At 45.1% G+C, this 81852-nt stretch carries 76 protein-coding genes and 3 tRNA genes (1 of these 79 cut by a window edge); 53 read left to right on the forward strand and 26 right to left on the reverse strand.

Annotation, left to right across the window (positions count from 1 at the left end):
- Window positions 1–619 carry the 3' portion of a hydroxymethylbilane synthase gene (gene hemC, locus Q0171_RS02945; protein WP_299326634.1) on the forward strand. It extends 431 nt beyond the left edge of the window, so only the last 619 of its 1050 coding nucleotides appear in the window; its start codon lies off the left edge, out of view; its stop codon occupies window positions 617–619.
- On the opposite strand, the gene Q0171_RS02950 is transcribed toward hemC, so the two are convergent.
- From Q0171_RS02950 to Q0171_RS02985, 8 genes are all read right to left on the reverse strand, one after another.
- Window positions 616–1260, reverse strand: a complete 645-nt coding sequence (locus Q0171_RS02950) for a hypothetical protein (RefSeq protein ID WP_299326636.1) — start codon at window positions 1258–1260, stop codon at window positions 616–618. The genes hemC and Q0171_RS02950 overlap by 4 nt on opposite strands.
- On the reverse strand, window positions 1257–2684 hold the full coding sequence (locus Q0171_RS02955) for a sialidase family protein (RefSeq protein WP_299326638.1): 1428 nt from the start codon (window positions 2682–2684) through the stop codon (window positions 1257–1259). Before Q0171_RS02955 ends, Q0171_RS02950 begins: the two co-directional genes overlap by 4 nt.
- On the reverse strand, window positions 2674–3903 hold the full coding sequence (locus tag Q0171_RS02960; RefSeq protein WP_299326640.1) for a sulfate adenylyltransferase: 1230 nt from the start codon (window positions 3901–3903) through the stop codon (window positions 2674–2676). Before Q0171_RS02960 ends, Q0171_RS02955 begins: the two co-directional genes overlap by 11 nt.
- Before the next feature lie 29 nt (window positions 3904–3932).
- Window positions 3933–4841 carry a response regulator gene (locus Q0171_RS02965; RefSeq protein WP_299326642.1) on the reverse strand — a complete coding sequence of 303 codons (909 nt, stop codon included), beginning with the start codon at window positions 4839–4841 and terminating at the stop codon, window positions 3933–3935.
- Window positions 4838–6163 (reverse strand): bifunctional 2-C-methyl-D-erythritol 4-phosphate cytidylyltransferase/2-C-methyl-D-erythritol 2,4-cyclodiphosphate synthase, encoded by a 1326-nt coding sequence (locus Q0171_RS02970; protein ID WP_299326644.1) that lies wholly within the window; start codon window positions 6161–6163, stop codon window positions 4838–4840. The genes Q0171_RS02965 and Q0171_RS02970 overlap by 4 nt, the downstream gene beginning before the upstream one ends.
- 245 nt (window positions 6164–6408) lie before the next feature.
- Window positions 6409–7380, reverse strand: coding sequence for an FkbM family methyltransferase (locus Q0171_RS02975; protein ID WP_299326646.1), 972 nt, complete (start codon window positions 7378–7380; stop codon window positions 6409–6411).
- A gap of 270 nt (window positions 7381–7650) precedes the next feature.
- Window positions 7651–9669, reverse strand: a complete 2019-nt coding sequence (locus tag Q0171_RS02980; protein ID WP_299326648.1) for a methyl-accepting chemotaxis protein — start codon at window positions 9667–9669, stop codon at window positions 7651–7653.
- A 229-nt stretch (window positions 9670–9898) separates the two neighbouring features.
- The gene (locus Q0171_RS02985; RefSeq protein WP_299326650.1) at window positions 9899–11362 is read right to left on the reverse strand and encodes a hypothetical protein; all 1464 of its coding nucleotides are present in this window, start codon (window positions 11360–11362) and stop codon (window positions 9899–9901) included.
- A 43-nt stretch (window positions 11363–11405) separates the two neighbouring features.
- Here Q0171_RS02985 and Q0171_RS02990 point away from each other — a divergent pair, with 43 nt between their 5' ends.
- The 5 genes from Q0171_RS02990 to uvrC all read left to right on the forward strand — a co-directional run bounded on the left by Q0171_RS02990 (window position 11406) and on the right by uvrC (window position 18907).
- A complete protein-coding gene (locus Q0171_RS02990) occupies window positions 11406–14321 on the forward strand; it encodes a DNA translocase FtsK (RefSeq protein WP_299326652.1) in 2916 nt (971 codons plus the stop codon).
- A 30-nt stretch (window positions 14322–14351) separates the two neighbouring features.
- Window positions 14352–15662, forward strand: coding sequence for a hypothetical protein (locus Q0171_RS02995; protein ID WP_299326653.1), 1311 nt, complete (start codon window positions 14352–14354; stop codon window positions 15660–15662).
- Window positions 15663–15681: 19 nt separating this feature from the next.
- Window positions 15682–16098 carry a diacylglycerol kinase gene (locus tag Q0171_RS03000; protein WP_299326654.1) on the forward strand — a complete coding sequence of 139 codons (417 nt, stop codon included), beginning with the start codon at window positions 15682–15684 and terminating at the stop codon, window positions 16096–16098.
- Between the two features lie 139 nt (window positions 16099–16237).
- On the forward strand, window positions 16238–16960 hold the full coding sequence (locus Q0171_RS03005) for a hypothetical protein (protein ID WP_299326656.1): 723 nt from the start codon (window positions 16238–16240) through the stop codon (window positions 16958–16960).
- A 12-nt stretch (window positions 16961–16972) separates the two neighbouring features.
- A complete protein-coding gene (uvrC, locus tag Q0171_RS03010) occupies window positions 16973–18907 on the forward strand; it encodes an excinuclease ABC subunit UvrC (protein ID WP_299326658.1) in 1935 nt (644 codons plus the stop codon).
- Here the strand turns inward: uvrC and Q0171_RS03015 are convergent.
- The 5 genes from Q0171_RS03015 to Q0171_RS03035 all read right to left on the reverse strand — a co-directional run bounded on the left by Q0171_RS03015 (window position 18882) and on the right by Q0171_RS03035 (window position 23972).
- Entirely contained in the window at window positions 18882–19994 is a 1113-nt protein-coding gene (locus Q0171_RS03015; RefSeq protein WP_299326660.1) for an SAM-dependent methyltransferase, read from the reverse strand. The genes uvrC and Q0171_RS03015 overlap by 26 nt on opposite strands.
- A 17-nt stretch (window positions 19995–20011) precedes the next feature.
- The gene (locus Q0171_RS03020) at window positions 20012–20770 is read right to left on the reverse strand and encodes a hypothetical protein (RefSeq protein ID WP_299326662.1); all 759 of its coding nucleotides are present in this window, start codon (window positions 20768–20770) and stop codon (window positions 20012–20014) included.
- Window positions 20771–20829: 59 nt separating this feature from the next.
- Entirely contained in the window at window positions 20830–21870 is a 1041-nt protein-coding gene (locus Q0171_RS03025) for an ABC transporter permease subunit (RefSeq protein ID WP_299326664.1), read from the reverse strand.
- Window positions 21871–21969: 99 nt separating this feature from the next.
- Window positions 21970–22836, reverse strand: coding sequence for a polyprenyl synthetase family protein (locus tag Q0171_RS03030; protein ID WP_299326666.1), 867 nt, complete (start codon window positions 22834–22836; stop codon window positions 21970–21972).
- Window positions 22837–22916: 80 nt separating this feature from the next.
- Window positions 22917–23972: a putative sulfate exporter family transporter gene (locus Q0171_RS03035; RefSeq protein ID WP_299326668.1), complete on the reverse strand. Its 1056-nt coding sequence runs from the start codon at window positions 23970–23972 to the stop codon at window positions 22917–22919.
- Window positions 23973–24238: 266 nt separating this feature from the next.
- Between Q0171_RS03035 and Q0171_RS03040 the strand changes: the two genes are divergently transcribed.
- From Q0171_RS03040 to wecB, 11 genes are all read left to right on the forward strand, one after another.
- Window positions 24239–25381: a glycosyltransferase gene (locus tag Q0171_RS03040; RefSeq protein WP_299326670.1), complete on the forward strand. Its 1143-nt coding sequence runs from the start codon at window positions 24239–24241 to the stop codon at window positions 25379–25381.
- The gene (locus Q0171_RS03045; RefSeq protein ID WP_299326672.1) at window positions 25323–26279 is read left to right on the forward strand and encodes a methyltransferase FkbM; all 957 of its coding nucleotides are present in this window, start codon (window positions 25323–25325) and stop codon (window positions 26277–26279) included. The genes Q0171_RS03040 and Q0171_RS03045 overlap by 59 nt, the downstream gene beginning before the upstream one ends.
- Before the next feature lie 130 nt (window positions 26280–26409).
- Window positions 26410–26601: a hypothetical protein gene (locus Q0171_RS03050; protein ID WP_299326674.1), complete on the forward strand. Its 192-nt coding sequence runs from the start codon at window positions 26410–26412 to the stop codon at window positions 26599–26601.
- A gap of 25 nt (window positions 26602–26626) precedes the next feature.
- Entirely contained in the window at window positions 26627–27280 is a 654-nt protein-coding gene (locus Q0171_RS03055; protein ID WP_299326676.1) for a class I SAM-dependent methyltransferase, read from the forward strand.
- Window positions 27262–28281, forward strand: a complete 1020-nt coding sequence (locus Q0171_RS03060; protein WP_299326678.1) for a glycosyltransferase — start codon at window positions 27262–27264, stop codon at window positions 28279–28281. The genes Q0171_RS03055 and Q0171_RS03060 overlap by 19 nt, the downstream gene beginning before the upstream one ends.
- A complete protein-coding gene (locus Q0171_RS03065; protein ID WP_299326680.1) occupies window positions 28278–29678 on the forward strand; it encodes a radical SAM protein in 1401 nt (466 codons plus the stop codon). The genes Q0171_RS03060 and Q0171_RS03065 overlap by 4 nt, the downstream gene beginning before the upstream one ends.
- Complete coding sequence (locus Q0171_RS03070) at window positions 29675–30517, forward strand: sugar nucleotide-binding protein (RefSeq protein WP_299326682.1); 843 nt, start codon at window positions 29675–29677, stop codon at window positions 30515–30517. Before Q0171_RS03065 ends, Q0171_RS03070 begins: the two co-directional genes overlap by 4 nt.
- Window positions 30518–31007: 490 nt before the next feature.
- Window positions 31008–32057 (forward strand): glycosyltransferase, encoded by a 1050-nt coding sequence (locus Q0171_RS03075; RefSeq protein WP_299326684.1) that lies wholly within the window; start codon window positions 31008–31010, stop codon window positions 32055–32057.
- Window positions 32058–32079: 22 nt separating this feature from the next.
- A complete protein-coding gene (locus Q0171_RS03080; protein WP_299326686.1) occupies window positions 32080–33315 on the forward strand; it encodes a class I SAM-dependent methyltransferase in 1236 nt (411 codons plus the stop codon).
- A 111-nt stretch (window positions 33316–33426) separates the two neighbouring features.
- On the forward strand, window positions 33427–34587 hold the full coding sequence (locus tag Q0171_RS03085; RefSeq protein ID WP_299326688.1) for a glycosyltransferase: 1161 nt from the start codon (window positions 33427–33429) through the stop codon (window positions 34585–34587).
- On the forward strand, window positions 34539–36842 hold the full coding sequence (gene wecB / locus Q0171_RS03090; protein ID WP_299326690.1) for a UDP-N-acetylglucosamine 2-epimerase (non-hydrolyzing): 2304 nt from the start codon (window positions 34539–34541) through the stop codon (window positions 36840–36842). Before Q0171_RS03085 ends, wecB begins: the two co-directional genes overlap by 49 nt.
- 595 nt (window positions 36843–37437) lie before the next feature.
- On the opposite strand, the gene Q0171_RS03095 is transcribed toward wecB, so the two are convergent.
- A complete protein-coding gene (locus tag Q0171_RS03095; protein WP_299326692.1) occupies window positions 37438–38514 on the reverse strand; it encodes a sulfatase-like hydrolase/transferase in 1077 nt (358 codons plus the stop codon).
- An 85-nt stretch (window positions 38515–38599) separates the two neighbouring features.
- Entirely contained in the window at window positions 38600–39139 is a 540-nt protein-coding gene (locus Q0171_RS03100; protein WP_299326694.1) for a hypothetical protein, read from the reverse strand.
- A 717-nt stretch (window positions 39140–39856) separates the two neighbouring features.
- On the opposite strand from Q0171_RS03100, the gene Q0171_RS03105 reads away from it, so the two are divergent.
- Together Q0171_RS03105 and Q0171_RS03110 are read left to right on the forward strand one after the other, a co-directional pair.
- Complete coding sequence (locus Q0171_RS03105) at window positions 39857–40741, forward strand: glycosyltransferase (protein ID WP_299326696.1); 885 nt, start codon at window positions 39857–39859, stop codon at window positions 40739–40741.
- A complete protein-coding gene (locus Q0171_RS03110; RefSeq protein ID WP_299326698.1) occupies window positions 40731–41909 on the forward strand; it encodes a glycosyltransferase family 2 protein in 1179 nt (392 codons plus the stop codon). Before Q0171_RS03105 ends, Q0171_RS03110 begins: the two co-directional genes overlap by 11 nt.
- Window positions 41910–41956: 47 nt before the next feature.
- Here the strand turns inward: Q0171_RS03110 and Q0171_RS03115 are convergent.
- Window positions 41957–42032 (reverse strand) — tRNA-Ala (locus tag Q0171_RS03115).
- Window positions 42033–42081: 49 nt separating this feature from the next.
- Window positions 42082–42157: transfer RNA gene (locus Q0171_RS03120), tRNA-Val, on the reverse strand.
- Between Q0171_RS03120 and Q0171_RS03125 the strand changes: the two genes are divergently transcribed.
- The gene (locus tag Q0171_RS03125; RefSeq protein ID WP_299326700.1) at window positions 42131–42283 is read left to right on the forward strand and encodes a hypothetical protein; all 153 of its coding nucleotides are present in this window, start codon (window positions 42131–42133) and stop codon (window positions 42281–42283) included. The two genes, Q0171_RS03120 and Q0171_RS03125, sit on opposite strands and share 27 nt — an antisense overlap.
- A 13-nt stretch (window positions 42284–42296) precedes the next feature.
- Here the strand turns inward: Q0171_RS03125 and ybeY are convergent, their stop codons facing one another.
- Window positions 42297–42905, reverse strand: a complete 609-nt coding sequence (gene ybeY / locus Q0171_RS03130; RefSeq protein WP_299326701.1) for an rRNA maturation RNase YbeY — start codon at window positions 42903–42905, stop codon at window positions 42297–42299.
- Between the two features lie 147 nt (window positions 42906–43052).
- On the opposite strand from ybeY, the gene Q0171_RS03135 reads away from it, so the two are divergent.
- Window positions 43053–44225, forward strand: coding sequence for a hypothetical protein (locus Q0171_RS03135; RefSeq protein ID WP_299326703.1), 1173 nt, complete (start codon window positions 43053–43055; stop codon window positions 44223–44225).
- A gap of 17 nt (window positions 44226–44242) precedes the next feature.
- On the opposite strand, the gene fliI is transcribed toward Q0171_RS03135, so the two are convergent.
- Window positions 44243–45589: a flagellar protein export ATPase FliI gene (gene fliI / locus Q0171_RS03140; protein WP_299326705.1), complete on the reverse strand. Its 1347-nt coding sequence runs from the start codon at window positions 45587–45589 to the stop codon at window positions 44243–44245.
- Between the two features lie 167 nt (window positions 45590–45756).
- On the opposite strand from fliI, the gene tig reads away from it, so the two are divergent.
- The 7 genes from tig (at window position 45757) to Q0171_RS03175 (ending at window position 52999) form a co-directional block, all read left to right on the forward strand.
- The gene (gene tig, locus Q0171_RS03145; RefSeq protein ID WP_299326707.1) at window positions 45757–47190 is read left to right on the forward strand and encodes a trigger factor; all 1434 of its coding nucleotides are present in this window, start codon (window positions 45757–45759) and stop codon (window positions 47188–47190) included.
- Window positions 47159–47797: an ATP-dependent Clp endopeptidase proteolytic subunit ClpP gene (gene clpP, locus Q0171_RS03150; protein WP_299326759.1), complete on the forward strand. Its 639-nt coding sequence runs from the start codon at window positions 47159–47161 to the stop codon at window positions 47795–47797. The genes tig and clpP overlap by 32 nt, the downstream gene beginning before the upstream one ends.
- Before the next feature lie 33 nt (window positions 47798–47830).
- Window positions 47831–48922 (forward strand): diguanylate cyclase, encoded by a 1092-nt coding sequence (locus Q0171_RS03155; RefSeq protein WP_299326708.1) that lies wholly within the window; start codon window positions 47831–47833, stop codon window positions 48920–48922.
- Window positions 48900–49433, forward strand: coding sequence for a peptide deformylase (def, locus tag Q0171_RS03160; protein WP_299326709.1), 534 nt, complete (start codon window positions 48900–48902; stop codon window positions 49431–49433). The genes Q0171_RS03155 and def overlap by 23 nt, the downstream gene beginning before the upstream one ends.
- Before the next feature lie 448 nt (window positions 49434–49881).
- The gene (locus Q0171_RS03165) at window positions 49882–50523 is read left to right on the forward strand and encodes a class I SAM-dependent methyltransferase (RefSeq protein ID WP_299326710.1); all 642 of its coding nucleotides are present in this window, start codon (window positions 49882–49884) and stop codon (window positions 50521–50523) included.
- A gap of 69 nt (window positions 50524–50592) precedes the next feature.
- Window positions 50593–52440 (forward strand): arginine decarboxylase, encoded by a 1848-nt coding sequence (gene speA, locus Q0171_RS03170; protein WP_299326711.1) that lies wholly within the window; start codon window positions 50593–50595, stop codon window positions 52438–52440.
- Window positions 52441–52459: 19 nt separating this feature from the next.
- Window positions 52460–52999, forward strand: coding sequence for a hypothetical protein (locus Q0171_RS03175; protein ID WP_299326712.1), 540 nt, complete (start codon window positions 52460–52462; stop codon window positions 52997–52999).
- Window positions 53000–53037: 38 nt separating this feature from the next.
- Here Q0171_RS03175 and Q0171_RS03180 read toward each other — a convergent pair.
- Window positions 53038–53115: transfer RNA gene (locus tag Q0171_RS03180), tRNA-Pro, on the reverse strand.
- Between the two features lie 262 nt (window positions 53116–53377).
- On the opposite strand from Q0171_RS03180, the gene prfB reads away from it, so the two are divergent.
- The 6 genes from prfB to Q0171_RS03210 all read left to right on the forward strand — a co-directional run bounded on the left by prfB (window position 53378) and on the right by Q0171_RS03210 (window position 60346).
- Complete coding sequence (gene prfB / locus Q0171_RS03185) at window positions 53378–54475, forward strand: peptide chain release factor 2 (RefSeq protein WP_299326713.1); 1098 nt, start codon at window positions 53378–53380, stop codon at window positions 54473–54475.
- 173 nt (window positions 54476–54648) lie between these two features.
- The gene (locus tag Q0171_RS03190) at window positions 54649–55392 is read left to right on the forward strand and encodes a hypothetical protein (RefSeq protein ID WP_299326714.1); all 744 of its coding nucleotides are present in this window, start codon (window positions 54649–54651) and stop codon (window positions 55390–55392) included.
- Between the two features lie 100 nt (window positions 55393–55492).
- Window positions 55493–56194 (forward strand): UPF0323 family lipoprotein, encoded by a 702-nt coding sequence (locus tag Q0171_RS03195; protein ID WP_299326715.1) that lies wholly within the window; start codon window positions 55493–55495, stop codon window positions 56192–56194.
- A gap of 179 nt (window positions 56195–56373) precedes the next feature.
- The gene (gene polA, locus Q0171_RS03200) at window positions 56374–59175 is read left to right on the forward strand and encodes a DNA polymerase I (RefSeq protein ID WP_299326716.1); all 2802 of its coding nucleotides are present in this window, start codon (window positions 56374–56376) and stop codon (window positions 59173–59175) included.
- Window positions 59176–59337: 162 nt separating this feature from the next.
- Window positions 59338–59829 (forward strand): hypothetical protein, encoded by a 492-nt coding sequence (locus Q0171_RS03205; RefSeq protein ID WP_299326717.1) that lies wholly within the window; start codon window positions 59338–59340, stop codon window positions 59827–59829.
- Window positions 59762–60346: an FkbM family methyltransferase gene (locus tag Q0171_RS03210; protein WP_299326718.1), complete on the forward strand. Its 585-nt coding sequence runs from the start codon at window positions 59762–59764 to the stop codon at window positions 60344–60346. The genes Q0171_RS03205 and Q0171_RS03210 overlap by 68 nt, the downstream gene beginning before the upstream one ends.
- A gap of 77 nt (window positions 60347–60423) precedes the next feature.
- Here Q0171_RS03210 and Q0171_RS03215 read toward each other — a convergent pair whose 3' ends face one another.
- The 5 genes from Q0171_RS03215 to Q0171_RS03235 all read right to left on the reverse strand — a co-directional run bounded on the left by Q0171_RS03215 (window position 60424) and on the right by Q0171_RS03235 (window position 63800).
- Window positions 60424–61248 (reverse strand): pyridoxine 5'-phosphate synthase, encoded by an 825-nt coding sequence (locus Q0171_RS03215; protein ID WP_299326761.1) that lies wholly within the window; start codon window positions 61246–61248, stop codon window positions 60424–60426.
- A gap of 2 nt (window positions 61249–61250) precedes the next feature.
- Window positions 61251–61922 carry a thioredoxin fold domain-containing protein gene (locus Q0171_RS03220; protein ID WP_299326719.1) on the reverse strand — a complete coding sequence of 224 codons (672 nt, stop codon included), beginning with the start codon at window positions 61920–61922 and terminating at the stop codon, window positions 61251–61253.
- A gap of 58 nt (window positions 61923–61980) precedes the next feature.
- Window positions 61981–62535 (reverse strand): SCO family protein, encoded by a 555-nt coding sequence (locus Q0171_RS03225; RefSeq protein WP_299326720.1) that lies wholly within the window; start codon window positions 62533–62535, stop codon window positions 61981–61983.
- A 116-nt stretch (window positions 62536–62651) separates the two neighbouring features.
- On the reverse strand, window positions 62652–63152 hold the full coding sequence (locus tag Q0171_RS03230; protein ID WP_299326721.1) for a hypothetical protein: 501 nt from the start codon (window positions 63150–63152) through the stop codon (window positions 62652–62654).
- A gap of 102 nt (window positions 63153–63254) precedes the next feature.
- On the reverse strand, window positions 63255–63800 hold the full coding sequence (locus Q0171_RS03235) for a copper chaperone PCu(A)C (RefSeq protein WP_299326722.1): 546 nt from the start codon (window positions 63798–63800) through the stop codon (window positions 63255–63257).
- Window positions 63801–63950: 150 nt separating this feature from the next.
- On the opposite strand from Q0171_RS03235, the gene gltX reads away from it, so the two are divergent.
- The 4 genes from gltX to Q0171_RS03255 are packed head-to-tail and all read left to right on the forward strand — an operon-like array spanning window position 63951 to window position 68203.
- Window positions 63951–65363: a glutamate--tRNA ligase gene (gene gltX / locus Q0171_RS03240; protein ID WP_299326763.1), complete on the forward strand. Its 1413-nt coding sequence runs from the start codon at window positions 63951–63953 to the stop codon at window positions 65361–65363.
- Between the two features lie 17 nt (window positions 65364–65380).
- Window positions 65381–66094, forward strand: a complete 714-nt coding sequence (locus Q0171_RS03245; RefSeq protein ID WP_299326723.1) for a YebC/PmpR family DNA-binding transcriptional regulator — start codon at window positions 65381–65383, stop codon at window positions 66092–66094.
- Window positions 66095–66122: 28 nt separating this feature from the next.
- Window positions 66123–67220, forward strand: coding sequence for a chorismate mutase (gene pheA, locus Q0171_RS03250; protein WP_299326724.1), 1098 nt, complete (start codon window positions 66123–66125; stop codon window positions 67218–67220).
- Between the two features lie 26 nt (window positions 67221–67246).
- On the forward strand, window positions 67247–68203 hold the full coding sequence (locus tag Q0171_RS03255; protein WP_299326725.1) for a phosphatidylglycerol lysyltransferase domain-containing protein: 957 nt from the start codon (window positions 67247–67249) through the stop codon (window positions 68201–68203).
- Here Q0171_RS03255 and Q0171_RS03260 read toward each other — a convergent pair.
- Window positions 68138–68443, reverse strand: a complete 306-nt coding sequence (locus tag Q0171_RS03260) for a hypothetical protein (RefSeq protein ID WP_299326726.1) — start codon at window positions 68441–68443, stop codon at window positions 68138–68140. The two genes, Q0171_RS03255 and Q0171_RS03260, sit on opposite strands and share 66 nt — an antisense overlap.
- Window positions 68444–68497: 54 nt before the next feature.
- Between Q0171_RS03260 and Q0171_RS03265 the strand changes: the two genes are divergently transcribed.
- The 15 genes from Q0171_RS03265 to Q0171_RS03335 all read left to right on the forward strand — a co-directional run.
- Entirely contained in the window at window positions 68498–70027 is a 1530-nt protein-coding gene (locus tag Q0171_RS03265) for a DegT/DnrJ/EryC1/StrS family aminotransferase (protein WP_299326727.1), read from the forward strand.
- Window positions 70028–70183: 156 nt separating this feature from the next.
- Window positions 70184–72178 carry a methyl-accepting chemotaxis protein gene (locus tag Q0171_RS03270; RefSeq protein WP_299326728.1) on the forward strand — a complete coding sequence of 665 codons (1995 nt, stop codon included), beginning with the start codon at window positions 70184–70186 and terminating at the stop codon, window positions 72176–72178.
- A 170-nt stretch (window positions 72179–72348) separates the two neighbouring features.
- Window positions 72349–73296: a UbiA prenyltransferase family protein gene (locus tag Q0171_RS03275; RefSeq protein ID WP_299326729.1), complete on the forward strand. Its 948-nt coding sequence runs from the start codon at window positions 72349–72351 to the stop codon at window positions 73294–73296.
- 30 nt (window positions 73297–73326) lie between these two features.
- Window positions 73327–74688, forward strand: a complete 1362-nt coding sequence (locus Q0171_RS03280) for a glycosyltransferase family 39 protein (RefSeq protein WP_299326730.1) — start codon at window positions 73327–73329, stop codon at window positions 74686–74688.
- A 1-nt stretch (window position 74689) separates the two neighbouring features.
- The gene (locus Q0171_RS03285) at window positions 74690–75175 is read left to right on the forward strand and encodes a hypothetical protein (protein WP_299326732.1); all 486 of its coding nucleotides are present in this window, start codon (window positions 74690–74692) and stop codon (window positions 75173–75175) included.
- Window positions 75172–76983 carry a hypothetical protein gene (locus tag Q0171_RS03290; protein ID WP_299326734.1) on the forward strand — a complete coding sequence of 604 codons (1812 nt, stop codon included), beginning with the start codon at window positions 75172–75174 and terminating at the stop codon, window positions 76981–76983. The genes Q0171_RS03285 and Q0171_RS03290 overlap by 4 nt, the downstream gene beginning before the upstream one ends.
- A gap of 25 nt (window positions 76984–77008) precedes the next feature.
- Complete coding sequence (locus tag Q0171_RS03295) at window positions 77009–77770, forward strand: hypothetical protein (protein WP_299326736.1); 762 nt, start codon at window positions 77009–77011, stop codon at window positions 77768–77770.
- A 190-nt stretch (window positions 77771–77960) separates the two neighbouring features.
- Window positions 77961–78365: a hypothetical protein gene (locus Q0171_RS03300; protein ID WP_299326738.1), complete on the forward strand. Its 405-nt coding sequence runs from the start codon at window positions 77961–77963 to the stop codon at window positions 78363–78365.
- Window positions 78365–78586: a hypothetical protein gene (locus tag Q0171_RS03305; RefSeq protein WP_299326740.1), complete on the forward strand. Its 222-nt coding sequence runs from the start codon at window positions 78365–78367 to the stop codon at window positions 78584–78586. Before Q0171_RS03300 ends, Q0171_RS03305 begins: the two co-directional genes overlap by 1 nt.
- Complete coding sequence (locus tag Q0171_RS03310; protein WP_299326742.1) at window positions 78583–78945, forward strand: hypothetical protein; 363 nt, start codon at window positions 78583–78585, stop codon at window positions 78943–78945. Before Q0171_RS03305 ends, Q0171_RS03310 begins: the two co-directional genes overlap by 4 nt.
- A gap of 3 nt (window positions 78946–78948) precedes the next feature.
- Entirely contained in the window at window positions 78949–79944 is a 996-nt protein-coding gene (locus Q0171_RS03315) for an NAD(P)-dependent oxidoreductase (RefSeq protein ID WP_299326744.1), read from the forward strand.
- Between the two features lie 20 nt (window positions 79945–79964).
- A complete protein-coding gene (locus Q0171_RS03320) occupies window positions 79965–80261 on the forward strand; it encodes a hypothetical protein (protein ID WP_299326746.1) in 297 nt (98 codons plus the stop codon).
- On the forward strand, window positions 80258–80497 hold the full coding sequence (locus Q0171_RS03325; protein WP_299326748.1) for a hypothetical protein: 240 nt from the start codon (window positions 80258–80260) through the stop codon (window positions 80495–80497). Before Q0171_RS03320 ends, Q0171_RS03325 begins: the two co-directional genes overlap by 4 nt.
- 170 nt (window positions 80498–80667) lie before the next feature.
- Complete coding sequence (locus tag Q0171_RS03330) at window positions 80668–80961, forward strand: hypothetical protein (RefSeq protein WP_299326750.1); 294 nt, start codon at window positions 80668–80670, stop codon at window positions 80959–80961.
- Between the two features lie 17 nt (window positions 80962–80978).
- Window positions 80979–81852, forward strand: an 874-nt coding sequence (locus Q0171_RS03335) for a hypothetical protein (RefSeq protein ID WP_299326752.1), incomplete at its 3' end; no start/stop codon positions are given.

Raw genomic sequence — 81852 nt, forward strand, 5'->3', positions numbered from 1 at the left:
GCGTGGCAATGTCCAAACACGCCTAAGCAAGCTAGAATCTGGTGAGTTCCATGCCATCATTCTCGCACATGCAGGGCTCAAGCGACTTGGGATTACGCATATCCCCTATATCACGCCCCTAAGCACTGATAGCATGATCCCTGCCATGGGGCAAGCTGCGCTTGGGATTGAATGCAGAGAAGATGACTATGAGCTTGTAGAAGCGCTACAACAGCTACATTGCCAGCGCACAGCCCTTTGCACGCAAGCAGAGCGAGAGTTCGTGCGTGTGCTAGAGGGAGGCTGCCAAGTGCCCATTGGCGTATATTGTGAGATACTGGATTCTAGCACGCATGATAGTAGTAATGAGAGCGATGAAATAGATGAGCAGTGGGAGCAAAATCCTACAAACCAAGAGCCACAGCCAAAAGATTCTCGCAACCAAGCAACTAGGCGGCAGGATTTTATCCGTATAGAGGCGATCATCGGGCTACCAGATGGAAGCAAAATGCTGCGAGAATCTATTACAGAGCATGCTTCTAAAGCAAACGAAGCTGCGCGCGCATTAGCACACTCACTAATCGCCCAAGGCGCAAAAGATCTCCTACTCCAAGCTCAAAAGTTTTTCAACAATCTTTAAGATCGGGTTTTGCGCCAAAATCTACTTACGCCTACTAGCACATGCCAAAGCACCAGCCCCACACATAGCACATACAGCCCCACATCAATCACGCTCTCATAGATAAGTCTCTCAAGAGCCTCGCCACTACCTAGTATCATGCTAGCAAACAGATTCCACCATAGCCCAAGCGCACCCAGAATCCCAAATACCCTAGAGCACATAAACGCACACACCAGTATGCTACACACTACCAAAATCTGCACCCTAGAATCCACATAGTAAATATCAAAAGGCAAAAGTGCTAGCACGCCAAGATAGAGTATCGTGCCAAAACCCGCCCATAGACACACTATGCTAAAGGGTAGAATCCTTGCTTGAAGCACACCAGATACACGCAGTAGATACGCTGCACTTAGCCCCACACTTAGCGCACAAGGCACGCCAAAAAACGCATAGTAATACTCTAAAAAACTCCAGCCTAGAATCTTCACATTCCCAAGCACAAGCGCTAGCACAGAGAGCAAAATCCTAGCTTTTGTGCTTACCAACCAGCTACACGCGCGGCATGTAGCAAGCAGCACTTGGCACAACGCTAACACAAGTGCTAGGAGGCAGAGATTTAGCGCTAAAATGCGCACAAGCTCTATCACCTGGCTCATTGTGCCAGCCCCTTTGCAATAGATTCTGGGCAAAAGCCTTTTCCCAAGCCTTTTGCGACATCTTTTGCGCTCTTGTCATCGAGCACAGACTTGGCTTTGGCATAGAGCTGGGCGCGATTTAGTAGAGCAGTTTTGATATAGGCGCGCTTATAGGTGTAGGCGATGTGGAGATATTGTGCGCTTTGATCAAGGCTTGGGTAGGAGACTTCGCTGGATTCTACGCTATCTAGCAGCATGATTGGCACAAACTCCGCTATCCCCCCATCGTCCTCTCTATATTTCTCACCTACCGCAGCTTCGCTAGATTCTCGCGCACTAGAATCTAGCTTACTGGAATTTCTAAGCGCATAAATCCATAGCTCCTGGCGTCCTTTGTGATTATGGAGCAAAAACACCCGATCCCCTATGGTAAAAAGCACCGATGAGCTGCCATTATTAGTAAGATTGCTAGGCTTAGTGGTGCAGTGCATAGACTCTACGCCATTACAGAAGCTCACAATCATGGGGCTTGGGACATAGTTTCGATACACACCTAGGCTTTGCGTAGGGCTAAGTGCGATAAAACTTGGTTGTAGTTTAGAGTGCTCTTTGCGGGCTAAAATGCGATTGGGGGGGGGCAGCGGCAAAGATATGGATTCTAGTGCAGGTGTGGAGTTAAAATGCAAAAGCAGCGGATATTTGCGTGCGAGCTCATGATAGACAGGCAAGACAAACCCACCATTCTCAAGCTTCATCGCAGGGACGCGCACAAGAGAGGAGAGATTGGCAAAGGGGCTTAGGGCAAGCTCTTGCTTGAAATGTAGATTCTCCAGATTCTCATCAAACATCAGCCAATAGATTCTGCTCGTCGCCCAGCCACCCAAGCTCACGCCCACGACAAACACATGCACCCTGCCAAGCGTATCAATAAAGCTAACAGGATTGCCAAGCTTGGAGATGAATTTGCCACTAAGTCGTGAGAGATGATTTGGAGTTAGAATCTCGCGCGGAGTGCTCCAGTGCCCCAGAATCTGCTTTTCATGAGTTTTTGCACTTGGGGTAAAAAAGCTCTGGTAAATCCCCACATCGCGCGCACCCTCCCTACTCCCAGCAAAATACAGCGCCATAAATGCACGCGTATCTGCACCATTAGGATTATGGTGTCGCACCTTATCAAGCGCGACAATGGCACTTGCATGCGCACTTTTTTCAGGGTTTGGGATTGTGAAGTAGGCAGGTTTTAGCCTGCTGGATTCTGGGGTTGTGGATTCTAGCGCACAAGGATTGAGCACCCCACTAGAATCTAGCGCGAAATGCTGCGTGCTAACACTCTTGTGTGTGAGAAACACAAACCCTATCGCACCAAGCACCAGCGCCCCAAAAAGCACGCTACTAAATCGCCATAAGCAGGTTTGCGCACCAATGTCTGGCATACTATTTGACATTCATCTCATAGAGTCGCATAAGCGTGAGATAGAATTCTTCTTCGCTGCGCTCATTTGGCAGCACGCCTTGGGGGATAAGACTATAATGGAGCTTTTGGAGATTATGAAAGCGCGCAGGAAAAAGCCTAGAGAGCAACTTAGCTGAAATCTCTGGGCGCACAAGCACACTAGGTGGAAGCACCCCTGCTTGAAAAAGCTCCATAATAGATTTTGTATCATAGCTGATGTGGTGGTGCTTGCCATGCGGGCAGGTTTTGCGATTAGTCAGCATGGCACATGTGGTGCAATACACATACCCACCTGCTATACGAGTTTTGATGTCTTTTATCACATCAAGCACAGAATGCAGCGTATCGCTCTCATAGAAGCTAGAGAGATTTGGCGTATCATCGCTTACGACAAAATGTGTGCAGCCATAATTCCTAGCTACCATAGCATGCAAGAGAACATTATTTGTCCCCATGAAGAGATATGTATCATCAAGCGGGATAATACAAAGGCGCTTTTTGATGAGAAATTGCTCCATGGCAAACTCCACACACTCGCGCTGTATATCATAGCCAATAGGCGTGCTACGATAGGGTTTTAGCAAAAACACCACGACCAAATCACTATCAGCAAGCGCATCGCGGATAAGCCGCTCATGTGCGATATGGAAAATCTGCCCATCAAGCACAATCCCTGTGATGATTTTGGCATTGAGAGCTTGGATTTGGGCGTGAAGACGATCTCTTGCTTCTGTGATATCTGGGAAATCTACATGATATTCCCCGCACACACCATAGTCCCCAAGCCGCGCATAGATCCCATCAAACTCCGCGCCGCAATCCAATCCAGTGAGCTCACGCGCACGCGCAAACCTATCAATAGCAAACACCTCTTGCACATGCAAGCTCCCTACATGTGCGCCATTTGAGATAATTTCAAGTGTGGATTCTGGTTTGGTAGTGCGCAGCACTTCTTGATTGCGCTTGCCAGCTGGGGCTAGCACAAATGGCGTGAGATACGCGCCCTGCGGGCTATGCAGTGCGCTGGCATTGGCTAGATGTGAGATAGGAGCGAGCAAGCCCTCTTGCACAAGGGCAAGCGAGGAGAGCGCTTCTGTGTCGATATAGAGTGCGCGATCTGGCATGGACTTTTGGGCTAGCTTGGAAGCAGCCCCAGACTTGGCAGCTTGAGACTTGGCAGTGCGTGGTTTGTAGGATATAGCTTTACTCATAGATTAGACTTTGGATTGGATTTATGGTTTTAATGTGTTTCTTGCTTTTTACGCAGGAGTCCGTATTTTTTACGCTTCTCCCAGAGACTTTTGCGACTCATGCCAAGCTTTTTAGCCAGCTCAACATCTGGATAGCGGTGTTCAAATTTGGCAATAATCGTCTTGACATAATCTTGTAGCGACATGATTTCTCCGCCAAGCTCTTGCGTATTTGGGATATGCGAGATATCAATCACTTGCGGAAAGCTTATTTTATCCGCAGAGATACAGGAGATGATGACAGGGTATTTACATGCAATATCAAGAAAATCCTTTCGATCTTGCTTTTTTAACTCTTCAAGATTGGTGATATAGTAGATTTTGTTCGTCCTAGAAGGGTGTTTAGGTGGGTGTTTGAAAATATCTTTATGCCCTTGTGTTTTAAGTGTAATAAAGTCAAACGCAAGATTTTTCTCCCTAGCATATTTCATCGCATACACATCTGCGCTGCGCTGGGAAGTGCTTTTGATGATAAAGGGGGGATTATATTGCAGGAGACTTGGCGTATTTAGCTCTTTTTCCACGAAGTTAAAATACGCGCTGTAGAAATCTAGTGTTTTTTGCATTTCCACAAACTCACGATAGTGGTGGAGCTTGCGCACGAGCTCATCAATCATAAAAGGCTTTAGCACATAATCTTTCGCACCTGCAAGCATAGGCTTGCTCACGGTATCATCGCTGATATAAGAAATCATCATTATGATGATTGAATGTGCATTTTGCTTGATAAAAGACTCGCAAGCTGGGCTATAAATATTTGAAGAGATGAGGATTGCATGGTAGGAGACTGGCTCGGTGGGGACACTCTGGCTAATGGTGCATTCATAGCCTACATCATTAAGCTTGCCCGCAATGCTTTGGGCGAGATAGACCTCGTTTTCTAAAATAAGTAGCTTCATAATCCTGCCTCCCTAGCTCCTGTTTGCATAGATTTTGCTGTCTGCATACTCGCTATTTGCATAAACTCACGCATGCCTACAAGTCGTAATGCCACACTGCTTATGACGCATACGCCCTCTTTTCTCCCCACAAAGCCTAGCGACTCTGTCGTGGTGGCTTTGACATTCACGCACGCAAGTGGCACGCCCAAAATCTCCGCAATCCTTGCACGCATAGACTGCTTGTAGCCGCCAAGCCGAGGTGCCTGGGCGATGATTGTGAGATCTGCATTACACAGCGTAAAGCCAACACTCCTGGCAAACCCCCACACCTGCTCCAAAAGCCTAGCAGAATCTGCCCCGGCAAACTCTGCACTAGAATCTGGGAACCACTCACCAATATCCCCCGCACCCATCGCGCCCAAAATCGCGTCAATCAGGCTATGCAGTGCAACATCGCCATCACTATGAGCCTTGAAGCTAAACTCGCAGTCAATCTCCACACCCCCAAGCTTCATCACCCCACCTTGCCTAAACTCATGCACATCAAGACCATTGCCTACATAAAGCTGGGGGGTCTGGGGCATATAGATCTGGAGATTGGCAAAAGCTTGACTCGCACAAGAAGTAAAAGGCAAAAGGAGATTCTCAAGCAACGCTATATCACTAGTGAATGTGAGCTTTTCAAGCATAGAATCCCCCGGCACATAACGCACTCTCCCTCCATGTGCTGCGATAATCGAGCTCTCATCTGTGCCTTGGGCTTTATGCGACTTGGCAAGTGCGGCTTTTAGAGTGCTTACACGCGAGAGCTGTGGAGTTTGGATTCTGCACAGCTCTTCTCTATCAATATGAGAGCCACGATAGGTCGTCGTATCAGCCACAGGCAAATATGGCACGACGCAATCAATCGCCCTATCATCACCAGAATCCTCAAGCTCGGCAATGAGCCTAGCGATAATTTGATGTGGATTGCGCACAATCCCCGCACGCGCCACATCGCTCACAAGCACCCAGGTTGTATGGATAGATTCTAAAGCATTTTGCAAAGACTCCTGCCGACTCTCGCCCCCCTCGATGATGTCATACGCACAAAGCCTTTTCATATAGGAAATATCCTGCGCACTGGCTGTGATACAAATACGCACAAATGGATATGCCTGCGCTAGCACATCAGCGACAAATAGCCACAGCGGTCTAGAATCCACACGCAGCCACTGCTTTTTTATCGCATGATCAGCAGCCAAGCCCTCAACAAAGCGGCTCGAAGAGCCAGCTGCCATAAGCACAAGCGTGATGTCTGTGGGAAGTTGATGGGATAGTGAGGCTTGATGTATATGCACTTGCTACGCCTTATGCAAAAAATGTTACAAAATTATACTTAATTTTGCTTAGTGATTTATAAGATTGTAACATATGAGTGGTGGTGGTAATTGGAGCAAGCAGGGCAAAAATGATTGAGATAAATAGCTTTTAGAATCAGTGAGAATCCATTTTACCCTAGGTTCTAATGCGCGGATTGCCCATACCCCGCAAGCAATCCACAACAACAAATCCTAAGTTTTCTAGCAGAATCTAGCAATAAGCCCTAGCGGAAGATAATGGGAAAATTAGGCAACATGTCGTTATTAGGATAATCTAGCAAGGCAAGATCCCCGCAAAACTCCCTAAGCTTGAAATTTGGCGGGAGCAAATCGCGCCGCACATAGCTCACCTCAAATACCGGAGCGAAAAACTCATCTTTGACATAAACAACCCCACCGCAAGGATTAAAATGCAAATGAATGGGCTGGTAAGATTTGATAAAACGGCTAAGGATAGCGGTGTAACGCTGGGTTTTGGCTATGGAGCGCGGGTCGCAGTCGTGAAACTCCATAATGATTTGCGCAAAATACCGCTCCAACATCGTAAAATCAATGCGCTCAAAAATATCCCACTCTGCACCCTCAATATCAATTTGCAGGATATTATGTGCTTTTGGATCAAAGTGATAATCGCACAAAATTTGCTCAAGCGTCGTTGTCTGGCGATCCTGGTGGATTCCAGCGAACTTTTTATGAAAGATGATATTTGGGTGCTTGTAGGAAGCGCGCTTAATACTCGCGTCGTATTGAAGAACTTGGTAGCCCACATTTGCCATTTCTAAATCCCAAGGCGAGTGATAAGAGACGCCAAGGGAAATGGCTTTTGGCTGGCTATCTAAAATCGGGGGGGTGGGGGGGAGCATAACATATCCACCATCTTCGCAGCCGCCGATACGCACAAGCCCTGCAATATCAGCTGGCTGGATAAGTGGAAGGTATTGTTTGATATGCTTTGCGCAAATCTCCCGAGAATCCACAACAACATCTAAGCCCAACTGCAATGAAGCAAAAAGCATTGCTTGATGTTCTTTGTTTGCCACACAATGGGCTACTGCATGGCTTGCTAGATTTGCCTTGTGGAGATTATTTGCCAGAAGCTGCTGGCTTTTAACCCCACGCAATGGATCAAGCCCTATATTCTGGGCTTTGCGCTTGGCTCTGCCAAGCAGTCTGCGTGTTTTGCCTAAGATGTCCATGCGATACTCCTTTATATTGGTTGTCTGTTCGCTTTTGGATTTTACACAAGCGACAAGAGTGTTATTAGAATCCACTTTTGGCGCATTGGCAGTGCTTATCAAAAAGATTCTAATATAAAAGCTCGTTTTAGGATTAAACGATTCTAAGCATTGCGGTGGGGCTGTGGGAGCTTTGCAAAAATTGGGGAAGGTTAGCGACTTTAGCGGTCGTGCCTTTCACAATTTTTGCAACACTGCCGCATTGCCTACCCAAGACTGAATCGCTTGTGGTTAGATCTTTTTCTTGTTTGCATCATCTAGTATCGCCTTCGCAATCCCTGACACATCTTGTGAGATTTGTGAGCTAGCATTGGCAATGCTTACATTCTCTTGGGTTACAGACTCTAGGCTAGAGATGGCTTCGTTGATTTGTGTAATGCCTGCGGTTTGCTCTTTGATAGATTCTGCCATATCGTTGATGGACTGCACTAGGAGGTTTGTGTTTGCCTCTATCTCGCCTAGAGATTTGCTGGTGCGCTCTGCTAGTTTTCTCACTTCATCAGCTACGACTGCAAAGCCCCGTCCGTGCTCTCCAGCTCTAGCAGCTTCGATAGCGGCATTTAGGGCTAGGAGGTTTGTTTGATCTGCTATATCTCTAATGATACCAATGACATTTCTTATATCTTCTGTTTGCTGGATTACTTCATTGGTCCTGCCAGAGACATTTTGCATAGATGAAGTGATCTCCTCTACTGCAGTAGCAGTTTGCTCTAGGCTGCTAGCTTGGGAGTTAGAAGATTTAGTAAGGGCGGCTACGGCTTCTTCTAGCTTGTTGCTTTGATTGTGCAAAGAGTTGGCAAACTCTAGGGAGGTGGTGAGCATTTTTCTAATCTCTTCTCCTAGAGTGTTAGTAACTACTTCTACTCGCCCTTGTGCATTTGCTACTTCTGTGGTGAAATCAAGGCGGGTGTAGGAGTCAAAGACGCGAGCGATTTCATTGGTATCGCTGCCGATTTTATGCTGCAAGTCATCGAGCATATGGTTTAGCACATCTTTTAGCTCTTTTAGCTGAGGGTTGTGCGGAGTCTCTGTGATGCGTGCTTGCAAGTCGCCGGCTTCTATCTTTTTGGCTGTTTGGACAGACTGCTCCACGGCTTTTGTGTCTTGAGCTAGCCCATTTTGCGTGCGCTCGATATTTTGATTGATAGCAGCTGCCATCGCCCCTAGCTCATCTTGGCTTTTTAGCGCAAGTGGCTTTGGCGCAGTTTTAGACTCGTGGTTAAGATATTGGAAAAACCCTACAAGCAGCTGCTTAATCGTATTGATCGGTGCAGTAAAGTAGCGGACGATGAAAAATATCCCAACCGCACCGAGCACTATCATAATGCTTGCCAAGATAATAGTCTCAATCAAGTTTTTATTCACCGCGCGAGTATAGTCTGATTTATCCGCAGTGGCGACAATCGTCCAGCCAAAGGGAAATTGCTTATAAAATCCTAGCTTATCAACAACATCGCCATTTGGCATACGCAAGTCATAGTCAATTATCCCCTCGTGGTCAGGGTCATTTCGTAGCTTCTCTTGCAGGGCAACCTCTACATCTTTTGATAATCCACTTTTGACAAACTCCATATCCTCGTGCGAGAAGATCGCACCACCATTATCTGTCATAAATACACTCATCGATGGTATCTCGGCATTTTTGAACGCTTCAAAGCGCGCTTGGAATCCATCTACTGGTATATCAAAGCCCACGACCCCGATAAACTTGCCATTTTTGATGATAGGCATTGTCGCAGTGGCAAAGTCGTGCCCTTTATACTTACCTACGGCACTTTTATACACAGGTGTAATAATGCCGGCATTTTTCTGCTTGGTTTGGACATACCACGGACGCGTGCGTAGATCTATCCCACCTGTGCTATCCCACGCAGGCGATAAATGCACATTGCCAGACTCACTATAATCTTGCAAAATCGCCTTACCATCATCTTCATAGACGATAAACATCAAAGGATATTTGACAAGCGAAGAAGTCGTGCTAAGGATTAGCCGCTGGGATACGACATCGTTGCGATCGGTCTTTGCCACATCTCTTGCTACGACACGCAAATGCTCCTGAGCTTCATCAGCCATAGTGATAAAGATACTCTTGTAGCTTGCGGCTAGAGTTTGGTGCTGGATACCTTGATAAAGCTCGATAACTTTGTTGGAAGTTTTTTGGAAATTAAAGTAGCTTATCGCCACAATGATGACAAGAAAAATCGCTACTGCGCTTGCAGTAAGCTTCCCACCTAATGAACGAAACATGAACCGCTCCTTTGTGTAAAATCTTTGGTAATTTTAAAATCGGTCATTTTAGGAAAATTTTACTTTTTGGCAGCTTAACCATAAGATTTATTCGTAGAATCCACCCAAATCAAACTAGAGCCAATGAGCTTTAAATCCATGTGGGATAAACAAGATTAAGCATGCTCTATACAGATTCAAGCAAATATATAGAATCTAAGCCTAGATACTCCTGCTTTTATCTTGTCTATTATTTATTCGCCAGTGCCACGGCTTGCTTCTGGGAGATAACGACAAAGCGCGTAGTTTTATTGTGTTTAGAAGTTTTAGCATCTTCGACAAGCTGCTTAGGATTCCCACGGATAAATGGATCAATATAGCCAAGCTCGAACTGCTGGGAATTGATGTGTGATAAAAATTCGCCATCGGTCTTGGCGATGACGACACTATACTCCTTAGAGGCAGACATGATTTGAAGCTTTAAATACATTTCGAGCTTTTGGTTTGTGGTATAGATGAGAAAAAGCTTTTCGTGCTGCTTTTTGTATTTATGGAAGTAGTTATAGCCTGTTTTTTCATTATCGGCAAGCTTATTTTTATCTAGGCGCTTGAGATATTGACCATAGAATGTCATTGTGCAGTAAGCATTGTTGATATCATGCTTGAAGAAGTTATTATGGATTGAGGTCGAAGCCATGCCAATTTTCCACATTTTATTATCCAGAGCAGTAGCCACGAGATTTAGTGCATCGCGTGTTTGATCGACAAGATCGCTGTGCATTTTGCGAAATGTCTCGGCAAATTCATTCAAATAGTTTTCACGGAAATTTTTCGTGATTGTCTCTAGCCGCTCCTGACAGCCCACTAGAACCTTTACTTCTTCTTCAGCTTTTGCCATAACCGTCTTTTGTGTCTCAAGCTTAGCCGGGAGGGAGGAGTCTTTTTTGTTGAGCTCCATTTGGTTGCGTAGCTTACGCACTTCATTCATGCAAAATTTCACTTTATTGCGTAGCTGAATGACTTTTTCTTTAATCCCCAGAATCGCCTTGATCGCGCCACGATAGTGTAGCTGCTTCTCTAAAAACATGTCAGGATAAATAGATTCTGGTTTTAATGTAGTGCTTTGCACAAGGGCTTTGTAGGAGTATTCAAGAGTATTAACTTTTTGCAAATCGCTAGCAAAGACATCAGGCGTAATATTTTTATCGCAATACACCAGATAATCCATGGCTTTAGACAAGAACCTGCGCACGATAAGATAGTTTAGCTGGTTTTCTGCGGGGATCTCTTCAATATCAGTGAGAGAAAATTTTATCGCGTTAGATTCTGGAGCGAAGTATTCTTTCAAGCAATCCTCAATAGAGACAGAGGGCTCGATAGACTTCATCTCCAGATAGTTTGTCTGCTTGAATATATTTTCTGCGATTTGGTTTCGCAAGTCAGCTTCTTTGGTGCGCAGCTCTTCATCTGTGTCTGTTTTCCAGAAATCCATTTCTTTGATAAGAGAATCCGCGCCAAACTCCTGGTATGCCGAGCTATGCGCATCTACGATATGCCCGCTTTCATCTAAGCGAAATTCCACATACATACCAGCAGCTGGAAGCAGCTTCCTGTCATGCCAATGCTCTTTGCGCAGCTCGAAAATCTTCTTGGAATAATTCGTAACGACTCCAGAGCCTGTCGCCATAGAATACCGACTGATCCTTCCGTGCATTTACACTCCTTATCCAAATTGATTCTGGGGTGTATGCTATAATATGTTTAAAAAATTTTTGCTTAAAGGGATTCACATTAAACGACTATATGCTCTATGTGCGTGGTGCGCATTATTTATCATTCTAACCTTAGCTACGATATTTGGCGAGAGTGGAGAGATGGGCGAGATGGGTCGAGCATTTGCCATGCTAAATCTCTCTTGGTTTGGATATTTGGGCTATGTGTATTTGCTCTTTCTTATCTATCCAGCCTATGCGATTTATAAAGACTCCACCCTCTCGCCAAAGCGAGTGAAAGCCATTATTGCTGTTGCGTGCCTTAGCCTTGGCGTGCTACTGGTGCAGAGTATCTGGCTAGACAAAGGACTACTAGGTGAATTACTCATCGCTAAAATCACACCAAGCTTTGGCAACTTTGGTGTGTGGATTCTCATCATCGCGTGCTTCTACGCAGGTGCGATACTACTTATGCCAAAGCAGATTCTAGCAGCACAAAGAGCTATCCAATGCGCGATCACAGGGCTAGCTACCTATCTAGCGCGCAATATCAAAGAAGCCTATCTCTATCTGCGCCCCATCATCACACAAAGCGCAAAATCCAGCTGGTGCGCATGCAAAAGCTGGGTAGAGAAAGTATTTGCCAGCCCAGAAATTAAGCAGTTTGACAGAGATATACAAGGAGATAGGCAAGAGAGTAAAGATACTGCGGTGGCTACTAAAAGCGCTGGGCTAGATTCTGCTAGTATAAATCACACAAGCCAAACTAGCGCAAGACATGCGCAAAACACACCATTCCACCTAGATAAAAACACTAATATACCAAACCAAACACCTCATAATGGCGCAGCAGATGCAAATGTGGGCGTGGAATTTGATGAGCGTGCTATCCGGGTTCTCTACCATGACGCAGAGAAAGAGCAGCGCGCCAAAGAGCAAAACGAAGCCAGACATCGTGAAATGGTGCGACTTGTGAGCGCGCAAGAAGCGCAAAAAGTGCAAGAAAGCGGGCAAGGCGAAATGCTCTCAATCGATGTGGAGCAAGCGATTTCACGCACCAAAGCCTACGAGCAAGAAGCCCCCCTCCAAGACAAACCCACCTACCATACTAAAATTATCACACAAACCACGCCCATACACGACTCAACCCCTACCAACACACATGGGACAGCAATGGATTTGCCACAAGATTTTTTCCTAGAATCTAGCGATAGCTTCACAGAGTCTGTGAGTTTTACGCCAGAATCTGGGGCAGAGTTTGCATTAGAGACTACATTAGATTCTAGTAGTCATAGCGCGTGGGATCAAAAATCTACTTCGCAGGATTACATAAAACTAGATTCTGTAGATTCTCTAGATTCTCCAAACCCTAGCCAAGAGTCCAGCGCATTACTCCACGCGCCCAGCCAAGCAGCTCCACACACCCAGCCAGCCCAGGCTTCTACAAACCCACCATACCAAAAGCCACTACATACGACTACCCCCACAATCGTGAGCAAACTAGAGTCCAGCCGCGCACTGCTTGACACACTCGATCGCGGTGAGCGGGAAGTGCCAAAAAACTACACCCTGCCGCCCACCTCGCTGCTCCAGCCTCCAAGCGATGAGCGCATTGTTTTTGAAGAGGGGGAAATCGATCAAAAAATCCAAAATCTCCTCACCAAGCTCAAGGTTTTTAAAATCGATGGCGATGTGGCGAGAATCTACTCTGGTCCAGTGGTTACGACATTTGAATTTCGTCCAGCACCCAATGTCAAAGTCAGCAGAATCCAAAGCTTAAGCGATGATCTTGCTATGGCTCTATCGGCGCGTTCTATTAGAATCCAAGCCCCAATTCCAGGTAAAGATGTTGTAGGTATCGAGGTGCCAAACAACCAGCGTGAGATGATATATTTGCGTGAGATTCTGGAGAGCGATGTGTTTAGCGGAGCGAGCTCGCCGCTTGTGCTAGGGCTTGGCAAAGATATTGTGGGCAATCCATTTGTTACTGATTTGCAAAAGCTCCCCCACCTTCTTATCGCAGGCACGACTGGGAGCGGGAAAAGTGTCGGGCTCAATGCCATGATCCTATCGCTTCTCTATCGCAACTCACCTGATAATCTAAAGCTCATCATGGTCGATCCCAAGAAAGTAGAATTTAGTCTTTATGAAGAAATCCCACATTTGCTAACCCCCATCATCACAGATGCGAAAAAGGCGATCATCGCCCTAAGCAATGTCGCCAAAGAAATGGAGCGCCGCTATGAGGTGATGAAAGCGCTAAAAACCAAAACAATCGATAGCTACAACGCCAAGGCTGCAAGCGAGGGCGCAGAGATGTTGCCATTTATTGTAGTTATCATCGATGAGCTTGCAGATCTCATGATGACAGGTGGCAAGGAAGCTGAAGGCTCAATCATTCGTATCGCGCAAATGGGCAGGGCAGCAGGACTGCATCTAATCGTCGCCACCCAGCGCCCAAGTGTCGATGTCGTAACCGGACTTATCAAAACAAATCTCCCTGCCAAAATCGCCTACAAGGTCAATTCACGCATGGATTCTCGTGTAATCCTTGATACTGAGGGCGCGCAAAATCTCCTAGGTCAAGGCGATATGCTTTTCTCGCTTGGCGGGAGTGGAAGCCTACTGCGCCTGCACGCACCCTGGGCAAGCGAGGAGGAGATAGAATCTATCGTGGAGTTCATCAAATCCCAGCGAGAAGTGCAGTATGACTCAAGCTTCCTGGCAGATTCCAATGCGCTTAGCGGATCTAGCGGGCGTAGTGATGAGCAAAGTGGCGAGGGCGATGACCTCCTTGAAGAAGCCAAAAAAATCATGCTCCTTGATGGCAAAACTTCAATCAGCAATATCCAACGACGGCTTGGCGTGGGGTATAATAAAGCTGCTAGCCTTGTTGAAGCACTAGAAAAGCAAGGCTTCCTCTCCGCCCCAAATGCTAAAGGTGTGCGCGAGATTCTCTAAGCCGCACAAACAACAACAAAGGAGCAAATTATGAAAGAGCAAACCACCCAAACCCCAGAATCTAGCCAAGATTCTCCAGCACACTCCACAGAATCTAGCGCCAAGCCCACCCAAAAAACCAAAGCCCAAAAGCCAGGCAAACCACTCTCGCATAAGCTTATAGTCTGGATTCTAGGGCTTGGGGGTGTGGTGATTTTGGTGCTCGCACTCGTGCTAGTGTTTATGACACGCACGCTAAAAACCACTCTCCAAGACACGCTAAACACCCAACTCCAAGCCATGCAAGAAGCAGGCGCGAACATCAGCTACGAGCCATTTGTCTGCTCGGGGTTTCGCGCAATCACTTGCCAATCGCCCACTATCACATGGGAGAATCTAACCCTAAAAGACATACAGCTTGGCGTGGAGTCTTTTAGCGATTCTGGTGGGGTAATCGAGCTCAAAAGCACGGGAATCAATATCGCCAGTCTTGAGGGGCTTCAAGAGCTAACGCGCATAGATCTCATCTCTATGATAAACCCAAGCTCCCTACAATGCCGCCTTGAGCTTTCAAGCCAGCAAACTCAAGGCAATACCGCCGCCCAAGAGCATATCAACGAGCATGTCGCTACAAAGAGTGAGAATACACCAGCGCCAAGCCCTGTTTTATCGCATAATCTCTCCTGCTCTGCCAAAGCAAGTAATCTCGCCTATACCTGGGGGGTAAGCGGATATATCGCACTAGATAAACACATGCAAGACTCAAGCTTCCCAGAGATTTTGCACGAGCTAGGCAGCGCGTATATGAGTGATCGCGCTGGATTCCTAGCGCAAACACCAGTTTTCATCGAACGCGCACATCTCCAAACCACAGCTAAAGACTTGCCACAAGCAATTATCCGCGAACTTGCCAAGCACAAATCTCAAACAGAGCCAAGCACACACACGCAAGATACCCCAGAAGCCACAGCAGCACTCAATGAAAGCCAAGCAGATTCTAGCAAAGCACCAGAATCTAGCACAGAGCCCAAAATCTCTCCGGCACATAATCCAAACACCCAGGAAACAAACACACAAGAATATGACATGCTTTACACGCAGTTTGCCAGCACGATAGAGACTATAAAACCCCTAGCCCTCTATATCGCGCTGCTCAATCTCCGTGAGAAAGAGCATATCGCACTAGTGGAGTTTAGTATCAATGCGCTTAGCGATATGTATCTGGGCAAAAACAGCGGTCTCTCCTACGAGCTCACGCCTAAAGCACAAAAGCCCATATCGCTAGAATCTTTTCTCTACGATCCTTTTGCGCTGCTAAGAGACACAACAATCACCTACCAAGCTCTCCCCGCGCACAAGTAGTCAAACACAGGGAAGAAACATGTATCAGCGCAATGACAAAAAGGGCAAAGGCGGGCTTAAGCGTATCATCAGTGCCCTGCGCTACTCGCTTGATGGACTACACGCAGCATGGATAGATGAGCAGGGATTCCGCCAGGTGGTGGGTGTGGCAGTGCTTACGCTAATCCTAGGGCTCTGGCTGGGCGATGGATTCTCGCAGAAAACCCTACTAATCCTGCCCGGAATGCTCTGTGTCATCGTCGAGCTTTTTAACTCTGCTATCGAAAATGCCATAGATCACACAAGCCTAGAGCCCCACCCCTTTGCCAAAAAAGCCAAAGACATGGGCAGTGCGGCGCAGTATCTAAGCCTACTATTTGTAGCACTTGTATGGGGCTTGTTTATCTATGAGCAGGGCGGGGAGATCTGGCATAAAATCGCAGCACTTTTTAGCTAGATTCTGGGCTAGATTCCACTTCAAACTCTGCGCCTTGTGTTTATAGACTTTTACACAGATATTTTGCTACAATCCGCAATCTCCGTGCGTTCTGCGCGACTCCAAAATCCTAGAATCCAAATCTTTCAAAGGAGCCTCCATGCAAACTCTCTCAATCTACGACTCCCCTGAGTTACTTTCTGCCAAAAACGCGATGTTTCGCTCGCTTGTTACTATGCTTATTTGCTATTTTCTTAGTGTCGTGCCTTTTGTCGGGATTATCGCTTCGGTGGTAATGCTAGGGGCTGCTGTGTGGTATCTTGTAGGGGTGTATAAATTCTCCAAGCTTAGCAACTCTCCTGTTTTTACCTATCATATACTTATGGTTTTAATCACTCTTGGGCTTGGGCTTATGATAGCAATGGTGCTCATAGTCGCCGCACAAGGTGGAGCAGCAGATTTTGGAGCTTTCATAGGTGCTGTTGGCGTGGTGTATTGCATTGATATTGTGCTAATGCTATGGCTATTTTGGAAAATCTGCGCAGAGATTAGCGCGCGCACTAATCTCAAGCAATTTATCCTAGCTTTTAAATTCTATGTCGGCTCATTTGTGCTTGCCATCATCGCCTGTATTGTGGTGTTTCTAGCGATTGACTTTAGTCTTTGGGCGGAGATATTTCAAGCAAGCTTGGAGCAAAGCTCATTAAATACTCTACATATCAATGAGCTCTCAATCAACACTTCTCTTATCTATGCGGCTATGCTGATTCTCGCCCTAGCACTTATCGCCACGATATTAAGCTTTGTCTTTTATCTCCTAGGTATCGCCAAAATCACAGAAGTAAGCGTGAGGGAGAAGCCAGCAGCTAGCCAAGCTAGCTAGCCCAAGCCCCCTATGCCAGAATCCACCCTTAACCTAGAATCTAGCCCAGAATCCACCCTTGCCCACACTCTTAGCACCCTACCTGATAAGCCCGGAGTCTATCAATACTACGATTCTAGCGGCAGGATTTTATACATAGGCAAGGCAAAAAACCTAAAAAACCGCATAAAAAGCTACTTCGCCCTAACGCCAACCAAGCAGCAAAACACCCCGATCCCAAGCCCCAACTGCAGCCCCAGAATCGCGCTTATGGTGCGGCAAATCGCGCGTATAGAAACTATCGTCGTGGAAAGCGAGAGCGATGCGCTGATTTTAGAAAACTCCTTCATCAAGCAGCTAAAGCCCAAATACAATATCCTCCTGCGCGATGATAAAACCTACCCCTACATCGCCTTTGATATGGGGCTGGATTTCCCTGTGCCATTTATCACGCGCCAAGTCAAAGGGAGCAAGACCACGCGCTACTTTGGTCCCTACCCCAATGGCTGCCGCGAGCTGATGGATTCTCTCCTAGAGCTTTTTGCGCTCGTGCAGAGAGCGCCAAGCTGCGTAGTCAAAGGGCGTGCATGCCTGTTTTACCAAATCAATCGCTGCAAAGCCCCATGCGAGCACAAAATCACCAAAGAAGCTTACAAGGAGATTGTAGATTCTGCCATTGGCACGCTAAAATCCCCAAATCTCCTGCTCAAACTGCTTAAGCAAAAAATGCACACACTCGCGCAGAACCTGCAATTTGAAGAAGCTGGAGTCTATCGCGATAGGATAAAAAAGCTCTCCCATCTCCAAACACTCTGCGTGCTCGATCTTGCCAAAAACGTGAGCTTTGATATTGTATATTTCTACATACCAGAGCCCCCAGAATCTAATAGCGTAGATTCTGGGGATTTTATAAAAGCGCATGAAAAATCCCAAGGTCTGCTGCTATGGCTCTTTATCCGCGAGGGTAAAATCGTCTCCTACACGCATGAAATCGTGCGCATACAGCAAAGCCCAAATAGTGGGCTAGAAGCAGATAGCCAGCTAGGCGAAATCTACACCCAAGCCCTAATCAATCGCTACACCAAGCCCCTGCCACTTATCCCAGAATCTGTCATCATCGGCGATATAAGCTGCCTTAGTCAAGAGCAACTTAACTCCCTACACGAGCTACTCTCGCGCACACAAGGGCGTAAAATCCCCCTACAATCCCTAAGCAAAGGTCGCCATGCCAAATTCCTCCCAATCGTGCGCGAAAATGCCAAGCTCCTCCTTGCCCAAGCCCGCCAAGAGAGTGCGCAGGATTCTCGCACGCTTGCACGACTACAAGAGCTACTAGGCTTAGAGACTCTCCCAGACACTATCGAAGTGTTTGACACAAGCCACCATGGTGGCGAGAACTGCGTGGGCGGCATGATAGTGTATGCACAAGGTAAATTTGCCAAAGAGCACTACCGCCGATACAAGCTAGAAAATCGTGATGAATACGGACAAATGCGTGAAATGCTCACGCGCCGAGCATTAAGCTTTGATAAAGAAAGTCCGCCAGATCTCTGGCTGCTTGATGGTGGCAAGGCGCAAATTGCCATCGCCAAAGAGATCCTAGAATCCAGCGGTGCGCGTGTCGATGTCATCGCCATCGCCAAAGAAAAGCGCGATGCGAAAGCCTACCGAGCCAAGGGCAAGGCACGCGATGTGATTTACACAAGCACAGAAGTTTTTCGACTAGAATCTAGCGATGTGCGCTTACAATTCCTCCAAAAGCTGCGCGATAGCGTCCATCACTACGCCATAAGCTATCACCGCCGCAGTAAGACAAGCGCCCTAACGCAAAAAAATCTCCTCAAAGAAAAAGGTCTAAGCGATGGGCAAATCGCGCGTGCCCTAGCGTTTGCTGGGGGCCTTGAAGCACTGCAAGGCAAAAGCAAGCAAGAGATTTTGGAGCTTATCCGCCAAAGCAAATGCCCATAAACTTCTCCCCAAGCGAGCCAGCCAGCAACTCTCGCGCGCGCAGACTCTGGGTGCGATACTCGCTAGGGCTATACTCCAAAAGCTCGCCCAGCAATGCAATGAGCCCAAACTCCACCAAAAGCGTGCTAAGCCTGCCAGAAAACAACTTGCGCGCGCCATGTGCAGCAAAAATTTGCTCCAATAATGCAAAATCAACATTATAAGTCAAATCACAGCGGGTAAAAAGTGCGGGCAGATTTTGCATAATCTCTGGGAATCCAAGCACCCTATGCGCAAAGAAACCTCGCAGAGAAAATACCTGCCCTCCCCCAGCCCCGCCAAGATCTGCATAATCAAAACTCAAAAATCTCCATGATTTCGCGCGCGAAGCAAAGCCACATATCCTAGCAATAAACTCCTCCCAGCCTAAGGGAATCTCTCCGCTGGTGACACCAAAGCGTTGCATAAATTCCCTTACCCTGCGCGCGCGATGGCGCATGCTGGATTCTAGGCTAGAATCCATAGCGCAATCCCCATACGCAAGCCCATGTAAATCCCGCCATACAAGACTCACAGGCGCTTCTGCACCATCGCAGCACACACAAGCAAGCAACTCTTGGTCGCCATCTATACGCACAAGCTCACACGCAAATGCATCAAAAAGCTCATTGCTTATGATAAACACACTCTCGGCCTCATCAAGCGCTATCTCATCAAGCGTGCCAACTTGTGTGATCGCACGCTGTGCGATAGTCTCACGCGCCTTTTTGCGCAAAGACTCTAGTGGCTCAATGATACTAAAGCGCGTTTGCTCCATGACACCAACACTAAGCGCGCTTAAAAAATCATACACATCACACATCAACTCGCCATGGTGTGCGCCAATCTCAATAATATGTAGTGGCAAAGACAAAGGTGTGGATTCTAGCACGCTAGAATCTAAAGCACTGGAATCTAGCAGGCTAAGGATATGGCGCGCGATTGAACCACCAAATAGTTTTGAAAGCGTAACAGCAGTGTAAAAATCTCGCCCGATATGCGTGCTTCTATAATATCCCTGATCGCCATAGAGCCACTCCTGCATGACCTGCCCAAAGCTTTTTTCCATGCCTTGCCCCAAGAAGCTTAGAAACGATAGATATAGGAGAATCCCAAGCGCAAATGGCGAGGCTGCTTAGAGATAGCCGAGGAGGGCGTGAGATTAGCCAGACTTGAATGCGAAAATACAGGCACACCAAAAAATAGCTCAAAATAATGATGATAGCGTCCTTCAAAACCTATGCCAAGCTTTGGCATGATCTCTTGGATAAGCATGCTGGCGCGATCATGCTTGTAGTATGTCGCGCTGTATTCCGCACCTAGGAACGCATTCCACGAGATTGCATTGCCTCGGTAGAATACCCACTCATAGCCCAGCCCCAAGCCAGCCTTGATACCACTTAGCTCAAAAAACTCTTGACTATCCCCATGTGCGAACGCAATACGAGCAAAGCCCAAATATCCCTCATAGCGCAATATATGCCTAGGTGCGGCGCGGTAAATCCCCCCTAGAATCATAACCATACTGCTATCTGTGGCACGGATTTTATCAAGCGAGCTAGACTCTTGCTTGTGTAGCACCCCATCGCCACTTACGATAGAAGCACCGATCGCTAGAGCATGCTTAGATTTTGAAACTCTCGATTCTGCAGTGCTGGAGCTCTGGGGGGAAGTGAGAGCAGAATCTAGCGCGAAATCTGTGGTAGATTCTGGGATTTGTGCTGCTTGCTCTTGAGATTGTAGCGTAGGTGTAGCAGAGAGTGAGCCAAAGGCAAAAATACCAAATAGCAAACACAATACAAGGCATTGCAGAATCCGTCTGGGCAATTTTTGTGCTGCTGGCATGCTCGCTCACTCCTCTATCGTGGCTTTAAATCCCGCATTATAACAGAATCTAGCGCACATCATCGCGTATCAAAATGGATTCTAGGATCGATGAGCATATAGACAATGTCGTTGATAATCCCAACTATCAGCGCAAAAAGTGTGAAAATATACAGCGTGCCAAAGACCACGGGATAATCACGACTAACAATACTCTCATACCCCAAAAGCCCCAAACCATCGAGACTAAAAAGTGTCTCAATAAGCAAGCTCCCTCCAAGAAACATGCCCAAAAATGCGCCTGGAAATGAAGCGATGACAAGCAGCATGGCATTGCGAAATACATGATGATAGAGAATCCTGCTCTCTCTAGCACCCTTGGCACGCGCAGTTAGGACATAAGGCTTATGCAACTCATCAAGAAATGAATGCTTACTAAGGATTGTGAGCCACGCTAGAGAGCCGAGCGAAAGGCAGAGCACAGGCAGACATAGATGATGCAGATAGTCTAGGAGCTTCCCCATAGTGCTAAGCGAGTCAAACTCATCGCTCACTAGCCCGCGTAGTGGAAAAATCTGCCAGACACTCGCAAACAGCACAATCCCAACCACTGCAAAAAGAAATGGCGGCACAGCATTACACACAATAATCACAAATGACGAAGCACTATCAAGAAGAGAGCCATTATGACGGGTTTTGTAAATCCCAAGCGGGATAGAGAGTAGATAAATAAAAAGCGTGCTAAACACACCAAGACTGATAGAAACAGGGAGCTTCTCGATGATGAGATCCCACACAGCGATTTTACGATAGTAGCTTGTGCCTAGATCAAAGCATACATAGGACTTCACCAGCAGCGCAAAACGCTCCAAAATAGGCTTATCAAATCCATACTGCGCTTCAAGCTCGGTGATGAGCCCCTCTGGCACACCGCGACTAGCCTTGTAATCCCTAGCCTTTAAACCTGCTTGGGCTTCACTTGCATAGGTGGATTCTAGCTTGCTAATGACCTGCTCCACAGGACCGCCAGGAGAAAGCTGGATAAGAAAAAAATTGAGCGCGACAATCCCAAAAAGTGTAGGGATAAGCAGAGCTAAGCGTTTGGCGATATACCAGAGCATAATTTCTCCTTAACTCCCGCTAGATTCTGGGCGGATTCTCACAGCAAAATCTAAAATCAATCCCTCACAGGGCAACACTACTCACGCGCACAAGACTTCTTACACAATCTCTGTGAAATACTCCCCAAGCAGCTCCTTAAGATTCTCCCCAATCATGCCCGGGAATCCAGCAAGCCTAGTATGGAGTGCGCTAGATTCTGCACGCAAGAGTGCTTTAGCCTCTGTGAGCCCCAAGAGATTGACATAGCTGTTTTTCTGGCTGTCATTGCGTGTGGGCTTGCCTGCTTGAGATTCCTCCTGCACTGCATCGATAATATCATCACGGATTTGGAAATACAGCCCTAGCTGCAAGCCAAACTCACCTAGCTCATCATGCAAGCTCGCCGAGAGATTGGCAATCAATGCACCCATTTTGAGACTCGCAGCGATGAGCTTGGCGGTTTTATTGGTATGGATAATCTTGAGCTGCTCTAGTGGGAGAGAGTGATTTTCAAACTCGCAATCAAGCGCCTGCCCAATAATCATGCCACCTATCCCCCCACTCTCTGCGAGCTCTTTTACCAGCGCAACTTTCACGCTAGAATCTAGCTTGGCGATTGAAAGCAGATAGAAAGCATAGGTATTAAGCCCATCGCCCACAAGTGTCGCGCTCGTCTCTCCATAGATGGTATGTAGCGTTGGCTTGCCACGACGCAAGTGAGCATTATCCATGCAGGGCAAATCGTCATGGATAAGCGAATAGGTGTGCAGACACTCGAGTGCCAGGGCTGGGAGGAACGCATTGCTAAGCATAAGTGGTCTAGCTCCGGCTACCACAGCTAGCAGGAGATTGGGACGAAAGCGCTTCCCACCATGGCGCAGCATCTCCCAAAATGCTTGTGAAAAATGCGGGTGAAACCCAGCAATCTCTGGCTCGCTTGCTTGCAAAAACTCCTCAAAGTGCTTGATACTCTGCTGATATGTCATGGTATTCCTTTGCTAAAATTTGCCAAGATACAGATTGTATATTGCAGTAAATCTCTGGCATGACCAGAATCTAGCTACCCCTAAGCAAATGCACGCGTAAGTGCAAGTGTAAGTGCAAACCCTCCCACACTCACAAACACAAACAAAAACACCCCAAACCACAGCACCCCCTTGCTTCCGGCGTTTGCAAACTGCTTGGGGCTTATCTGCAAGCCAAGTGCGCACATCGCCATGCTAAGACAAATCCCGCATAACACTTTAGCAGAGGTGATAAGCCACAACGGCAACGCCACAAGCGAGTGTAGCGCTACCACCGCTACAAAGCCTAGCGCAAAGTAAGGGATATAGATCTGCTTTTTTGCATGACTAGATTTTGCAAAAAATAGCGGCACGAGCAGCAGCACAGGAGCGAGCAGGGCAACACGCAGCATTTTTTCAATCAGTGCGATACTTGCAGCATCTTGGGAGAGAACATCGCTAGCACCCACAACATTTGCGACCTCATAGAGCGTCGCACCTGTGTAGAGCCCCATTTGTGTCTGGCTTAGGGGCAAAAGCCCCGCACTAAATAAAATGGGGTAGCAAAACATTCCCAAAAGCCCAAATACCACCACGCTGCCAATGGCAAGTGCGCTTTTGCTAGCACTGGATTTTAGGGCGGACTCTAATGCTAGCACCGCAGCTGCACCACAAATCGCACAGCCAGCGCTCATAAGTAGCGCTAGCTCCTTATCAAGCCCAAATATCCTACTCCCCACCAGCACGCCAACCACCAGCACACCCACAACAACCACAACTGCTAGCACAATCCCTGCCAACCCTACGCTCTGTATATCTGCAAGCGAGACGAAAAACCCATACAAAATAATCCCAAAGCGCAGCAGCCGCTTGGCACTAAAATCTATGCCACTTTTGTAGTGTGCAATCGAGAATACCGCATGACGCGTAGCAAGAATCCCAAAAATCCCGGAGCAAAGCATGCCAAGCACAATCGCAATGATAAGCGGGGAAATATGCAGACTCGCAAAAATCCCCACCCTAGAAAGCCCCATGCCAAAAAGCGCGATAATGAGCGTAAGTCCAAGCCCGACAATAAAACTCATGGCGTGGGATATAGAACGAATTGCGTGTTTCATAGAATTTATCTCCTTACATGTAAGTATCTTAATCTCGCCCCAATCCATGCTGACAAGATTGCCCAAACAAAGAATCCACCATGACTTGGCATAGGTATAAAACAAAGCAAATGCGCTATTCTACTCTAATTTTTGGATTCCCAAGAGATTATGAAGCTGTAAAATACAAGATTTGTCGATAATTGTGAATCTGTTATAATGTCGCGACTAACATGAAGCCGCAATGAGCTCATCTCAAGCTAGTGCCAATATACTAAGGAGAATCCATGCCAGAATCCACCAAACACAGCACCCACAGCACTCTTGCCCCTATCGTGCTTTTCACCTATAATCGCCCCAAGCACACCAAAAAGACTCTCGAAGCGCTCATAGCCAATGAGCTAGCTAAAGATAGCGAGCTTTTCGTATATCAAGATGGGCTAAAGGACAATGCCACCAAAGAGCAAAAAGACTCTGTCCTAGAGGTTAGCTCCTACTTGCAAGACTTTATTGCTAGTAATGAAAATGGCACATATTTTAAGCATATCACCTTTATTCAAAGAGAGCGCAATTTTGGGCTTGCGGATTCTATCATTGATGGCGTTACAAGCATTATCAACAAGCACGGCACAATCATTGTGCTAGAAGATGATATTGTCGTATCGCCTGTGTTTTTAGACTATATGAATGCCGCTCTTAAAACCTACCAAAACGAGCCAAAAGTATGGAGCATAGCAGGCTGGAGCTACCCAATCGATACACAAGGCTTGGGGGATTGCTACTTTTGGAGGCTTCCGCACTGCTGGGGCTGGGCTAGCTGGAGCAATCGGTGGCAGTATTTTAAGCGCGATATGTCTTTGGATTTTAAAAACTCTTTTAGCAAGAGCGATATTGCTTATATCAATCTTGATGGAGTGGCGGACTACTTTAGCCACTTTACGCTCAACCACAAAGGCAGGTTAAAAACTTGGGCGATTTTTAATTATCTCATCGCTTATAAGCACAATGCCCTAACACTCTGCCCTAGCCTTTCATACATTAAGCAAATCGGCTTTGATGGCTCTGGGGTGCATTGTGGCGATAGTGGGAATATTTTTAATGCCTCTAGTATAAATACAAAATTTCCCATCATCTTTCCTAAGGACATAGTAGAATCCACTTTAGCACTCAAGCGCATTAGGTCCTTTGAGCTAGCGCACAAAATCACCCTACAAAAGCGCGTAACAAACAAGCTAGCAAAACTCTCCACGACACTGCACAAAAAGCTCACATCTATGATAGCTCATAGGGGGGGGGGGCAGCACATAGTTTTCCTGCCATTGCTTATGCAGATGCCCTGCATTATGAGTGCGAACAAGGCAGGGCAGCATAATGGCAGCTCCCTATCTGTGTCAAAATGCTATCTTACTGCTCTTTTTCAATCGCCTTGACACTACGCTTGCTACCCTAGAGCAAATCGCCAAAGTTAAGCCCCCTAGACTCTATCTAGCCGCTGATGGCAGCAGAAATGAGCAAGAAAAGGCGCAAATCGCACATTTGCGCAAGGAAGTTATAGGGCATATCACTTGGGAGTGCGAGATTTACACGCGCTTTTTAGATACAAATCTAGGCTGCAAAATGGCGGTAAGCTCGGCTATATCGTGGTTTTTCTCACACGAAAAGCAAGGCATTATCCTAGAAGATGACTGCCTGCCAACTTTAAGCTTTTTTCGATTCTGTGATGAGCTTTTAGAGCGCTACAAATATGAAGAAAAGATTTTTATGATAAGTGGCTGGAGCGCGCTGGATTTTGCTAAAAACACTTCAGTAGAAACACTACACCCAAAAGCGCGACTACAAGAGGACTACTTTTTTTCCAAATACCCACATATCTGGGGCTGGGCTAGCTGGGCTAGGTCGTGGCAGAAATATCAGCTTGAATTTAGCGATTTTGAAGCAGAATTTAGCACGCTTGATAATTTCTACTCCATTAGAGAAAAACGCTATTGGTATAAGATTTTTAGATCCTACTCAAAAGGGCAGATAGATACTTGGGATTATCCTTTGGCATATAGCGTATGGAAGCACAAGGGGCTTTGCATTTATCCTAAAAATAATATGATCACAAACATCGGCTTTAATAGAAATGATGCCACGCACACCATAGGAAAATCAAAATTTGCCATAATGCCAAGCTATGAGCTGTTATTTCCTATTAAGCACCCAGAAATAATTCGAGTTTGTGAAAATTTTGATATGATTGATTTTGATATATCTTTTTCTTATTTATCGTTGCATAAAAGAGTTATTAAAAAGATCTATCGAATGTATGAAAAATATATGCAATAATTTATGTTGATTATTAGTTTCAACTATGTCTAAAACACAAGCCATTTGAGTTTATTTATCTTTTTATAAGTTTTAAAAGAATACACTTCTATGTGCTTTGACGAACACCAATAACTAATAAGGATGCGCTATGTCTGCCTATCTCAAAACAATCGATCTTTATAAACAGGAAGGATATAAAATAAAGACTTCTTTAAATCCTATGCATTTTTCTGCATCTAGGGAATTTATTGAAGCGTATTCCGCATATACACCTTTTTCATATGTAATATCTAGTATCAATAACGATATGGAACTGCGGGGGGGGGGGGGGGGTAAATAATACAGAATTATTCTTCTTTGAAACATTGAAAGATGTAAAACCAGATGTTAAAAGCATTTTTATTATCGGTAATGCTTTTGGATATAGCACAATTTTTTTGTCGCTTCTTTTTCCAGAAGCAAAGGTAGTCGCTATGGATGCTGGAATTGAAGGCGAGGATAATATGTTGGGTATTAGTCTCACACAATCAATTATTAAGAAACATAGGCTAAACGCTGCAGTGGAGTTCGCTTTTAGCCCAAAGGATAACCATAGTGTAGTCAGTAAGCATTTTTCAACTCCTATCGACTTAGTTTTTATAGATGGGCTACATACAAACGAACAGCTTTTATTAGATTTTCAAGGTATGCAGAATTATTGTGATGAGAATACAATATGGGTTATGCACGATGTTATAAATTGGCATATGCAAAATGCGTTTGCTTGGATTGCGAATTGTTTGTCATCTACACATATCTCAAGAATTCTCTATCGCACACAGTCTGGTATGGGTCTTGCTGTGCCACAACACGATCAAAATGCTATCGAACTTCTTGAAGCTTTTAGTGAAGATGATAAAATAATTACAGATCTTATAAAAACAGGCAGATATTATGATAGAAAATATTTAAGAATGCTTAAGCGTTATACACCAAATTTTATAAAGAAAGGTATCAAAAAATGTCTCAAAAAACCTTAGAAATCGGCTTTTACATCAAATGGGATAAATTTTCTCTCTCACAAAAACACACAAATGTTATAGGCGATGAACTCCTAGCAGAATCTTTAACAAAAGCCATAAACAATCTTTATCCACATATACACGCTCAAACATACGCACCAAATTTTCTTCCAACTAAGCCGCTTGATATTATGATTTATCTCAATGAAGTAGAAGAACTTCTGCCCATAGCAAACAAAAACATTTTTTATTTTCAAAATGGTTTTCCAGATGAAAAAAGTCATTTTCCAACACAATATCTCAATCAACACTTTAATGCCCTGCTTTGCTTTTCTCAAAAAATACTTGATGTCTTTGGTAGCGAAGTAAATATGCCCTCGCTTTACCTGCCTTTTGGTGTGGATACAGAAGTATTCTCTCCGCAAGATCCTATTTCTCAAGATTCACCACACTATGAGCAAGCTAAACTCTATCAATGTGATGTGGCATATGTGGGTAACGATATCAAAGGCGAAGAGGCAACTATGCGCTATCTCTACCCGGCACTAGAATTTGACTTTGGACTTTTTGGAAACTGGCGCATACCCAGATCGCGCTTCAAAATTTGGAAAAACTTCAAGCAACTCGCGCCATATAAAAAACCTTTCGAGCGCATTTCTCGTGGCAAAATACCGCAGGAATGGGTGCCCTACCTCTACAGCCAAGCAAAAATCAATCTCAACTGCACTTTACCAAGCTGCATAGAATGGGATGTGATCACGCTAAGAACATTAGAAGTGCTTGCTTGCAAGGGCTTTTTAATAAGCGACAAGGTCCCTAGCGCGATGAAAGATCTCAAGGATGATATGGTTTTTACAGATGGTTATGATGATCTTAAAGACAAAATTCGCTATTACATAGACAACCCAAGCAAGGCTAAGCAAATAGCTCAAAATGGTTACAATTATGTGATAGAATACTGCACAATTACACAGCGCGCCAAAGACTTAGTAAATTTTTTAGAACAGGAGCTTATATGAAAGTCATCTTTGTAAATCCGCCGTTTGTTAAAAACTCACAATCAAACGCGAGTAATAATTTCACTATAGCACCAAGTTTCATTGATAAATTGCGCACACCTTCTACTTATAGAAATATCAAGGGGGGGGGGGGGCGGTTATATAATTACATAACGCGTTTTTTTCCTAGCTTTTATAATGGCACACGCTATGGCGTAAGGGCTGGATCTCGATGGCCTTTTAGTGCTAATGAACCGATGGGGTATGCCCCTTATCCATTTTTTATGGGTTATGCAGCAGCCTATCTTCAGAGCTTCGGCTATGAGGTGAATATCCTTGATGCGATCGCTGAAGAGGTCTATGACTATCAGGACTTTTTGGCTGAGGTGAAACGAGAAAATGCGGATATTGTTGTCCTGGAATGCTCTACCCCTACTATCGATATAGATACTTGGTTTGCCACGCAAGTAGCGACTTTCGCTCCTGTAGCTTTGTGCGGACCACATTTAAACGACAAAACCATCGCAGAGATCCAAGCTTCATATCCTAGTATCTCATACTACCTCAAGGGCGAGTATATCTTAAGCAGTCTCAAGATGGTGAAAGACTTCGAGTCGGGTATCAAAAGTGGCATATACGAGAGTGAGGTTGTCAAAGATCTTGATTCCATCCCATTTCCTTTTAGGGACTACAAAAGTGCTACAAAGTATTATGATCCTAGTATGCCGACACCTCGTCCACAACTGCAAATCTATGCTTCAAAGGGTTGTCCATTTAAATGCACCTTTTGCTCTTGGCCACAGAATATGTATTTTGGCAATGTCGCCCAAAGAAGCCCAGAGAAGATTGCCCAAGAGATTAAAGAAGCGATAGCTAAGCACGGCTTTAAAAGTATATTTTTTGATGATGATACTTTCAATATAGGGGAGGAGAGAATCTCTAAACTTTGCGACTATCTTAAGGGGATAGGTCTGCCTTGGACCATGATGGGGAGACTTGACTGTAGCTCAAGAGAACTCTATGATAAAATGGTAGAAAGTGGTTGTGTCGGTATGAGGTTTGGCATAGAAACTTTCAACCAAGATGTTCTAAAACGCATACACAAAGGAATAGAACGAAAAGATTTTCGCTACACACTAGAATACATTAGCTCAAAATATCCAGACATATTCATACATCTTACAATGATGCGTGATATGCCTGGACAAACGGAGGAAATGCATCAAATCGATATGCAGATTCTTAAAAATATGGGCTATACACCTGATGGCGAAAAAAGAAACTTCCAATTAAGCAGGTGCGTGCCATTTCCAGGCACGAAAATGTATGAAGAGTTTAAACAAAACAATGCTGGTATCATCGATCAATATGACAAATATGATGGTGGAGCGGACACAATTGTAAAAGAACTTAAATGAAAATAGCCATTATCGGGGCTTCTAGCTTTATAGGGTTTCGGTTTTTTACTCACTTGCGCGGACAATTTGATGTCGTAGGCACTTATTTTAAGCATCAAAAACACCAAGAAATGGTGCGCCTTGATATATCACAACAGGCAGATGTCGAGCTATTTATCAAAACCTATATGCCAGACACTATTCTATGGGTAGCTGGCAGCAAAGATTTAACCTTGACAGAAGATAATTTAGAGTATGCATATTCTGTTAATACTTATCCGCTTTCTTATCTTATATGGAGCATAGATAAACTTGACAATTATCACCCTCGCGTTGTGTTTTTTTCTACTGATTATGTGTTTGATGGTGTGCGTGGAAACTATCGCCATACCGACACACCAACACCGCAAACAAATTATGGTATAAGCAATCAAAAAGCTGAATATTTGTTGCAACATAACTATGATAACGCCATAATTATAAGAACATCTGCTGTTATGGGTAAGGGTGGCACTTTTTTTGATTTTCTTGTGTCAAATTTGCAAACAAAAGAAGTGTTAGAGCTTTATGATGATACGATTTTTACCCCAACACCCATGGCATTGCTTATACAATGTGTTATGGAGCTATTATGTGGATCATATACCAATGATATTTTACATATTTGTGGTTCGTCTGTTTATACGAGATATAGTTTTGGAATGCAAATTCGTCAAATTTTACAAAGCCAGAATCCAAGCAGCAAACTCGCACAAATTATCCCTGTAAAATCTCAAGTCAATAAACAAAGATTGTTTTTTCCTAATCTTTCACTTGTTTCGTCATTTCCTTTAGATGATTATAGAAGTGAGTTAATATGATTGAATTTTTAGAACCGTATTTTTCTCATAATGACGATAGGGGAGGCATTCTTGGTTTATGTAATCGATTTTGCTTCGAGGAAATAAATCTTATCACATCTCTCAAAGGTGTAGTTCGCGGAGGACATTATCATAAACATACTAATGAAATGTTTATTATTATAGATGGTAAAATAAAAATTACACTCTTTGATTATCATAATCCTCACAAAAGACAAGAGTATATCGTGGTCCCTCCACAATGTTTTTATATTAGACCATTTGTCATCCATACATTTGAGATGCTAGAAGATTCAAAATGGATCAACGCGTTAGATCATAAAATGACCAAGAAAAATCAAGATTTTCACACAATATGATTATGGTGTATTGTTGATTTAGCAACATAGGCAATATGCTTTTTGGTGCGCGAATTTATAAATTTAATAAGTGGTTTGAGATTTTTTTTGTTAAAATTCATCATTTAATAATTTAATGTTAGGCTTGCTGTATGATTGTTGATATGTCGCAAATCGCGCAAAATAAGTCGATGAGAGAACATCTGCCGCCCATCTCTATTATCACCATTACTTATAATGGTATCGCAGAAATTACTGAGACAATGGATTCTGTGGTGGGGCAGGACTATCCGCATATACAATACATCATCATTGATGGGGCAAGCAATGATGGCACGAGAGAAAAAATTATAGAATATATCGCCTCGTGTGCGGATATAGATTCTAGAAATAATGGAGACTCTAAAGAAACTGCGTTTTCTAAAGAAACATCGGCTGATAGCGAGCAGTATCCTTTGTTTGCTAAAGAAAATACGCAAGCCCAAAGCAGAATCTACCTTGAAGCCACGCATAGAGAGAAAAATTTTACTTTTAAATTCTTAAGCGAGTGCGATAGCGGAATCTATGATGCGATGAATAAAGGCATAGACCTTGCCACAGGGCAGTGGTGCAACTTTATGAATTGTGGAGATAGATTTTATAGCCCAAATACGCTAAAAGAGTTTTTCACGCATTTTTTACAAAGCGCGCAAGATGCGCCACAAACACAGCCCCACACCGCGCAAGAGCAAGCAGCCCCCCAAACCACTCCCCAAATCCTTTATGGCGACTCCCAGCTCATCTATGATGAAGCCCACTCTAAGATTCTCTACGCCTCCACCAAACCGCATAAATACAAGCACCACTTTATCCATCAATCCGCCTTTATCGCCACCCCCCTTATGCGAGCCTACCGCTATGACACAGGCTTTAAAATCGCGGGAGACACGGACTTTTTCGCCAAGGCTTACAATAATGGAGCGAGATTCCAGCATATCCCCATTGTCGTCTCAAACTTTAGCCTAGAGGGCGTAAGCTCTAAGCTCTCTAGGCAAATGTTTAAAGAAGACTGCCAAATCGGCTATAAATACAACCGCCTTTTCCCTATAATGCACACACTCAAATATCTGTTTTGGATAATCCCGCGCGTATGTATCCGCAACGCCATTCCAGCAAGATTCCGCAGTCAAGCTAGAATCTTGCTTGGCAAGAAAACAAGCTAATCCCACATTGCAAGGAGTTTTTATGTATCTTAACACCCCATCAAAGAAGCCCACACTTAAGGGCATTTTACGCAAGTGCTACCGCAAAGCTCAAGCCATCTTTGGGCAAATAGATTTTGTCCCAAGCGGACATTTCTACTCGCCCATTGCTAATGCCAAAGAGATAGAAGAGGGTATTGCCGCACGCTCTTATGAGCCAAGCGATTTAATGGGTATAGATTTAAAGCTAAAATCCCAAAGAGCATTGCTTAAAGAGTTTGCCAAGCTTTATACAGAGCTGCCATTCACAGAATCTAAGCAGCCCCATTTACGCTACTACTTTGACAACCAAGCCTACTGCCACAGCGATGGAATCTGTCTATATTCTATGATACGCCACTTGCGACCACAAAGGATTATAGAAGTCGGCTCTGGCTTTAGCTCCGCACTTATGCACGATGTGAGAGAGCTTTTCTTCACAGGTAAAAATCTATGGGGGGGGGGGCAAAATAAAGCAGATTCTGTTTGTGAGCTAGAATCTATTTTAGATTCTGGAAAAAATGCAATAGCTCTAAGCAAGTCCGCAAAGGATTCTAGGATTTTGCACGATGGCACAAATTCTACAAACGCAGCTAGGCGACAGGATTTTGGAGATAAAAATGGGATTTTGCAAGACGGAGTCAAGGGTGCGCACTTGGGCGTGCGTAACTGCAGACTCGCCGCAGCAATCGCCATTTTTAGCCCAAAAGCCAACGCCAGAACCACAAGCAAAGCGCAATCTACCAATAAAGCCAAAACAACCCCTTTTCATATCACCCACATTGAGCCCTACCCCGCCCTTCTCCACTCTCTGCTAAAACAAAGTGATATAGACTCCCACAACACGCGCATTTTGCCACACCGCCTGCAAGAGATAGATATACGCATTTTTGAAGAGCTAAAAGCAAATGATATATTGTTTATAGATTCTACACACATTGCTAAAATCAACTCCGATGTTAATAGAATCTTTTTTGAGATTCTCCCTAGGCTTAAAAGTGGCGTATATATCCACTTCCACGATATTTTCTACCCATTTAGCTACCCTAATGACTGGCTACGCGATAAAAACTCGTGGAATGAAGCCTATGTTTTACGCGCATTTTTAAGCTTTAATTCCGTCTTTGAAATTGTGTTTTTCAACACCTGTTTAAATCATCTCTACAAAGACGAGTTTGCCGCCGCACTGCCCCTAAGCCAGAAAAACACCGGCGGAAGCTTATGGCTAAGAAAAAAATAAAGTAAAAATAGGTAAAATAAGCCATCTGGGGTGGTAATAAAGTTTTTAGTTTATTGACGCCAAACAGTTAGCAGATGGTTTCAAGCAGACATATTCTAGGGTTAAGGGTGCATGGTCAAGCAAATTTTAGTTTTATCTCTCTGTCGCAAAGGCGGTGGCTTCGAATATTATACCGACAATGTTTTGCGCCATTTTACTCTCCCATATACGATCTACCAGAGTTCTTATATCAGCAAAGAAAGCAAGATCAAAGGCGCAAAATCTATCCCCACTTATAGAGGCGAAATCTCCTTTATTTTCAATTCTATTTTCCTACTACCCTTGCTTTTAGTGCATTTTTTCTTTCTTTCAAGACATTACAGCATGTTGTATTTACCACATTTTCATTTTTGGAATCTGCCATTTATGTTGCTTTTTAGACTCCTAAAAAAGCCTGTGATTTACACAGAACACGATGGAGTCGTGCATTTTGGCGATATAAGATTCCAGCAACCACTCATCAATCTCTGTTTGAAGGTTGCCACTCATATTGTTTTTTTAACTCATCATGTCAAATCCCTTGTCCCACAAAATCTTCTAAAACATAAGCATATTGCGGTTATTCCTCACGGGATTTTTGACCTTACGGGATTGCATAATGCACCAAAAACCCGTAAACCCATGCCCACTTTACTTTTTTTTGGGCGCGTAAGCAAGTACAAGGGCATTGAATTGCTCCTTGAGGCAATACAACAAGTCCCGCTTGCAAGCTTTGAAAAGCTCGTTATCGCAGGCAAAAGCTCATATACTTATAACACCAGCCATTTAAGCAAAGGGCTTTTAGCGAAACTGGAAATTATCGATGAATTTCTGCCCCAAAAACGCATAGTGGATCTGTTTAATAATGCAGACATACTGCTTATGCCATATTTAGAGGCTAGTCAAAGCGGTGTGGCAGCCATTGCTATTGCCAATGCTATGCCTACTGTTTGTACAAAAGTAGGAGGATTGGCCGAACAATTTATTTTGAATTCTTCTTTAGCAACTGAGGGGGGGGGGGGGCAGGATGAAATATGTCATGCCACACAAGCAGATACCTCAAGAATCTGCACCCCACAAGCCTGTGCGGTTTTTGCTGAACCTAATGTCGCAAGCTTTACCAACATGTTGCTGTCGTTACTTGCAGATTCTAGCCTGTATGAATCCCTTAGTCACAATGCCACTATTCGAGCCAAAGAGTTAAGATGGCGCAATATCGCGGCACAGATAGAGGAATTTTTGAAAAAAAGTTAGATTTTTCTTTTACCAAAACAAATGTCCTTATCATCCGTTCAAATCCTTGCAATCCAGATTCTAGAGTAGAAAAAATTGCTACTAGCCTGTCAAAACTGCGCACTCATGTAAGCGTGCTTGCATGGGATAGAGACGGATCGACCGATTCAAATGAATCTAGACCAGGCTATCACATCCATAGAGTTGGTATCAAAGCTAGTTATGGCGCTGGGCTAGCCAATATTGTTCCAATGATAAAATTTCAATATAAAACCCTTGTATATTTATGGAAGAACCGCGCAAATATTGATGCAATCCATGCTTGTGATTTTGATACGGCCCTACCTGCTTTTTGCATAGCAAAACTATGTAAAAAGATATTGATTTATGACATTTTTGACTATTATGTAGATACATTCTCTGTACCAAAAAAATTAAAACCGATTATCAAGGAAATGGAAAATTTCATTATTAACCATGCCGATGCTTGCATCATCTGTTCAGATTCCCGTCTCAAACAAATTGCACCAGCCACACCAAAAAAACAAGTCATTATTCACAATGCACCCAAGAAGCCTAAATCTTTAAAAGTCTTTAAACTAAAAAATTCTAAACGCCATCGTATTAAAATTGCCTATGTGGGTTCTCTAAGCCCTCATCGATACATAAAAGAGCTTCTAGAACTGGTACAGGAAAACCATCTTTTAGAATTACATATTGCTGGCTTTGGCGTTTTACAAGATATGGTCGAACACTACGCCAAAGAATCAGATAACATAGAGTTCTATGGAAAAATATGCTATGAGGATACTTTGGCATTAGAGAACGCTTGCGATATTCTAACAGCCCTATATAATCCGGATATCACGAATCACATCTACGCAGCACCCAATAAATTCTATGAATCTTTGTTTTTAGGTAAGCCTGTTGTAATGATCAGGGGTACCGGTATGAGTGAATATGTTTTAAACTATAAGCTGGGAGAGGTTATTGATTTTTCTAAAGAGAATTTATTGCAAGCATGTATTAGACTAGTAGAAACTAATACAAAAGACCTAGAAAAAAAGCGAAAATATATATATGAAACACAATTTTCCTGGGATATTATGGAACAAAAACTTTTTGGTATATACAAAGATTTCTTTCCTCTTAGTATAAAAAAACTCATCGCCATTGTTTTTGGAACAAGGCCAGAAGCCATTAAATTAGCCCCTCTCATTAAAGAGTTGCAAGGTAAAAATAATTTTTTAGTCTGCAATATTCTCAGTAATCAACACACAGAATCCATGCTACAACCAATTCTGCAAGCTTTCGGGATACGGGCACATTTCAATCTCCATGTCCATCATAAATTTCAAACCCTACATTCCATAAGTAGCAAAATCCTAGATCGTCTAAGTCCATTACTAGCACATATAGAACCAGACCTAGTGTGTGTTCATGGCGATACAACTACCGCTTATGTTGGTGCGCTAACAAGCTTTTATCAACACATTCCCATAGCACATATCGAAGCAGGTCTTCGCACATATAATCTTAAAGCCCCTTTCCCAGAAGAATTTAACCGCCAATCGATTGCTCTTATTGCTGATTATCATTTTACTCCAACCACCACGACAAAAACTCACCTTCTAGCAGAGCATATACCAGAAAAAAATATTTTTGTGGTAGGTAATACTGCTATTGATGCTCTTCATATTACCATTAGCAAAGGTTTTACCCACCCGTTACTGGATTGGTTAGAGAATGACTTATGCCTACTATTAACCGCGCATAGGAGAGAAAATTTAGGCAGCAATTTAAAGCATATTTTTACAGCTATAAATAATCTTTTGGAAGCAATCCCCAATCTCAAAGTAATTTATCCTATCCATCCAAACCCATCCATACAGGACATGGCACAAAAATACCTCAAATCGCAAAAAAGATTGCGTATTATCCCACCGCTTGATGTGATTGCTTTTCATAATTTATTACATAGAGCAGATATTATATTGACAGATAGTGGCGGTATCCAGGAAGAAGCTCCAGCCCTACACAAGCCAGTACTCGTATTGCGAGAAACAACAGAGCGTATTGAAGGCTTGGAGGCTGGAACATTAAAGCTAGTTGGGACAGATCCAAGCTCCATTTTTCAAGCAACATATGATCTTTTGCACATAAAAACCTTATATAGAGAAATGGCCAACAAAACCAATCCCTATGGTAATGGCACAAGCTCCAGGCAAATAGTTGCTGCTTTAGAGAATATTTTTAATAATGATGGGGATGACTAGAATAAAACAAGAATACTGATATTTAGCCTCTGACTACAGCCTCCTCCACTCCAAATTGTACTTGCATTTTATTGAGGCAATCGTACTAAATACTTGTCACTCTCCACAAAATAACTGTACAAATTTTCTGTACAATACTCTAACAAACCTTTTTACTGCTTAGAATTCAAATATTCCACATATTCAACAAAAGCCAACCCTGATTATCTAGTCCATCTTTGTAGCTCCCAATGCTAAATTACATTGGCAAACTAGAGAAAGAAATATGCGTTTTTCTAAGCAGAGAGAAATACATCTAAAACACCCATAATAATTGCCTACACTGATGTTTTGCACCGCACTCCAAAAGAACCAAACTTTGTTTAATCAATTATACTTATACAAGAGATAAGCCGATATGCTGGTGGCAAGTCTAAAAAATAAGACTGCCCCCTGCTACTAGCTGAAAGCAGATTGCGCCATCATTGTAACCCATGTTTAATTTACAAATTCCAATAAACAGTCCAAATTTTGATATTTCAGCTTACATAAAAGCTACTTAGCCCATCTTCACACCATGACTTCGACGACAAAAACCATGTACGCCCAATGAGTTTTATTTGCAATTTGGAACATTAGTCCCTAATGTCATTATAGAATGGGTTTTTGCCTGATTTTCAGATCGATAAAAAAATGGCTCTTTGCCAAAGTTAGAAAATGGAATCCCATAGAAAAATCCATTTATAGGCTGGATTTTTTCAGTCAGTGGAGAATCGGTCCCTATGTATAAAAGAGACTGCACATCATAACCCATAGCTTCCAAAATTGTTGGAACAATATTAAAATGGGATGCCCTGTTGTAATTTTCTTCCAAATGCATACCAAGCCGAGATATATCACCATTACTCAAAATTACTAAAGGCACCTGTCCTTCACCAAAATACGGCTCACCGGAAGAAGTGCAATGTGTAAGACCAGGGACATCAAAAAGGTTTTGCCCATGATCAGATGTATAAATAAAAAGCACCTTTTGTTTATATTCTCGTGCAAGTAAAGCTTTAAAAAATTCATCACTTTGATATTGCACATTGGCAAGATAAAGCAAACGCTGTTTATGGCTCAAAGTATAAGAATCTAACTGCATTTTACTTGCTGAATCTATAAAACTTTGCGGAGCACGATATGGGAAATGTGAACCTTTTTTGATAATATAAGTGAAGCTTCGTTGGACATCATCGAGGTAATCTAAAGATTGCAGAATATCTAAATCCTGCAGAATTGATGTGTTGGATATATTGTGATCGACCAATTTAAGTTCATCTTGGGTAAAAAAATCATGCCCCATACCCCCACTCTGTGCGTCAAAAAGATATGTAATAAATCCGGCATTTTTGGCATAGCTCCAAATAAAAGCGTTGGAATAGAAATCGTTTGCCATTTCTGTACTCCTAAACCCCTTTCTTAATGCGATATTGCTAGTATGGGAACAATTACCAGCAGAAAAAGCACTACCATAATCAAGCGCTTTTAATGCAGAGCTACAAGGTATCTCAATACGCCTAAATGGAGAATAATCACTTCTCAAACTTTCATCAACAATCAAAACAATATGGGTGAACTGTGATTTGGCAAATGGTTTTAGTTCGGTTGTATAGGAAAAAGCTGGATGAGGATTGATAAGACTATCATACAAAAAAGCTAGGGCCAATGCTGGAGGGTTTATTGTGGAAGGAAGTTTGTTGGTCGCTGCACCCTGCCTATAAATACAAACAACTGTGCTAAAAACTATTAAAAGACAAATTATACCCCCCCCACCGCAATAAAGTATTACTCAATGAACTTACACCTTCTGTAGAGACTTGTCTAAAACACCCGCTCAATTCCATGCTTGGCATTATGACAAACCCCAAAAGCAGTAAAATAGAGCGAGATAGACTTTTTGCAATCTCAGTGCTATACATGCTAAGTGCATCAAACAGGTTATTTTTTGATTGATATAAAATGATAAAGTCAATATATTCCATCACTTTGCCACTAGCCCTATAAAAAATATCAACATACAAAGTACTAATGACCAGTATAATAACAAACACATACTTCCAAAATGACACACTCAGGGAAAGCAACACAAGCGCTACAAATAGGGCAAAATATGATAATACAAACACAATACTTTTACCCAAATAAAAAGTTTGTATGTTAATGTCAGCAAACCTTGAAATAAGGCTTGGATTTTCCATCATCACAAAACAAAATATCAATACAACTGCAATCAGCATGCGAAGCAAAATGCTATTTTTCCCTTCCAGCACCATCACTCACCATCTCCCTATTGATTTTAGCATCTGTCCAAGCAAACAGAGTCGTGCATTATACCATATTACTGATTTATAAAGCTATTTTAAAGCATAGGCTCTATAAAATCAGCGGTCAGAACACAAAAGACAAGTTTCATATCACACGCGCGCAAGCCTAATGGGAGGAGGGACCGGTTGTGTGCGTGCTTCCACTATGATTTCAACGCCGACGATGGAGTAATAATGCCTATGCCCTCTTTGCTACTCATACTTTCGCGCTTCCCCTATCCCCCAATAGGTGGAGATAAGCTTAAAAGCTATCATCTTATCAATATTTTATATAAACATTTTTCGCTTCATCTCGTATGCATAACCAATCAACCATTACAACCAGAACAAGAAATATTTTGTAAAAAATATTTTGTAACCTATAAAGTGTTTTTTAAACCAAGATATAAACATTTTTTAGCTGTATTTAAAAATCTCCTTTCACCCATGCCATTACAAGTACATTATTATTTTTTCAACGATGTGGCACAAGAGATTGAAGATAAAGCAAAACACTGTAATATTATCATAAATACTCTTGTGCGCACTTCTCCTTATGTGCTAAATCTTCGAACTCGCGCAATTAAAGTCTTGGATATAGTAGATTCCATCTATTTGCACTACCTAAGATCCAAGCATAAAACAAAATCTCCAATCTATCAAATTCTCTATACTCTAGAAACCAAAAGATTGCAAAAATACGAGCAACTATGCGTAAGCAACTATGACCTAAGCCTTTTTGTTAATCACGCAGAAGCTTCATACTACAAGCCCTATGGCGCAGTAGCTTGCCTACCAAACGGAGTGGATTCTAGACTTTTTGATGTAGCCGCAAACCCCAGCTTGCAATATAAATATAAACACACACTTGCGTTTTGTGGCAAAATGAACTATCGCCCTAATATCGATGCGATATTTTGGTTTATCCAAAATGTCTTACCTTTGCTACATAATGAAATTTCTATCCTTGTCATTGGCACAAACCCTACAAAGGAGCTTCTAAAGATGCAAATCTCTTTTCCAAATAGGATTGAGATCACAGGTTTTTTAGAGGATGTGCATACTCCTATCGCCTCTTGCATGGCAAGTATTGCGCCCATGCAAACTGGGGGAGGCATACAAAACAAAATCCTTGAAGCGATGGCACTCGGGCAAATTGTCTTTACCACTACTTTAGGGGCTTCTCCCATCTCACAAGCCAAACATAATAAACATTTGCTTGTCTTTGATGAGCCACAAGCAATGGCCGAGGGTATCAATAATCTTTTTGATAATGCAAATTTGTATTCACATATCAAGCAAAACGCAAAAGATCTAATTAAGAGACATTATACTTGGGACCATTATGAAACCTCTTTGCTACAATCAATCAATAAGCTCTTAATAACAAAATACGCTTCTAACGATATACTGATAGGGGGGGGGGCACTAGAATCTAGCGCAATCATTGTCTTTGTCCCATCGTGCCTGATTGATCATACACGCATTGATTACACATGCGATGTCAAGCAGCCTAGATCCACATATTCTACAAGTGCTTTAGCTCTCACACAGGGCGGATTCTATGCCGCCTAGCATTTTTTATAACACTCAAAATAACCCCGACAAAGAACAAAAGTCGCTCCAAAGCACACCGATCTTTTCCATCATTATCCCCACTTATAATGTAGAATCCTACATTGCTCGCTGTCTAGAATTCTGCATAAACCAAACCTTGCGCGAGATAGAAATCCTAGTGATAGATGACTGCGGAAGTGATAGCTCTATACACATCGCGCAAGACTACGCAGATAAAGATAGCAAAATTCGCATTATCAAAAATCCCAAAAATCTCGGCACATTTGGCGCAAGACTCACAGGCATAAAATCTGCCCTAGGGCTATATACCATTTTTTTGGATGCAGATGATTACCTAGCACCCAATGCCTGCGAGATAATTTATCGCCAAGCATTAAAATCTAAGATTAACACTCAAAATACAATACAGAGTCTAGAAAACCTGCCAGATATTATCCACTTCCACCCGACCTATCAAAGCGCAAAAAACGCGAGCCCCATAGCCAACATCCTACACAAAATGCGCTATATCCTGCCTACACGCTTTAGTAAAAAGCCATTGCAAAACCACCAAATCGCGCAGAACTTTTTCCTAAAAAGCTATCATTTTCCAAAATTCACCCTATGGGATAAATGCTACAAGACCACGCTTATCAAGCAGATTTTACCTTTTATGGAGGATTTTATCCCTCTTAAACTCACAATGGCTGAGGATATGCTGAAGTTTTTTGTCATTGTAGCACTAGCCCAGAGCTATGTAAGCATAAATAAGCGGCTCTATATCTACTGCCTAAATAGCAGCTCTATCACACAAAATCTGCGCGCTAAGGATAAAAAAATCGCAGATTTAGCCCATATCGTTAAAGCCCTGCCAGACCTTGCAGACAAGCTAAGAGCATACAACCCCCTTATGCCACAAATCGCGCAAAGGCTTTGTAATAATCTCATTGCTCTAATGCTTCTAGAATCACGCTTTGAACCCACTTTATCGAGCTTGCAAACAACTATCAATCAATTTCTTATCTCGCTCGATAGTTCTTACTGGGTAAATTCCAAACTATTTTCAACATTGAAAGATCGCCCATATCTGCATGCCTGTGTTCTCTCGCTTAACTATTGGAATCGCTGCTTAACTTGGATACGAATTATTGTGTATTTGGGAAGTTTTGGAAAAGTGAAGATTTAATAGTCATTACACAAGTGCTATAGACGCATGTAAAAGAAAACAAACTATGGTGGAGTGTAGGGGGATCGAACCCCTGACCTCGACGCTGCCAGCGTCGCGCTCTCCCAGCTGAGCTAACACCCCACAAAATCGCAGAATCCAAGCAAGAACAAGACAAAATCTAAAAAACAGATGGTGATCACGATTGGACTTGAACCAACGACCCCTACCATGTCAAGGTAGTGCTCTACCAGCTGAGCTACGCGATCGAATGCGGGATTCTAGCTCAAATTTGCTTAATCTCTCATAAGCCAATCCCTACACCCCCGCTAAATCCCACGCCAACTTTTACTCCAGAGTCCCAGCACTACATCATCACCAGCCTAGCACACTAAGCACTCTCCCCTACTAAGAGCACGGCTCGCTGCTGCGATCAATGAGGCTTGGCGGAAGCTTGGCAAGCGTGATGATGGTAGATTCTAGCATGCGATGCTCGCCACTATCACGCTCATGATCAAAGCCCAGCAAATGCAGCAAAGCATGCACAAAAAGCAGACAGATCTCCTGCGCAAGTGTATGACCTAGTTTCTCACTCATACGCACACACAGCGGGAGATTGATGACAATAGATCCAAGTGGCGCGCAAGGCACGCCCAAATCCTCCACACCAGATTCTACGCTAGAATCCACATCAGCCACCCACTCCTGCATGATTGGAAAGCTTAGGACATCTGTGGCATACTCGCGCCCAAGATGTCCTGCATTAAGCGCACAAATCTCTTGCTCACCGACGAAAATTAGCTCAATTTCTCTCCTACTAAAATTCTTCAAATCCTGTGCTAAACCCGACGCCAAACTCCATATCAAATCTCCAGAATCCAAGCCCTCTCTTGTAATCCTAGAATCCAGATTCTGCATTAAATCAATAATCGCAAAAAGCTCCCGTCTAAGATTTTCTAATATCTTGGAATCCAAATACTCCGTAGAATCAATAATGCTCAAAATCGATTCACTCATCACACACCTTTAAGTAAAATCACCAGCAATACAAAATCACAAAAATCTTTCTCCCACCCCCCCCTAAGCCAAATCCAACAAAATCTTTCAAGCCAAAATCAATAATGCTCGCGTATAATACCAAGATCTACCAAAAGGAGCATACAAATGCAACCACACACACCCAAGCGACAAACGCCACTCACACAGCACGCCAAAAGCACAGCTCCCCAAGCCCCAGCGGCACACCCAGCCCATCGCTTAGCGCAGTATATGTCCGTGCTATTTGCCGTGCTATTTGGCGCGCAGAGCCTCTATGCTAGCAATCGGCTAGAGCTAAAGCAAGCGCTAGAGAATCCAAGTCAAGTCAATGCAAAAAACTTCCCATTCCGCGAATTCTACACGCTAGCTATAACGCCTATGCTGGCGCTTGCTGGAGATAGGCTTACAATCACAAGCAACAAATGCAAAGGCGAAGATGATAATCTCTCTTGCAAAACAAAATCCATCGCTTTCTTGGGCATGGATTTAGCACACGATGTGCGATATACCATAGCCACAAAAGACGAACATGCACAAGCCAAGCTAGAATCTAAACTCACTCCGCCTTGCGATGAGATTTTCCGCAATCTAGCGGCGCAAGCGCGGGAAATCCACCAAGATACAAAAAAGCACCAAACATGGCAGAAGCGCGCAAATCTCGCCTGCTCTCTTCTCCCAGATTCCATAATGCTAACCCAAAACTCCACCAAAAAACAAAAAAACGACTACATGGAGAGTGCCCTAGAGACAAAACTACGCGCGCCAAATGACACAAAACTCACAATCGAGATCACAGGAATCGACCGCGCTAAAGATTTTGCCGGGCACAATATCCCTGCGATATATGCCATGATATATAGTGCCACGATGTATGACGCACTCCAAAATACCCTAGAATCACTAGGCTCTAGCAATCATATCCAAACCCCAAAAAGCATGACCAAGCTACTTGATCACACTTCCACTATCACTCGTCTAAAAGTGCTTCTTGAGTCTAAAACCCTAGGCGATGATATCTATACGCTCGCAGAATCCAAACAATCCAAGCAGGATTTCTATAAGCTCCATGGACTTGAGCAAGCAAAGATACCAGAAGCACTAGCCAAGCTTATGGAGGCAGTGCAGCAATTTATGCTAGGAAAAAGCGGGCGCATGGGGATTTTATTTGAAGCAGGAGACAAAGGCGGGATCCCCGATGGTGCGTTTGCAAGCCTAAGTCGCCATCTCGAGACACTCGATCTTGCTCGTGCTATGGAAGAAATCTCACGCTATGGCAAGCTAACAATCATCAGCAGGTAGATTCTCATCTCTATGTATCAAGATTCTATTTGAGGATTTTGCTGTGGGTTTTTGTGCGATTTGGCAAACACATCTGCAAGCGCGATGAGCGTATTCTCAAACGAGATTGATTCCTCTTCAGCTTGCTTTAAAAACTCCTCCATAACAGGCTTTATCGCTAGCGCATAATCAAGCTCCACATCGCTGCCGTGCTGGTAGGAGCCGATACGCAGGAGAATCTCATTGTCCTTTAGCAACGCGTAGTAGCGGCGGAATTGCTGGATTAGCTCTCTATGCTCTTTGGTGATGATGTCATTACTCACACGCGAAGCAGAGGCTAGGATATTGATAGGCGGATAAATCCCAAAATCTGTCAAAGCTCGCTCTAGCACGATATGCCCATCAAGGATTGATCGCGCTTGATCGGCGATGGGGTCGCTTAAGTCATCGCCTTCCACAAGCACGGTGAAAAATGCTGTGATAGAGCCCTTGCCCTCCTCCTTGCCTGCTCGCTCCATAAGCTGGGGCATAAGTGTGAGCACAGAAGGTGGATAGCCCTTGCTTGTAGGCGGCTCTCCTAGGGCTAGCCCAATTTCTCGCTGCGCCATAGCAAAGCGTGTAACAGAATCCATAATAAACAGCACATCATTCCCCAAAGATTTAAAATACTCCGCCACTGCCATAGCACTAAACGCCCCATATTTGCGCATAAGCGGCGAATCATCGCTTGTAGCGACAATTAGCACAGTGCTGCTAAGATCGCCGCCTAGAGATTTGTGGATAAACTCCGGCACCTCTCGCCCCCGCTCACCAATGAGAGCAATGACTTTTATAGGAGCTTTGCAGCCTCGCACGATCATTCCCATAAGCGTGGATTTGCCCACACCAGATCCAGCAAAAATCCCAAGCTTCTGCCCCTTGCCACAAGTAAGTAGTCCATTGATTGATCGCACCCCTACATCAAAGACCTCATCGATAATGCCACGCTTTAGCGCGCGAATGGGCGGCGTGATGATGGGCAAATGCGTGGCATTAAGCAGTGGGGGCTTATCATCAATGGGCGTGCCAAGTGGGTCAAACACACGCCCAAGCATAGATTCTGCCATAGGGAAAGTCAAGCCATTTTTCTCAATCACCACAACATCATTGATCCCAAAATGCTCCACGAAAGAGAAAGGATTAAAGCCAAAGCTCTGCCCCTCACTTAGCGTAACAATCCCTAGCGATTGACTAGAATCCTTATGCGTGATTTTGACAATATCGCCCACAGATGGGCTAATACCCTTAGCATAAATGATTGTGGGCGTGATTTTGGTGATAAGCCCATATTGCGGCGAGAGATTGGGGCGTGCGGCGAGTTTGGATTTAAGTATGTGGAGCGACATTGCTTTCCTTAACAATAAGCAGAATCTCAAGCCAACTCTTTATGCCTTTAAAGCCCTTGCAAAGGTAAAGAGCGAGCAAAGTTCGAGGAATTTTATAATGTTTTTTAGATATTTTTCGTTAAAATGCCGATATTTACCCAAAAAGCTTAAGGATAGAAAGGAATAGCATGAATCTCCAAACCTCCAAAACCAACGCCGCAAACGCCCTAGCAAAAGGCAAAATTGCCCTACAAGATTTAGAACACAAACTAGAATCTATCGCACAAAAGGCAGCTAAAACGCTTAAAATCGCAGGATTTCGCCCTGGAAAAACACCTGTGCATATTGTCAAGTCTCGCTACAAGGACCAGCTCGAGCAAGATGCGCAAAAAGAACTCGTGCAAGAAATGCTCAATGCCGCACTACAAGAGCTATCGCTAACCCCAGCCCAGCTTATCGGCGATCCGCTTATCACGAAGTTTGACAAAGGCGAAAGTGATATTGATGTCGAGATCACAATTTCGCTTATCCCAGAATTTAGTCTCGAAGGGCTAGAATCCAAGATCCCTGCGCCTAAAATCCCAACCCCTGCCAAGAAAGACATAGAAGAGCGACTTGAGCGAATCGCAAGCATGCAAGGCGATCTCATAGAATCCAAAGACAAATCTGTGAAAAAAGAACATATCGTCAATATCGACTTCGAGGGCTTTGTCGATGGCGTAGCGTTTGAAGGTGGCAAGGCAGAGGGCTTTGATCTCACCATTGGCAGTGGGCAGTTTATCCCAGGGTTTGAAGAAGCACTTATTGGCACAAAAATCGGTGATGAAAAAAATATAGAAGTCAATTTCCCAGAGAATTACCACGCTAGCAATCTCGCAGGCAAGCCAGCAACTTTTAAGGTCAAAATCAACAAAATCCAAGATCGTGCGAAAGTTGCCCTTGATGATGCGCTAGCGCAAAAGATTCTAGGGCGTGATGATGCTACGCTCGTTGAGCTAGAATCCCGCCTCCAAGAAGAGCTTGCAGGCGAAATGAAAAACCGCCACTACAATGAAGAAATGAAACAAAAATGCCTAGAAGCGCTTGATAAAGGTTATAGTTTTGACCTGCCAGATGCGATTGTCGAGCGCGAAATGGATGTGCTATTCCGCAATGCGCTTTCCACAATCCCAGAAAATGAGCTCAAAACCTACCAGCAAGATCCACAAAAAGCAAAAGAGAAGCGCGAGAGCTTCCGCGATGAAGCGCAAAAAAGCGTGAAAATCACTTTCCTTGTCGATGCCATTGCCAAGGCGCGCGGGATTAGCGTCAATGATAACGAGGTCATGTCGGCAATCTACTATGAGTCCATGATGCAAGGTCAAAATCCAAAAGAGGTGCTCGAGTATTATCGCAGTAACAACCTTATCCCAGCGGTCAAAATGGCGATGATAGAAGATCGCGTGCTTATCGCACTGCTAGATGAAAAAGCAGGGATTACAAAAGATTCTGCAGAACCTAAGAGCACAAAAGCCGCTAAACCAGAATCTAAAAGCGCGGAATCTAAAGCCACAAAGGCAAAAGAACCAAAAGCCACAGAATCCAAAAAGCCTGCCGCCAAACCAAAGGCTACTAAATCCTAAAAATCAAAGGTCTAAACTTATGAATTATATCCCCTATGTGATTGAAAAGACAGGGCGCAGCGAGCGCAGCTATGACATCTACTCAAGGCTACTCAAAGATCGCGTGATCTTGCTAAGTGGGGAGATCAACGATATGGTAGCAAGCTCCATTGTCGCGCAATTATTATTCCTAGAAGCAGAAGATCCAGAGAAAGATATCAATCTCTACATAAACTCCCCCGGTGGCGTTATCACAAGCGCGTTTAGTATCTATGATACGATGCAATATATCCGCCCAGATATTTGCACGATTTGCATAGGGCAGGCAGCGAGTGCCGGGGCGTTTTTGCTTAGCTGTGGAGCTAAGGGCAAGCGGTATTCTCTGCCAAATTCTCGCATTATGATCCACCAGCCTCTTGGCGGTGCGCAAGGACAAGCCACAGATATAGAAATCCAAGCCAAAGAGATTTTGCGGCTCAAATCAGTGCTTAATGAGATTATGGCTAGCAACACTGGGCAAACGCTCAAAAAGATCGCCCAAGACACAGAGCGAGATTTTTTCATGAGTGCCAAAGAAGCTAAAGAATATGGGATTGTGGATAAGATTCTCACCAAAAGCATTAAGTAGTGCCATAACCTAGAGCAAGCAACAAGGACAAAAATGGACAACAAGCAAGAAAAAGCATCTGACATAGGATCGAACCCTTTTCTCTCGGGAATCAATCCCGATGTGCATGCTGACATCGCGCCAGGCAGTGGCGATAATGAAGATGTCATCGGGGTGGTGGGCAGACTCTCGGAGACCGCCATCCACATGCTTCAGTCAGAATCTCTCCCGTGCTTGCCCTCCAACTACCGCTTATATTTCGAAAAGCTCTTACAAAAAGAATCTGCTAGTGTCCGCGAGAAAATCCGCGCAATCATGCGTATGCAATCTGATCTTGAAAATCGCGCACTAATCTTTGAAAAATCCGTTGGAGAGAGCCTGCGGATCATTAAACAGGTGCTAAGCTGCATGAGCGTTGTATATCAAAATTTTCTCATCGCAGAAAATGTCATCAAACAATACACCAAAGAGGCTGAACAAGCGGACAACAAGCTCACCCTCCGGAATGTGATGGATTTTTTCATACGCGATATGACTAAGGTAACCAATATCACCTCAAAGCAGCTTGACCAAATCCGCGATCTCTATGCCAAAACAGATAAAAACCTCAAACAAATCAGTCAAAACTCTGTCTATGACCTCAATCTTGATGTATATAACAAAAGTTATTTCATCGCAGTGCTGCAAAAAGAGCAAAAACTTTGTATGGAATTTAATCACTCCTCGGTGCTCATTTATGTTACCCTCTCACAAAGCCTCTCGCATGAGATTGGACAAGAGTCATCAGTGTTTGGGATACTGCTTAAAACTATGGCTAAGTTCTTACAAAAGCATATACAAACAAGCGATTTCATCGCGTATATGGGCGATGGGGTGTTTGGGATACTGCTTAAATACTCCGATATCGTTGAAGCCCAGGAGCTATGTGTGCTACTCTATCAAGCCGCACAGACGACAGATGTGTTTGTCGCAGACATGAATCTACAACTAGATATTACCTCAAGTATCGCTAAAATCATGCCCGAACGATCGATCGAAGAGACTCTAAGCGCTTGTCTCTCCACGCTCAAAATCGCCCTAGAGGAGAAACAGCACTGCAAAATCTACCAACAGGACGACATCAATGGCGATTCTGCCGATAGTTAAATACCCAGACAAGCGGCTTAAGACAAAGTCGCAGAAAGTGTGGGAGTTTGATGAGAATCTACATGCACTGCTTGATGATATGTATGAGACAATGATTGCCACAAATGGCATAGGACTAGCTGCCATACAGGTAGCAAAACCTATCTGTGCGCTCATCATCACGCTTCCTCGAGAAGACGGGGAGCAATATGAAGAAGATAGGCTTGAAATCATCAATCCCACTCTTATCAATGCCACAGGCGCAAGCCTTTATCAGGAGGGCTGCCTCTCGGTGCCCGGATTTTACGAGGAGATCGAGCGCTTCGCGGAGGTAAGTGTAGCGTATCAAAATCGCTTCGGGGAGGAGAAGGTGTTAAAAGCCGATGGTCTGCTTGCCATCGCAATCCAACATGAGATGGATCACCTTAATGGTGTGTTATTTGTTGATAAACTCCCACTACTACGCAGGAAAAAGTTTGAAAAAGAACTAAAAAGAATCCAAAAAGAGCAGAAGTCTAGCCAAACAAATTAGTCAAGCTATCTGTAATTTCACATCGCATACTCACTTCCAAACCACCGAATTATATCAAGCTACTTTTTGCCACCCTAGCATTATCATCAATCAAGGCAAACTAGAATCCGCTTATCACCAATCTACACTGCTAGCGGTGATTAGATCCATAAGCCAGGCGGATTTACTCCTCATGCTTGTGCCTATACTTTGCGCGCCAGATGCCACCATACTAAAGCACAAAGCCATGCTAGACGAGTGCTAGCCCCAGACGATTCTACCCCGCCTCTATCGCATAGGGCACAAGGCAGACAGCCCAAACAACCGCCTCATATGCAGTAAAACTTGATATAATGAGCGGCTATTCTAATTCTCAAGGAGCAAACCATGAAAACTCGTATTAAAAATACGCTAAAGCATTATAGGGACAGGATAATCGGGGGGGGGGATAGCCTCTCTCGCCGATGAAGTGCGCTTTATCCGCACGCTACTTTTGAAGCAAAATGCCAAGAATCTCAACACACTTTTTGATGTCGTCTATGAGACAAATTGGTGGGGCAATGGCTCTGGCAGCGGATCAAACGAGAATCTATGCAAGGGTTATGTCGCGTTTTTACAAGATTTTTTCAAACAACACAACATAACAAGTGTTGTTGATGCTGGGTGTGGGGATTGGCAATTTTCTAAAAATATTGATTTTAGCGGCATCACATATTATGGTTATGATGTCGCTCAATCCGTGATTGAAGCAAATACCAAAGCCTATACTAAAGAAAACATTAGCTTCACGCTCTATGATGGCGATTTTAGCAAGCTTCCTAGCGCAGATTTGATTCTATGTAAAGATGTTTTGCAACACCTGCCAAATACACATATACAAGCTTTTATTGATAATCTTTATAAATACAAATACGCCCTTATCACAAACGATATTGGGCAATGCGTAAATGAAAATATTTTACCCACACAATGCAGAAATATTGACCTGCGATGCGCGCCTTTTAATCTAGAGTGCAAAATAGTCTTTGAAATCCAAGAAAATCATCCACAAAATTGGGGGATTAGCTCAAAGCCCACAATGCTATGGATCAACCCCAACAATAACTTATAGCACAACATACAAAAGCTACTAAACATTGTATAATGCTGCCTTTGCTTAAAGCCCTGGAAGGAGTGTGCTATGGTGGATTATGGGATTAAATATTGGTCAAATGATGATTTTATTATCGAAGATGGGCTAGTGAAAGTGAATTATCAGCATAAGCCTTCCTTGCTTGAGATTGTGCAAGAAATCCGCGAGAGAGGCTATAAAGGTCCCTTGCTTGTGCGCTTTCCGCACTTAATCCACAAGCAAATAACCCAGCTCTTTACCGCCTTTCAAACCGCCATTGATGAATACCACTATACCGGCTCTTTTAAAGCTGTTTTCCCGCTCAAAGTCAATCAAATGCCAAACTTTGTGCTGCCCCTTATGGACTGCGTGCAAGGGCTGTGCTATGGGCTAGAGGCAGGCAGTAAATCCGAGCTTATCGTGGCTATGGCTTACACCAATGAACACTCGCCAATCACAGTTAATGGCTTCAAAGACAAAGAAATGATTTCCCTAGGCTTTATTGCTGCGAAAATGGGGTATGACATCACACTAACAATCGAGGGCTTAAACGAGCTAGAATCTATTATTCAAGTCGCTAAAGAGCTGGGCGCGCCCTATCCTAATATCGGCTTGCGTATCAGGCTGCACAGCACAGGCACAGGCGTGTGGGGCAAATCTGGCGGGATCAATGCTAAATTTGGGCTAACTTCTACGGAGCTTTTAGAAGCGATACGGCGGCTTGAGGACTCCAAGCTCCTAGCGCAATTTACGATGATCCACTTCCACATAGGCAGTCAAATCAGCGATATTTCTCCGCTCAAAAAAGCCCTGCGCGAAGTGGGCAATATCTATGCGGAGCTGCGCAAAATGGGGGCGAAAAATCTCACTTGTGTGAATATCGGCGGTGGATTAGCCGTAGAATACACCCAGCACGAGGGGAGCAACGATCGCAACTACACGCTAAGCGAGTTTAGTGGCGATGTCGTATTCTCGCTTAAAGAAATCGTGCGAAACAAGCAAGAAAAAGAGCCAGATATTTTCATAGAATCTGGTCGCTTTGTCTCGGCAAACCACGCTGTTTTGGTCGCGCCTGTGCTAGAGCTCTTTAGCCAAGAGTATGATGAAAAAGCCCTGCGCTTGAAAGAGAGCAACCCACCGCTAATCGCTGAAATGCTCGATCTCTACCAAAGCTTAAGTGAAAAAAACGCCATTGAATATTTGCACGATAGCCTCGATCATATGGAGTCGCTATTAACACTCTTTGATCTAGGCTATATTGATTTAACCGATCGCTCAAACACGGAGATTCTCGTGCATTTAATCATCAAAAAAGTCATAAAGCTTTTGAAGCACAAAAACCACAATGACATTATTAGAATCCAAGAGCAAGTCCAAGAGCGGTATTTGCTTAATTGCAGCTTTTTCCAAAGCCTGCCAGATTATTGGGGGCTTGGGCAAAACTTCCCTGTAATGCCCCTAGATAGGCTTAACCGCCGCCCCACTAGAAGTGCGAGTCTGTGGGATATTACCTGTGATAGCGATGGCGAGATCGCCTTTGATGCCAAAAAGCCCTTATATCTGCACGATGTCGATGTGATGAGTGAAGAGTATTTCCTAGGATTTTTCTTAGTGGGGGCGTATCAAGAGGTGCTAGGTATGCGGCATAATCTCTTCACCCACCCCACAGAGTTTAGCGTGGTGTTTGATGATGATTTAAACAAAGGCTATGAGATAGAAAACCTGCTTGAAGCGCAAAATATCCTTGATGTGCTCGATGACCTAGACTATGACACCAAAGAAATTGAGCGGATTTTGAAGCAGCGCATTGATGATTCTGGCATTAGCGATGAGGACAAAAAGGAAGTGCTAGGAATGCTCTATGTAATGCTTAGTGAAAATGGCTATTTACGCACGATTACCAAAGACATCTCCTAGGGTTTCATAAGGAAGCTACATGAGCCGCTTATGGATTATCTCACTCTTACTTCTCCTAGCCCTGCCACTATCTGCACTTGATGAGAAAACACGCGATCGCACAAGCTATCTAGGGAATTTGTGGCAACTCGCAAGCTTTCATTTAGGCTCAAGTATCGATCTAAACACCCCAAGCGGCGGAGCAATGGGGCTAAGTCTGGGCGCGAGTGCTGGGTGGAATTACTTATTTTTAAACGATGTAGATATTGGTGTGCGTGGCAGATATCTCTACTCTGGCTCCTATGCTTCCACGCACGCGCTTGGTGCCATACTCTATGTGCATTCATGGAATCCACCAAATGATGGGTTATTTTCATTTGCACTTGGCGGAGGCATGCTTATCACGCACGCCAGAGAGAGTCAAACGCTTGGTGGCTATGTCGAGGTGGGATTGGCGGGATTTAAGTTTTTCCCCGTGAATATAGATCTGCTCTATCGCGCAAGCTTTTACCCAGTAGGCAATGCACTAGGCATGGCAGAAATGGTGCATGGGATACAGATAATCTCGAGTTTTTTGTAGCGTAAAACTTGTAAGACTAGCAGAGATGCTTTTACTCGTGGTCGGAGTAGCGGGATTCAAACCCACGACCTCACCCACCCCAAGGGTGCGCGCTAATCAGGCTGCGCCATACTCCGTCAAAGCAGATAAAGCAATAATCAAAGAAGCTAGATTCTAGGAGATCCAGCTAGCGCTGGTGGAATCTAGAGCGCGCATTGTAGTGTATCTTTCTTGTATCATGGCTTAAAGTAATGCAAATAGTTTTAGAGTGGGATCGGCTTGGATCTCGGGCTAGATTCTAGGCACGCTAGAATCTCATGCCACCTGCGAGAATCTAGCGTATTAGCGATTAAGCCAATCCGTGCTACAATGCGTGATATTGCACACTAAAGGCACACAATGGATTCTTATGAATATGGCGAGTTGTTAAAAACTTTGCAAAATAAAGCACAAAATATCGCAAAGATTCTAAACCCAGATTCTCTGCAAAAGCGACTAGATGAGATTAACGAGCTAGAATCGCACCAAGAGTTTTGGAATGACGCAAAAAAGGCGGGGGAAATCACAAAGGAAAAGCGAAAATGCGAGCGGATTTTACACACTTATACGGAGATGAAAGCCGAGCTAGATGACGCAAAAGAGCTATTTGAGATAGCGCAGAGTCAAGGGGATTCTAGCACTTTGGAGCTGTTGTTTGAAAATGTAGAATCCTTGCAGAGCCACATACAAAAGGTAGAAATTGAGGTTATGCTAAGTGGGGAGTTTGACTCATCAAATGCCATTATTACCATTCAGCCCGGAGCTGGTGGGACAGAATCACAAGACTGGGCAAGTATGCTCTATCGTATGTATTTGCGTTGGAGTGAGCGGCGGGGCTTTAAGGTGGAGCTGCTAGACTATCAAGATGGCGAAGAAGCGGGTATTAAAGGAGCTGCGTTTATCATCAAGGGCGAGAATGCCTATGGGTATGCCAAAAGCGAAAATGGCGTGCATAGGCTGGTTAGAATCTCGCCCTTTGATGCTAATGCCAAGCGGCATACAAGCTTTGCTAGCGTGCAGGTAAGCCCGGAATTGAGCGAAGACATAGATATAGAGATTTTAGATAAAGACATTCGCATTGATACCTATCGTGCCAGTGGTGCGGGCGGACAGCACGTGAATAAGACAGAATCTGCTATCCGCATAACGCACTTTCCAACGGGGCTTGTCGTGCAATGTCAAAATGATCGCAGTCAGCATAAAAATAAGGCAACAGCTATGAAAATGCTGCAAAGCAAACTCTATGAGCTAGAGCGACTAAAACAAAGTGAGGGCGTGGCAAATGCCGAAAAAAGCGAGATAGGCTGGGGACATCAAATAAGAAGCTATGTCCTAGCCCCATATCAGCAGGTAAAGGACTTGCGGAGCAATTACGCTACAAGTGATACCGATGGCGTTTTAGATGGGGATATTGATGATTTAATAGAATCCGTGTTGGTGCTAGGCGGCAATCCTTAAAACCAATCCCACACTTGCAATTTTATTATGAGATTTTATTTTATGTGGCATTATTGCAAGTGCGGTTTGCCTGCGCGTATTTCACATGGCACAGATAGATCGAGCGTAAGTAGTAAATCTACTAGCACAATCGCGTATCATTAAATATTATCCAACTCACACAAGGATACCCAATGAAATTACTTCACCTATGCGGATTGCTAGCAAGCCTAGCGACATTTGCACTCGCAGATGCAGGAGATGTAGCCAAAGGCGCCAAAGCCCTCCTAGAATCCACCACCAAACGCACCCTAGAAGTCATAAGCTACGAGAAGCTAGAGGGCACAGGGCTCTACATGCTTATCGTGCGCGATAAAGTCAATGGCTACAAAACGCTTCTCCTAAGCGATGAAAAGCAAAAAAACCTAAGCGTGGTAAGCGGGTTTTTCAGCGAAGACAAATCTCTTGGTAAGCGCGTAGAATCCCAGCTCCAAACTATCCGTCAAGACAATCTCAAAGTCCAAAACTCCGCCAAGCTCAACGCACTTTTTTCTTCAATCCCAAAAGACTATGCGATCACAATCACAGGCGCGACCCCTAAGCGTCTCTACATCGTCTCTGACCCCATGTGCTCGCACTGCCAAGAGGAGCTAGCCCATATAGAATCCAAGCTCAAAACCCATACAATCATAATGATCCCTGTGGGGTTGCTTGGGACAGAGTCGCTGGAAAAATCCGCTGAAATCTATGACAAAATCCGCACTGCCACCACACCAAAGGCACAAATCGATATTCTGCGCTCAATCTACTCCCAAGCCCACAAAGCGGGCAAAACAAGCAATGAAGCCCAAAGCCTTGCCGCACGCGTAACAAACATGATTAAAATGTCTGGGCTTATCGAGGGTGTGCCATTTATTTATGAGCCTTTAGGGCTTTGATAGCCTATCAATAGCGCTAAAGGCGTTTCGACAAATACCAAGACAGCGCACTAGATTCTAGCACTCAAACTCAAGCAATCTTAAACCAAAGGAGACACCCATGAAATCCCACAAGCCAGCCAGATTCTCCGGCGCCTTGCGCCAATCCCCAGAATCCAAATCCCCGTATAGAAAAATCGCGGATTTTGCGATGATAGGCGGACTAAGCGCGCTAGTGGTGGCGAGCCTCGCAGGCTGCGACACAGATTCTCCCTCTAGCCAAAATCCCCAAGCCCCACAAAACACCCAAGCCATCAAGCAAGGCGCGTTTGTAATCCTTGAAGAACAGCCAAATGGCAAATACAAAGTGCTTGAAGAATACCCAAGCAGCACCACGCGTGTGGTAGTGCGAGATCTACAAGGACAAGAGCGCATACTAAGTGATGAGGAAATAGAGAATCTCCTCAAACAAGAAGAAATGCGAATCGATAATGGCACAAGCGAGCTCACAGCCCAAGGAAATAGTGCTAGCAGTGGGGAGAGTGGCGGACTTGGACTAGGCGGAGCGATCCTAGCAAGCGCAGCGGGCGCACTACTAGGAAGCTACATCGGCAACAAACTTTTCAACAACCCAAACTACCAGCAAAACAAGCAACGCACCTACAAATCCCCTCAAGCTTATGAGCGGAGTGCAAATAGCTTCAAGCAAGGCGCACAAAGCCCTAGAGCAGGCACTAGCGCCACACCAAGCAATGCCAAGGGCGGATTCTATGGCAACAGCGCGGCGAAATCCCCACAAAGCAGCGGAGGCTATGGTAGCTAGATTCTAAGCATATAAGCGCGATTAGTAGCGGCATGGCTTTTGCGCAAGCCGTGAGCATAGGGCAATACAAGTAGCAAATCAATGGGAATCTAAATAAAAATCCAGCAGATTTTATATAAGCCTACATCGCACTAAATCTTGCGCTAAATCCTTAATCAAACTTTTGCCAAAGGCTTTTTATGCAGCAGCTTATCATTATCGATACTTTTGGGTTTTTTTTCCGTAGCTTTTACGCACTCCCACCATTGCAAAACTCCCAAGGCTTTCCCACTGGGCTTTTGACAGGCTTTGCCAATCTCATCATGCGGCTATACAAAAGCAATCCGCACGACTACATTATTTTCGCGCTTGAAGGTGGTGGAGAGAGTGTGCGCAAACAGCTCTACCCCGACTACAAAGCCAACCGCCAAGAAACCCCTAAAGACTTGCTACTCCAGCTGCCCATAGCCATAGAGTGGATTGAGAAAATGGGCTTAGTGAAGCTTATGTATGAAGGCTATGAAGCCGATGATGCCATCGCCTCGCTGGCAAATTTTGCCAAAGCCAAGGGCTTAGAGACTCAAATCATCAGCCACGATAAAGATCTCTATCAGCTTATCGATGATTCCACCTACTTGCTTGACCCTATCAAACAAACCCCAATCCACGAGCCAGAATGTATCGCGAAATTTGGCGTGCCGCCGCGGTTGTTTATCGACTATCAAAGTCTAGTAGGCGATAGTAGCGACAATGTGCCAGGAGTCAAAGGCATAGGCGCAAAAACCGCATGCAAGCTGCTGGAGCATTTTGGCAGTCTTGATGCGATGTATGCGCGCGAAAATGAGCTAGAATCCGTAGTCAGTAAGCGCCTAGCCCAACTCGTGCGTGAGCAAAAGGACATGGCGCTTGTGAGCAGAAAGCTTGTTACCCTAGAGAAAAATCTCCCTATCAACATCGAGCTTAAAAATCTCCGCATGCCCGAGAAAAACCCTCTGCTTGGGATTATCGATGAGCTTATCAGCTATGAATTTACCAAAATCGTGCAGCGACTCTCTGGCGAGCCCATGAATGTCAAGCTCTCGCGCAAAATCTCCAGCCCAGCGCCAGATCACGCACTAGATTCTAGCCTAGAATCCACTCCCCCAGAATCTAGCAATACAAGCTTTAGATTCTGCGCACATACACTCTGGGATCTACCCTCTATCCAAGCTCTCCTAGCCCCCCTACCAAAAGACACTAAAATCGCCTATGACTGCGAGACAACAGGGCTTGATACTAGCAAAGCCGAGCTTGTGGGCTTTAGCTTCTGCTTTGATGGGTGCAACGCCTACTATGTCCCAGTCGCGCACTCCTATCTAGGCGCACCACAGCAGCTAGGGCTAGAGCAGGCTAAGCTCGCCCTGGAATTGCTATTTAGCTTCCCACTTATTGGGCATAATCTCAAATACGATCTCAAAATCGCTAAAAAGCTTGGCATAACGCCTAAACGCGAGATTTACGACTCCATGCTGCTAGCATGGCTACAAGATAGCATGAGCAAAGTGGGCTTAGATGAGCAGATGAAGCGGTGGTTTGGTCATGAGATGATTCCTTTTAGTAAAGCGCTTGGCGATGGAGAAGATTTCTCCCAAGTAGCTTGCGACATCGCTACCACCTATGCCGCAGAAGACGCGGCTGCGAGCTTCGCGCTCTATCATAAACTCTGCAAACAACTAGAATCTAGTGGTCTATCGCATTTGCTTCATCTCGCAAACACGCTAGAGTTTCCATTTATCCATGTGCTACTTGCTATGGAGGAGTGTGGGATACGCATTGATAGAGCGTATTTCGAGCAGCTCTCCAAGCGATTTAGCACCGAGCTCACACATATCGAGCAAGAGATTTTCACCCTCTGCGATGAAGTTTTCAACCTAAACTCCCCCAAACAGCTTGGCGCTATGCTCTTTGAAAAGCTTGGTCTAAAAGCCCAGCGACAAATTAAAGGCGGCTATAGCACAGATGAAAAAACTCTGCGCACACTCTATGACGCCCACCCTGTTATCCCAAAGATTTTAGAGTATCGTGAGATCTCAAAGCTTGAAAATACTTATGTAGAACCCATGCTAAAGCACAGCAACCAAGGCAGAATCCACACTTCATTTCTCCAAACCGGCACCGCCACAGGTCGCCTAAGCTCCAAAAATCCAAATCTCCAAAATATTCCCGTGCGAAGCGAGCAGGGCAAGCTTATCCGTGCTGGATTTCGCGCGCGCGAAGGCTATAGACTTCTCTCAATCGACTATTCGCAAATCGAGCTGCGATTGCTCGCGCATTTTTCTAAAGATTCTGCGCTGGTGGAAGCATTTTGTAAGGGGTTAGATATTCATCTACAAACTGCCAGAATCCTCTTTGGCGAGCAGCTCGCCAAAGAAAAGCGCCACATCGCCAAAAGCATTAACTTCGGTCTCATCTATGGCATGGGCGCACGCAAGCTCTCCCAGACACTTGGGATTCCATTCAACGAGGCAAAGGCATATATCCAGAGCTATTTCGCCGCATTTCCATCAGTGAAAGATTTTCTAAAGTCCAAAGAAGAAGAGATTGCAAAGCAGGGCTACGCCCAGACACTGCTAGGACATCGGCGGTATTTTGACTTTAGCAATGCAAGCGAGTTTATGCGCGCAAACTACCTGCGCGAGGGGGTAAATACGATATTTCAAGGCAGTGCGGCAGATCTTATCAAAATGGCTATGCTAAAAATCCATGCCCACATCGCCAATTCCCATGTCTCCATGCTGCTACAAGTGCATGATGAGCTAATTTTTGAGCTACCATGCGATGAGAGAGCAAATGCGCGAGAAAACACCCTTAGTGGTGTAGGTGAATCTGGACAGAGAAGCAGCAATAAAAGTGCGCAAGAGTGGGCGCAAGAAATCGCGCATATCATGGACACAATCTACACACTCGAAGTTCCGCTAGAGTCAAGCATCGCCCTAGGCGATACCTGGGCAGAGCTGAAGTAGATTCTCATATATCTCACGCCATAATCGTATCGGGTATTCCATGTGCCATTTGACTAACATTTAGTGTTGGAATTGCCCATATCGCGTGTTTATAGCAAAATCTAATAGCTTATGGTAAAATCCGCCCGTGCCATGCCACAAATCTACTTCTAAAGGAACACAATGAGTTTTTTGTCTAAACCACTGGCGCAAGCCGTGTATCAAGCCCTGCTCAATACACAGAGCAAAAATATCCGCAGAATTCTCTTGCACGCACGCAATTTTTTGCTCCGCTTTTGCAATCCAATCATCACTGCAAAATTCAATGGATTTACGCTAACTATGCCTTTCGCTCATGCAATCTTTGTCATACAAAAACTCTATCCTCGCTATGACATGCGCTTGCATGGTATCGCAGAGTGTGTGCGCAATAAACATGGAAAGCTTGCGATGATCGATGTAGGTGCAAATATCGGTGATACCGCTGTTTTCACAAATATAGCTAATGCAGAGTATTTGCTCATTGAGGGTGAGAAAAGCTATGCCGATCTCATTCATACAAATCTTGCGCAAAATTTTACTGCGCCTGTGCATTTTACCACCAGTGATGAGCTTGCTATGCCTAGCGAGCCAGCCAAAACGGGGGGGGGGGGGGACACATTTTCTCCTCTATAATACTTTCATAGGCGAGAGTAGCAATAGCAACTATAGAGTAGATTTGCAAGATGGCAGCGGCAAGCTTACGCCACATGAGGAAGATAAGAGTGTGCAAAGTATTCAAATCCGCACACTCGATAGCATCATTACAGAATCCAATTTCTCGCCAAATTTCATAAAAATCGATACAGATGGATTTGACTTCAAGGTCTTGCGCTCTGGGGCACAGAGCATTGCTAAATTTAAACCAACGCTGTATTTTGAGTGGAGCTATCAGCATTTGCATGACATTGGCGAATCAGCAACTTCGATATTTCCGCTTCTCGCGCAGTGGGGATATGAACAGCTACTGATATTTGATAATTTTGGCTCTCCGCTTTGTGTGCTTTCAAGCTTAGATTCTAAAAATCTTTCACTACTTATGGACTACACGAGAGACTCCAAACAGATACATTACTTCGATGTGCTGGCATTTCATAGAGATAATGATGATTGCTTGCAAGCCTATCTAGCACAATATAAGCCCGCTTCCTAGGACAGAGCCACAAAAGCCTAGAATCTACTTAGATTTTGGGCTTTTGGCGGCAACTACAAACCCTACAAGCAAGCCGCTTATAGTGCGCTTGCAATCGCTTCTTGCATGTCTTTTATCGCTTGATAGAGTCCTACCATAAGCGCGCGCGCGATGATACTATGCCCGATATTCAGCTCTTGTAGGTGTGGGAGCTTGACGATTGGCGCGATGTTTTCGTAGTTTAGCCCATGCCCAGCAAACACCAAAAGCCCTAGCGTATGAGCATAGCTTGCTGCGCACTCTAGCGCGTTTATCTCGCGCGCGAGCCGCTCTTTTAGCTCTCTTGCTAGATCTGCCCTAGCCTGCGCGGATTTGGGCGCGAAATCTCGCATACTCTCCCTAGCATTATGACTATGTGGCAAGCAGGAGTGCAGCATATCGTAGCAGTGTGCGAACGCGCCGGTATGCAGCTCCACGCCAGATACTCCAAGCTCCTGCGCACGCACGATAGACTCCCGATCTGGCTCGATAAACACCGCCACAGGGATACCCGCCTCCCTAAATCGCGCAATCGCAGAATCCACCTGCGGAGCGTGCATGTTTAGCCCACCCTCTGTGGTGATCTCCTCGCGCTTCTCCGGCACAAGCGTAACTTTATGCACTCCCAAATCGCATAAAATCTCCACCACGCCTCCAGCACTCAAATCGCACGCGCACTCGACATTCACAGGTAGTGGCGAGTGTGTAAGAATCCTCCGCACATCATCATCATGGATATGGCGGCGATCCTCGCGTAGGTGGATAGTGATCTGCTGGACCTGGGCATTTTTGGCGATAAACACTGCTTCAAGCGGATCTGGCTGGTGTATCCTGCGAGCTTGACGGAGTGTGGCGATATGATCGATATTTAGTCCAAGTGCGATTTTCATGGCTGTCCTTGTGTAGAGATAGACGAAGTAGGCGCATACATAGCGCGGGAGAAAGCAAGTAGGCGGGATTTTATCCACTGGGATTTAGCTTCTTTGGTAGGGAGATCTAGTGGGAGAGCCTGCAAAAGCTCCAGTAGATACGCAAGCTCACGCGCGCTCAATACACCTTGATGAGTAAAAATAGGCGAGAGATCATCATCAAACGCCACAAGCGTAGGCGTAGCGATGACCCCAAGCTCCTGACGCAATGCTTTGATAGAAACAGGCGCAGGAGAGAGCGGAAGCAAAATCGGGGATTTCTCATAGATATCAAGACTATGAAAGGAAAATCCAGATTCTAGTGCTGGGGCGACTTGGGCGAGATTGGATTCTAGTGTATGGCAGGGTTTGCAGGACTTGGAGCTAAAGAGTAAGAGAAGCTTTTTTGCTGATGTGTGAGCGGGCGCATTGGTAGATTCTAGCGCGCTGGAGTGTGAGACAGCTCGTATAGAATCCACAGAATCTGCAAAGCCCTTTGTGGAATCTAGCCTAGATTCTGGCTTGGCAGCTGGCGCAAAATCCCTGCTCACTTGCCTATACTTCCCCTCAAGTGTCTCTACACGCTCCTGTGCATGCGCCACTCCCATAAGCAAGCCCCAGCTCCCCGCCAAAATCCACGCGCCTACCACAGCACACCTTTGCCACACCCTTTTGCTACGCCACAGCGATCTAGCCATTGGCACAATCCTAATGATTGGCGAAAAAGTCAGCAAGACTTTCTTTGATTGTCGCAAGATTGCTGATTTCATTGGTTAGGAAGCCTTGCTTGTCAAACAAATAGAGCGAAGAGCTATGCGAGATACTATAGCCTAGCTTGGAGTTTTGCAGTGGGACTATCTCTCGCTTCACACCATAGCGGTCAAGCACCGCTTGTAGCGTATGCTCACCAAGCCGCAGACCATAGGCGTTTGCATAAAAATGCTTCGCATAAGAATCCAGCGCCTTGATCTTATCGCGCTTGGGATCAAGCGTGATAAATAGCACCACCACATCGCTAAGATCGCTCCCCTGGGCTTTAAGCTCATCGAGAGCTTCTTGCAGCATGCCAAGCGTAGCAGGGCAAACATCGGGGCAAGACATGTAGCCAAAATATACGATTTTGTATTTGCCATCAAATGTATGTAGCGAAGCTTCGCCTTGTATCGTTTGTGCTTTAAAGTCGTAGGATTTGTATTTTTGCACACTCCATATACCAAGCCCCGCTAAAAATACCAAAACAACAAAACCAAAGAAAAATCGCATGTCCTTAACCCCCTAATTTAGCATTTGCCTAAACCACCAACCCCGCGCTAGCAAGCACTCCTACACAAGCGCACAGCCCAGAATCCAAACACCACAAAGCTCCATTCCCTGCTACTCTAATACACAAGCTTTACTCTTTTGCGTTTAGCATCAAAATCCACAGCCGCGCTACCATGACTAGTTTCAAGCTCCATGCGGTATTGCATGACCTCCTCTGTGCAGCTAGCTAGGATCGCGCGCCCCTCATACAGCTTATCATCGACCTTATGAAACTGCACCACCACCTCGCCCATATCCATATTCAGCCCGAAAATCACTGCTCGCAGCTGCGAGAAGTCCTCGCCCTGCACACGAAAAACGACTGATTCTAATGAAGCGATATCACTAGGGATCGCTTGGATACTTGCAGAAATCTGTTTATTAGATTCTGGGCTTGATTCTTGCTGGACAAATGTCAATGGGCAAGAGCCGAAATTAAGCATACACAGCCGAGCTTTGAGCTGTGGCTCATCATCGCCGCGCCCCTGCACACTTTGTGCAAGTTTGGACTGGGGTTTTAGAGCTTTAGATTGCGATTGCAGCATATAGAGCGAGCCCCTGCCCCATGTAAAATACATCACCAAAGCACACAAACCTAAGACTGATAAGGTGATCAACCCCTTTTTGGTGAGATGTTTATGCTTGCGTGCCATGACTAGTTAGATTCTCTAAGTTAGATTCTAGTGGGCATGTGTTTCTGGGTGGTGAGCCTCTGGGTGATGGACGCTCGTGCGTGCTTTCACGGGCACTTCAAGCACCGCTGAAGAATCATCATCGAAATAAAGCTTTAGCGAGATTGTTTGTCCTGCTTTTAAATGGGATTTAAGATCGATTAGCATAATGTGCAATCCGCCGGGTGCTAGCTCTATGGTGCTATCAGCAGGGATTTCGATTCGCTCGACTTGCTGCATGACTTTAGCGCCATCTTTTTCACTAGTCTCGTGTAGCTCCGCGGTGCCTTTGTTTTTGCCTAGGATTTCGACTTTCACAAGCGCGACAGGTTTATCGGTGTGGTTGGTGATTTTGCCAAATGCGGCACTAAGCTTTTTATCCGCGATTGTGGCAAAGGCGTAGAAATCTTTGGGGTGGATTTGAGGCATATCGGCTTTTGCCAAGCTTTGAGTGGTGCTAGATTCTGGGGTTTTTGTATCTTGCGCATAGCTTGTGCTAAGCCCTAGTAGCGCGATAAGTCCTGCACCAGCGCAAATGTGGAGCATATTTTTCATGGGACAATCCTTTTTGTGAGTTGGAATCTATGGTATAAAAAAGCCAATTAAAAATCAAGAACCAAACCTCACCTAAGCCAAATCATGCTAGAATCCGCGCCATACATGCGACAAGCTTCAATCCTAAATGAAATCCTACAAGGAGCATATATGCCAGAGATTGTTACCCGCTTCGCGCCCTCCCCGACGGGCTATTTACATATCGGGGGATTGCGCACGGCGTTATTTAACTACCTGCACGCACGCAAGCACGGCGGCAAATTCCTACTGCGGATTGAGGACACCGATCTTGCTAGAAACTCCCAAGACGCCGCCCAAGCGATCATTGAGTCTTTCAAATGGGTGGGGCTAGAATGTGATGGCGAAGTTATCTACCAAAGTGAGCGTTTCCCCCTGTATGCCAGCTATGCTAAAAAGCTTGTAGAAGAGGGCAAGGCGTATTACTGCTATATGAGCAAAGATGAGCTAGAAGCCCTGCGAGAATCCCAACGCACACAAGGCATAACACCGCGCTATGATAATCGCTACCGCGACTTTAGCGGCACACCCCCAAGCGATGTAGAGCCTGTAATCCGCATAAAAGCCCCACTTGAAGGCGAAATCGCCTTTGATGATGGCGTCAAAGGCAGAATCTGCGTGCAAGCAAAGGAGCTTGATGACTTTATCATTTTGCGATCAGATGGCAGCCCCACTTATAACTTTGTCGTAGCTATTGATGATGCGCTAATGGGCGTAACAGATGTAATCCGCGGCGATGATCACACAAGCAACACGCCAAAGCAGATTCTCATCTACCAAGCACTAGGCTTTGCAATCCCTAAGTTTTATCATATCCCTATGATTTTAAACCCAGAGGGCAAGAAGCTTAGTAAGCGCGATGGCGCGATGGGCGTTATGGACTATAAGCTTATGGGCTATTTGCCAGAAGCACTGCTAAATTTCCTTGTGCGACTTGGCTGGAGCTATGAAGATAAGGAGATTTTCTCCCTCCAAGAAATGCGCGAGCTCTTTGATGCTAAAGACATCAACTCTTCTGCAAGCCGCTACAATCAAGAAAAATTTTTGTGGCTTAATCAGCACTATATCAAAGCCTGCGATGATACTAGGCTAGAAGCCTTGCTAGGCGAGTTTGGTATAAATCTTAGCACCCTCCAAGCAGAGCGCAAAAGCCTACTTTTCTCCGTGCTAAAAGATAGGAGCAAGACCCTGCTAGAGTTCGCCGCACAGATTAAAGACCTCCAATCCCAGCTAGAATCTTATGATGAGAAAATGCTCTCTAAGCTTGATCCAGCAGCCAAAACACTGCTAGGAGAGCTAGCGCTAGATTCTGGGTTTGCAGAGAGATTTCATACGCCAAGTGCGAGTAAAGCAGCGCAAGCCCTAGAATCCTATCTGCATGAGTTCGCAGAAGCTAAGGGCATAAAAATCGGCAAGCTTATGCCAGCCCTGCGCCTAGCCCTGCTTGGCAAGCCCGGTGGCATAGGTGTGTGTGAAGCGCTTGTCATCATAGGCGAAAGTGAGAGCATAAAGCGCCTCAATGCACTTAGCACATATACATCTTAATACACGAAAGGAATACCATGGGACGAGCTTTTGAATACCGCCGCGCTGCCAAAGAAAAACGATGGGATAAGATGAGCAAAGTTTTCCCCAAGCTGGCTAAAGCCATCACCGCTGCTGCCAAAGAGGGCGGCGCAGACCCCGCGAGCAACGCCAAGCTTCGCACAGCAATCGCCACTGCCAAAGCGCAAAATATGCCTAAAGATAATATCGATGCCGCCATTAAACGCGCGAGTGGGAAAGATGGCGCATTTAGCGAGCTAAGCTATGAGGGCAAAGCTGCTAATGGCGTGCTAATTTTCATCGAATGCACCACCGACAACCCCACCCGCACCATCGCTAATATCAAAAGCTACTTCAACAAAAGCCCCGGTGCTTCTATCGTGCCAAATGGCAGCCTAGAATTTATGTTTGCTAGAAAAAGTGTCTTTGCCTTTAGCAAGCCAGAGTCTCTACCCCTAGATGAGCTAGAGCTAGCCCTCATCGACTATGGGCTAGAGGAGCTAGAGTCTTTAGAAGATGGCAGCCTAATCGCCTATGGGGGCTATGCAGACTTTGGGGCATTAAGTGAGGGGCTAGAGTCCTTACAAATCACGCCCACAAGTGCCAAGCTCGCTAGAATCCCCACAAGCCCCATAACTTTAAGCGAAGAGCAGATAGAAGAGCTAGAGAAGCTGCTTGATAGGATTGAAGAAGATGATGATGTCCAAGCGGTTTATACAAACCTAGCCTAGAATCCACTTTTGCCCCTGAAGGAGATGTATGCCACGCCCTGACACAATGCCTGATGAAGCCCTAATCGCACGCTTGCGGAAGCAGATTGATAGCATTGATGAAAAGCTGCTAGCCCTGCTAGATTCTAGGCTTAAGATTGTCGCCCAAATTGGCGCAGCAAAGCTAAAGAGCAATGCCAGCATTTACCGCCCAGAGCGCGAGCTAGCGATCATCGCTCGCCTAAGCAGTCTGCCTGCAAAGCACCTAAGCAAAGACGCCATAGAAGCGATTTACCAAGAAATCTTTGCCATATCGCGCAACCTTGAGCTACCAGAGAAAGTCGCCTACCTAGGACCTGTGGGCAGCTACACCCACCAAGCCGCGGAATCGCGCTTTGGCGCGATGAGTGAGTATCTCCCCATAAACACCATTAGCGCGGTTTTTAACGTCCTAGAATCCAAGCAAGCACACTATGGTGTCGTCCCCATTGAGAACAACACCAATGGCATCGTAGGCGAGTGTATCGACAATCTTGCTAGCTCTAGTGTGAAAATCATCGCAGAAATCATTATGCCAATCCACCTAAGCTTCGCCACAGAGTGTGAGCATGTAAGCGAGATTGAGCGCATTTATAGCAAGGACATAGCCTTTGGGCAGTGCAATGCTTTTCTCCAAGCGCACAATCTCCTAAATATCCCCCAAATCCCCGTAGAATCCACCGCCAAAGCCGCCCAGCTCGCCACGCAAGACCCAAAGAGCGCGGCGATTTGCTCCCATATCGCCGCCAAGCTCTACCACCTACCGCTAATGTTTTCCCATATCCAAGACTCTCAAGGCAACAAAACGCGCTTTGTCATCTTAAGCGATTTTCACAACCCCCCAAGTGGCAATGATAAAACCTCTATTTTCGCGCGGCTCCAAGGCTTTGAAAAAGCTGGCACACTGTTGCGCTTTTTAGAGAGCTTCTCTCGTGCTAATATCAATCTAACCAAAATCGACTCCCGCCCTATCCGCTCTAAAAACAGCTTTGACTCGGGCTTTTATGTGGATTTTGTGGGGCATAGGGAGGAGCCGCATATCGCTGCGATTTTTGATGAGTGGGGCGAGCAGATAAAGTGGCTAGGTAGCTACCCCCAAACCCCCTAGAATCCACTTTTATGTAAGGACGCATTATGCCGCTATCTTTCACCCCCATAGCCCTAGAATCTAGGAGCGAGATTCTAGGATTTTTGCACAATGATCACTTCTCTATCGCGGATATTAGCTTTGGCAATCTCTACATTTGGAAGCACGCTAGGGAGATTAGCTATGCCATTTGCGGCGGCTCGCTACTTATCCAAACGCGCCAAACGCACAAAGAAGTGCAGACTCCCTACTTTTTCTTCCCCATAGGTGGCGATGAGTCCTCCAAGCTAGAAGCCCTAAAAGCCCTAGAATCCTACGCAAAGACACGCGGCTTCCCCCTGCATTTTGAGCGACTAGAAGCGCGCAATCTCCCCCTTTTGCGCCAAGCTTTCCCCACTATCACCACAGAGCCTACGCCCAATCACTTTGACTATGTGTATAGTGTAGAAGAGCTTATCGCGCTTAATGGACGCAAATTTCATAAGAAAAAAAACCACCTAAACAACTTCCTCCAACGCTATGAATGGGAGCTTGAGCCTATCACGCAGGCAAATGCCAAAGAGCTAGCCCAAGTAGCTAGAATCTGGCTTGATAGCAACCCTGCTAAAAGCGATGATTTAGAGCTAGAGTATCGTGGCATTTGCGCGGCATTAGAGAGCTTTGAGCTACTAGGGCTGCAAGGCATAGCAGTGCGCGCAAGAGAAAAGATAGCACTAGGCTCTAACAGCATAGACCCCACAATGCTAGAATCTAGTGCGCTGCCTATCATCGCCTTTAGCTTTGGGGAGATAATCAACGATGAAATGGCAGTAATCCACATCGAAAAAGCCGCGCCCAACATCATCGGCGCGTATCAAATCATAAACCAGCAGCTCTTAGCTCGCTGCTTCTCATCGCTGCGCTATGCCAATCGCGAGGAGGATTTGGGCATACCCGGGCTAAGGCAGGCGAAGAGGGGGTATAATCCTGTTTTTATGGTAGAAAAACACCGCGCTATTTTGTAGGGATTCGGTCTTGGGTAGGCAATGCGGATTGATTGCGTGATTTTGAGAGTAGTCATTACCGCTTAGGTAAATCCCTGCGCCCGCGCCGCAGAATCTAGCAAAAGCGCGCAAAAGCCTGCCGCCTGCGTGCTGGTTTAGAATCCACTTTTTACACTTCACGCCTTTTTTTGTCATTGCGAGCAAGCGCGGTAGTGGTGGCAAAGTGGATTCTAGGACAGAGGCACAAAACCTAGAATCCACTTGTAAAAACGCTAAAATTCCGCATAATTTCTACATAACTTCTGGCGGTGCGAAATGGATACAGATAAAAACGAGGATTCTAGGAGCGGGACAATGGATTGCCACGCCACTGCTGGCGCAGCGTCTCGCAATGACGATAAACACGCCACCACGCAAAACGAGGATTCTAAACCAGCACACAGGCGGCAGGATTTTGCGATTTTTGATAAAAACACCACAAATCTAAGCGACTTGGCGCAGGATTCTAGGATTTGCGATGAGAAATCGGGGCTTTTCAAGGACTCTCAAGGGCGCGCACTTAGCGTGCGTAACCGCCGAGAGTCCGCAGAAATCGCCGATTTATCGCGCAAAGCCGAATCCACCAAAGAAGCTGAATCGCCACAAACACAAATCCCGCTTATTGATTTACACGCCCAATACCACGCCTACAAGCACGAGCTAGATTCTGCTATCGCTAGCGTTTTGCACAGCCAGCACTTCATCTTAGGCGAGCACTCTCAAGCACTAGAGAGTGAGCTAGCGAGCTTTGTGGGCAGGCGATTTTGTATCACCTGCTCTAGTGGGACAAACGCACTTTTACTAGCCCTACTCGCGCTTGATATAGGCGCGGGCGATGAAGTCATCACGCCTAGCTTTAGCTTCATCGCCGCGGCGGAAATGGTGGCATTCCTAGGGGCGAAGCCTGTGTTTGTGGATATTTGCCCTAGCACCTACACGCTAGATATAGCCCAAGTCAAGCGCGCAATCACCCCTCGCACAAGGGCGATTATCCCAGTATGTCTCTTTGGACTGCCTTATGATGTATCAGGGCTAGAGAGTCTTGCCAGAATCCACGCAATCCCTATCATCGAAGATGGCGCACAGAGCTTTGGAGCAGCGATTGTAAATCCTAGTGGCGAACAGGCAGAGCGCAGGTCTGGGAGCTTTGGGGATCTTAGTATCACAAGCTTTTTCCCCGCCAAGCCGCTTGGGGGCTATGGCGATGGCGGCGCAGTGTTTTGCGATGATGAAAATCTCGCCCAAAGACTCCGCACCCTGCGCAATCACGGGCAAACCTCCAAATATCGCCACACTACGCTAGGGCTAAATACTAGGCTCGATGAGCTGCAGTGCGCGATTTTGCGCGTGAAGCTAAGACATTTTCCAAAAGAGCTAGAGGCACGCCAGAATCTAGCCCGCCGATACTTCGCCCTACTCGCTAAGGATTCTAGGCTAGATTCTAGCAGGACAGATTCTCGCACACCAGAATCTAGCCTATCCAAATCCAGCACGCCAGATTCTAGACTCTGCCTGCCCCATATCCCTAAGGGGCGCAGAAGCAGCTTCGCGCAGTTTTGCCTGCAAGCACAAAGCACAGAATCTAGGGAGCAGATTCTGCTCACACTCGCGTGCCATGGTATCGCCACAGCCATTCACTACCCAGCTCCCCTGCATTTACAAGAAGCATTTGCCTATCTTGGCTATAAGCGCGGGGATTTTCCAGTGAGTGAGTGCGTGAGTGAGCGGATATTTTCAATCCCCTTGTGTGCTTTTCTTTCGCCAAGCGCACAAGAGCAAATCGCTAAGGTGTTGTGCAGATTCTAGCGATTTGGCTTTTGCAAACGCCCTAATTCTCAATTTCTCCATCGCTCCAAAGCGCGAGCAAATCGCTCTGGCACATCTTGTTTTTGTTTTTGTTTTTTTTTTTTTTTTGTGGTAGCATTGCGCGCATTTCGTTTATTTTTGCTTTAAGGAGTTTTCGTGAGCAAGTTGAGCATTTCGCAGAAAATCGCTTTTATGATCATTGGACTTTTGATAGTAATCTTTACGGCATTCCAAATCGTAGGCTTTGTATTGGCGAAAAAGGGGATCCTAGAGAGTGTGGGGCATGGGAAGCAAGAGAGCGTGAAAAACGCCCTAAGCTTCATTGACACCTATTTCGATGCGCGGCGTGATTTTATCGAGCGCGTGGCAAAAGACATCGCAGAATCTGGCGATCTCTCCCAGCAAAATGTCGCACATTGGCTCAAAGAAGCCTACGGATTTACCTCAATGGACGCGCTCTATCTAGGCTATGAGAGCGATGGACTGCTTGTCAAAACCGACAAACAATCTGGCAATAAACCTTATATCCTTGATAAAAGCAAGGGCTTTGATTCTCGCACACGAGAGTGGTTCATCGATGCAAAAAATAACAAAAATTCCGGCTTCACAAGACCATTTCGTGATATCACGACAAACGAGCTCACACTCTCAGTCTATGCGCCTATCATTATCAACGGAAAAGTCGTCGCAGTCGTGGGCGCAAATATCTTCCTAAAAGACTTGCAGAGGGCTTTCATGGGGCTAAAGACCACAGAGAGCAGCTCGGTATTTCTCGTAGGCTTTGATACGCGAGGGACATATAATCTCCTACACTCTGATGAGAAAATCCTTTTCTCCGAGGACACTTCTAAATACCAAGTCTATGATGAGCTCTACGCACAGACACCTAAAGAAATCGGCGTGCTCTCTCCTGTGCTACACTATGAATACAATGATGTAAAAAAGGTCGCCGTCTGTGATGTGAATAAATACAACTGGCTACTCTGCTCTTCAAACTCCGAGACAGATTTCGAAGAGGAGCTACATACTTATCTCATCTCGCTTATTAGCTTCTCGCTAGTGGCGGTGATTTTTGTTTCAGCATTTTTGTATTGGATTATTGTGTATCAGCTCCGCCATATCTCGGTTATCACAAATGGACTTGTGAAGTTTTTTGACTTTATCAACCACAAGTCCAATGACGCGCCGCTACTTCATATCAAGACACAAGATGAGTTTGGCAAAATGGCAAAAGCTATCAATACCAATATCGAGCATACCAAGAGAGCACTCGAGCAAGACAAACGCGCCGTAACTCAAGCAATCGCAGCGGTAAAAGATGTCGAAGCTGGCAAGATGACCTCGCGTATCCATGCCGAGCCAAACAACCCGCAAATCAAAGAGCTAGAGCTCGTGCTAAACCAAATGCTAGGCGTGCTGCAGTCCAAAATCGGCGCTGATATGAATGTCATCAATCAAGTTTTCGCTGCGTATAATCATTTTGACTTCACAAGCAAAATCGAGGGCGCACAAGGCGGTGTAGAAATCACGGTCAATAAGCTTGGTGAAGAGATTGTCGAAATGCTCAAAACCTCTCGTGGCTTTGCCAATGAGCTGGCAAATCAAAGCAGTATCCTAGAATCCTCCATGGGCAAGCTGCTTGATGGGACGCAGTCTCAAGCTAGTGCGCTTGAGCAGTCTGTTACAGCTGTGGGGCAAATCAATGCTTCTATGCATAATGTCAGCGCACAAACTAACGAAGCCACCGCACAAGCCCAAGATATCAAAAATATCGTAAGCGTGATCCAAGACATCGCCGAGCAGACAAATCTCCTAGCCCTAAATGCCGCTATCGAAGCAGCGCGGGCGGGCGAGCATGGGCGAGGGTTTGCCGTCGTGGCTGATGAGGTGCGAAAACTTGCCGAGAAGACAAGCAAATCGCTTAGTGAGATTGAGGCAAATATCTCTATCCTTGTCCAAAGCGTCAATGACATCTCCGAAGCGGTCAATGAGCAAACAGCTGGTCTCACCCAGATAAACGAAGCCATAAACCAAATCCAGACAATCACGCAAGAGAATGTCAATATCGCCAATAGCACCAATACAATCACGCAAAAGGTCAATACAATCGCTGAAGCTATCCAGGCTGATGTGCAGAAAAAGAAATTCTAGCACCAAAATCCAGGGCACTAGAATCTAGCACTACCAAAGACACTTGATGATGCTAGATTCTACATCGCCCCGCTACAAGGCAAAGACTAAGATACTTGCAACTTTAAGCTAGATTCTCCTACAATCCAAGCCTTGTTGATTTTCATTAAGCCCTACAAGGAATCTCTAAAATGAGCGCCCCCGCCAGTAATCTCTCAAACAAATTTCGCGCGCTTATCACGCTAATGCGCCCATATCAATATAGTAAAAATTTCTTTATCTTCGCACCGGCGTTCTTTGGGTTTGGGCAGTATGACTTAGGCGCAGTGTGGGGGTATTTACTACTAGGGTTTGTTGGATTTTGCCTTATCGCTAGTGGAATCTATGCGCTCAATGACATTATCGACGCCCAGCAAGATAGACTCCACCCCACGAAATGCAAGCGCCCAGTCGCTAGCGGCGCAATCTCTGCGACACAGGCAGGGCTGTTTAGCCTAGCACTTTTGCTCATAGGGGGGGGGGCATATATAATGTTAGGGTGCATATACAGGAGCGATGTTGCTGATGATTCTTTAGCTGGTTTATTTTGGGCGTTTAGCACTCCAGTGCTTCTTTATCTTCTACTAAATATTCTCTATTGTTTGAGACTAAAACACATCGCAATCGTTGATATCTTTTGTATCGCTAGTGGCTTTGTGATTCGGCTCTGGATTGGTGCGAATATCATTCAAGTCGCACTCTCGCATTGGATTGTCATTACGACATTTTTGCTAGCTCTATTTCTCGCGCTTGCTAAACGCCGAGATGACATTATCCTGCTAGAATCTGGCAAAAAAGTGCGCAAAAATATCGAGGGCTATAATCGCGTATTTTTAGACATCGCCATGGGGATTTCCGCCTCGCTTGTGATGGTGGCATATATCTTTTATAGTATTGATGAGTCGGTCAATGAGCGACTCCACACGCACAATCTCTATCTCACTTCTGTCTTTGTGCTACTAGGGATTTTTCGCTATATGCAGCTGACATTTGTAGAGCAAAATAGCGCAAGCCCATCAAAAATCCTGCTCAAAGATAAATTCCTGCAAATCACCATAGCCCTGTGGCTTTTAAGCTTTGTGGCTATTGGGTTTTGGTAGGCGCAAAATATATTTTAAACAAGGACTCTTATGCATACAAATCCACCAAATCAGGTCAAACTATCCCTACAAGAGCATCTTATGCTTTTTGCATTTATGGTAGTCTGCTTTATCGTGTTTTGCTATATGGACTATCGGTATTTAGACATAGAGTTTTTGAGCTTTACCAGAGGCGATGAGAGACCGCAATTTCTGCAACTGCAAAAAATGTATGAAGGGCTACTCGCACTTGATGTGAAGAAATTTTTTGCATTTGAGTTTTATAACTATGGCTTCTTCTACTATCTACTAAGCTTTCTATCCGCGCTGCCCTTTATCATCACAGAAAACTACCCGCTTCAAATCTACGCCCCACGCGTGCTAAACGCGCTTTTTAGCGTAGCAAATCTATGGATACTCTACAAAATCGCCAGAATCTATCTTGCACCACGCACAAGCATGCTCATACTTTTGCTGCTTACCTCCATGGGTGCTTTTTGGCATTTGGGCTTTTCTTTTAAGCCAGATGTATTTCAAGGCTTTTTCGTGCTACTTTGCGCTTATTTTCTCTTACAAGATCGTGGCATGCTTGGGCAAAACTATACACGCGCCTGGCTGGCTCTGGGGCTTGGCATAGGGTTAGCAAAATTTCAAGCAATTTTATTTATCCCTATGATATATGCCTATGTGTTTTGTCATACTTCTGGCGCACTACGCGATATCGCTAGATTCTACCAAGCGTGCAAACGCTCGATTGTAGCGACATTTGGCATGTTTGGAATCTGGATTCTCACAAACCCCTATCTCTTGCACCCAAGAGGCTTCAAAGCGTGGCTTAGTATGTTTGAGCTCAATATGCGCTCAAATGCTACCAACCACGGCGCATATACACAAGTGCCTTTAAGCGATAAACTCTCCCAAGTCATCGAGCTATACTATTTTGAAATTCTCGTGTTTCTCGCACTTAGCATTGCTGGGCTCTACTGCTGCATCATCACACTTAAATGGCTCATCTCGCAAAATCCACACACGCTAGATTCTGCTACACAGGATTCTATGTGTCAGCCATGCGCTCAAGCAAATTCCATATCTATCGAGTTTGCGCCCATTGCCACTGGGTTTTTCATCTCGCTTGCGTATCTGCTATTGTTTGTCAATAAAACATGGGAGGCTTACTACTTTAGCACTATGGCGCTAGGACTTACACTCGCTATCCCGCTTACCACTCTCTGTGCCATTACATGGAGTCAAATCGCTAAAATTACTACCACTTCTCCCAAGCTCTCCGCCAAAGCACTCTTGAAAACTTCTAAGGGGGGGGGGGCAGCATACTTTGTGCCATACGAATTGTGCGCTATCGCTATCCTCAATCCTGCTTGCCCTGCTACTTGGGCTACAAATCCTAGGAGGTAGCATGAGCGGAATCTATACCAAAGTCTTTACTAAATGCAACAAACCTCTAGAATCTATCCATGCGCTTGATGATGAGCTCATGACACTTTTACGCCCTGTAGTAGATTCCAAGGCAGTGATTCTAAGCGAACATGTGGATTTCTCATTTCTAAGCCTGGGGCTAAAACCAGCCCAAGTGCATCAAGCATTTGGGCTGATCGATCCTGCAAGCTTTGTTTATGCAGAGTGGGCGAGCAAACCACGCACCATGCCATTTATACCAAAAGACTTTCTCGTCATACGCAATACCCCCGCACGCCAGAATCCAGCTATACAAGCTGTGCCACGCGACGAAAATGAGCAAAAATCACGCGAGACATTTGGCGCACTCATGCGTGGAGACTACCCCTACAAACTCATTGCCCAAAGTGCGCATTTCCTGGTTTTCGCCAACACAGATACCGCACATAGCAATATCACTAAACCAACCCACAAGGAGAATCCATGAGTCTTTATATAAAAACCACCTCCCTACTTCAAACCCTAGAATCTAAAGTAGATTCTCTCTACACGCGCTTTGCAGGCGAGCGTGTATTATATGCGATTGCTTGCACATTTTTAGGCTTTGTTATCGCGCTTTTCTTGCTTGCGACACTTGGCTTCATCGCGCATATCCCCATAAACAAATTCTATTTACCCATAGCTTTTATCCTAAGTCTTATACCACTTTTTACCCTGCGTAAAATGCGATTAGGGGGGGGGCAGCCATTATTACAAGATTTATCGCAAGCCAGCACACAAAAATCCCAGCAGATTCTTGCATGGGGTATTGTCATACTAGGGTTTAGCATGTCTTTGCTCGCGGCTTGGGCACTTTATGACTACTCGTGGGATGGGAGAGCCTATCATCAAATCGGTATCTACTATCTAGCAAATGACTGGAATCCAGTATGGCAGAAAATGGCTGACCTAAAGGAGCTTGCCCCCTACCTAAGCCACGAGATTTGGGTGGAGCATTATATGAAATTCAGCGAGATTGTCGCGGCTTGTATTTATAGTGTGTTTTCACATAATATTGAGCTAGGCAAGGCGGTCAATTTTATTGCATTTTTTGGGGCGTTTTTCTATGGCATAAGTGTGATTGCTAAATTCCTACGCCCACTACACGCCATCATCGCAAGCTTCTTGCTTAGCTTCTCGCCAACTCTTGTTGCGCAAATCGCCTCTTACTATGTCGATGGGCTGCTTGCGACTGCACTGCTTGTGGTGTTTTTAGCCATTGTCGATAGAGAATACTACCGCACACAGCTCGCGCGCAATCCGCAAGACACGCTCCTGCGCAAGTCCCTACGCCAGCGATCTTGTGTCCTAGCTCTAGCTCTGCTTGCAAGTGCTAGCATTAAGCTAACAGGACTAGCGTATGCAGGGTTTATCGGGCTAGCGTATCTTGGCTATGTGCTGTGGTTTTATGGAGTGAGAGAGAGCAAGGGGATTTTGCTTACAGGGCTTGTGGCAGGAGGGCTTATCATCGCATGCAATGCCAATCCACTACTTACCAACATCGCCAAAGGCAAGCACCCGGGCTACCCCCTACTAGGTAAGGAGAAAATCGACATCATCATAGGACAGCAGCCAGAAGCATTTAACGACTTTAACTCTGCAAAAAAGCTTTTTTATTCACTTTTTTCACGCACTCAAAACTGCATCAAAGACTGCACGCCAGTGCTTAAAGTCCCCTTTTCTTTCGATAAAGATGAAAGACTGCAGATTGATACGAGAGTCGCTGGTTTTGGCGTGCTTTTCAGTGGAATGATTGTGCTAAGTGTGCTATTTGTCTTGCTTTGCCGCGCACATTTACGGCGCAAACAAATTCTAGCACTCCTTGGGCTTGTGCTTGCCAGTGTGCTTATCAATCCAGAAGCCTGGTGGGCGCGCTATGCCCCACAGCTATATTTCCTCCCTATCATAATCCTAGCCCTTAGCTACTATCTCGCGCCTAAACCATTTGGCTCTCTTATGCGACTTGCGCTGCTTGTGAGTATTTGTATAAACCTGGCATTCTATATTGATGTTGCTTATCGCAGTGGCAAAGGCTACAAAAAGCACATTGCCCATACAATCACCCAAGCCAAAGAGCATATCCAAAGTGGCGAAGAGCTGCTTATCTACTCTGGAGGTATGGAGCATTCATTGCTTATCAAACTCAATGAAGCAGGCGTGCCATTCACAAGAGTCTATGACAAAGATGACGCAAGGCTTGAGAGAGTCCCAGGCTCACTTTGGGATATCTCGTGGAATATCAAATCCCAGCAGTAGCACGATTTAAAGGAGCTAGCCATAGATGAGCCACCCCAATCCCCCAAACACTAGAATCCAAAAAGACGAGCAAAGCCCCAGACGAATGCTAAGGGCATTGCTGGATTTTACATTTTTGCGCTATTGCATAGTGGGCGCACTGGCTAGTGGGGTGTTTTATTGCGTGGCAAATCTCTCGGCACTGCTTTTAAAAGTGGATTCTAGGAGTGAAGCACAAAACCTAGAATCCACTTTTGAAAATGCCCAAAATGCAAGCGAGTCAGCACAGGATTCTAATGCTTTTACTCAAAATGCCCAAAATTTAGAAACACCACAGGCGGCTAACAGACAACTCCAAAATGCAAGCAAGCTAGCACAGGATTCTAGGATTTGCGATGAGAAATGTGGGTTGCAAGGAAAATCGCAAGGGAGTTACCTAGATGGTAATGACCGCCGCGATTTTTCGCCACTTCCGCATTTATCGCGCAAAGCCGAATCCACCAAAGAAGCCCGACACTCACAGATGCCCACTCTACTAGGCTCTCTCGCCAGCTTCATCTTCGGCTACTTCGCGCAAATGCGCCTAGCATTCCGCGCCTACCCCAACCACAGCACAATGCTACCGCGCTACCTTGCCCTGCTAGCTCTCATTGCCATCTACGCCCAAGCCATCACCTATCTTGGCGCGTTTTTCACGCTCTCCTACTATCTCATCAGCGCATTTATCGCGCTAAGTGTGCCGCTTTTCTCTTATCCGTTACAAAAGTTATGGGTGTTTGCTTCTAGTGGGGGGGGGGCGACTAAGTAAGGATTCAGCTTTTGGGCTAGAATCGTGGATTTCATCGCCGCGCTTCGTCGATAGACCTCAAGTCTTATTTTCCTTGCGCGGCTTGAAAAGCCACGATTCTATCTCCAAAATCTTAGAATCCTTATTTTTATTGTCATTGCGAGCTTTGCCTAGCAAAGCGTGGCAATCTCCACTCTGTCATTGCGAGCCAATGAAATCGGCGTGGCAATCCATAAAATCCATACAACCCTACACCAAATCCCTAGAATCCATTTTTCAAAACGAGGATTCTAGGGGTAATGCCCTTCTCTCCCCATTTTTGTGGCTCTTTGGGATTGCGCCACGCCCATCTATACGCCCCTTGCTCTTTGCACACTCCAGCAACAATCCCAATATACACACCCCTTTTGCTGCCGCAAAACTTATGGATTGCCACGCAACCGCTAGCGCGCTTGCTCGCAATGACAGAAATAACGCCGCTTTTCAAAGCATAGCTTCTTTAGAAAAAGTGGATTCTAGGAGCAAAGCCCAGCCAACTCACCACGATTCTAAGCATTGCAGTGGGGCTTTGCACTCAATACCTAAACCAAAACACCGCAGGCGGCAGGATTTTTGATGAAAAAGCCAACGCCAAAGTCAAGCAAAAACAACGCTCAAAGTCTAAGCGAGCAAGCAAAGGATTCTAGGATTTTGGAGCTACAAATCGGGGTTTTTCAAGGCTCGCAAGGAGATAAGACTAGTGGTCTATCGACGCTGCGAGCCGATGAAATCCACGATTTTAGCCCAAAAGCCGAATCCTCCAAAACACCCAATCCCATTTCTAAGGAGTATGTATGATTGCTTTTATCCCTCTTATTCTCTTCTCTGTCCTACTCAATGCCACCGCCCAGCTGCTACTCAAGCGCGGTATGAGCGAGCTTGGCGAGCTAACTCTAAGCCTTAGCTTTATCCTAAAGGGCATGCTAAACCCCTTTATCCTAGGGGGCTTGGCGATCTATGCCATTAGTATTGTGAGCTGGCTTATCGTGCTAGCACGCGTGAATGTCTCTATCGCTTATCCTTTCCTTAGCATAGGCTTTATTTTCTCCGCTGTGGTGGCGTATTTCGCCTTTGGCGAGCCGCTGAGCTTGCAAAAGATTGTAGGCATAGCACTCATCTGCGCTGGGCTTGTGTTTTTGACTTTTAGCAGGGGGTAGGCTATGCGCTATATTGTCCTTGGTGGGAGCGGGTTTGTGGGCTCCTACACGATTGCCGCCCTTGTAGAATCTATGGCTAAAAACCGCATAGAAAAGGCAGAAATTTTCTGCCTAGATCGCGTGCCAAACCCTGCGCTAGAGTCTCTAAGCACCTTTGTGCTTTGTGATTTGCTGCAAGGCTTTGATTTTAAGCTAGATTCTAGCGACATCATTATCCACCTAGCCGCTAGAGCTTACGCGCCAAAGCCGCCCTTAAAGCCCTTTGGCTTAAAGGCGTTGGAGCAGTATTTCTATGAAGTCAATGTCGCTGGCACGCAAGCCCTGCTGAAGTCAATGCTAGAATCTAACGCGCACAAGCTTATCTACTTTAGCACCGATATGGTCTATGGCAAGCCTGCTTACTTGCCTATAGATTCTAGCCACACTCGCGCACCCTTTGGCTACTATGGCGCAAGCAAGGTGCAAGCAGAAGATCTAATCGCCAAGGCAAGGCAGCAGGGCATAAATGCAAGCATTTTCCGCCCTAGGATTATCGTAGGAGCTGGGCGGTATGGGATTTTGACCAAGCTTTTTACACTTATTGCCCACTCTTTGCCTGTGCCACTTATCGGCGATGGGAGCAACTGCTACCAAATGATTAGCGTGCAAGACTGCGCCCAAGCCATCATCTGCGCCATAGAAAAAAGCTTCCCCAACAACGCCTACAACCTAGGCTCGCACAACCCCCCTACGATCAAAACCCTTTTAGGCGATCTCATCGCGCAAGCAGGATCAAAAAGCATTCTTATCCCCACGCATTCAAAAAGCGTGAAACTCGCCCTAAGTGTGCTAGAGACTCTTGGAGTGCCGCTAATGTATAAGGAGCAATATGCCATAGCGGACTGCCAATATATCGTCGATATTAGTAGCACGCAAGCAGAGCTAGGGTGGAATCCACTCTATAACGATGGCGATATGCTCCTAGCTGCCTATAAGCAGTATTTACACACCAAGCCATAAGCACATTAGCTTTTTGAATCGTGGATTTCTATGGACCCTATTGCGGATTCTATGCGGTTACGCACGCCAAGCGTGCGTTCTTGAGAGTCCTTGAAAGCCCTGATTCATCATCGCAAAACAAGCCAAGCTATGTTTATAAAGAAACTGCGCTTCGCTTGTTTTCTAAAGAAATCCATAAGCTAACGGATTCTATCGACAACGCCACTTTCCTATCATCAGCTCTCCTCAAGCAGGCACAATCTCCATCGCTCCTAGAATCTCGCGCAAATCTTAGCTATACTCTCGCTTTGCAATCCCAAACTAAGGAGCAAACATGAGCTTTGCCAATACCTACACTCAGCGCCTGCGCAAAATCGCGCGATCCTATGTCCTGCCAGCCCAAGAGATTTGTGATATTTTGGATTCTAGGCTTGACTTCTCCAGTCTGCGCACGATCGCAGATTTTGGCGCGGGGACGCTGTTTTTTAGCGAATACTTTGCTAGCAGATTAAACCGCCCAAATGCTAATAGCGCGCTAGAATCCATTGGGGGGGGCAGCATGAAACGGATTTAGCCTGCAAGCTAGAATCGTCACAAGAGCCAACATCGCAAGGCAAAGTCATAGCCATTGATTCAATCTATCATCATATTACACCTAGCACCCCCTGCCCCAATATCACGCTCGAGCCAGATCTCTTCCACGCTCTTGCACACTACACATTTGACTGCTTTTTTGCCAGCGATGTGCTGCACCATTTATCCCCAGACTTCACGCAAAAGCTCCTAGAATCCATAGCCCATATCCCCACAATCATCATCAAAGACATTGATGGCTCTCATCGATTTGGCAGCTTTATGAACGCCACGCACGATCTGGTGTTCAACCACGAAAAAGTCCGCATGATTTACCCAACTAAGCTAGAATCCACGCTTGCAGATTTTGGATTTACTTGCAGCTACTACTATCTCCCTAAGCTCTGGTATCCACATTTTCTTCTTATCGCCACTAGGCGTGCTAGCGACACCCAAGCACAATAAACTCACAAAGGACTCCCATGAGCCAAATTCATCATACAAACAGAGACTACGCCCTAGACATCTTGCGCGGGATTTGTGTCATTAGTATCGTGCTAATCCACACGACATTTTGGAGTGGCGGGAGCTATGTGCCACAAGCAGTGCAGAGCCTCTCACTGCTTATTGATGTGCCTGCATTTTTCTTTATCGCAGGAGCGAGTCAAGCCTATGCCAAGCAGATAAACCCCCTACCCTCAATTTGGAAGATGATTGCATATTTTGCCGTGGCAATCGCGCTCTATGATATTTATGCCTGGATTCGCACAGGTGAGCTATCATTTGTCGCGACATTTAGCGCCCTCACACTGCATGGATTCTCCACACCGCTTTTACCCGTGCTCGGTGGGTCGTATTGGTTTGTGCCGGTGTTTTGCGTGGTGGGGATTCTAGGTGGGATAGTTCTGCGCTATGTGCGCTTACGCACTGGGATTCTCGCAGGGCTAGTGGGGCTAGGTGCGCTGCTTACATATACTTATGTCTATGCAGGTAGGGCGGAGTTTCAGGGCTCGTTTTTTGGCGTGGGGACGCAGTATCTGCTTTTTTACACAGCGCTTTTTGTGCTTGGATTTTGCTTCATCAAATCAAGCAATAGACGCGCATATAGCATGACTTTCATACTTGTAGGGGCGATTGGCTTTATTGCCACAGAGCTCTTTCATAAGCTTGGGCTTCCTGCTGGCATACCAAGCCTCTCAAATCTCCAAGCCCATAAGTTCCCACCCTCCCTACCCTATATCCTCGCCTCATGCTTTAGCCTAGGGTTGTTGCTCTTTTTCTATCAATACCTATCTAAATGCAATCTCGCGCAAATTCTCCAGCAATCACGCATAGTGCTTGCACGCGCAAATAATC

This window comes from uncultured Helicobacter sp., from assembly GCF_937906905.1.
Taxonomy (GTDB): domain Bacteria; phylum Campylobacterota; class Campylobacteria; order Campylobacterales; family Helicobacteraceae; genus Helicobacter_B.

Excerpts from the sequence above, each read along its gene's own strand:
- Q0171_RS02990 (WP_299326652.1), top strand. The coding sequence starts at position 11,406 with ATGTTTAAAAAATTTTTGCTTAAAGGGATTCACATTAAACGACTATAT.
- gltX (WP_299326763.1), top strand. The coding sequence starts at position 63,951 with ATGCCAGAGATTGTTACCCGCTTCGCGCCCTCCCCGACGGGCTATTTA.
- Q0171_RS03060 (WP_299326678.1), top strand. The coding sequence starts at position 27,262 with ATGTCTCAAAAAACCTTAGAAATCGGCTTTTACATCAAATGGGATAAA.
- Q0171_RS02995 (WP_299326653.1), top strand. The coding sequence starts at position 14,352 with ATGAAAGAGCAAACCACCCAAACCCCAGAATCTAGCCAAGATTCTCCA.
- Q0171_RS03085 (WP_299326688.1), top strand. The coding sequence starts at position 33,427 with ATGGTCAAGCAAATTTTAGTTTTATCTCTCTGTCGCAAAGGCGGTGGC.
- Q0171_RS03205 (WP_299326717.1), top strand. The coding sequence starts at position 59,338 with ATGAGTTTTTTGTCTAAACCACTGGCGCAAGCCGTGTATCAAGCCCTG.
- Q0171_RS03110 (WP_299326698.1), top strand. The coding sequence starts at position 40,731 with ATGCCGCCTAGCATTTTTTATAACACTCAAAATAACCCCGACAAAGAA.
- Q0171_RS03245 (WP_299326723.1), top strand. The coding sequence starts at position 65,381 with ATGGGACGAGCTTTTGAATACCGCCGCGCTGCCAAAGAAAAACGATGG.
- Q0171_RS02960 (WP_299326640.1), bottom strand. The coding sequence starts at position 3,903 with ATGAGTAAAGCTATATCCTACAAACCACGCACTGCCAAGTCTCAAGCT.
- Q0171_RS03075 (WP_299326684.1), top strand. The coding sequence starts at position 31,008 with ATGATTGTTGATATGTCGCAAATCGCGCAAAATAAGTCGATGAGAGAA.
- Q0171_RS03225 (WP_299326720.1), bottom strand. The coding sequence starts at position 62,535 with ATGCGATTTTTCTTTGGTTTTGTTGTTTTGGTATTTTTAGCGGGGCTT.
- Q0171_RS03235 (WP_299326722.1), bottom strand. The coding sequence starts at position 63,800 with ATGAAAAATATGCTCCACATTTGCGCTGGTGCAGGACTTATCGCGCTA.
- Q0171_RS03000 (WP_299326654.1), top strand. The coding sequence starts at position 15,682 with ATGTATCAGCGCAATGACAAAAAGGGCAAAGGCGGGCTTAAGCGTATC.
- Q0171_RS03005 (WP_299326656.1), top strand. The coding sequence starts at position 16,238 with ATGCAAACTCTCTCAATCTACGACTCCCCTGAGTTACTTTCTGCCAAA.
- pheA (WP_299326724.1), top strand. The coding sequence starts at position 66,123 with ATGCCACGCCCTGACACAATGCCTGATGAAGCCCTAATCGCACGCTTG.
- Q0171_RS03275 (WP_299326729.1), top strand. The coding sequence starts at position 72,349 with ATGAGCGCCCCCGCCAGTAATCTCTCAAACAAATTTCGCGCGCTTATC.
- Q0171_RS03190 (WP_299326714.1), top strand. The coding sequence starts at position 54,649 with ATGAAATTACTTCACCTATGCGGATTGCTAGCAAGCCTAGCGACATTT.
- Q0171_RS03020 (WP_299326662.1), bottom strand. The coding sequence starts at position 20,770 with ATGCCAGCAGCACAAAAATTGCCCAGACGGATTCTGCAATGCCTTGTA.
- Q0171_RS03065 (WP_299326680.1), top strand. The coding sequence starts at position 28,278 with ATGAAAGTCATCTTTGTAAATCCGCCGTTTGTTAAAAACTCACAATCA.
- prfB (WP_299326713.1), top strand. The coding sequence starts at position 53,378 with ATGGATTCTTATGAATATGGCGAGTTGTTAAAAACTTTGCAAAATAAA.
- Q0171_RS03300 (WP_299326738.1), top strand. The coding sequence starts at position 77,961 with ATGAAATCGGCGTGGCAATCCATAAAATCCATACAACCCTACACCAAA.
- Q0171_RS03070 (WP_299326682.1), top strand. The coding sequence starts at position 29,675 with ATGAAAATAGCCATTATCGGGGCTTCTAGCTTTATAGGGTTTCGGTTT.
- Q0171_RS03290 (WP_299326734.1), top strand. The coding sequence starts at position 75,172 with ATGAGTCTTTATATAAAAACCACCTCCCTACTTCAAACCCTAGAATCT.
- tig (WP_299326707.1), top strand. The coding sequence starts at position 45,757 with ATGAATCTCCAAACCTCCAAAACCAACGCCGCAAACGCCCTAGCAAAA.
- uvrC (WP_299326658.1), top strand. The coding sequence starts at position 16,973 with ATGCCAGAATCCACCCTTAACCTAGAATCTAGCCCAGAATCCACCCTT.
- Q0171_RS03155 (WP_299326708.1), top strand. The coding sequence starts at position 47,831 with ATGGACAACAAGCAAGAAAAAGCATCTGACATAGGATCGAACCCTTTT.
- Q0171_RS03080 (WP_299326686.1), top strand. The coding sequence starts at position 32,080 with ATGTATCTTAACACCCCATCAAAGAAGCCCACACTTAAGGGCATTTTA.
- Q0171_RS03025 (WP_299326664.1), bottom strand. The coding sequence starts at position 21,870 with ATGCTCTGGTATATCGCCAAACGCTTAGCTCTGCTTATCCCTACACTT.
- Q0171_RS02980 (WP_299326648.1), bottom strand. The coding sequence starts at position 9,669 with ATGTTTCGTTCATTAGGTGGGAAGCTTACTGCAAGCGCAGTAGCGATT.
- Q0171_RS03280 (WP_299326730.1), top strand. The coding sequence starts at position 73,327 with ATGCATACAAATCCACCAAATCAGGTCAAACTATCCCTACAAGAGCAT.
- Q0171_RS03285 (WP_299326732.1), top strand. The coding sequence starts at position 74,690 with ATGAGCGGAATCTATACCAAAGTCTTTACTAAATGCAACAAACCTCTA.
- polA (WP_299326716.1), top strand. The coding sequence starts at position 56,374 with ATGCAGCAGCTTATCATTATCGATACTTTTGGGTTTTTTTTCCGTAGC.
- Q0171_RS03295 (WP_299326736.1), top strand. The coding sequence starts at position 77,009 with ATGAGCCACCCCAATCCCCCAAACACTAGAATCCAAAAAGACGAGCAA.
- Q0171_RS03175 (WP_299326712.1), top strand. The coding sequence starts at position 52,460 with ATGAGCCGCTTATGGATTATCTCACTCTTACTTCTCCTAGCCCTGCCA.
- Q0171_RS03255 (WP_299326725.1), top strand. The coding sequence starts at position 67,247 with ATGCCGCTATCTTTCACCCCCATAGCCCTAGAATCTAGGAGCGAGATT.
- Q0171_RS03015 (WP_299326660.1), bottom strand. The coding sequence starts at position 19,994 with ATGGAAAAAAGCTTTGGGCAGGTCATGCAGGAGTGGCTCTATGGCGAT.
- speA (WP_299326711.1), top strand. The coding sequence starts at position 50,593 with ATGGTGGATTATGGGATTAAATATTGGTCAAATGATGATTTTATTATC.
- Q0171_RS03310 (WP_299326742.1), top strand. The coding sequence starts at position 78,583 with ATGATTGCTTTTATCCCTCTTATTCTCTTCTCTGTCCTACTCAATGCC.
- Q0171_RS03035 (WP_299326668.1), bottom strand. The coding sequence starts at position 23,972 with ATGAAACACGCAATTCGTTCTATATCCCACGCCATGAGTTTTATTGTC.
- Q0171_RS03030 (WP_299326666.1), bottom strand. The coding sequence starts at position 22,836 with ATGACATATCAGCAGAGTATCAAGCACTTTGAGGAGTTTTTGCAAGCA.
- Q0171_RS02975 (WP_299326646.1), bottom strand. The coding sequence starts at position 7,380 with ATGGACATCTTAGGCAAAACACGCAGACTGCTTGGCAGAGCCAAGCGC.
- wecB (WP_299326690.1), top strand. The coding sequence starts at position 34,539 with ATGGCGCAATATCGCGGCACAGATAGAGGAATTTTTGAAAAAAAGTTA.
- Q0171_RS03305 (WP_299326740.1), top strand. The coding sequence starts at position 78,365 with ATGAAAAAGCCAACGCCAAAGTCAAGCAAAAACAACGCTCAAAGTCTA.
- def (WP_299326709.1), top strand. The coding sequence starts at position 48,900 with ATGGCGATTCTGCCGATAGTTAAATACCCAGACAAGCGGCTTAAGACA.
- Q0171_RS02955 (WP_299326638.1), bottom strand. The coding sequence starts at position 2,684 with ATGTCAAATAGTATGCCAGACATTGGTGCGCAAACCTGCTTATGGCGA.
- Q0171_RS02950 (WP_299326636.1), bottom strand. The coding sequence starts at position 1,260 with ATGAGCCAGGTGATAGAGCTTGTGCGCATTTTAGCGCTAAATCTCTGC.
- Q0171_RS03135 (WP_299326703.1), top strand. The coding sequence starts at position 43,053 with ATGCAACCACACACACCCAAGCGACAAACGCCACTCACACAGCACGCC.
- ybeY (WP_299326701.1), bottom strand. The coding sequence starts at position 42,905 with ATGAGTGAATCGATTTTGAGCATTATTGATTCTACGGAGTATTTGGAT.
- Q0171_RS03040 (WP_299326670.1), top strand. The coding sequence starts at position 24,239 with ATGCCAGAATCCACCAAACACAGCACCCACAGCACTCTTGCCCCTATC.
- Q0171_RS03315 (WP_299326744.1), top strand. The coding sequence starts at position 78,949 with ATGCGCTATATTGTCCTTGGTGGGAGCGGGTTTGTGGGCTCCTACACG.
- Q0171_RS03210 (WP_299326718.1), top strand. The coding sequence starts at position 59,762 with ATGAGCTTGCTATGCCTAGCGAGCCAGCCAAAACGGGGGGGGGGGGGG.
- Q0171_RS03195 (WP_299326715.1), top strand. The coding sequence starts at position 55,493 with ATGAAATCCCACAAGCCAGCCAGATTCTCCGGCGCCTTGCGCCAATCC.
- Q0171_RS02965 (WP_299326642.1), bottom strand. The coding sequence starts at position 4,841 with ATGAAGCTACTTATTTTAGAAAACGAGGTCTATCTCGCCCAAAGCATT.
- Q0171_RS02985 (WP_299326650.1), bottom strand. The coding sequence starts at position 11,362 with ATGCACGGAAGGATCAGTCGGTATTCTATGGCGACAGGCTCTGGAGTC.
- Q0171_RS03050 (WP_299326674.1), top strand. The coding sequence starts at position 26,410 with ATGTCTGCCTATCTCAAAACAATCGATCTTTATAAACAGGAAGGATAT.
- Q0171_RS03230 (WP_299326721.1), bottom strand. The coding sequence starts at position 63,152 with ATGTATTTTACATGGGGCAGGGGCTCGCTCTATATGCTGCAATCGCAA.
- fliI (WP_299326705.1), bottom strand. The coding sequence starts at position 45,589 with ATGTCGCTCCACATACTTAAATCCAAACTCGCCGCACGCCCCAATCTC.
- Q0171_RS03265 (WP_299326727.1), top strand. The coding sequence starts at position 68,498 with ATGGATACAGATAAAAACGAGGATTCTAGGAGCGGGACAATGGATTGC.
- Q0171_RS03045 (WP_299326672.1), top strand. The coding sequence starts at position 25,323 with ATGGCAGCTCCCTATCTGTGTCAAAATGCTATCTTACTGCTCTTTTTC.
- Q0171_RS03325 (WP_299326748.1), top strand. The coding sequence starts at position 80,258 with ATGAGCTTTGCCAATACCTACACTCAGCGCCTGCGCAAAATCGCGCGA.